Origin of the sequence: Rhodococcus sp. B10, assembly GCF_011770055.1 — a bacterium.
GTDB lineage: Bacteria > Actinomycetota > Actinomycetes > Mycobacteriales > Mycobacteriaceae > Rhodococcoides > Rhodococcoides kyotonensis_B.
This window is the reverse complement of record NZ_JAAFYV010000002.1, coordinates 1-113,304: the sequence shown is the minus strand read 5'-3', so window position 1 is coordinate 113,304 and position 113,304 is coordinate 1. Positions and strand designations below refer to the sequence as shown.

Genomic DNA, 113,304 nt, shown 5'->3' with positions numbered 1-113,304 from the left:
TGACGGATCGTCTTCTTCTCCTTCAGAGCCTGCTTCGCGACGGCGGCAGCTTCCTCGTAGCCGATCGCGGAGTTCAGCGGCGTCACGATGGACGGCGACGACTCGGCGAGCGTCTTGAGGTGCTCGGTGTTGGCCTGCAGGCCGACGATGCACTTGTCGGCGAACAGAACCGACACGTTCGCGAGCAGCTTGAGCGACTCGAGGACGTTGCGCGCCATCATCGGGATGTAGACGTTGAGCTCGAACGCACCCGATGCACCACCGAACGCGGTGGCGGCATCGTTGCCGACGACCTGAGCCGCGACCTGCGTAACAGCCTCGGGCAGAACAGGATTGACCTTGCCGGGCATGATCGAGCTACCGGGCTGCAGGTCGGGGAGCTGGATCTCGCCGAGGCCGGTGAGCGGTCCCGATCCCATCCAGCGAATGTCGTTGGCGATCTTGGTGAGCGACACGGCGATGGTGCGCAGTGCGCCGGAGATCTCGACGAGTCCGTCACGAGCAGCCTGTGCTTCGAAGGAGTCCTTTGCTGCGGTCAGTGCGTCGATACCGGTCGACTTGACCAGTTCCGCAACGACTTTGGCGCCGAATCCGTCGGGTGCGTTGAGGCCGGTGCCGACGGCGGTGCCACCGATGGGCAGTTCGCCCAGACGCGGGAGGGTGGCTTCGACGCGCTCGATGCCGGCTTCGATCTGACGGGCGTAGCCGCCGAACTCCTGGCCGAGCGTGACGGGCACGGCATCCATGAGGTGGGTGCGACCGGACTTCACGACGGTCTTCCACTCCGTGGCCTTCGCGGCCAGAGCTTCGTGCAGGTGCTTCAGCGCCGGAACCAGAGACGTGACGGCAGCTTCCGTGGCGGCGACGTGAGTAGCCGTCGGGAAGGTGTCGTTGGAGCTCTGCGACATGTTGACGTGGTCGTTCGGGTGAACGTCGACGCCGTTCGCCTTGGCGATCGACGCGATCACCTCGTTGGCGTTCATGTTGGAGCTGGTGCCCGAGCCGGTCTGGAAGACGTCGATCGGGAACTGGTCGTCGTGCTTGCCGTCGGCGATCTCGGTGGCAGCGGCGACGATGGCGTCGGCCTTGTCGGCGTCGAGCAATCCGAGGTCCTTGTTGACCTGAGCGCAGGCTGCCTTCAGCAGGCCCATCGCACGGATCTGGGTGCGCTCGAGCGGACGGCCGGAGATCGGGAAGTTCTCCACCGCACGCTGCGTCTGAGCACGCCACAGCGCGTCGATCGGGACGCGTACCTCTCCCATGGTGTCGTGCTCGATGCGGTACTGCGAATCGTCTGTCTGCGTCATGAGCCTTACTTTGCCAGTCGGGTTACACGGATTGGGATGCAGCCTAGAACGACGGTGCGTGCGCGTTCTCGTCGCCGTCGAAGTCGACCGAGCTGTAGCCGCGGAGCTTCTCGAGACGGTGGTAGGCGTCGATCATGCGCACGGTGCCGGACTTGGATCGCATGACGATGGACTGCGTGTGCGCGCCGCCGCCCGCGTATCGGACGCCGCGGAGCAGGTCGCCGTCGGTGACGCCGGTGGCGGTGAAGAAGACGTTCTCGCCGGAGACGAGGTCGCGCGTCGTCAGGACACGGTCGAGGTCGTGACCTGCGTCGATGGCCTTCTGGCGCTCGGCGTCGTCGGTCGGGGCGAGGCGGCCCTGCAACACACCGTCCATGCAGCGCATCGCGGCGGCGGCGATGATTCCCTCGGGGGTACCACCGATGCCGATGAGCATGTCGGTGCCCGAATCGGGACGTGCTGCGGCGATCGCGCCCGCGACGTCACCGTCGGAGATGAGGCGGATGCGGGATCCGGCGTCGCGCACCTGCTGGATGAGATCCGCGTGGCGGGGGCGATCCAGGATGCACACCGTGACGTCGGAAGCGGAGCCCTTCTTGATCTTCGCGATCCGGGCGATGTTCTCCTTGACCGGTGCAGTGATATCGATGACATCGGCGTAGTCGGGGCCGACGGCGATCTTCTCCATGTAGAACACGGCCGACGGGTCGAACATCGCACCGCGCTCGGCGACGGCGAGGACCGAGATGGCGTTGGGCATGCCCTTGGCCATCAGCGTGGTTCCGTCGACGGGGTCGACCGCGAAGTCGACCTCGGGGCCGTTACCGTTGCCGACCTGCTCGCCGTTGTAGAGCATCGGGGCTTCGTCCTTCTCGCCCTCACCGATGACGACGACGCCGCGCATCGAGACCGAGCTGACCAGCTGGCGCATGGCGTCGACGGCTGCTCCGTCTCCGCCCTCCTTGTCGCCACGACCGACCCACCGGCCCGACGCGAGCGCACCGGCCTCGGTCACACGTACGAGTTCGAGGGCGAGGTTGCGGTCTGGCGCCATGGCGCGAGTGGACTCGGTGCTGGCCGTCATCGGTTTGTAGCCTCCTGGTAGATGGGGGTCGTACCCAGGCGCGATTATCTCATTCGTGAGCCGCGTCATGCGACGTAGGGCATGCGCCGACCGAGCACTGACAAGCAGCGGGGATACTGGACTGCGTGGCGAACAGCAAACCCCGGATTCTGAACAACAACCGCGACATGGTGTGGTCTCTCATCCCGCTCGTGATCGCGTGTCTGTTGATCGCCGGTATCGCCAGCCAATGCACGCTCAGCCCGGGCGGTCCCAAGCAGGGGCCGATCCCGAACTTCGACGTCGACGCCGCCTTGCAGTACGACGCCTCCGAGCTTTCGTTCCCGATCCGCAACCCGAAGGTTCCCGAGGACTGGACGCCCAACTCGGGCAGCCGACAGTCGATCTCCGGCGACCAGGGCGGCGACGTGAGCAACGTCGGCTTCATCTCCGGCGCCGGACGCTACATCAGGCTCACCCAATCCAACGCGACCGAGGACGTGCTGGTGCCGTTCGCCGTGGGCGAGCCGCGCTATGCGTCGGGCACGCAATCGATCGACGGCAAGGAATGGATCGTCTACGAGCAGAGCGACAAGGAGCCCGTCTGGGTCACCGACCTCGGTGACGTGCGCCTGCTCGTGACCGGCAGCGGGTCGAACGAGGAGTTCACCGAGCTCGCGACCGCGACGACGAGCGCCACGCCGCTGACACCCTAGCTGTCGGCGTCGTTCTCCTCGATGTGGGCCAGCGCGTTCTCGACGCGGGTGCGCGCCCCGGCCAGGTGCTCCTCGCAGCGCGTCGCGAGCTGCTCGCCGCGTTCCCACAGAGCCAGCGACGCGTCCAGGTCGAGACCGCCCTGCTCGAGCACCTTGACCACATCGACCAGTTCGTCGCGCGCAGCCTCGTAGCCCATCTCCGCGACGGGTGTTTCGCTCATGATCTCTCCTATCGAACTTTGCCCATGACCGCGGCGGTGACAGCACCGTCGGCCACACGTACACGAATCTGTGTTCCGGGTGGGGCGTCGTCCACCGAACGCAGCACCTCGGGATCCTCGCCGGCGACCATACGCTGCACGACGGCGTAGCCACGAGCGAGCGTGGCTGCCGGCCCCAGCGTCTGCAGACGAGCACGCAGATGTTCGACGAGGGTGTCCTGCTTCGCCAGTTCGCGCAGCACGTCTCGTCGGGCCGCGTCGACGAGTCGCTGAATTTCCTCGCCGCGTCGATCGATGCCGGCGATGGGGTCCGCGAGCGCAGGCCGATGCCGGATCATCTCGATGCCGCGCGCTTCGCGGGCGACCCAGTTGCGCAGTGCTGCCGCGGTTCTCGCGCGCAGTTCGGCGACGAGATTCTGCTCGGCGACGGCGTCTGGCACGACGAGTTTGGCCGCATCCGTCGGCGTCGCAGCACGCAGGTCGGCGACGTGATCCGACAGAGGGCTGTCGGGTTCGTGCCCGATCGCGGAGACGATGGGCGTCGTCGCCCGTGAGATCGCGCGACACAGAGCCTCGTCGGAGAACGGCAGCAGATCTTCGACGCTTCCGCCGCCGCGGGCCATGATGATGACGTCGACGCTGCCCTCGAGGTCTTTCAATGCGTCGCGAATCGCGGGAACCGCCGTCGGGCCTTGGACCGGTGTATGCCGAACCTCGAAGTGCACTGCAGGCCACCGTCTTTGCGCGACGGTGAGAACGTCACGTTCGGCGGCCGACGCGCGTGCGGTGATCAATCCGATCCGCTTCGGCAGGAACGGCAGCGGTCGCTTGAGTCGGGGGTCGAACAGTCCCTCGGCGGCGAGCAGCGCACGCAACTTCTCGATGCGTGCCAAGAGCTCACCGACGCCTACTGCTCGAATGTCGGTGGCGCGCAACGAGATCGTTCCGCGGCCGGTGTAGAACGACAGCTTGCCGTAGAGGATGACGCGTGCGCCCTCCGTCAGTGGAACGGGGGAGCGTTCGAGCAACTGCGGCGAACACGTGACCGACAGCGACATGTCCGCGGAAGGATCACGCAGGACGAGAAAGGCGGTGCGCGTGCCCGGACGCGCGTTGATCTGCGTCAGCTGGCCCTCGACCCAGATACTGCCGAGACGATCGATCCAGCCCGCGACCTTCATCGCGACCGTGCGTACCGGCCATGGCTGTTCGGCTGTACTCGCTGTCACTTGGCTTTCGCTGTGGTGATTCGGTTCTCGAGCATCGTCAGGAACGGAGCGCGAGACTTGGTGGAGTTCTCGTACGTCAGAAGTGTCTCCAGGTCGTCGAGCGACAACGTGCGCAGGCGGGCACGGAGCTGCGCGAGCGCAAGGGTGTCGTAGTCGACGAGTTCGACGATGTCGGGCTTCTCGGCCGTCACCGCGGGTTCGGGCTCCTCGGTGGCTTCGGCGGGAGGCGTCGAATACAGCGCGAAGCGGCCCGTCGCTGCGGGCGGTTCGTGGTCGGGGATGTCGACCTCACCGTTCGTGTCGTCCTCGTCGAACACCGCCCACGACGGCTGTTCCTCGTCCGGCGTGCCGAGGAGGGGGAGGCCTGCAATCGCCTGGTCACCCTTGATCGCCAGGGCTGTGACCTGCTGCTGGAAGCGCATCGTCGTCGCCAGCATCTCGCTGATGACGGTCATCGGCAGTGTCACGGCCGTGCTGGGGAGCTTGCGCGCCTCTTCGACGACGGTCACGGCCACACCTGCAGCCACGCGTGCGGCAAACGGGACACGAGTCATGGACACCAGACTGCCTGAAGACGGATGAATTTGGTAGCCGCCATGCTCGGGGAGCGGAGTGCCCGCCGTTCCACACGTATCCTGTTGGTATGTCTTCGGCTGTTCCCTTGAATCTCGGTATCGCACGAACTGCGGGCGACGGTGCTGCGGCCTACTCAGGTGCAAAGCGTGTCCTCCTCGCCGAGCCGCGTGGCTACTGCGCAGGAGTGGACCGCGCCGTCGAAACTGTGGAGAAAGCACTGGAGAAGCATGGCGCTCCGGTCTACGTCCGCAAGGAGATCGTGCACAACCGCCACGTCGTGGAGACGCTCGCCGATCGCGGCGCGATCTTCGTCGACGAAACCGATCAGGTCCCCGAGGGGGCGCTGCTCGTGTTCTCCGCGCACGGCGTATCGCCTGCGGTGCACGCGTCGGCCGCGGAGCGCAACCTGCGCACGATCGACGCCACCTGCCCGCTGGTCACCAAGGTGCACCAGGAAGCCAAGCGGTTCGCCCGTGACGACTACGACATTCTGCTCATCGGGCACGAAGGCCACGAAGAGGTCGAGGGCACCGCGGGTGAGGCTCCCGATCATGTTCAACTCGTCGACGGTCCCGACGCGGTCGAGGGCGTCACCGTCCGTGACGAGAGCAAGGTCATCTGGCTCTCGCAGACCACGCTGAGCGTCGACGAGACCATGACGACGGTTGCGCGACTGCGTGAGAAGTTCCCGACTTTGCAGGATCCGCCCAGCGACGACATCTGCTACGCGACGCAGAACCGTCAGGTCGCGGTCAAGGCTATGGCGCCGGAATGCGATCTGGTCATCGTCGTGGGCTCGAAGAACTCGTCCAACTCGGTCCGCCTCGTCGAGGTCGCCCTCACCGCAGGTGCCAAGGCCAGCTACCTCGTCGACTACGCCAAGGAAGTCGATCCCGCCTGGCTCGACGGCATCAAGACCGTCGGCATCACCTCGGGCGCGTCGGTGCCGGAGATCCTGGTCCAGGGCGTCATCGATCTGCTCGCCGAACACGGCTTCGCCGACGTCCAGCCGGTCACGACCGCCAACGAGACGCTGGTCTTCTCGCTTCCGCGCGAACTGCGAGCGGCGAGGGCCTGACGCGCTTCCTCCTTCTACGCATCGATGGCCCGAGGCAACCGTCTACAGGTTGCCGCGGGCCATCGATGTTTCGGGCCTACGTGTCCTACGCGTCTCCGCGGTCCCGGTAACGCACCTGCGGCACAGGATGCGGCGGGATGTGCGCGCTGACGGGCGCGGCAGTTCTCGGCGCCGAGTACGGGTCGACCTCCGGAGGCCGGGGGACCCGAGGCTGCTGCGGCCGTGGTGCAGCCCGACGAACTGAATCCGACGCGTAGCCCCGCTCGGGCCGGTACGGATCCGCGGCAGGACGGTCGATTCTCGGCGCGACGTGGTCGCGCTGCGGTTCGCGTGACGCGTTCCGGCCAGGGGCGTTGCGATTGGCGCGTCGCGAGCGCGTCTCGGTAACAGCCGCGGACGCCGTCGGCGCGTCGGAGCGACGCTGCTTGGCCTGAGCCATGCGGGCCCGGTTCTCACGCGCACGGTCGCGAGTTTCCTGGGCGCGGTCGCGCATCGTGCGCTTGGCCGCACCTGCGGGCGCGTGCGAGTTCTGTCGTTTGAGGAACACCCTGAGTGCGCCGATGCCGAGCGCCAGCACCGTACCCAGCAGCATGACCGGGAATCGGTTGACGAGAGGAATGGCGACGTTGAGAAGGATGTCCTTCAGGCTGGTCCCGGGATTCTCGGTGAAGTACTGGTACGACAGCGGCACCGCGACGAACAGAATCAGCGGCGCCTGCACCATCGCGGTGAACAGGCCTCGATAGCGGACGAGTAGCGCCGCGACGACGACACCGATGATGTACAGGCTGGAGAACGCAGAGGTCAGCTCTGTTCCGCGGGCCGCGTCGAGGACGAAGCCGAGGAAAGTTGCGCCGCCGGCGATGGCCACTGCCCCCCACGCAGGCACGCCGGGCACGGTCGCGAAGGCTGAACGCTGATCCAGCGGTACCCCGGAGCGGGCACGTTGGGAGGTAGACACCCCTCGAGGTTAGCGGCTGTTCAGCCCACCGCGTCGTCGACGTGCCCGAACGATCGGCTCGGGTACGACGAATCGGACAGTCTGGGGCGTGCGTCGACGCGTCGAACGTCGACGACATCACCGTCGAAGAGCTCGAGTTCGTGAAGTTTGCGGGCAGTCACTCCGACACGCGAGTCGACGGACGACACCGTCGAGTTGAAGGACTCCACCGCCTTGCCCAAATGCCCTCCCAGCTTGTCCAGATGCGACGCCACGGTGCCGAGCCGGGAGTAGAGCTCGCGACCGAGTTGCTGGATGCGTGCCGCGTCCTCCGCGAGCGACTCCTGCTTCCACGAGTACGCAACCGTGCGGAGCAACGCCACCAATGTGGTGGGGGTGGCAAGAATCACGTTTCTCGTGAACGCATATTCCAGGAGCGACGAGTCCGAGGTAAGCGCAGCATCGAGGAACGGGTCTCCCGGGACGAACAGCACGACGAACTCGGGAGTCGGTTCGAAGGAGCGCCAGTATTCCTTCGCCGACAACTGATCGACGTGGGTGCGCAGGTGCCGAGCGTGGCGTGTCAGCTGCCTGGCGCGCGCGTCGGGATCTTGTTCCTGCGCCGCGTCCAGATAGGCGGCGAACGGGACCTTGGCGTCGACGACGATCTGCCTGCCGCCGGCCAGGTGCACGATCATGTCGGGTCGAATGCCCTCGCGGCTGACCTGCGTGTCGAAATCGCAGTGCTTGACCATTCCGGCGAGTTCGACGACCCGCTCGAGCTGCATCTCGCCCCACCGGCCGCGGATCTGCGGTGCACGCAGCGCGGTGACCAACTGAGACGTCTGCGTCGACAGATCTACCGATGCGCGGTGCATTCCCGACACCTGTTCGGTCAACCCGGCATAGGCGCGAATGCGGTTGTGCTCGACCTGACGAACGTGCTCGGTGAGAGCGTCGACCGCGTCGTGCAGCGGCTCCACGAGGCTGGACACCTGCTGGCCGATGACACCGGAATGCCTGCGTGCCGAATCCTCGTTGACGGCCGCGAGCGAGCGACGCAGCAGCGCCTCGTTGTCGCGCAGCGCGGCCAGCTGAGCCTCGGCACGGACGGCACGATCACCGACGCGCTGCGCATGCATCAACCAGCCGAGCGCGCCGCCGAGTGCGAAGGCGAAAGCCATTCCCAGTGCGGTGAGTACGTTCATGGCGACGATGATGCACCGGGGCACCGACAGGTTCGGCTCGGAGCGCCGCCCGAAGTTTGTCGGTGGCAGCCGATACCGTCGTTCCCATGAAGATCCTGCACACCTCGGACTGGCACATCGGACGCACGTTCCACGGCGTCGATCTGCTCGCCGACCAGGCTGCGGCGCTGAGCGCGATCGCGGAACTGGTTGCCGCGCAGGGCATCGACGTCGTCGTCGTTCCGGGTGACATCTACGACCGCGCGGTGCCGAGTGCCGACGCGGTGCTGGTGTGCAACAGGGGCCTCGAGGCCATTCGAGCGGCAGGCGCGGTCATCGTGGCCACGTCGGGCAATCACGATTCGCCCGCCCGCCTCGGTGCGGGTGCAGCTTTCGCCGCTGCGGGCGGCCTGCACTTGATGACGCGCGTCGGTGACGTCGACCGTCCGGTGGTGCTCGACGACGACTTCGGACCCGTCGCGTTCTACGGAATTCCTTACCTCGAACCGGAAACCACTCGCCTCGAACTCGACGTTCCCGCGGCGCGCACGCACGCGGAGGTACTGGACGCTGCGATGATCCGTGTTCGCACCGATCTGGATCGGCGTCGCGCCGACGGGTCCGCTGTCCGATCCGTCGTTCTCGCACATGCTTTCATCGTCGGTGGTGAAGCGACGGGATCCGAGCGCACCATCTCGTCGGGTGGCGTCGAAACCGCTCCTGCATCGGCGTTCGACGGCGTCGACTATGTGGCGTTGGGCCACCTACATTCTCCGCAGACGCTGAGCGAGCGCGTGCGTTACTCGGGTTCTCTGCTGCCGTACTCGTTCGGCGAACGCAGTCACCGCAAGGCGGTCTGGATTCTCGAACTCGACGCCGCCGGTCTCGGTACCGTCGAGCGGGTCGACCTTCCGATCGTGCGTGGCCTCAGTCAACTTCAGGGCACCGTCGAAGAGCTGCTGAGCAGCGACGAGTTCGCAGATGCCGAAAAGCATTACGTGTCTGCGGTTCTCACCGATCCGGTGCGTCCGGTCGATGCCATGCGGTCGCTGCGTACCCGCTTTCCGCATGCAGTCCATCTCGAATGGGTTCGCCCGGTGAACACGTCGGAGTTCACCTACCGTGACCGAGTTCGTGGGCGCACCGACATCGACATCGCGACGTCGTTCGTCGCCGATATGCGCAGCGCGCCGACCTCGCGCGAAATCGGTTTGCTGGAGCGCGCTTTGGCGTCCGTGCAGCGTGACGACGTAGCCAAGGACGAGAATTCCAGCGTCGACCACGACGCGTTGTTCGGGCGTTCCGCGTGAGGCTCCACCGGCTCGAGATCACAGCCTTCGGTCCGTTCGGCAAGACCGAGTGCGTCGACTTCGATGCGCTCGGCGCGGACGGATTGTTCCTCCTGCACGGTCGGACCGGCGCGGGCAAGACAACTATTCTCGACGCGGTCGCATTCGCGCTCTACGGCACGGTTCCCGGCGCGCGCCGTGACGGCAAGAGACTGCTGTCGGATCACGCGGCGGACGGCACCGCGCCGTCGGTGACGCTCGAAGCCACACTCGGCGGCCGACGCGTCAAGATCGTCCGCAGTCCCGAGTACTTCCGGGCGAAGAAGCGCGGAACCGGCACCACCAAGCAGAACGCGAAGGCGTCGCTGACCTGGCTCGACGGAAGTGGTCAGAACCTGACGCGTCTCGACGAGATCGGCGAGGCAGTCGGTGCGGCGCTGGGAATGAGCGCAGACCAGTTCTTCCAGGTCGTGTTGCTGCCGCAGGGAGAGTTCGCCCGTTTTCTGCGCGCGGACAGCGACGAGCGCGGCAATCTGCTCGAGCGATTGTTCGACACCGCTCGATTCGGCGACGTCGAGCAGTGGTTCGCGGAGCGGCGTCGGCTGAGCGCGGCCGAGCTCGAATCGTCGTCCATCGCGATCGACAAGTTGGTCGGCAAGATCTCCACCGCCGCGGGGGAGCCCGAGCAGCTCGATCGGCAGCCGGTCGAATGGGCTACCGAGATTCTCGAGAACAGCAGAGACGCATTTCGATCGGCTGCGACAGCTCTCGCGTCCGCCCGCGCCACGTCCGACGCTGCCGTCGCAGCTCTGGGCCGTCTCGAATCCACGGCAACAGCGCAGCGGCGACGCGACGTCGCACAGCGGCAGTTGTCGGAATTCCAGGCAACGGCCGCCGAGCGTGAATCGATGCGCCGCGAAGTCGAACTGTCCGCGGCCGCCGGTCCGGTTGCAGCACTGGCGAAAGAGTGTGCGACGGCCACAGCCGCGCATGTCGAGGCGATGCGCTCGGTCGTCGAGGCGGGTCGTTCGCTGTCGGCGGTGCCAGGCTCGGAAATCGTTCTCGCGGAGCATGATTCGGATACTTCGGACCTCGCCGCCGTGCGCACTGTCGTCGCACGTGCCGTGCGTGAGTGGACAACCCAGGTCGGAGTCCTCGACGAGCTGCGGTCCGTCGAACGGCGCGCGGACGCAGACGAACGCATCGCCGACCAGTTGGCGCAGCAGCACGACGCCGTGGAACGGCGAATCGACGAGCTCCAGCGCGCACGTGACGCGCTGCCCGAGGCCATCGAGACGGCCGAGCGCGCCGTGGACTCGGCCGTGCACGCATCGGCCGAGATCGCGACGCTCGAGAGTGCATCGGCGCGCGTCGCCGAGGCAGTACGCGCGGCGATCGAACTGAAGAAGAAACGCGCTGCGTTGGCGAAGTCGGAGAAGGCGCTCGATGCCGCACGCACGACGCACAACGACGCTCGCGAACTGTGGCTGGACCTGCGGGAGCGCCGCCTGACGGGCATGGCCGCAGAACTGGCTGCATCGCTGATCGACGGTGAGGCGTGCGGTGTGTGCGGCTCGACGGCCCATCCGAATCCAGCGAAGATTGCCGAGACCACCGTCACCGAAGCCGACGAGGACGCCGCAGCGAAGAACGAGCGCGCGACGGCGGCCACCGTCGACTCGTGCGCCGCAGAGGTCGCGACTATCCACCGCACGATCGAAGGCCTGGTGCAGGCGTCGGGCGATCGCGACAGTGCAGGCCTCGCAGCCGAACTCGACTCGGTCACAACCGCATTGACCGCAGCGCGACGCGAAGCCGATGCGTTGGCGCCGCGACGTGCACGCCTCGACGAACTCCGATCGGAGGATCAGCGCATCGCGACCGTCGTCGCGGAACAGCGATCGGAGGCCGCGGCACTCGTCGCGAGGCGGGAGCAGATCGTGCAGGCCGTCGCGCAGATGCGGGCCAGAGTCGCGACCGCGATCGGTGCAGGCGGCGACAGCATCGACCAGCGCACCCATCGTTTGGACCAGCTGATCCGTCGCTCGACCGCGTTGCTCGACGCGCGCGTTGCCTCCGCAGATGCCGCAGCCGCCGCAGCAACGCTCTCCCGCAAACTCGACGATCTCGTCTCCGAGTCGGGGTTCGCCTCGGCAGAAGACGCCGCGCACGCGGTGATCCCCGCTCGGCGTGCAGCAGACATCGAGCAGCGGCTGCTGTCGGCCAACGACATTCGCGCGCACGCGGAACAGGTGTTGGCCGAGCCGGCCATCGCCGCTGTGATCGGCACCGAACCCGTCGACACGCAGCCGGCACGGGCAGCGGTTGTCCGCGCAGCCGAGGAACTCGACGCCGCGGTCGCCGTGCACGCCGAGTGCAGACGCAAGACCGAACAGGTCGAGGAGTTGACAGCTCAGCTGTGGGCTGCCGTCGATCGTGCAGCTCCCATGCGTGCCAAGCACGACGAACTCGCCGCACTTGCCGACGTCGTCGCCGGTCGCGGGCAGAACGCGCGCAAGATGTCGCTGCGGTCGTATGTGCTGGCGTCGCGGCTCGAAGACGTCGCCGAGTCGGCGTCGATCCGGCTGCATCGCATGTCGGGTGGGCGCTACGAGTTCGTCCACTCCGACGAAGCGGAATCGCGCGGTCGCCGTGGAGGATTGGGCCTCGACATCCGTGACGACTACACAGGCGTCGTCCGTTCCGCGAAGACGCTGTCCGGCGGCGAGTCGTTCCTCGCCTCGCTCGCACTCGCCCTCGGCCTGGCCGACGTCGTCGCAGCCGAATCGGGCGGCGTCGTACTCGACACGATGTTCATCGACGAAGGGTTCGGCACACTCGATGCGGACACACTCGAATCGGTGATGGGCGTCCTGGACGAACTACGGGCAGGCGGACGCGTCGTCGGCATCGTCAGTCACGTCGACGAGATGCGGCAACGCATTCCGAGCAGGCTGCACGTGGTCCGTGAGCGAGTAGGGTCGCGAATCGAGTTGTTCGCGGCGTCCTGACTATTTGTCGATCTTCGCGTCCTTGTTGTTGCCGTCCTCGTCGGTGACGAGGTCCTCGGTGTCGGGTGCCTCGTCCTCGAGTTGGCTCCGGTCGGCTTCGACGGAGCGTTCGTCAATTTGCTCGGATACGTAGCGGATCAGGACGGCAGCGACGGCCGCAGCGGGAACGGCGAGGAACGCGCCGATGATGCCGAACACCGAACCGCCGCCGGTGACCGCGAGAAGCACGATCGCCGGGTGCAGGTTCATGCTTCGGCTCTGGAGGATCGGTTGCAGCACGTTGCCTTCGAGTTGCTGCACCGCGATGATGATGACCAGCACGATCAGGGCGGTCGTCGGTCCGTTGGCCACGAGAGCGACCAGAACCGCGAGGGCGCCTGCGACGAACGCACCGACGATCGGGATGAAGCCGCCGAGGAAAGTGATCGTGGCCAACACGAGGGCCAAGGGGACGCCGAGAATGACGAGTCCCAGTCCGATGAAGAAGGCGTCGATGAGGCTGACGATTGCCTGCGTGCGAATGAATCCGCCGAGCGTCGCCCACATGCGGGCCAGGATTTCGGCGAGGTGCTTTCCGGCGCGACCGCCGGCGAATCCGTGCAACCACGGGATGAACTTCACGCCGTCCTTGACGAAGAAGAACGTCAGAACCAGCACGAGTGCGAGTGTCACGAGGATCGAACCTGCGGCGGACACTCCCGTGAACACGCCGGACGCAATCGCCGTGCCGCTCTCCTGCAGTCGTGAGGTGATGGCGGAGACGGCGTTGTCGATCTGCTCGTCCTGCAAGTTGACCGGCGGGCCCTTCAGCCAGTCCTGCACCTGGGACACACCTGCCGACGCCTTGTCGACCAACTCGGGAGCGGAGTCGACGACCGACGGCACGATCAACGTGATGATGCCGCCGATGACGAGGAAGAACACGACGAGCGACAGCGTCGCTGCGAGCGCGGCAGGGAAGCCGACGCGCAGCATCCACTTGGTGGGCGGCCACAGGACCGTCGCGACGATGATCGCGAGCAGCGCGGGCAGAATGACGACCCACAGCGCCGAGATCAGCCAGCCGAGCACCCATGCACCCGCCGCGACGGAGACGAGAATGAGTGACCATTTGGCCAGCCACATTCCGCCGACGCCGATGAGATCGCCCCGATCGCGCCCGGTCCTCGGTGTGGGCGCTGCCTGTTCCGTCACGTCGGTAAGTCCTTTTCCCCGGCTGCAGTCACTGTTGCTACACGTGTGACTCTAATGTCTTCGGTCGGGCGCCTACCCACCTGCGCCAGGGTCAACCCCGCTCGTGGGCGAGCAACCATTCCTTCGCAGGCAGGCCCCAACGGAATCCGCCGAGCGCGCCGCCGATGCGCAACACCCGGTGACACGGCACGAACAGCGCCGCAGCATTGCGTGCGCACGCCGACGCTGCTCCCCGGATCGCAGTGGGGCGTCCGGACATCGCCGCGAATTCGGAATAGGTGACCGGCGAGCCTGCGGGGACGGTACGGAGGATTTTCCACGCATGCACGAGAAATTCACCGGACGTCTGGGCGACGGGGACGTCGTCGACAGCTGCCAGATCGCCGCGGTGATACTCGTCCACGGCCTTCGTGACACTGCCGAGCGTGGGGGCCGGCCGGATGTCCACCGGTCGTAACGATCGATGGACGAGTGGCACGAGATCGTCGACGGTCGCGGTCCATCCGGACGCGAGTACCACGCCCGCGTCGTCGACGATGGTGGTGAACGGGCCGATCGGGGTGTCCGTGATGGCGTAAAGCGCGGTCATAGTCCTCTTCTTTCGAGTGCGACGTTCCAGAGATGCATCGACACGTACGAGCGCCACGGCGACCAACGCTCCGAATCCTTCAGTGAGACGCCGAGCGCGTCGGCGCCCTGACGGACGACGAGATCGGTGTCCAGCAGAACATCGGGGTCGGCCAGGAGGCGCATGACGACGTAGCGCGCTGTCCACGGTCCAATTCCTCTCAGCGCCAGCAGTTCTCGTTCGAGCTCGTCGGCTGCTCGCGCGGAATGAAGAACGATCTTGCCCGACGCCACCGCGTCGGCCACCCCGATGATCGCTCGGACCCGGTTCTTCGGACCGGTGAGAACCTCGTGACCACGTTCGGCGATGACGTCGGCATCAGGAAAGAGGCGCGTGACGGTACCGCCTGCCGGATCCTCGATCGGCGTGCCGAGTGCGTCGACGAGTCGCGCAGTGTGCGTCGCCGCGGCACGCAACGAAATCTGCTGCCCGATCATGGTGCGCAGCAACAGTTCCGGACCGTCGGCGCAGCCGAGCGCGCGAATGCCCGGCCGAGACTCCACATGCGGACGCAGGTGCGGATCCTCGGCGAGGGCGGCGTCGACGGCCTCGGGGTCCGCGTCGAGATCCAGTAGGTGCCGAATGCGCGCGACGGCGGGGGACAGGTCACGCATGTCCTGCAGGCCGAGCGTCGTGTCGACGTACCCGTCCTCGATACGCAGTCCGACGATGCCGTGGCCGTGGGGCAGACGCAGGGACCTGCGGTAGACGCCGTCGTCCCATGCTTCGATACCCGGTACGACGTGTGCTTTCAGGAACCAGTTCAGCCAGGTTCGATCGAGCGGGCGGCGGTAGGGGAGACGGAGCGTGACGGTTCCATTGCTGGACAACGTCGTTCGCTTCTCCGCTTCGGTTCGCAATTCCGTCGGATTGGCGGCGAACACCTCGCGCACGGTGTCGTTGAACTGCCGGACGCTGGAGAATCCTGCGGCGAAGGCGATATCGGTCATCGACATCGCCGTCGTCTGGATCAACGTGCGGGCCGTGTGTGCGCGATGGGCTCGTGCGAGGGCGAGTGGCCCTGCGCCGATTTCGGCACCGAGTACCCGCGTCAACTGTCGCGTCGAATAGCCGAGAGCGTCCGCGACCGCGTCGACGCCACCGCGCTCGACGGCCCCGTCGGAGATCAGCCGCATCGCGCGCGACGTCAGATCGGAGTGGACGTTCCAGCGCGGTGAGCCGGGGGTGGCGTCGGGCTGGCAGCGTCGGCACGCACGAAATCCGGCTTGCTGCGCGGCGGCCGCCGTCGGCATGAACTGCACGTTCTTCGCCTTCGGCGTGGTGGCCGGGCACGACGGGCGGCAGTAGATGCCCGTCGTGCGCACGGCCGTGAAGAACTGCCCGTCGAAGCGGGTGTCCCGTGCCGAGACGGCCCGGTAGCAGCGATCGAAGTCCAACTCCATGGGTTCCACTGTGTCACCGGTGGAACCGTCGCCGCTAGCGGAAATCCGCCATCAGCGTCAACAGCAGCGGGCGCCTGGGTTGGCGTCGGCTTCCGCGTAGCGGTCCCGCCAGTACTGGCGTTCCGACGGGATCGGCTCGCCCGGGTGTGTTCGACGCATGTGCGCGACGAACCGCTCGTAGTCACGGTCGCCCATGACCGACGTGAGCCACCACCAGAGTCCACGCATGTCAGTGATGCCCCGCGTGTGCGGCGCCGGGAGCGCGGACGGTGCCGTCGGCGATCAGCTTGTCCCAGTCCTTCTGGATTTCCTTCTCGGCCGCGGTGGGAATGAAACCCGAGGGGCCGAAGATCTTCGAGGGGACGGCCGGTTCCTCGTTGTCGGGCAGGTCGTCGACACGAACCGCTTTGATGCACACCAGAAGTCCGACGACCGCGACGATCAGTACGAGCACCGCGAAGATGATCGACAACGTGCCCTGGATGAACGTGTTGCGGATGACGGCGTCGATCGCCTCGGCGGATTTGGCGGTGCCGAATTCGGTGAGGTCCTGATTCTTCGCGTCGACGAACTGCGCATGCTGCGCCCAGTAGCCGATGGCCGGGATGTCGGAGAAGATCTTCTGGTACGACGCGGTCATCGTCACGATGAGGTCCCACACCAGCGGAACACCGGGAATCCACGCCCATTTGAACAAGCGACGCTTCATGACGATCGTCAGGACCACGGTCAGTGCGATGGCGGCGAGCAACTGATTCGCGATGCCGAACAGCGGGAACAGGGTGTTGATTCCGCCGAGGGGATCGGTGACGCCCATGAGCAGAATGGCACCCCATGCCGCGACGACGATGAACGAGCAGAGCCATGCGCCGGGACGCCACGACGGGTCCTTGAACTTCTTGGCCGCCGAACCTGGCAGGTTTCCGATGCTGTCCGACAACATGAATCGCGCGACACGGGTACCGGCGTCGACCGTCGTGAGAATGAAGAGCGCCTCGAACATGATCGCGAAGTGGTACCAGAACGACTTCAGACTTTCGCCGCCGAACACTTGGTGCAGCACTTCGGACATGCCGAACGCCAGCGTCGGGGCGCCACCGGTGCGAGAGATGATCGATTCCTCGCCGACGTCGGCCGCGGCCTGGCTGAGCTCGTTCGCACTGATGTCACCGCCGCTGAGGCCGAGTCCGTTGACGTAGTCGGCAGCTGTTTCCGGGGTGCCGCCGGTCAGCGTCGCGGGAGCGTTGAGGGCGAAGTAGATGTGCTGATCCAGGACACACGCGGTGACGAGTGCCATGATCGCTACGAACGACTCGGTGAGCATGCCGCCGTAGCCGATCATCCGCATCTGCTTTTCCTTCTCCAGCAGCTTCGGCGTCGTGCCGGAGGAGATCAGAGCGTGAAAGCCGGACAGCGCGCCGCAGGCGATGGTGATGAACAGGAACGGGAACAGCGATCCGGAGAACGCGGGTCCGTTGCCCTCGGTGGCGAACGACGTCATCGCGGGCATCTGGATCTCGGGACGTGCGATCAGGATGCCGACCGCGAGAAGGGCGATGGTGCCGATCTTCATGAACGTCGACAGGTAGTCGCGGGGTGCGAGCAGCAGCCAGACCGGGAGGATCGACGCGGCGAGACCGTACGCGATGAGGCACCACGCGACGGTGACCTTGGACAGCGTGAACCAGTCCGTGCCCCAGTCCGTTTCGGCGACCCACCCGCCCGCGACGATGGCGAAGAGCAGGAGCGCGACGCCGATGATCGACACCTCGGACACCTTGCCCGGACGCAGGAAGCGAAGGTAGACGCCCATGAAGAGCGCGATCGGGATGGTGAGGGCGATCGAGAAGACGCCCCACGGGCTCTCGGCGAGTGCGTTGACGACGACCAACGCCAGCACCGCGATAATGATGATCATGATGACGAAGACGCCGATCAGTGCGGCGATACCGCCGACGACGCCGAGCTCGTCGCGGGCCATCTGACCGAGGCTGCGGCCGCGGCGACGCGTCGAGATCCACAGGACGAGGAAGTCCTGCACCGCACCCGCGAAGACCACACCGATGATGATCCACATCGTGCCCGGCAGATAGCCCATCTGAGCTGCGAGGACGGGTCCGACGAGAGGGCCGGCTCCTGCGATGGCCGCGAAGTGGTGGCCGAACAACACGCGACGATCCGTCGGCATGTAGTCCTTGCCGTTCTCGAGGATCTCCGCGGGAGTGGCACGGTCGTCGCGCGGATGCACGATCTTGTTCTCGATGAGCCTGGCGTAGAAGCGGAACGCGATGATGTACGTGCACACCGCGGCGATGACGAACCAGACGGCGTTCGGATTCTCACCGCGGATGATGGCGACGATCGTCCATGCCACACCGCCGAGTAAACCGATGAGTACGAACAGAACTCGCTTGGCCGCGGTCATCGGGGTCTTGTCGACGACGCCGACCGGCGGCAAATCGTCGTCGGTCTTCAACAGCTCGATGTGTGGACTTTCGGACGCGGTTGCTGTCATCGAAAAGCGCTCCTCGCAGACGTGCTTGTGATCGAGCTCACTGTAGACCTGGCGGGTGACAAGTTCGCGAAGGGGCGGAGGCCGCTGCGTTCAAAGGTGGTGACGATGCGCCGAATGGTTCGCAGCAGAAACGAACCGTTCGGGATGTAGCGCACGAAAACGTCGTTTGCCCGTATTACAGTGCCTGCATGACGGACCCGAACCAGTCCTATACAAGCCAGTCGTACCCCGGCCAGACGTACCCGCAGTACGCGCCGCCGCCACCGCCCCCGACGAACGCCGGGTGGGCGGTGGCCGCGGTCATCTTCTTCTGGCCGCTCGCATTCTCGGCCTTCACGCATTCGTCGAACGTCTACCCGAGATGGGCGATGGGCGATTTCCAGGGGGCGCAGTACGCGTCGGACAGGGCGAAGAAGCTCGGTCAGATCGCCCTGTGGATCTGGGTCGGATTCATGGCTCTGTTCGTCGTCTTCTACATCGTGCTCTTCGCGACGTTGGCCAGCGCGTCGAACAACTGGTAGGTCGTTTCGCGACCCGTGCGCGCGAATGTACAGCCGGCTGTACATTCGCGCGCACGACGGGTGTCGGGCTGGTTGGACCAGGGAAGTAGACTCCATAGACCGTGAGCCTCACCCTCGGAATCGTCGGACTGCCCAACGTCGGCAAGTCCACCCTGTTCAACGCGCTGACCAAGAACGACGTGCTGGCTGCGAACTACCCGTTCGCCACCATCGAGCCCAACGTCGGTGTCGTTCCGCTGCCCGATCCGCGGCTCGGCAAGCTGGCCGAGGTGTTCGGTTCCGAGAAGGAAGTTCCTGCGCTCGTGTCGTTCGTCGACATCGCCGGAATCGTCAAGGGTGCATCCGAGGGCGCAGGACTTGGCAACAAATTCCTCGCGAACATCCGTGAGGCCGACGCCATCTGCCAGGTCGTGCGCGTGTTCGCCGACGACGACGTCGTGCACGTCGACGGCCGGGTCGACCCGTCCGCCGACATCGAGGTCATTGAAACCGAGCTCGCGATCGCCGACCTTCAGACGCTGGAGAAGGCCATCCCGCGCGTCGAGAAGGAAGCGCGGATCAAGAAGGATCGCAAGCCCGCGCTCGACGCCGCGATCGCAGCTCAGGCCGTGCTCAACGACGGCAAGACGCTGTTCTCGGCGAAGGACAAGCTGGATTTCGAATTGCTGAAGGAATTTCAGCTCCTGACGACCAAGCCGTTCCTGTACGTCTTCAACGCCGACGAGAGCGTGCTCACCGACGACGTCAAGGTCGCCGAGCTGGCCAAGTCCGTGGCCCCGGCCGACGCTGTTTTCCTGGACGCGAAGATCGAGTCGGAACTGCTCGAGCTCGACGCGGAGTCGGCTGCCGAATTGCTGGAGAGCGTCGGACAGACCGAGCCGGGTCTCGACGCCTTGGCTCGCGCCGGCTTCCACACCCTCGGCCTGCAGACCTACCTCACCGCAGGCCCGAAAGAGGCGCGCGCGTGGACGATTCACCAGGGCGACACCGCACCCCAAGCGGCGGGCGTCATCCACACCGACTTCGAGCGCGGCTTCATCAAGGCCGAAATCGTCAGCTTCGACGACCTCATCGAAGCGGGCTCCATGGCGTCGGCCAAGGCCGCGGGCAAGGTGCGCATGGAGGGCAAGGACTACGTCATGGTCGACGGGGATGTCGTGGAGTTCCGGTTCAACGTCTGACCCGTCGAAAATTTACCCTCCCGTTGTGCGGGAAATCCCTGCTGAACCGCACAACAGGAGGGTGAATTCTTCGTCAGAAACTCCGTTTCACCGGAATCCACAGCTCACCTGTCCCGGAGGTCCAGTCGTCGCTCGACTGGGTGACCGTCAGGATCTCTGGGCCCGGCACCACCTCGTACGGGTTAGACGGGAACCATTCGCCGAAGGCGTCGGCCCACAGTTGCTGCAGAGCGAGCTGAAAGTCGTTCTCGCTGTGCGCTTCGAACACCACCCACTTCGACGCGGGCACTGCGAGCGAGTCCCAGTCGTCGTGGTTCGTCGTCGACGCGACGGCGAAGTAGTAGTCGAACAGACTGCCGTCGGCGCGGTCGGATTCGAATGCGGTGCTGACGAACAGGATTTCGGGGAGTTCTTCGACGTCGGCACACGCTTTGAGCCGTGCCCCGGTGCCCTCGGGCAGGGTTCGGTGGAACTCCGTCATGGCGGTATTCGGTCCGCTGTACACCAACGGAATTCGCGTCTTGCGGCCGACGATGTGAAATTCGGGTAGGTCGACGATGCGGTATCGCATGGTGCTCCGTCCTTCGATGGTGAGGTGAAACGACAGTGCTTGCTGCGAACGAAGGACGGCGCCCGGACGACGAGCCTGCGACGGCGTCATGCCGTTCATCTGACGGAACGCTCGACCGAACGCATCGCTCGACGAGTACCCGTACCTGACCGCGACATCGAGAATTCCGTCCCCGTTCAGAATGTCCGCTGTCGCCAACGTCATTCGTCGCGCGCGGATGTACTGGGTCAGCGACATACCGGCAAGAGCCGAGAAGACGCGTCGGACATGGTATTCCGAGGTCAGCGTGATGCGGGCCAGCTTCTCCGGATCGATCTCGCCCGCAAGGTTGTCCTCGATGTAGGCGAGTGCGTCGTTCCAACGTTCGAGCACGTCCGATCACCTTCTTTCGTTCTGCCGACAACGATAGGAGCGCGAACCCGGCAGTTCTCGACAATTCCCGCCGCGAAAAGTCGGCTACTTCCCGCGCAGGCGCTTCTCCAACGGCGTCGGGAAACTCGGGACGACCGCGGCCCCGTCGAGCAGATCGGTGATACGCCCTGCCTCGGCGTCGATCGCACGAGAGTCGTTGTCCTCGAACAACTCCGTCACCACCTCACCCGCAGGCGTGACTGCCCAACCGCCGACGATGCGGCCGTCGGACCAGATCGTCGGGCCGATGTTGCCGAACGTGTCGAACAGCGGTTTCTTGTACTCACCGAGGTACCAGTCGCGGTGCTTCCACCCCATGGGCGTCGGATCCAAGGCCGGTATCAGCATGATTCCCGACGCGTCCTCGTCGAATGCAGTGTCCGACAGCATGATTCCGTCACCCGCTTCCAGCGCGACGTCCACCGTGTCGAGTCCCGCCAGCGCAGCACGTGTCTGGGTCTTGTTCCACCCGGTCCACCACTGCACGTCGTCCATCGTCGCGGGACCGAAGACCTCGAGCCACCGATGTGCGAGATCGCGGCGGGCCTGTGCCTCGTCGACGTCGGGAATGCCGCCGGGCCACCACTCGTCGATCGGCGCCCATGCGTGCCGACGCGATGTCCAGGCGCCCCGAGGCTCGACGCGCACCATCTTCCCTTCGGCCGCCATCATCGTCAGCACCTGCGAGGTGACATACCTCTTGACGTCGTAGACCTTGTCGGTCGTGGGCAGAATGGCAGTCTTCAACAGCGTTACCGCACTGGACAATTCGGCACCGGTCGCGGATCCGACCGATCGCAGATGCGTCATCGTCTCTTCTTCGGTCTGCGCGAGCCATGCGGCGACGTCGTCGAGGACGGGCTCGGTGGGGAGCGTCGACAGCTCCTTGATCAAGCGTGTCCGCATCGTCTTCGCGACGCCGACGCTGGCCGCGGCATGCACGGTCGGCACGTCGTCGTGTGCGACCACGAACAGCGTGCGACGCATGGCCATGATGCGGACGAGCGAGCGCCGGTCGTACATCGCGGCGCGGACGTCCTCGACGGTCAGCGACCGCGCACGCGCGAGGACCGACAGATACACCGACGCGGGGTCCGTTGCGTGCAGAGCGAACAACGAGGAAACCACGTCCTCCGGAGACCCGGAATCGGCGAACTGACGTGCGACGAGTCGTGCTCGGCGCTGCGCATCGGTGATCTTCACCCGAACAGTGTGACGGCATCGATCAGGAATCGAGAAGTACTCGAAGCCGTGTCCCTTTTATCCTGATCCGCATGGCGACCATCCTCGACGACATCACGCTCGACGCAGCGGACACTGCGGCCGCGCACTCGTTCTACACATCGGCGCTCGGCGCGGAGGCCAAGCACGGCAGACTCGACCTGCACGGAACCGCCGCAATCCTGATCGGCGACGCTACGACCCCGCCGACGGGCTTCCGCGGCTACACGATGTCGTACATCGTGAAGCAACCCACCGAGGTCGAGACGGTACTTGCAGCTGCTGCAGCGGGTGGCGCGGAGATTCTGAAGCCCGCCAAGAAGATGCTGTTCGGGGCGTTCTCCGGGGTGTTTCGCGCACCCGACGGATCGATCTGGAAAGTTGCAGCGCCGACGAAGAAGGACACCGGACCCTCCCAGAACCCGCCCGTCCCGACCGAGACCGCGGTCCTGTTGGCTGTCGACTCACCCAAGGCGTCGAAATCGTTCTACCAGGCGCTCGGCCTCACCACGGACCGCGATTACGGCAACAAGTACATCGATTTCGCGCCGGCCCCCGGCGGCTACCGGCTCGGCTTGATGCAGCGGAAAGCACTGGCGAAGGACGTCGGCGTCGACGACGGCGGTTCGGACGCACGGGGCGTCGTGTTCGGGATTCGCGTGGAGACGTCGTCGGACACGCAGCGGCTGGTGGATGTAGCCGTGACGGCGGGTGGAACGGTCACCGGAGAGGGGCGCTTCCTCGATCCCGACGGCCATGCCTGGGTCGTCACCGCGCCGTAAGTCCTATGATTCATGACGTGGCTCTCCCCGAGACGGCACGCCGGATCCTTGCGGATCTGCCGGACCATCGACGCGCAACGTTCGAACTCCGTCTCGAGCGGTGGTGGCCGGATCTGCACGACGCCGTGACGACCCTGTATTCCGATCCCGACGACGTGGCTGCCGCGCTGGTGACCGTCGCGGCCCGGGGTTTCGTGCAGCGTCCCGACGATCTGCATCGGCTCGACGATCGCCGTCTGCTGCAGCCCGACTGGTTCCAACGGCCCGACATGTTCGGCTACGCCTGCTACGTCGACCGGTATGCGGAGACGTTGAAAGGCATGGGGGACAGGCTGGGTCACCTCACCGACCTCGGCGTCACCTATCTGCATCTGATGCCGCTGCTGAAACCGCGTCCCGGTGACAACGACGGCGGCTATGCCGTCATGGACTACCGCTCGGTGCGACCGGATCTCGGAACCAACGACGATCTGCGTGATCTCGCGACGACGTTGCGCGACAAGGGAATCAGCCTCGTCGTCGATCTGGTGCTCAATCACGTTGCACGTGAACACGACTGGGCGGTGAAGGCGCGAGCCGGCGACGCATCCTACCGTGATTGGTTCCACATCTATCCCGATCGCGCGACGCCCGACGCGTTCGAGGCCACGCTGCCGGAGGTGTTTCCGGACTTCGCGCCGGGAAACTTCACGTTCGACGACGAACTGGGGCAGTGGGTCTGGACGACCTTCAACGAATGGCAGTGGGATCTGAACTGGTCCAACCCGGCGGTGCTGCTCGAATTCGCCGACGTCGTCATCCATCTGGCGAACCTCGGCGTCGAAGTGCTCCGGCTCGACGCCATCGCATTCCTGTGGAAACGACTCGGCACCAACTGCCAGAACCAGCCCGAGGTACATGCGATCACCCAGGCGCTGCGCGCCACCGCGCGGATCGCCGCGCCCGCCACACTGTTCAAGGCCGAAGCCATCGTCGGGCCGCGAGATCTGTTGCCGTACCTGGGTCTCGGGCGGCACACCGGGAAAGTCTCCGACATCGCGTATCACAACAGTCTGATGGTGCATGTCTGGTCGATGTTGGCGTCGGGCAGCGCCGATCTCGCGCGTCACGCGCTCGGATCACTGCCGCCGACGCCGCCGAGCGGCACCTGGGTCACCTACGTGCGCTGCCATGACGACATCGGATGGGCCATCGACGACGGCGACGCGGCGGGCCGCGGCATCACCGGCGCGGGGCATCGGCATTTCCTGGCCGATTGGTACTCCGGCGAATTCGAAGGATCCTGGGCCGAAGGCGTTGTGTTCCAGCACAATCCAGCGACAGGTGATCGACGCATCAGCGGTACTGCGGCTGGGTTGACCGGACTCGGCCCGTCGCGGAAGGATCCCGACGGAGCGTTCGCGCGGATCTTCCTCGCGCACGCGATCGTTGCCGCGTGGGGCGGCATCCCCGTCGTCTGGAGTGGCGACGAGATCGGGTCTCCGGGCGACGTGGACTGGGCGAGCGAGCCGGGACACGAGGACGACAATCGGTGGATTCACCGGCCGCGCGTCACCGACACCGATCGGGCCGGTCGAGTCGACGAGGGTTCCGACGCACAGCGAGTGTTCGACGGCATCGCCCGCATCGCGGCAGTGCGCGCAGGGCTTCCGATGCTGCATGCCGAAGCGCCCGTGGAAGTGCTGAGCGATGTCGACGACGGTGTGCTGGCGATCGCGCGTCGGCATCCGAGTGGAACGCTCGTCGGGCTGTTCAACGTCACCGGTGAGCATCGGCCGTTCCCGGGAGCGCGGTTACGTGAGCTCGGAGTCGCCCCGCGTGAGGTGCTGTCTCAGCACGAACTCGTCGAGTCCGACGGTCTGCTGTGGATCCCGCCGTATGCGGCATGGTGGATCGTCTAGATTCGTTAGCCCTGCTCAGCGTCCGTGACGGAGAGGCGTCCGCGTTATTTCCCTGTTACCCTCCCACCCGAAGGTCGGTCGGAACGGACGAAAAGGGATTGCTGATGTTCTCTCGTGCCCGCAGCATGTTGCTGGGACTCGTGACCGTATTGATCGCTGCGTTCGGTGCCGTGTTCGTGGGTACGGGCGTCGCGCAAGCAGACTCCACTCTCGTCTACGTGCACTCCGACGCGATGAACAAGGACATCCCCGTCAAGGTTCTGACGGCGGCGGGCGGCGGCCCGGCTCCGACGATCTACCTGCTCGACGGACTCCGCGCGCCCGACGACAACAACGGCTGGCTCATCGAGACCGACGTCGAACAGTTCTTCGCGGACAAGCACGTCAACGTCGTCATCCCGTTCGGTGGTGGCGGAACGTTCTACACCGACTGGCAGCAGCCCGACCCCAAGCTGGGCGTCGTCAAGTGGGAGACCTTCCTGACGCAGGAACTGCCCCCGGTCATGGCTGCGCAGTTCGGCAGCGACGGCGTGAACAACGCAGTCGCGGGCCTGTCGATGAGCGGTACGTCCGCGCTCAACCTGGCAGCCCACCACCCCGACTTCTACAAGGCCGTCGCGTCGTTCAGCGGCTACCCGTCGGCGAGCAGCCCCGGCTACGCACAGGGCATCCAGGTCTCGGTCGGCGAGATGGGCGGCAACGCTCGCAACATGTGGGGCGCATGGCCGTCGGACGCATGGCGCTACAACGACCCGCTGCGTAACGTCGGCGCGCTGCGCAACACCTCGGTCTTCGTCTCGGCAGGCACCGGTTCGCCGCTGACCGATCCGACCGTCAACCCGGTCAGCGCCCAGTTCGACCCGGTCAAGTTCGCGCAGATGGTTCCGCTCGAAACGGCGTCGGGCCTCAGCAGCCGCGCCTACGTCGCAGCCCTCCGAGCGACAGGTAACAACCCCGAGGTTCGCATCACGGGCACCGGCACCCACTGGTGGAACTTCTGGGAAGAGCACCTGCACGACGCCTGGTTCACCACGTTCGCACCGGCGTTCGGGCAGTAAAACTTCTGCATGAATGGCGCTTTCAAGCTGACAGATAGCTTGAAAGCGCCATTCATGCGTTCGGGGTCGGTTGCCGCCTCCGCATCGATGGCACACCACAACCGATAGACGGTTGCCACGGACCATCGATGCCGTCAGGGTAGAGGCCATGACCGCACCCAAGATCGACGTCGACTACACCGTCCTCGACTGCCCCGACACCGAAGCGCTGGCCACGTTCTACGCCAAGGTGCTCGGATGGGACCTCGCCAGAAACGACGGCGGCTGGGCGGTACTGCAAGGTCCGGGCGAGCTACGGCTCGCATTCCAGAAGGCGCCCGACTTCACTCCGCTCGACTGGCCGTCGGACGGCATCAAGATCCACCTCGATCTCGTCGTCGACGACATGGAAGCAAGCGAGAAGTACGTGCTCGGACTGGGAGCGACGAAACTCGAAGGTAACGAGAACCATCCGGGGTTCGCAGTGTTCCGCGATCCGGTCGGCCACATCTTCTGCCTGTGTCGGCGCGACTGATTATCATTCGCGCATGAGCACCTTCCTGGTCGAGCGCACCACCACCATCAGCGCGTCACCCGAGAAGATCCACGAACTGATCGACAACTTCCGTAACTGGAAGAGTTGGTCTCCGTGGGAGGGTGCAGATCCGGATCTGCAACGCAGCTATGCCGGGCCCGAGCGGGGAGTGGGCTCGTCGTACGCGTGGGTCGGCAACCGCAAGGCCGGCGCGGGCAGCATGACGATCACCGACTCCAAGCCGGGACAGATCGTCAAGCTCGATCTGGTGTTCACCAAGCCGTTCAAGGCCACCAACGTCACCACGTTCACCATCGATCCAGGGCCGAACGGATCCGAGGTCACCTGGGCCATGACGGGTGAGAACAACCTGTTCTTCCGTCTGCTCGGCAAGGTCTTCCCGATGGACAAGGTCGTCGGCAAGGATTTCGAGAAGGGGCTCGCTCAGCTGAAGGCCCAGGCCGAGTCAAGCAGCTAACTCGTACTGACAGAACGTGGCCTGTACCTGCAGCCACTGCGCGAGGATCTGACACCCCGTCAGGCCGCTGCTGTCGAACGGCTCCGTCGCGTAGGCGATGTGGCGATTGCCGGACGGGTTCGACACCGTGATGCCGTGCCACGTCAGTGTGCACGGCAGATACCCCCTGAGCTCGTCGGTGGCCGTGCGGATGCGTCGGACATCCCGCATCCATTGCCGCGGTGACACCCGGGTGCGGCCTGCGTTCTGAAAACCGTTGCTGCGCAGCAGAATCCACAGCGCGCGTAGCCAGGTCTTCAGTGTGCGAAAAGACATGTAACGGGTCAGGTCGGCGATGTCGCGGATGTAGCTGTCGGCGCTGGCGTTGCAGATCATGTCCTTCGGATGGCCGACCCACATCACGGACACGCCGTCGGGAAGGCCCGGACCCGCGCCTGCGACGCCACTGCCGTCGCACTCGGCGACGACGCCTGCCGGTTGCTGCGGATCGGAGATCAGCCCGGCCGCGACCACCGAACCCGTCTCGATCTCGCCGGACGCCATCCGGCCCAGCACCGCACGCACCACCGAGCACCCTTGCGAATAGCCGATCAGAGAGACGGGTCCGTCGGTTGCCTCGATCGCGGCGATCAACCGGCGCACGCCCGCCTGCGTGCTCTGGCCGTAGCTCAATCCGCCGACCGCAACGGGACCGTACGACGCCGGGTAACCGACCCACCGTGACGTGAACCGGCTGTCCAAATTGTCGGTGACGCAGCGCAGAATGCCGGTCACGGCCGTGCGATGGTCGGCTGGATGCGATTCGCCGGTCCCACCCACTGCCAGAACAGTCATCTGCGTCATGCACACGATCCTGGCCGACGAATCTGAGACGAGCACATGCACGAATCTGAGAAGACTCTGGCAACCGTCAGAGCGCTCGCGCCACATCGTCGACGGCCTCGTCGAGCAGTGACGCATAGGCGTCGGGGTCCGGTACCGCGGATTCCGACGACGTGACGCCGAAGGTCACGACGTCGCCGATGCCGTGCACGCCGTGCGTCAGACCCATGACGGGGGACAGTGCAGGAAAGCCGGCGGTGAAGCGCACCGGACCACCGCCGAGTGTCAGGTCGGCAGGTCCACGCGCAACGGACGACACGACGGTGTTTCCCGTGACCGACTCGGGCACGGCGGTCGCGTCGAACTGTCGGATGCCCCAGCGCAGCAGGACCGCAGGCACCAGCTCCGTCGCACGTGCCTGCGCTTCCATCGCGGGATGTTCCGCGCGGACGCGTCGGGCATCGAGGGACTCGGCGATGCGTCGCGCCCGGACGCGTATGTCGTCGACATCGGGAAACAGGTCGACGCCTGCGTTGCGAAAGTGGTTGTGCGCGTGCCGTTCACCACTCTTGGCTAGAGTCACTTCGGCGCCGAGTTCGGCAGGGACCGCGTCGCCGTGCAGCGCGAGGTAGCGCGACAGCGCAAGCGACACGGCCGTCAGCGCCCCGACGGTGACGGTGATCGGACCGCGCGCCAGGTCCGTGCGGTTCCGTACGACCGTGCGTACCGACGTCGTACCCTCCGGTGCCGTGTTGACACGCGTTCTCGGCCGCCCGGGCGCCTGCGGTGGAACCCGACCCGCCGCAGTGTCGTCACGAAGTAGTTGCTCGAACTCCCGGGCTCGACGGGCGCGCGTCAGAATCTCCACAGGCCCGAGTCGTCGGTGCGGCGGAATCGATATCGGTCGCTGCTCCCGATCGCCGAGCAGGCGTCGTGCGAGAGCCGACGCGACGCGGCCGTCACCGAGGGCATGCGAGAACTGCAGCACGACGACGAGAGCTGGCCCCGCGCAGCGAGGCGCGTCGGACACACACTCGAAAAGATGTATCCGCCAGGGTCTTCGGGAGGCGTCGACCTGATCTGCGAACAGTGCGGCCACCGCCGACAGGCATGCATCCCATCCGCCCGGACAGCCGTGGTGCACGACGCCATCGACGCCGGCCGGAGTTCGGACCGTACGCGGGTAACCGAGACGCGACTCCTCGATGCGTAGGTTCAGCTCGTCGATGCCCCGAGCTGCATCGACCAACTGGCCCAGCACCCCGTCGGCCGCGGCCGACGACTCGAAACAGAACAGCAGGAACTGGTCGTTCGGGATGACGGAAGACATCCAGTACGTCTGGGCATCGGTCGGGTGCAGACGTCCGAGCATCGGCCAAGGATAGCGCAATCGCCGACGTGAAATTGGAACAGGTTCTAGTATTGGTGCGATGGAGCGGTTGAGCGGACTCGATGCAAGCTTCCTGTATCTCGAGACGTCGACGCAGCCCCTCAACGTCTGCGGGATCGTGCAGCTCGAACCGGCGGGCGACGACGTCCGGTACGACGCCGACTCACTGAAGAGAGAACTGTCGAGTCGAATCGCCGCAATCCCCGCGCTACGAAAGAAGCTGTACGACAGTGCGTTCAACTTCGATCATCCCGTATGGATCGAGGACGAGGACTTCGATCTCGACCGGCACTTCCATCACATGACGTTGCCGAAACCAGGAGGAGATCGCGAGATCGCCGAGGCCTGCGCGTATCTCACGGCCCAGCGACTCGACCGATCGAGGCCACTGTGGGAGATGTGGGCTCTCGACGGCACCGCGGACGGCAGAATGGTGATCTTTCTGAAGATGCACCATTCCACCGTCGACGGAGTGTCCGGGGCCAACATCATCTCGCAGCTGTGCAGTCCGGACCGCGACGCACCACCTCCTGAGCCGGTCGAGGGCGTCGGTGCGGCCCATCGATTCGATATCGCAGTGGCAGGGCTCTTCTCGATGGCGAGCAGGCCACTGCACATGGTGGCCATTCTGCCTGCGACCGTCCGCATTCTGACCGGCTGGATCGGCCGTTCGAGGCGTGGTGAGGCGATGCCGCCGCCGTTCGTCGCGCCACGAACCACGTTCAACGGCACGCTGACCGAGCACCGAACCGTCGCGTTCACCAGTCTGCGTCTCGCCGACGTCAAGACGGTGAAGAACGCCTTCGGAGCCAAGGTGAACGACGTCGTACTGGCAATGTGCGCCGGGGCGTTACGTATGTACCTTGATGATCGGGGCGGTCTGCCCGATGCATCGCTCGTCGGCGTCGTCCCGGTCTCGGTGCACGAGAACAGCGGCAGGCCGGGCACCAATCAGGTCTCGGCGATGTTCGCCTCGCTCGCCACGGATATCGCCGATCCGGTGAAACGCCTGCGCGTGATCTCCTGCAGCCACGAGGTCGGCAAGGACCACAACCGTGAAATCGGTGCGACGCTGTTGCAGGACTGGGCCCAATTCGCTTCTCCGGCAACGTTTGCCGTCGCAATGCGCGCGTACGCCGCGCTCGACCTCGCGGAGCGGCATCCCGTCGTCCACAATTTGGTGATCTCGAACGTGCCGGGCCCGCAGCTCCCGTTGTACTTCCTGGGAGCAAGAGTGACCGGATTGTTCCCGCTCGGGCCGATCATGCACGGCGCGGGCCTCAACATCACCGTCATGTCCGGCGACGGCCGCCTGGACGTCGGCATCATCGCGTGCCGTGAACAGGCGCCGGATCTGCAGGCACTGGCCGACGCCATGTCGACGTCGCTCGACGAACTTCTGGGCGCCGCGGCCACACGGGCGGGGGAGGGCTGATGCGTGTTCTCGTGACCGGAGCGACGGGCTTCGTCGGCGCGTGGACGGCCCGAGCGATCGTCGACGCCGGACACGAGGTCCGGTATCTGGTCCGCAGTCCGGCGCGCCTCGAGACCAGTGCCGCGTGCATCGGACTCGATCCCGACGACATCTGGTTGGGCGACATCACCGACCGCGAGTCCGTCGTCCGTGCACTCGATGGATGCGACAGTGTCGTCCACGCAGCGGCCGTCGTCGCCACCGATCCGAGCCGGGCCGACGAGGTGCTGACGACGAACGTCGCGGGCGCGGAGAACGTTCTCGGCGGAGCTGCCATGCTCGGGCTCGACCCGATCGTGCATGTCTCGAGTTTCACCGCGCTGTTCCACCCGGGCCTCGAGTTGCTGCATGCCGGACTTCCCGTCGTCGGCGGCACGGACGCGTACGGGCGTTCGAAAGCCCAGGTCGACGTCTACGCGCGCGGAATGCAGGACGGGGGAGCGCCGGTCGTCATCACGTACCCGGGCATGGTGCTCGGACCTCCCGCGGGCGACCAGTTCGGCGAGGCCGCCGACGGCGTCGAAGCGGCGTTGAAGATGCGGGTGCTGCCGGGGCGTAGTGCGGCATGGCTGGTCGTCGACGTACGAGACCTTGCGGCGATGCACGCGGCCGTGCTCGAACCGGGTTGTGGGCCGCGGCGATTCATGGCCGGTGGACGACGGCTGCCGGTCGACGCGATCGCCGGCATTCTGCGGGACGTCGCCGGTGTGACGGTCGTGCCCGTCTCGGTTCCCGACGCGGCCCTGCGCGTGGTCGGGAAGGCCACCGATCTGCTCGGTTCGGTGGTGCCGTTCGAGACACCGGTGTCGCGCTCGCCGATGTCCGAGGCGGCGATGCAGTACTACACGCAGATGCCGCCGTCCGACGACTCCGCCACCGAAGCCGAACTGGGAGTGAGGTATCGGCTACCCCACGAGACGTTCGAGGCGACGGTGGCGGGTCTAAGGTCGGTCGGTCGGCTCCGACGCGTCAGGCGACGTTGACGAGTCCGACGGTCGGGAAGAAGAAGCAGCTCTTCTCACCGGTCGGGGTGTTGTGCGTGACGTTGCCGAACACCGCGGCAAGCACTGTGCCCGAACCGGTTTCGACGGGAGCGAGGCGAGCGCCCGCTGCGGGTAGGCCGGCGACGAAGTTGGTCAGCGCACCGCGAGCGATCTCGGTCGTGATCGGATCCAGGTTCGCGTTCGCCAGAATGGAGTCGACGAGGGTGTTCGTCGCGCCGCCCATGTCGGCGAAGCCGCCCTTCAGCGTGTTGACGTTGAACCACGCGACCTGCATACCGGCCTTGTCGCCCGAGTCGTCGACGATGCCTGCCGGTACGAACGCGAACATCGTCTCGCCCTTCTCGACGGCGTTCAGCGCGGGCAGCTGAGGCAGAAGGGGGATGGACGGCAACCCGATGTTCGGCCACGGTCCACCCGCCGCGCCTGCGACGGCCGGTGCGATGTCGAGCGGGAGGCCCGGCACTGCAGCGCAGTTGATCGAGGCGGTCGGGTAGAAGAACGGCGTGATGCCGAGCTTCGTCAGAATCTCGTTGGCGGCGTCGAGTGCGGCGAGCGGGTTCGAGTCCGTCGTCTCGGCCACGTCGGTGCGGGAATTGGCGATGGCCGTGGCTGCGGCCAGCGCCGGATCGGTTGCCTCGGCGCCCTGCTGCTGCAGTGTCGTCAACGCCTGCGACAGCGGATCAGCAGGCGCAGGATCCGCTGCCGCAGTTGCAGGCAGAGCCAGCAGGGCTGCGCAGGACAGGGCGACCGTTCCCGCTACACGACTGAACCGACGAGACATGTGTGACTCCTGTGACTCATGAGGCGAATGTTACGAATGAGAAGATCGGACCACGGGTTCTCGTTCGTTCTCAAGTCCAGGACTCGTCGGTTGTTCAATCGTTATGCGTCAGCCCACGTTGATGCCGTAGTCGCGCACGATTCCTTCGAGGCCCGACGCATATCCCTGGCCGATCGCGCGGAACTTCCACTCCGACCCGCGACGGTAGAGTTCGCCGAACACCATCGCCGTCTCGGTCGACGCATCCTCGCTGAGGTCGAAGCGCGCGAGCTCACGATCGTCCGCCTTGTTCACGACGCGAATGAAGGCATTGACGACCTGACCGAAGTTCTGGCCGAGCGCGTCGGCGTTGTGAATCGACACAGGGAAGACGATGGACTCGACCTCGGGCGACAGGGCGGTGAGATCGATGTCGATGCTCTCGTCGTCGCCCTCTCCCTCGCCGGTGCGGTTGTCGCCGGTGTGCTCGATCGCGCCGTCCGGCGAGCGGAGGTTGTTGTAGAAGACGAAGAACAGATCGTTCACGGACCTCTTGTTCGAGTTCAGTCCGATCGCGCTGGCGTCGAGGTCGAAGTCGCCGCCCGTCGTGCTGCGCACGTCCCAGCCGAGGCCGATCGTGACCGCGGTGAGATTCGGTGCTTCCTTCGACAGCGAGACATTTCCGCCCTTGGCGAGGGTGACGCCCATGTCTTTCTCCTTCAGTGATGCAGAACCGGTTGGTCTCCACAGTAAGGGAATCGCCGACGATGCGGATGTGGCTGGCGAGAGTCAGGTGACTGGCGATACGGATGTGAATGTGGTGCAATACGCAAACTGCAAAAAGTAACAGCGTCGATGCCCGCGGGATCGACGACACGCCGTGGGACACCGAATGTGGGGGAAAACCGTGCACGTATCGCGACGCGATCTGTTCAAGTACGCGGCCGTGGGGTCGGCTGCCGCAGTCGGACTGGCGGCCGTGGGTGCGCAGTCGGCGCATGCCGACGGCCTGGGAACGTTGATCGACTACGCGGCGGGTGTTCCGTCGCCCGAATCCATCCGAGCGGCAGGTCATCTCGGAGCCGTGCGCTACGTGTCCGACCGTCGTCCCGGAGCCGAATGGATGCTGGGCAAACCGATGAAGCGTGACGAGGCGGACGCACTGACCGAGGCCGGACTGGAGGTCGTCTCCAATTACCAGTACGGCAAAGGAACGACGTCGGATTGGCGCGGCGGATATGCGGCGGGTGTGAAGCATGCGAACCGCGGTCTCGAATTGCACCGTGCCGCAGGCGGTCCCGAGAACCGGCCGATCTACGCGTCCATCGACGACAACCCGACGGCCATCGAGTTCGCGACGATGATCGCGCCCTACATCCTCGGCTGGCAGTCCGTCGTCGGCCCGGAGAACACCGGAATCTACGCCAACTCACCGACCATCGAACTGGCGTCCATCGCCGGGCTCGGTCAGTGGTACTGGCAACACAACTGGGGAACGCCCAAGGGTTTCCGACACCCGAAGGCGCACCTGCACCAGATCAGAATCGACAAGGACGAGGTCGACGGAATCGGCGTCGACATCAACGTCGTTCTGAAACCCGACTACGGCCAGTGGTCGCTGGCCTGAGACAGACAAGGAACAATCATGGACTTCATCGACGTGCTGTACACGATCGCCGGCTACTTCTATCAGCTCTTCTCGGATTCCTTCTCGTCCTGACGCCCGGACACGGTCAGGAGTAGAAACGCGACGACGGCCAGGAGCGCCACCACGGCGCAGAACACGACGCCTGCCGTCACGAGTCCCCACGCGTTCGCCGCGGCACCCGCGCCGATCACCGGGATCGAGATCGCGACGTAGAGCACCACGAAGAACGTCGACGTCACCTCGGCACGCCTGCCCGCAGGCAGTTCCGCGGTGACCGAGGCCATTCCCTTGCTGAACGTGATGCCTTGTCCGACACCGCACACCACCGCGGCGACGACGAGAAGCGAGAACGACGCGAGCAACAGCGACGCTCCCAGTGCCACGACGCCGACCAGGAGCACGATGCAGCCGGCGCGCTGAGCGAACGCCGCGTCGAGACCCCGCAGCCCGATCTGGGCCGCGGCCGACGCCGCGAAGATCAGGAACACGACGGCTCCTCCCACGGCGTGGTTGTCGACGCCGAGGACCGTCGTCATGAATCCCGGTGAGACGCCGCTGAACAGTCCGAGGACGGCGAAGCCCGCGAACCCGCCGATCGCCGCGCGTGCGAACGTTCCGCGAATCTCGGCGGGTATGGACAGTCGCTGCATGTGCGGCGTGGCACCGGGCTGTACGTCGACGGTCTCGGGCACCAGGAACACCGCTACCGCAGCGATCACCAGCAGCACGATGTCGACGACGAACGTCAGATGCGTCGGCTCCGGAAGATACTGCACCAGAAGGCCTGCGACGAGCGGGCCGAGGCCGAGACCGCCGATGTTGGCAGCCGTCGCGATCGCGGGTGCCTTGGCCTTCCACTTGTCCGGAACCAGTTCGACGAGCGTCACCGTCGCGGTGCCGACGAAGATGCCCGCGGACAGCCCCGACAGCACACGTCCGACGAGTAGCGCAGCGAGATTGCCCGCGAACACGAAGACCAGCGCGCTGACGATGCCGAACGCGATGCCGCCGAGGAGCAACGGCCGTCGGCCGAGCGTGTCGGACCATCGCCCGAACGCGAGCAGTGCCGCCAGGACACCGAGCGCGTACGCGGCGAAGATGACCGTGATGACCAGAACCGAGAATCCGAACTCGGCCTGATACAGCGAATACACCGGGGTGGGCATCGTCGTGCCCATCATTCCGACTGCGAACGCGTAGGTGGTCGCGACGAAGGCGAAGGGTCTGCTCACGAGCAGACCGTACTAGGCGACGAAGAAGGTGCCGATCGTCGGGAGGAACGAGCAGGTGCGCGGAGCTGCCGACGGATCTTCCTTCGACTGCGTCGTGATCGATCCCGAGATGACCGACAGGACGCGGCCGGGGCCGGTGTCGGCGATGGCCGAGATCGTCGCCGGTCCGTCGGGGTTGATGCGCGACGCGCCGTTCAGATCGACCGTTCCGCTGCGTCGGTTGTCGAGGTTGAGCCACGTCGCGGTCAGCGGCGCTTCCTGCTTCTCGGCGATCGGAGCAGTACCGAGGGCGGTGAACACGAAGCCTGCCTGGCCTGCAGCCGGGCCGGGGGGCGGCAGCGTCGCAGGGCCGGGGACGGCGAGCGCGGTACCGACGGAATCGGCGGTGTCCGAGATGCAGCCCTTGCCGAGGGTGGGGTAGAGGAACTGCGCGATGACCGGGCCGTCGGACGGCGGCAGTTCCGGTCCGCCGCCACCCGAACCGTCGAGGAACGTGATGACCGCTTCGAGAGTGCTCTTGACGTTGTCCGGAAGTCCCGAGTTCGCCAGCAGTGCTCGCGCTTGGGCGAGAATCTCGGCCTGCGGGCCTGCGGCCGCGTCGGCGGGACCTGCTGCGGCACCGAGAATCGCGGGTGCGAACGACGCGAGCGCCTCGACCTCTGCGTAATCGGGGAGCGGCTGATCCGGAGTGGGGAGGATCAGTGCGGGCAGCTCGGGTGGTGCGGGCTCTGCCGAAGCGGAAGTCGGTACGGCGAGCGCGGCGGCTGCTGCGACGGCTACGGCGGTGACAGCCCTGCGCGATACCCCGAAACGAAGCACTAGTTTCCCCATCCTGATCGTCAACTTCGCCCTGAGGCGGTTGCTGGCTCGAGGGGTCACTCTATGTATCGGACCCTTCCTTGTACAGCCGGTGCCGCCCACCCCGTACCGTCGCAGACTAGCTTGTTACTGAAGTGATCCGTGTGGTTGGTGATGCAAATGTTATTTGTGATCCAGCAGCATCGGAACGCGTAGATCCTGTGACGTGCGTTTGTGAACCCCGAACGAGTTCCCTATAAGCTCGCCGCGTCGGTCTCGAACGGGGGCGGCCGAAGAATGATGCGAACGGGAGCAGAGAAGACGTGAACCGTCTGGTTCGATGTGCCCCGATCCTGCTGGTGCTGTCGGTCGTCGCGAGATTCGCCTGGGCGTTCCTGACGCCCAACGGCATGAATCTCGTCGACCTGCACGTGTACGTCGACGGCTCCGCCGAGTTGCTGCGCGACGACCTGTACGACTTCACGTATTCCGAGGAAACCCCCGATTTTCCGCTGCCGTTCACGTATCCACCGTTCGCGGCGCTGGTGTTCTTCCCGCTGCACTACCTGCCGTTCACCCTCGTCGGCGTCTGCTGGCAGCTCGCGACCATGGCGGCGATGTTCCTGCTGATCAAGCTCAGCCTCGGATTGGTTCTGGGCGACGAGACGGCCCAGTCCCCGCGCTGGACACGCGTCGCCATGCTGTGGACGGCCATCGCGCTGTGGACCGAGCCGGTCCGCACGACACTCGACTACGGGCAGGTCAACGTCTTCCTCGCCCTCGGTGCACTCGTCGCGATTCGGAGTTCGCGGTGGTGGGTGGCAGGCGGTCTCGTCGGGATCATCGCGGGAATCAAGCTCACGCCGGCGATCACCGGGCTGTACTTCGTCGCGACCAGGAGATGGAAAGCCGCGATCTTCTCCGCCGTCGCGTTCGGTGCGACCGTCGGCCTGAGCTACCTGATCCTCGGGCAGCAGGCGGGTACCTATTTCACGACGCTGCTGGGCGACGCCGATCGCATCGGCCCGGTGGGGTCGGTGTGGAACCAGTCGCTCCGCGGCGCGATGAGCCGCGTCGCCGGTCACGACGTCGGCTCCGGTCCCGTCTGGATCGTGGGCGTCGCGATCTGCGCTGTGCTGGCGTTCTTCGCCTGGCGGGCGCTGCGTGCCGACGATCGACTGGGCACGCTCGTCGTGGTGCAGCTGTTCGGTCTGCTGGTGTCGCCGATCTCGTGGTCCCACCATTGGGTCTGGGTCATGCCGCTGCTGGTGTGGTTGTTGCACGGACAGGATCGGCAGCGCCTCGGCACCAAGCTCGTCGCCGCCTATTGGCTGGCGACGACGCTCGTCGGCGTGCCGTGGATTCTCAGCTTCTTCCAGGACTCGATCTGGCTCGTGTCCCGACCCGGCGTGTTGGCATGGCTCGGCGCGGTCGACGTGGTCGGCGCTCTTCTCGTCTACGGGTGGACGATCTACCTGGGCCGGATCAATCGTCGGGAAGAAGTGCGTTTATCTCGTGAGCGAGATGCACGTCCTTCTTCGTGAGGCCGCCCGCGGAATGCGTCGACAACCTGAAGGTGAGTTTTCTCCAGCGAATGTCGATGTCGGGATGGTGATCGGCGGCCTCTGCCGCATCGGCCACGCGCGAGACGAACTCGATGGCTGCCGGGAACGTCGGCATCTCGACGGTGCGCACGATCTGCTGCCCGTCGAGTGTCCATCCCGGAAGACCGGTGAGAGCATCGTCGATGTCGGAATTCGATAGCTTGTCATCCCCACTCATGAATCGATGGTGACATGGGCACACTCGTCGTTGCAGGCGTACTGGTCTCGAATGGATTGCTTCTGCTGGCCCAGCGATCCCGACCCGCCGAGCTCGCGGGCCGATGGGAACTGCCGGGAGGCAAGGTCGAGGACGGTGAGAAGCCCGAGGACGCACTCGTGCGCGAGCTACGCGAGGAACTGGGTGTGGAGACCTCGGTGGGGGAGCCCCTTGCGGGTGACGTCGAGTTGTCCGGCGTGCTGACCCTTCGCGCCTACCTCGTCGAGTTGATCTCGGGAACGCCTGTGCCGCTGGAACATTCGGATCTACGGTGGGTCGATGCCCGCGGGCTGGGTGAGATCGATCTGGTCGACGCGGACCGTGCCTGGATACCGGAACTGAGCGAGCTGCTCAGGCAGCCCGGGCCTTTTTGAGGCCCTTCTTCAGGTCCTTGCCCGTCGCACCCTGATCCTCCAGCTTCTTCATCCTCATGATGACTACGGGGCACTTCAAGCACCTGGTCTTCTTACGGCAACATTTCTTCTTGGGCTTGAGACCCGAGATGTCCTTGGCCTTGACCTTGCCCATGTATTTCGCTCCGCGCTCGAGAAGAACAATCCGGTGAACTTCAGGCCAAGAGTACTGCGTGGTGTGGGTCACCTCGTAGCAGCGGGTAAACTCGATCGGTCGCGAGAACCTCGCGGTGCAGCGCGCTTCTCTAGCGACATAAGCCCGCTAGCGAACAAGAGCCCGCATTCGACCCAGGAGAATTTTTCGCGTGAGCGCCCCCACCAGTACTGAGACCACCACATCGTTCCGCAACGTCGCCATCGTTGCACACGTCGACCACGGCAAGACCACGCTGGTCGACGCCATGTTGCGTCAATCGGGAGCGTTCGCCGAGCGTGCCGAACTCGTGGACCGAGTCATGGACTCCGGTGACCTCGAGAAGGAAAAGGGCATCACGATTCTGGCGAAGAACACCGCTGTTCACCGCCACAACGCCGACGGCACCGTCACCGTCATCAACGTGATCGACACCCCCGGCCACGCCGACTTCGGTGGTGAGGTCGAGCGCGGCCTGTCCATGGTCGACGGCGTCGTCCTGCTCGTCGATGCTTCCGAGGGCCCGCTGCCGCAGACCCGCTTCGTGCTCCGCAAGGCGCTCGCCGCGTCGTTGCCGGTCATCATCGTGGTCAACAAGACGGACCGTCCCGACGCACGTATCGACGAGGTCGTCTCCGAGTCGCAGGATCTGCTCCTCGACCTGGCATCCGACCTCGACGACGACGCGGCCCAGGCCGCCGAGGCTCTGCTCGACCTTCCGGTTCTGTACGCGTCGGGCCGCGAGGGCAAGGCGTCGCTGAACCAGCCCGAGAACGGTGCCGCACCCGACACCGAGAACCTCGACGTCCTGTTCGACGTTCTGATGGAGCACGTTCCGGCCCCCAAGGGCAACGCAGACGCGCCGCTGCAGGCGCACGTCACCAACCTCGACGCGTCGGACTTCCTCGGTCGCCTCGCGCTCGTCCGTATCCACAACGGCCAGCTGCGCAAGGGCCAGAACGTCGCATGGATGCACGCCGACGGCGTCAAGAACGTCAAGATCACCGAGCTGCTCAAGACCGTCGGCGTCACCCGTGAGCCCGGTGACGTGGCAACTGCCGGTGACATCGTCGCCGTCGCGGGCATCCCGGAGATCATGATCGGTGACACCATCGCCGACCCCGAGAACGCCGTCGCACTGCCGACCATCACCGTCGACCAGCCCGCCATCTCGGTCACCATCGGCACCAACACGAGCCCGCTCGTCGGCCGCGTCAAGGGCCACAAGCTGACCGCACGCATGGTCAAGAGCCGCCTCGATTCCGAGCTCATCGGTAACGTCTCGCTCAAGGTTCTCGACATCGGTCGCCCCGACGCCTGGGAGGTGCAGGGCCGTGGTGAGCTGGCGCTGGCCATCCTCGTCGAGCAGATGCGTCGCGAAGGCTTCGAGCTGACCGTCGGCAAGCCGCAGGTGGTCACCCGTCAGGTCGACGGCAAGGTGCACGAGCCGTTCGAGGAACTGACCATCGACACCCCCGAAGAGCACCTCGGTGCCATCACCCAGCTCCTCGCGAACCGCAAGGGCAAGATGGTTCAGATGACCAACCACGGAACCGGTTGGGTCCGCATGGAGTTCATCGTCCCGTCGCGCGGCCTGATCGGCTTCCGTACCGACTTCCTCACCGAGACCCGCGGTACCGGCATCGCCAACGCCGTGTCGCACGGATACGGCCCGTGGGCAGGCGAGATCCGCGCCCGCCACACCGGTTCGCTCGTCTCCGACCGCACCGGATCGGTCACGCCGTTCGCGATGATCCAGCTCGCCGACCGTGGCACGTTCTTCGTCGACCCGGGCGCCGACACGTACGAGGGCATGGTCGTGGGCATCAACCCGCGCGCCGAAGACCTCGACATCAACGTCACCAAGGAGAAGAAGCTCACCAACATGCGCTCCGCGACGGCCGACGCCACGGAGACACTGGCGAAGCCGATCGAGCTCACCCTCGAAGCCGCGATGGAGTTCTGTGCCGCCGACGAGTGCGTCGAGGTCACCCCGGAGGCCGTGCGCGTCCGCAAGGTGCACCTGTCGCAGACGGACCGTGCACGCGAGCGTTCGCGTGCGAAGTCGCGTGACAAGGCTGCTCTGTAAGGTGCGCTGACGCGCCCGTGCGTGCTCGGTCGGGTAGAGACCGAGCACGCACGGGCCACGACGAAGGAGTGGCATATTGCGGCAGCGACTGCACACCGCGGGCATCGGACTCGTCGCCCTGGCGCTCGCAGCATGCACCGCCAATCCGCCTCCACCGGTGGAGAGCGCTCCGACGACCACGACGACCACTCCCGTCGCGCCCGTCGAAACGGGTGATCAGGTCGTCGTCGCGATCGACGACGTCGGCAACGGATTCAATCCTCATCTGTTGTCGGATCAGTCGCCCGCCAACTCGGCCGTCAGCGCGCTGGTTCTGCCCAGTCCGTTCCGGCCGACGCTCGATCCGGCCGACCCCACGCGTACCGTCTGGACGCCGGATCCGTCTCTGCTGATCTCGGCGGAGGTCACGTCGCAGAATCCGTTCACGGTGCGCTATCAGCTCCGCAACGAAGCCCAGTGGTCCGACAGCGCCCCGATCGCCGCCGAGGACTTCCGCTACCTGTGGCGGCAGATGATCTCGCAGCCAGGCGTCGTCGACCCTGCCGGCTACGCGTTGATCGAGGACGTCCAGTCGTCGGGCGGTGGCAAGACCGTCGACGTGACGATGCGTCAGCCGTACCCGAATTGGCAGCGTCTGTTCACCGATCTGTTGCCCAGCCACCTGTTGAAGGATTCGCCGGGTGGTTTCCAGAGTGGTCTGTCCGACAACGTGCCGGTGTCGGGTGGGCGGTTCAACATCAAATCCGTCGACCAGGGTCGCGACGAGATTCTGCTCGAACGCAACGACCGGTTCTGGGACGAGCCCGCTCTTCCCGATCGTATTCTCCTCCGTCGCGGCGGTACCGCGGCTCAGCTCGCGGACTCGTTGCGCTCGAAAGATGCTCAGGTAGCACAGGTTCGGGCCAGTTCCGCGACGCAAGCGCAGCTCGCCGCGATTCCCGGTGTGCGCACCGACATCAGGTTCCAGCCGCGCGTTCTCGACCTGACGCTCAACGGGCGTACCCCGGAACTCGCCGATCCCGAAATGCGACGCGGCATTCTCGGGCTGCTGGACCCGGCGTTGCTGTCGACGGTCGCGGCCGGAAGCGGCTCGGCGGATCATCCTGCGCGAGCACAGTTGTCGAGCCCGTCCGATCCGGGATACGGGCCGACTGCACCCGCTCCGATCGGTCGCGACGCCGCGCTGGCGTCGCTGAATCGCGGCGGTTACGTGCCGCTTCCGGACGGGAGTATCGGAAAGGCCGGTGTGCCACTGACATTCGTCATCGGTGCCGTCGAGGGTGACAGCACTGCGTTGGCGGTGGCCAACACGGCGGCCGATCAGTTGGCAGGTGCGGGAATCGCGGCGACCGTGACACCACTGCCCGCAGAGGAGCTCTACGGCACCGCGCTGACCGAGGGACAGGTCGACGCGATCGTGGGATGGACGAGCGTCGGCGTCGACGCGGCCACGGTGATGGCGTCGAGGTTCGGATGCGCCGCCGTCGACCCGATTCCCGCGTCCGACGACACACCGGCCGTGGCGCCGAGCAACACGTCCGGGTTGTGTGTGCCCGAACTGACCGATTCGGTGAATCGTGCGCTGTCAGGCGAACTTTCGGTCGATGCACTGAAAGCCGAAGCCGAGCCGCAGCTGTGGTCGCTGTCGGCCGTGCTACCGATCTCGCAGGATTCGTCCGTCGTTGCCGTCGGCAACGACGTCGAGGGTGTGTCGCTCGCAGGTCCGATCGAGGTCGGAATCTTCGGCGACGCAGCGACATGGATGAGGACCGGAACCAAGTGAGATTGCTGCTCGTTCATGCACATCCGGACGACGAGACCATCACGACGGGCGGAACCATCGCACACTACGCTCAGGCGGGTGTCGAGGTCACCGTTCTGACGTGTTCGCTCGGTGAAGAGGGCGAGGTCATCGGCGACCGATGGGCGCACCTGATCGCCGACGAGGCAGATCAGCTCGGTGGCTACCGTATCCACGAATTGCACAGGGCCCTGGACGTTCTCGGCGCAGGTACCCCGAACTTCCTCGGTGGCGCCGGACGGTGGCGTGACTCCGGCATGGCCGGGACGGCTGCCGCCGCCAATCCACGGGCGTTCGTCAACGCCGACCGCGACGAAGCGCTGACGGCCATGCTGACGGTCGTGCGTGCGGTCAAGCCGCACGTCGTCGTCGGCTACGACCCGGAGGGCGGCTACGGCCATCCGGATCACCAGCAGGCCCACTCGCTCGTCACCGAAGCGTTCGACATCGCCGGATCCGACCTGTATCCGGATGCGGGCGCGCCGTGGACGCCGTCGAAGTTCTACTGGACCGTCACCGGCGCCGATCAACTGCGCGACGGCATCGCCGCGATCGAGGACGTTCCGGACGGGTGGCGTATGCCCGAGCCGGGTGAGCTGCCGAGCGTCCCCGAGGACATCGTCACGACGTCACTCGACGTCCGCGGCGTGTTCCATCTGAAGCGTGAGGCGTTGAACGCACACGCGACACAGGTGACGGTGGCCCCATCGGGCGTCGAGTACGCACTGTCCAACAACATCGTTCAGCCCATTCTGGCCGACGAGCAGTACGTTCTGGTGCGGGGCAAGCTCGGTGACGTGGATGCGTCGGGACGCGAAGGTGATTTGTTCTCCGGCGTGTGACACTATGTGCTGCATCACGTCGGCACCGATATGTGGGGTGGATCACGAACATGTACAACTGGGTAGTGCAGGACGCCATCGTCGCGTTCGTGAACTCGCTGATGCCGGACTTCCCGCGTCAGGAAATGCTGTATCAGCAAGGCCTCACCGATTTCGCCACCATCATGAGCAACCTGCTGACGTCGTTGGGATACCCTCCGGTCTCCTGATCCCTGCTCGTACGTCACTATTGGCGTCATGATCTCGAAAGCCGCATCCAATGCCGTCGTACTCGTCTCGAGGGCGACTCTCGCGGTATTGATCTTCGACGGCTTTCTGTGCGGCGTCCTCTCGGTGCTGTTCCTGCCGACCTACCTGGGGTCGATCCCGTTTCCGGTCAGTGCGCTACTGGCCGGTGTCGCGAACGTCGCGTTGCTGTTCGCCGCGCGCAAGGTGGCCGAGCGGCCGGCGGCGATCGCGTCGCCGCTGATCGGGTGGGGCGTCGGCGTGCTGCTGTGCATGTTCGGCGGACCGGGAGGCGACGTCCTTCTCCTTGCCGACTGGCGGACAGCGCTCCTGTTGGTCGGCGGCGCGGTACCGCCCGGCATTCTGTTGTTCTCGTGGCGGCTGAAGGCGCTCACGACAGCCCCGCATGGGTCGCCGCAGCCCGCAGCACGTCCTGGGTCATCTCCTGGGTCAAGAGCCCGGTGAACGTGTTGCGTTGACTGACATGGAAGCACCCGAACAGCCGAATGCTGTCAGGAGTGGAGCCTGCGGAACGACCCGACGGTCCCGCTAGATCCACCTGCACACCGTGACCGAATTTCGGCCTCGGACGCGGGATGTCCCAGCCGTTGCGCTGTAGAACGGGCAGCAGCGACTGCCATCCGAATCCGCCGAGGACGACGATGGAGCGCAGGTTCGGGCGCAGCAGTCCGAGTTCGATGTCGAGCCATGTCCGGCATCGGTCGCGTTCGTCGATCGTCGGCTTGTTCGCCGGGGGAGCGCAATGGACCGGCGACGTGATGCGCACCCCGCGCAGTTCCAGGCCGTCGCCGATGTGCGTGGCGGTGGGTTGGCTCGCGAGTCCCACCTCGTACATCGCGGCGTACAGAAAGTCGCCCGCACGGTCGCCGGTGAACATCCGGCCGGTGCGGTTGGCGCCGTGCGCGGCAGGAGCGAGGCCCACGATCAACATCGACGCATCTGCCGGGCCGAAGCCGGGAACCGGCCTGCCCCAATAGGTTTGGTCCCTGAATTCCGCCTTCTTCTCGGCGGCCACCTTCTCGCGCCAGCGCACCAGCCGTGGGCACGCACGGCACGACGAGACGGCGAGGTCGAGTTCGTCGATGCTGCGGGGAGTCAGCGCGCCCATATGTCCCCGGCTCCCGGTGTCACGGACTCGACGATCGACCACGCCTGGTCCGCAGGGACGTCGAGAACCTCGTAATGGCCGACGCCGGCAGGCGTCGCGGCCACGATGGTGGCGACGCCTGCTCGCCGCTGGAAGAACGTCTGTCGGACGGTCCAGCCGATTATGCCGGCCGCTTCGAGGCTGTGACGCCGTCGGTCGAGCGAGCCGTGCCGAGTGATCAGCCAGCCGGGGAGAAGCGCGTGTCCGAGGCCTCGGTATCGGTCCCACGCAACGAACACGGCACCGACCAGCAGGACTACGGCGGCAACCCATGCGAGCGGCGGAATCGGCGCACCCAGTGCCTCGGCGACGCCGAGTGCGGCTGCCGCGACGACGACGGGTCCGACCGCGCGGGTGTAGCGCCGACGCCGCGCGACCGGTCCGTGCGGGGTCAGCGGCTTCTGTGCGTCGGACGTCAATCCAGCCTCGCCGAGAACGACGGTCATCATCCGCAGCGCTTCGTCGACCGGCGCTTGGGGCAGCAGCAGCGACGACTCCTTCTTCTCCGCGCTGACGCCCGTCATGATCGCGTCGAGCCGGGCGCCGTTCACGGACCGCAGAAGCAACGGTTCCGACAGTGACGTCCCGCGGAGCCGTTTGCGGTCGAGTGTCGTCGAACGGGTCTTCAGCAGACCGTGATTCACGTGCATCCGTGTTCCGTCGTCGGTGACGGTCAGGTTGCCGTACGTGATCAGGTAGCGGACGCAGGCGAACACGCTCGCGACGACCAACAGGAGCGCCAGTCCGACGAGTACCACGACGACGATTCCCAGTCGTTCGGCGGAATCGATGCTGTCGCTGATCACCGACGATTCGGCGAGCCGTTGACCGAGGCCGTACTGGAACAGCACGCCGATGGCGGCCGCGATCGTCACGACACCCGTGAACGAGAACGGTGCGAACCGCACCCACGACGTCTGCCAGTGCGCGATCTCGGTTTCGACTACCGGCGGTCCACCCGGACCGATGCCGGCGCGGGTGACACGGTGCAGCAGCTCTTCCCTCAGCGCGGGAACGACATTCGCGTCGAGGGCGTCGAGTTCGAACTTCTCGCCCTTGCCTGCTTGCTGTCCCGTGCCGATTCGCAGGATGGACAGCCCGAGTACGCGATGCAGCAGGTTCGCCTCGATGTCCACCGACCTGATGCGGCTGCGTGGAACCGACAGCACCTTCTTCTGGAAGACGCCCGTCCGAAGTTGTACGTGTACCGGGCCGATGCGGTAACTCGTGGTGAACCAGCGGAGGATCGCGTAGACGACCACGATCGCCAGGATGATCAGTCCCCACAGGTGATTGCCGCTCTGGCTACCGACGACGAACGACACCAGCAGGACCGGTAGAACCTTGACGCCCTCGTTCACCGGATGCACCAGCAGCATGCGCTTGTCGAGTCGAAGCCACGGCCTCTGCTCCTCCTCGACGAGAAGCTCGGTCTCGGTGGTCACGTCGCGTCACCCAGTGTGCGCCCGGCGATGTCGGTCAGCCGAGCGACGGTCTTGTCCGCGACGTCCTTGTCCAGGGCAGTGATCTTCACGGCGCCCGCCGACGACGCCGTCGTCACGGTCACGGTCGCCAGGCCGAGCATGCGGTCGATCGGGCCGCGTTCGGTGTCGACGGTCTGGACCCGCGAAATCGGTGCGATGCGTCGCTCCTGGTCGAACCATCCCGTCAGCGTGTAGACGGCGGTCTCGCTGATCTCCCACCGATGCACCCGGTAGCGCCACAGCGGCACACCCACGATGTGCGCGACGGCCACGGTGACGGTCACGGCAAGCGCCGCTACGTGTGGCCACGTCGTCCACCGACCATCGATCACGGCCCACACGATCTGCGCGACGAACACCGGAATCCACATCAGAGCTGCATTGATCGCCCACAACTGCTTCGCACGGGGACTCGGCCGCCACGCCGGGTCGGTCATCGTGATCATGGCTACGAATCTAGCTTCGGGGACCTCCCGGTGGCACACGATCGTGTCGGAGGAGCATGATCGACTGGTGACCATGCTGCCTGATCCTGCTGCACCTGTTCGACACGACGAGAAAGCCCCTGCCCCGTCCGCCATGCGTCGAGTGCTGCGTCGTGCTCGTGACGGGGTGAGTTTGAACGTCGACGAGGCCACTGTGCTGTTGCATGCGCGCGGTGAGGATCTGGTCGATCTGATGGCGTCGGCGTCGCGGGTGCGTGATGCGGGGTTGGAGTCGGCGGGGCGTGCGAAGACGGTCTCGTATTCGCGGAAGGTGTTCATCCCGATCACGCGGTTGTGCCGCGACAAGTGCCATTACTGCACGTTCGTGAGCGTCCCGGGGAAGTTGAAGGCCGAGGGGCACGGGTTGTTCATGGACCCGGACGAGATCGTCGAGGTCGCACGCAAAGGTGCCGATCTCGGGTGCAAGGAAGCGCTGTTCACCCTCGGTGACCGGCCGGAGGAGCGGTGGCCGGAGGCGAAGGAGTGGCTCGACTCGCGCGGCTACGACTCGACGTTGGATTACGTGCGCGCCATGGCGATTCGGGTGTTGGAGGAGACCGGTCTTCTGCCGCATCTGAATCCGGGGGTGATGTCGTGGCAGGAACTCTCGCGGCTCAAGCCCGTGGCGCCGTCGATGGGCATGATGCTCGAGACGACGTCGCGCCGGTTGTTCGAGGAGAAGGGGCAGGCGCATTACGGTAGCCCGGACAAGGATCCGGAGGTGCGGCTGCGCACGTTGACCGATGCGGGCCGACTCAACATTCCGTTCACGACGGGCATTCTCGTCGGCATCGGGGAGACCATTCGAGACCGCGCCGAGTCGATCATGGCAATCCGCAAGGTGCACAAGGCATTCGGGCACGTTCAGGAAATCATCGTGCAGAATTTCCTGGCCAAGTCCGACACGGCGATGCGGTCGGCACCGAACGCGGGCATGGAGGAATTCCTCGCGACGATCGCGGTGACGCGGATTCTGATGGGGCCGGCCATGCGGATTCAGGCTCCGCCGAACCTCGTCGAGGCAGAGGAGACCGCGGCGTTGCTGCGGGCGGGCGTCGACGACTGGGGTGGGGTGTCGCCGCTGACGCCGGATCATGTCAATCCCGAACGTCCGTGGCCGAACCTGGACACCCTCGCCGAGCTGTCTCAGGCCGGCGGGTACACGCTGGTGGAACGGACCGCCGCGCAGCCGCAATATGTTCTCGCCGGCGCGCCGTGGATCGACCCGCGCATCTCGGCGCACGTGCATGCGTTGGCGGATCCGGAGACCGGGATGGCCCGGGCAGATGTCACGCCGTCGGGCCTGCCGTGGCAGGAACCGGACGAGCAGTGGGAATCGTCGGGCCGCATCGATCTGAACACCGAGATCGACTCGCACGGCCGTAACACCGACACCCGTAGCGATCTGGCGAACGCGTTCGGGGATTGGGATTCCATTCGTGAGCAGGTGCGCGATCTGGCCGGGCTCGAACGCGTCGACCGGGATCTGATGGCTGCGCTGAAGGCGGCCGAAGCCGATCCGGCCGGGTGCAGTGACGAGCAGTATCTGGCGTTGGCGACGGCCGAGGGTGCCGGCATGGATGCGGTCGCGGCGCTGGCCGACGACCTGCGTAAGCAGGTGATGGGCGAGGACGTCACCTACGTGGTCAACCGGAACATCAACTTCACCAACATCTGCTACACCGGCTGCCGATTCTGCGCGTTCGCGCAGCGCAAGGGTGATGCGGATGCGTTCACGCTGTCGACGTCGGAGGTGGCGGATCGGGCGTGGGAAGCGCATGTCGCCGGCGCGACCGAGGTGTGTATGCAGGGCGGTATCGACCCCGAACTTCCCGTCACCGGTTATGCGGATCTGGTGCGCGCGGTGAAGGAGCGGGTGCCGAGCATGCACGTGCATGCGTTCTCCCCGATGGAGATCGTCAACGGCGCCTCGCGGGGTGGGCAGTCGGTGCGTGAGTGGCTGACGGCTCTGCGCGAGGCGGGCTTGGACACCATTCCGGGCACGGCGGCGGAGATCCTCGACGACGAGGTCCGCTGGGTGCTCACGAAAGGCAAATTGCCTGCAGCGGAGTGGATCGACGTGGTCACCACCGCGCACGAGGTGGGACTGCGATCGAGTTCGACGATGATGTACGGGCACGTGGACAACCCGTCGCACTGGGTCGGACACATGAACGTGCTCAAGAAGATTCAGGATCGGACAGGTGGGTTCACCGAGTTCGTGCCGTTGCCGTTCGTGCATCAGTCCTCGCCGCTGTATCTGGCGGGGGCCTCGCGGCCGGGTCCGACGAATCGGGACAATCGTGCGGTGCATGCGCTCGCGCGGATCATGTTGCACGGGCGGATCGACAGTATCCAGACCTCCTGGGTGAAGCTGGGTATCACCGGTACGCAGGTGATGTTGAACGGTGGCGCGAACGATCTCGGTGGCACGTTGATGGAGGAGACCATTTCCCGTATGGCAGGCAGTGAGAACGGTTCGGAGAAGACCGTCGCGGAATTGCACGAGATCGCGAACGGTATCGGCCGTCCCGCCCGCGAACGCACCACCACCTACGACCGCGTCGAGCACATGCCCGCGCTCGGACTCGTCTGATGGAAGACCGCACCGTCGCGGCCGCTCTGACACGAGCCGTCGCCATCATCGACCCTGTTCTCGACATCCTCGGAACCCGCGATCCGGTGGGTTTGAAAGCTCGTACATTCCGGACGCCCGAGGCCGATGACACCGTCGTCGACAAGGCTTTCGATGCACTGGCCTGGGCGCTGAACGCCACCGATTTCCCGGGAACTCGGGGATGGCAGGAACTCGGTGCCGACGCGCGCTCGCAGTGGTGGGTCGCCCGGATCGGCGCGTTGAACACCGTCGCAGTGGCGTTTCCCGGTGTATTCGGCGTGCTCGTCAACCGGTTGCCGCTGCAGGATCTGCTCGGGTTCGCCAATCAGGCAATGGTTCTCGTCGCCGTCGCGCGCGAGAGTGGAGTGACCGATCGAGAGACGCACGTGCGGTTGCTGGCGTCAGTGCTGTGCGAACGTGACATCGATCTCTCCGAACGCGACGCCGCCCAGGACAAGGAACGCCCTCGGGGCTCCGGACCGTTCGCGCTGCTGCGGGCCATGTGGGATGTCGCGGCGGTGCTGCGTGACGTGTCCGGCGAGCTGGCCAAACGTCCGCACAGCCGGTTGCCGTTTCGGGTGATCTCCGCGATTCCGGTGGTAGGCGGCCTGGCCAGCTTCGTCGGCGAGCGGGAGGCGTTGTCGCGAGCGGCGAAACAGGGACGTCGGTGGATCGCCGACCACGCGGCCGAGACGAAGCACGTAGGCCCCCGAACGACGTCGGATGCGGACGCGTCGTCGCACAAGTGAGGACACCCTGCGCTGGTTGTCGGATTTTTACGACGCGATACTAGGATATTCAGGGCGTTCGAGGTGCCACCTCGGCGTCGACCTATCGGAAAGGGAGGGAGAGCAGCAGTGACCTACTCGATTGCGGAACCGTGTGTCGATGTGCTCGACAAGGCGTGCATCGAAGAATGCCCGGTGGACTGCATCTACGAGGGTAACCGAATGCTGTACATCCACCCGGACGAGTGCGTCGATTGTGGTGCGTGCGAACCGGTTTGCCCCGTCGAGGCGATCTTCTACGAGGACGACGTGCCGGAGCAGTGGAGCGGATACGTCAGCGCGAACGTCGACTTCTTCGACGACCTGGGTTCGCCCGGCGGCGCGGCCAAGCTCGGCAAGGTCGACTACGATCCGCCGTTCATCAAGGCACTTCCTCCCATGGGTGAGCACTGACCTTGGCTCGTATATCGGTCGCTTCAGGCCTGCCCGACTTCCCGTGGGACTCTCTGACCGGCGCGAAGGAGAAGGCGCAGGCGCATCCCGACGGCATCGTCAACCTGTCCGTCGGCACGCCCGTCGACCCCGTCGCCCCGGTGATTCGCGACGCGTTGGCATCGGTGTCGGACGAGCCCGGATATCCGACCACCATCGGAACAGTCGAGCTACGTGAAGCGGCCGTTTCGGCGCTGCAGCGTCGGTACGGAGTGACCGGTCTGGACATCGAGGCGGTCCTGCCTGCGATCGGAACCAAGGAGATGATCGCTTGGTTGCCGTCGCTGCTCGGTCTCGGCGCCGACGATCTCGTCGTCATCCCGGAAGTCGCGTACCCGACGTACGAGGTCGGCGCCCTTCTGGCCGGCGCTCGCGTGACGCGCGCCGACGGCCTGAATCGACTCGGACCCGAGCGTGCGTCGCTCGTGTTCATCAATTCGCCGTCGAATCCGACCGGCAAGGTGCTCGGGATCGACCACCTACGCAAGGTCGTCGCATGGGCTCGTGAGCGCGACGCCGTCGTCGTGTCCGACGAGTGCTACCTCGGACTGACGTGGGAGGCCGAGGCCGTCTCGATCCTCGACCCGCGTGTGTGCGACGGCGACCACACCAATCTTCTTGCGGTGCACTCGCTTTCGAAGACCTCGAATCTGGCGAGTTACCGTGCCGGTTTCGTCGCGGGCGACCGGGTGCTCGTGAAGGACCTGCTCGAGGTCCGCAAGCACGCAGGCATGATCGTGCCCACTCCGATTCAGGCTGCGATGACTGCCGCGCTGACGGACGACGAGCACGAGAACCTGCAGCGTGAGCGCTACCGGGCACGTCGAAAGGAACTCCTCGACGCGGTCCGCGGCGCGGGCTTCACCGTCGACCATTCCGAAGCAGGCCTGTACCTGTGGGCGACGCGCGGCGAACCGTGCCGAGACACCGTCGATTGGTTCGCCGAGCGAGGCATCCTCGTCGCACCCGGCGAGTTCTACGGTCCGACCGGTGCTCGGCACGTCCGTATCGCGCTGACGGCTTCGGACGAACGCATCGGCGCCGCGGCTACGAGGCTGTCTATTTAGTTTGAACTTCGCCCTGCCTGGGTGCTTTCATTCTCCGCATGACTTTCAGCCTGTTGCTCGGCTTCGCCGGTGTGTGCTTTCTGCTGGCGATCCTGCCGGGACCGGACTCGTTCCTGGTGCTGAGGTACAGCATCGGCGGACTGAAGCCGGGAATCGCGGCTGCGATGGGCGTCTCGATCGGCGGTTTCCTGTGGGCTGCACTGGTAGCCGTGGGGCTCGCTGCGATCGTCGAGCAATCCGCGACGGTCTACCGCGTCATCAAGGTCCTCGGGGGTTTGTACCTGCTCTACCTGGGCGTTCGAGCTTTCATGGCGCGTCGGAAGAACAAGGCGGCGGGAGAGCCGCTGGTTCCCGTCGCCGCGTCGATGCGGTCCGCGTTCGGGGCAGGCGTGCTGTCGTGTGCCCTGAACCCGAAGGTCGGCCTCTTCTATCTCGCCGTCGTTCCGCAGTTCCTGACGGTCGTCACGTTCGGCGGTGCGATGACGCTGGGGCTCGTCGAGGTCGTCGTCGCGGCGCTGGTGATGGGTGTGTTCTCGATCGCGGCGTCGCGCGCGGTCGCATTGCTGCGCCGGCCCAAGGTCACCGACTGGCTCGACCGCATCAGTGCCGGAATCCTCGCGGCACTGGGCGTCGGGACGGTGGCGTCGTCGGTCTGACGTCGACCGCGTGAGACTCTACCCTCACGTGAGGGTAGAGTGGTGCCACGTGCCTCATGACGTGTCGACCACGCTGTCTGTTCTGTCCGCGTTGCGTTCCCCGAAAAGACTGAAGACCGAGGTTCTCGCCGGCCTCGTCGTCGCCTTGGCGTTGATTCCCGAAGCGATCTCGTTCTCGATCATCGCCGGCGTCGACCCGAGTGTCGGACTGTTCTCGGCTTTCACGATGGCCGTCACCATCGCGATCGTCGGCGGTCGCACCGCGATGATCTCTGCGGCAACGGGATCCGTCGCCCTCGTCATCGCGCCGATCGTTCCGCAGTACGGCCTCGACTACCTCGTCGCGACGGTTCTGCTCGGTGGGGCGATCCAGATCGCGTTGACCGCGTTCGGTGCCGTGAAGCTGATGCGGTTCATCCCGCGCAGCGTCATGGTCGGCTTCGTCAACGCACTCGCGATCCTCATCTTCATCGCCCAGATTCGCTATTTCGTGGACGTCTCGTGGCTGGTCTTCCCGATCGCTGCCGCCGCGATCGTCATCATGATCGTCCTTCCCCGGTTGACGACGGCAATTCCCGCGCCGCTCGTCGCCGTCGCCACCTTGACGCTCGTGACGATCGTCTTCGGTCTGCAGGTTCCGAACGTCGGTGACGAAGGCGAACTCCCGTCGTCGTTGCCGTCGCTGTTCATGCCCGACGTGCCGTGGAACATGGAGACACTGACGATCATCGCGCCGTTCGCGTTCGCGATGGCTCTCGTCGGACTTCTCGAATCACTGCTGACGGCCAAGCTCGTCGACGACGTCACCGACACCCCGTCGAACAAGACACGCGAAGGCGCGGGCCTCGGCATCGCCAACATCGTCACGGGAGCGTTCGGCGGGATGGGCGGCTGTGCGCTGATCGGTCAGACGATGATCAACACGAAGATCTCCGGCGCTCGCACCCGCATCTCGACGTTCCTGGCGGGAGCGTTCCTGTTGCTTCTGGTCGTCGTGTTCGGCGACGTGGTGGCGCGCATCCCGATGTCGGTACTCGGGGCCGTCATGATCATGGTCTGCTTCGCGACGTTCGACTGGCACTCCATCGCGCCGAAGACGTTGCGTCGCATGCCTCTCAGCGAGACGGCAGTCATGGTCGCGACGGTCGCGGTGACGGTGCTGACCGACAACCTGGCGTACGGCGTCATCGTCGGTGTCGTCGTTGCAATGATCCTGTTCGCGCGCCGCGTCGCGCATGTCACCGAGGTCGTCGAGCTGCCGGGACCCGACGCCGACACCCGCGTCTACGGCGTACGGGGCCAGCTCTTCTTCGCGTCGAGCAACGACTTGATCCACCAGTTCGACTACTCCGCCGACCCGTCGAACGTCGTCATCGACTTGACCGAAGCGAACGTCTGGGACGCGTCGACCGTTGCTACCCTCGACGCCGTGACGACCAAGTACGCCCGAGCAGGAAAGGCCGTCTCCATCGTGGGACTGCACGGACCGAGCAAAGAACGCCACGAGCGTCTGACAGGCCGACTGGGTGGGGAAGGCTGAGCGGTGCCGGATCTCATGCAGATCGGTGAAATCGCCGAGCGCACCGGGCTGTCGATCCGCACGCTGCGTCACTACGACGACGTCGGCCTCGTACCGCCGTCGGAACGCAGCGCGGGTGGATTTAGGCTGTACACCGAGGTCGACCTCACGCGGCTCATCGTCATTCGCCGAATGAAGCCTCTGGAATTCACGCTCGACGAGATGCGTCGACTGCTGGACTCGCTCGACGTCATCGCAGCAGGCGGCGACGGCGTCGCCGAGGCGGAAGCGTTCGTCGACGAATGCCACGCCAAAGCCCAGGCGGCGTGCGAGAACCTGCGCCGAAAGCTGTCGTACGCCGAGGAATTGACCGAGCTGCTCGGCGCTACCCGACGTCCCAACCCCCGCGCCTGATACGCAGGATGTAGACGAGCTCGTTACTGCCGAACGCCTCGACCGTCGTGAAACGCTTCGCTTCGACGTTCGAGTTCGGGTTACGAGCGTGCTGTTCCTCGTAGATCTGCGTCGCACGGAGATCGGCGAGTTCGACCCGAGTCCAGAAGTCGTCCGACTGGACCGAGTACACGAGACGAGGTGCACTGTCGGTGGTGCGATCGATCTCGTCGTCGTCCTCGTCGTCGTCGAGTTCTTCGTCGGTGTCCTCGTCCTCACCGACGTCCGTGCCGATCAGATACACGCCGGGCCGCAGCTCTCCAGCGAGGACCGTCAGGTATTCGGCGTAATCGCCGGTGTCGATTCCGTCGGCATCCATGTATGTACGGTAACCATGTGCTGCTTCGTTCATTGAATCCACTCGCCGTCGCGCGCGGGGAGGACATTCCCGACGCCGTCACCATCGACGGCGTCTCGCTGTCGCGTGGTGACATCCTCGGTGCTGCGACGTCGGTTGCCGAGCGCGTAGCGCAGGCCGAACGCCTTGCCGTACTGGCGACTCCGTCCGTGAAGACCGTGCTGGCTGTCGTCGGATGTCTCATCGCGGGAGTGACCGTCGTACCGGTTCCGCCGGACGCGGGACCTGCCGAACGCGAGCACATTCTCCGTGATTCGGGCGCCCAGGCGTGGCTGGGCGAGGCGCCCGACGACACGGCCGGTCTGCAGGTTCTCCCGGTGCGACAGCATGCGCGGTCGTGGCACAGTTACCCGGATCCGCACCCGTCGTCGATCGCCTTCGTTCTCTACACCTCGGGTACGACGGGACCGCCGAAGGGCGTGTTGCTGTCGCGCGACGCCATCGCCGCAGGCCTCGATGCGCTCGCCGAGGCGTGGCAGTGGACGTGGAAAGACACACTCGTGCACGGACTTCCGTTGTTCCACGTGCACGGGCTGATCCTCGGGTTGCTCGGTCCGTTGCGTGTGGGCAGCCCGGTTGTTCACACCGGCAAGCCGACGCCGTCGCTGTACGCAGCCGCGAAGGGGACTCTGTACTTCGGCGTCCCGACGGTGTGGTCGCGCGTCGCGGCGGATCCCGACTCCGCGCGGGCGCTGGCGGACGCACGACTGCTGGTGTCGGGAAGCGCCCCGCTGCCGGTGCCGGTGTTCGAGAAGATTCGCTCGTTGACCGGCCACGCGCCGGTCGAACGGTACGGGATGAGCGAAACGCTGATCACGCTGTCGACGCGGTTCGACGGCGAGCGACGCCCGGGATCGGTGGGATTGCCGGTGAACGGCGTCGAGACACGCTTGACGGCGGAGGACGGCTCTGTCGTGCCGCACGACGGGGAGTCCATCGGCGCGCTGCAGGTGCGTGGACCCATGCTATTCGACGGCTACCTGAACAACCCGGACGCGACGGCCGAGTCCTTCACCGAGGACGGCTGGTTCGACACCGGTGACGTCGCCGTGATCGAACCCGACGGCTTCCATCGCATCGTCGGACGCGCATCGACCGACCTGATCAAGTCCGGCGGATATCGCGTCGGCGCAGGCGAAATCGAGACGGTTCTTCTGGGGCACGCGTCGGTCGACGAGGTCGCGGTGGTGGGTGTGCCCGACGACGATCTCGGTCAGCGGATCGTCGCGTTCGTCGTCGGAAGTGGCGTTGACGAGCAGGAACTGATCGATCTGGTGGCGTCGGAACTGTCGATCCACAAGCGGCCCAGGGAGGTTCGGGTCGTGGATTCCCTGCCGCGAAACGTAATGGGCAAGGTGCAGAAGAAGCTGTTGGGCTAGCTGTTTGCCGATGAATTATTCGTTTGCGCACCAGAATCGGTCGGCAAATGAACAATCGATGCGCAATCGGTCAGTTCGCTAGGCGACCGAACCCGACGATCGCGGAATCGGATCGGACGTCGACGGTGTGCACACGAATCTTGCCGAGTTCGTTGCCGCCGACCGTCGTCGCGGTGTCTCCGTCGACGGCCACGACGATGTTGGTGTGCTGCCCGACCCAGCTGCTGTTGTCGTAGAGGACGACGTCACCGACGTTGGGGGAGTAGCCCTTCGGCTCGAATGTGCCCTGCGCTTGAAAGTACTCGGTGAGCGTGTACACGCCGGGGATACGCCAGCTACCGGAGTTCGGATTGCTGAGCGGCTGTCCTGCCTCGCGCATGATCCAGCTGACGAAGTTGGCGCACCACGCTTCTTCGACGCCATCCGAATAGAACGTGCCCGGTCGTTGCTGCTCGTGCTCGGACCGAAGAAGCTCGACGACGGTTGCCTGCTGCGGCGTCAGGGTCGACGCATCGATCTCGGGAAACGGCGTCGTGTCCCAGGGGAGGTATCGGCTCGGCGCGAACCACAGGACACCTGCGGCGATCACGACCACGACAGCCACGATGCCCGCGAGCCGGCCGGCGGTGCTGCGTCGGTTGCGGGGCGGTGTCGTGGTGGTCATGAGACGAATGTACCGGGAGGTCTCTTGACTCTCGACCTACCCGAAGGCCCAGGATGATTCGTGTGACCGACACCGAACTGATGACCATCGGAGTATTCGCACGTACCACCGGACTGACACCGGGAGCGTTGCGCTTCTACGCGGACTCGGGAGTGTTGACCCCCGCCGAGGTCGACGAATTCTCCGGATACCGGTACTACGCCGCGGCGCAGATCGACCACGCCGTGACCATTCGACAGTTGCGCGACATCGGGATGCCACTCGACGCCGTCGCCGATGTGCTGTCCGGGAATCCCGCCGCGATCGACCGACACGTGGCTCGGCTCGGCGACGATGCGCGACGGGCCGGCCGAACCGCCGCGGCACTACACAGAACTTTCGCGATCGAGAACGAGGAGCGCTTCATGATCACTGTCAACGGACCTGTCTTCGCGAACGCCGTCGAGCAGGTGATCACCGCGACGACTCACGACCCCGAAGCCCCGGTGCTGTCGGGTGTATTCCTCGAAATCGACTCGGCGACAATGACATTGACTGCGACGGATCGCTACCGCCTCTCGACGCGGACCATGCCCGTCCAGTCGAGCCGACAGTGGACGGGTGTCCTGGACGGGGCCGATCTCCGCGCTGCCCTGCCGTTCGTGCGACGCACTCATCGGGTGCACATCGAGATAAGGTCGTCCGCGGTCGACTTCATGGCCGACGGCGGGGACGCCCAGCCCTGCCGCGTTCTCGCCGAGCAGTTTCCCGACTACCGAGCCATGCTCGACGGCTTGCCCGACGCCACGGCACGGGTCGTCGTCTCACGGACAGCGCTTCTCCGTGGGCTGGAAGAACAACCGAACGAGTACGTGAATCTCGTTGTGGCGGAGAACAGCATCGAGCTCGGAGGCCTCGAGCTGCCGGCAGCCGTCACCGGGTCGCAGTGTGTACTGGCCTTCGGGGTGACGACGCTGTATCCGGCGGTGGCGTCGGGACTCGGACCCGATGTCATGCTCGACATCATCGGCGAGGCCATGCCGGTTCTGGTGCGGTCCGCCGACGACGGGGACCTGCTGACTTCGGCCATGCCTGTCGAACCCAGCCTCGTCGGCGGCTAGCGTGGGGACGTATGGACGACATCGAGAACCTGTTCACCGAGACGAACCTCGCTGCGCTGTCGACGATCAAGCGGGACGGGCGCCCACAGATCTCGAACATCACCTACCACTACGACGCCGACGCGCGGCAGTTCGCGATCTCGATCACCGACGGGCGGGCGAAGACGAAGAACATTCGACGCGACCCTCGGGTCAGCCTGTACGTCAACGCCGAGCAGGGTGCGGCGTACGGCGTCGCCGAAGGTACCGCGCGGTTGTCGGCGGTGGCGACGGAACCGGACGACGACGCCGTCGAACAGCTCATCGCGCTGTACCGCAAGGTTCAGGGTGAGCACCCCGACTGGGACGACTACCGGGCCGCGATGGTCGCCGACAAGCGACTCGTCCTGTATGTCGACGTCGAGAAGTTCTACGGCTGGATCATGCCGGGGGAGCGGTAGACATGACCGAGTACGACTTCCAGAAGTTCGTCGACGCTCAGGACCCGGTGTGGCGTGATGTCCGCGCCGAACTGAAAGCGGGTCGCAAGGTGTCGCATTGGATGTGGTTCGTGTTCCCGCAGTTGGCGGGGCTGGGGTCGAGTCCGACGGCACAGCACTTCGCCATCGCGGACATGACCGAGGCCCAGTTGTATCTGGAGCACGACGTCCTCGGTTCACGACTGTTGGAGGCGTCGAATCTGGTCCGGAAGGTTCAAGGCAAGACCGTCGACGAAATCTTCGGTTACCCCGACAACCTGAAGCTGCATTCGTCGATCACGTTGTTCGCGGCCGCGGGACCGGACGTCGAGGTGTTCGCTCATGTTCTCGAGAAGTATTTCGACGGCAGGCCGGACGAGCGAACTCTCGATCTGCTCGGCGACTAGCATCGACGTCCATGACGACCGAACAGTCTGGAACCGTTGCCTTCGTCCAAGCCACGTGGCACAAGGAGCTCGTCGACCGCGCCCGTGAGGGGTTCGTCGCCGAATTCGGATCCAACGTGGACACCTTCGAGGTGCCGGGGGCGTTCGAAATTCCGCTGCACGCGCAGCGGCTGGCGCGCACCGGACGCTACTCGGCCATCGTCGCCGCGGCGTTGGTGGTCGACGGCGGTATCTACCGTCACGAGTTCGTCGAAACAGCTGTCATCGACGGACTCATGAGAGTGCAGCTGGACACCGACGTGCCGGTGTTCTCCGTCGTCCTGACGCCGCATCACTTCCACGAGCATGCCGATCACATCGAGTTCTTCTCGAATCACCTGGAGAAGAAGGGCGCCGAAGCAGCGCGTGCCGTCGTCCGCACCCTGGACTCTCTGAAGTCGATCGGCTAGTCCAGGTACATGTCGACCACGGCGAGGTGACGTCCCAGGTCTCCGGGGTACGACGAGATGCGCATGTGCGTCGGGATCCAGGGTGCGTGGCCCGGGCTGCCCTTGGTTCGCACGACGATCTGTTCGTGCCCACCGCCCTGCACCCGCTCGTGTGCCGACGCGATGATGTGCCGATCGTCGGCGTGGAACACGTCGAAGCCCGACGACACGTCACGCCACTGCACCCAGGGCGCCGGGTTCTCGCACAGCCACATCGTCAGCAGGCTTCGTTCCGGGACGAGCAACGCGGGGTAGATGCCGAGCGCTTCCATGCCGCGTTGCCGGGCGAGCACGTCGAGCAGCGGCTTGTCCGGTTCGACGGAGTCGGTGACGTCGTGCCACAGAACGCGCGCGCCGACCTCGCCCGGTTCCAGGCACGCGCGGGCATGACAGTGCCAGCGCATGATGCGGCCGTCGGCGTGCAGCACGCTGAACGAGCCTTCCCAGGTACCGCCCGCGGTCGGAGCGAGGCACAGGGTGAACAAGCCCGCGGTGTCGTCGAACCGTATCGACTTCGCGTAGTACTCGGCCGGCGTCCGCTCGGGCACGTGCGCGTCGGGTTCGACGCCCGACATCATCGACGCCTCCAGAGTCTGCGCGATGACGCCTTTCTCCAGCAGCCAGCTGACTCCCGACGTGATGCGCGGTGGGCCCGGCTCGACGTCCGACGGACCCATCCACAGTTGCAGCGCATGGACCGCGCCGGTCGGGCCGAGAACCGGGTGCGTCAGCAGGCGAAATGCCGTCGACCCGCCGCCTCGCGTGCGCACATCGACCACTTCCTCGTAGCGCGAACGAGATTCGAGCGCACGCTTCAGGAACGGTGCGACGCCGATCTTCGAATCGGGAGCGAGTCGTTGCAGGGATACGGCGTCGGCGAAACGTCTCGGGCTCCCACCCTTGGCGACGACGTTCATCTCACCGGGGACGAGCGTTTCGATCAGAATCCACTCGGGACGTGACGTGCTCACCGCTGCCGCACCTTCATGCGCATGTTCTGCGGTTTGAGCGTCAACGATTCCTGGATGTCCAGCTCGTAGCCGTCGTCGAGTTCGAAGTCGAACGACTGCGCGAGTCGTGCGAGCGTCAGCACCGATTCGTGCAGGGCGAACTGACGTCCGATGCAGCCGCGCATTCCGGTTCCGAACGGCTTGTACGCGTGGGCCGGGCGGGATTTCGCGCGAGCCGACGAGAAGCGATCCGGGTCGAAGACGTCCGCATCCGGACCCCAGACCGGATCCCGATGCAGCCCGAGCGTCAGTACGAATGCCCACTCGCCGGCCTTCATGGGGTACTTCCCGTCCGCCAACGACGTGTCCTGACGCGCCTTGCGGAAATAACCGGGAGCCGACGGCCAGAGCCTCAGGGTCTCGTCGACGACGCTGCGGATGTAGCGCAGCTTCGAGATGTCCTCGTAGGCCACCGAGTCCGCTGCGTTGTCGGCCTCCTCCCGCACCCTGGCTGCGACGTCGGGGTGCGTCGCCAGGAAGTACAGCGCGAATGCCAGTGTGCCCGCAGTGGTTTCGTTTCCGGCGACGAGGAACGTCAGAACCTGGTGACGGATGTTCACACGGTCCAGCAGTTCTCCGGTCTCGGGATCGGGTGTGTGCAGCATGAGGTCGAGCAGGTCGTCGTGACGAGTGTCGTTGTCCAGCAACCGTTTCTCGATGACGTCGTCGACCACGCCGTGCACGTACTCGATGTCGCGCTCGTTCTGCAGTCGGGACTTCTTGTCGAACAGCCGAGTGAGGGGGAGGTCGTTCGACGTTCGATTCACCTGTCCGAGAATGCGAACGATGGCGGCGACGAACGCGTCGTCGTCACGCTCGAAGGAATCGAAACTGTAGCCGAATCCGGCGCGGGCCATGTTCTCGAGCGTCAGCTTGTTCAGATCCGCGGTGACGTCGACGAACCGGTCGGAACGCGCCCGCCAATGCTCGACGAGTTCACCGGCCACGTCCTGCATGACGTGGTGATATCGCCGCATCGCGTCGCGGCTGAAACCCGGCATCAGAACTCGATGTGCCGCACCCCAATTGGGCTCGGAGTTGAACGCGGTGAACAAGCCGTCACCGCCCAGCGCGCGTAGCTTCCGATGCGGGAGTGCGAGGAACTTCGTGAACCGTGACTCGTCGTTGAGCTCGGCGACCAGGTCGGCGCCACTGACCACGACGAGCCGGTGCGAGAGGATCTTACGTTCGAATATCGGACCCAGCTCCGACGCCATCTTCAGTTCGCGCTGGGTCGGTTTCGCCGCGTCGATGCTGAGAATGTCACCGAGCACCGGTAGTCGGAAGCGGGGCTTGGGTATATTCACGCCGACATTGTGCCCCACGCGGACCGAATGTTCGACGCGAGAATCCGCTCGTAGGCACGCGCTGTGGCCGGTGACAGATCGGCTGCGGTGACGGTCGACCCGGACGCGAGATGTGGGTCGAACGGGACTTCGAGGACGTCGAACACGCTGTCCAGGCCGCGCCGCACGTCGTCGATTCCGACCACGCTCGGGCCCGGGTCGCACTGCGACACCACGACGGTGGTGCGGCGCAGCGCTTTCGCTCCTGCCGCCAGTCGAATCGTGTGCAGAGCCGTTCTGGACCGTCGAACGGCATCGGGACGAGCCGGGACGACGAGCACCAACGCCGCCCACGGTTGGCTGCGGAGGGGGCTTGCGCTGTCGCGTTCGAAACCGCGGTGCCCGAAGTCGTAGACCGCCGCATCGGCGGTGCAGCTCAGATACCAGTCGAGCCGGCCGAAGTCGGGGTCGTCGGCGTCCGGCCAAGCCCGTCCCAGCACCTGAGCCCCGGTGCTGGTGACGGACAGGTCCACATCGGTGTACCCCGACTCGACGGTCGCCGCCGTGACGGCGTGGTCCGCGGCGCGATCGACGAGATCGCCGCCACCGACCGTGGCGTCGACGGCCACGACCGAATTACCTTGCAGGGACAGTGCATTGGCCAGACCGACCGACGTCGTCGTGGTTCCGGCCCCGCCGCAGGACCCGAGCACCAACATCACACTCATTGCGCGCCTCTTCGACAGCTACGGTGCAACATCCGGGCCGAGCGTCAAGCCGCGGGAAGCTTCCAGGCGGAAGCGCCGGGTCAGTATATGTCCGGTTTCAGTCGTTCGCGTGCAGGGCAGCGTTCAGTTCGACGCCCGTACCCTTCCACGGCACGACCTCGACGGCACCGGACACCGAGTTCCGACGGAACAGCAGGTTGCTCTTCTCGGTCAGCGTCGCGGCCTTGACGACGGTGCCGTCCGGACCGGTGACCTTCGTGCCCGCCGTGATGTAGAGGCCGGCTTCGACGACACAGTCGTCACCGAGGGAGATGCCGAGGCCGCTGTTGGCGCCGAGCAGGCAGCTCTTGCCGACCGAGATGACGTTCTTGCCGCCACCGGACAACGTGCCCATGATGGATGCGCCACCACCGACGTCGGAACCGTCGCCGACGACGACGCCCGCGGAGATACGGCCCTCGACCATCGAGCTACCCAGCGTGCCGGCGTTGAAGTTGACGAAGCCCTCGTGCATGACGGTCGTTCCGCTGGCGAGGTGCGCGCCGAGGCGGACGCGGTCGGCGTCGGCGATTCGGACCCCGGTGGGAACGACGTAGTCGACGAGACGCGGGAACTTGTCGACGCCGTAGACGGTGACGGGTCCGCGTGCACGCAGCTTCGCGCGCACGGTCTCGAAGCCGTCGACCGCGGCCGGCCCGTGGTTGGTCCAGACGACGTTGGCGAGGAAGCCGAACTGTCCGTCGAGGTTAACCCCGTGCGGCTGGACCAGGCGGTGCGAGAGAAGGTGCAGACGCAGGTAGACGTCGTGCGCGTCGACGGGTGCGTCGTCGACGGACGCGATGGTGGTGCGGACTGCGACGACGTCGACGCCGCGCGCGGTGTCCGGTCCGACCAGGTCGGCGAACTCGGCCGGAATGTCGGATCCTTCGAGGCGGACGGTGCCCGTTTCGCCGAATTCACCGAGCTCGGGGCTCGGGTACCAGGTGTCGAGGACGACGCCACCGGTGGTGATGTTGGCAATGCCGATTGCAGATGCTCCCTGTGCGCTCACGGGAAACAAGGATACGGCCCCGGCATTTAAGGTGGACGGATGAGTTCGCACCCCGCGTTGGATCTGCACGCCGACCCGATCGACCTGACCGCCGCACTCGTCGACATTCCGAGCGTCTCGCAGGACGAATCGATCATCGCCGACGCGGTCGAGGCGGCTCTGCGGGCGCAGACCACCGGTTTCGAGATCGTCCGCAGCGGATACGCAGTGCTGGCACGGACCGATCGCGGGCTGCCCAGCCGCGTCATGCTGGCCGGTCACCTCGACACGGTGCCCATCGCGGACAACGTGCCGAGCACACGTGAGCGGGACAGCGCCGAGGGCGACGTCATCCACGGCTGCGGAACGGTCGACATGAAGTCGGGCGACGCGGTGTTCCTTCATCTCGCCGCGACGATCGACGACCCCGCGCACGACCTCACGCTCGTCTTCTACGACTGCGAGGAGATCGCGGCGTCGTACAACGGGCTCGGGCGCATCGAGCGCGAGATGCCCGAATGGCTGCAGGCGGACGTCGCGATTCTCGGTGAGCCGACGGGCGGATTCATCGAAGCCGGGTGTCAGGGAACTCTGCGTATCCGGTTGTCGGCGAGCGGAACTCGGGCGCACAGTGCACGATCCTGGTTGGGCGACAATGCCATTCACAAGTTCGGTGCCGTTCTCAATCGCCTCGCGTCGTATCAGGCGCGCGAGGTCGACATCGACGGATGCGTCTATCGCGAGGGGCTGCAGGCGGTCCGGATCTCCGGTGGTGTCGCGGGCAACGTGGTGCCCGACGCGGCCGAACTCGACGTCAACTTCCGATTTGCGCCCGACCGTAGCGTCGACCAAGCGATCGAGCACGTGCGCGAGGTCGTAGAGGGTGTGGATCTGGGATTCGAGGTCACCGACGCGTCGGCGGGTGCGTTGCCCGGTCTCGGCGCGCCAGCCGCCGCGGCGTTGATCGACGCTGCGGGAGGCCAGTTCCGGGCCAAGTACGGATGGACCGACGTGTCCCGGTTCTCGGCACTGGGCATCCCCGCGGTCAACTACGGACCGGGCGACCCCAACCTCGCGCACAAACGCGACGAGCGCGTTCCCGTCGAGCAGATCACACACGTCGCGACCGTCCTCCGGAGCTATCTGACGTCCCGTTAGCCTGGACGCCATGGAACCGGAACCGACCACGCACAAGGGGCCCGTCGTACTGCGTCGCAGGCGCAACACCGAGACGTCGACGTCGGATCAGCGTCTGCTCGACCAGCGTGGGACGGGAGCCTGGATCCACACCGACACCTGGCGCGTCCTGCGGATCCAGAGCGAGTTCGTCGAGGGCTTCGAGGCGCTGGCCGAGGTGCCGAAGGCGGTCACCGTGTTCGGGTCCGCCCGGACGCCGCGCGAGCATCCGGAGTACGAGCGTGCGCGGGCTCTCGGATCCGCGCTCGCCGAAGCCGGGTTCGCGATCGTCACCGGTGGCGGTCCCGGCGTCATGGAAGGCGCGAACCGCGGCGCGAGCGCAGCGAAGGGCTATTCGATCGGCCTCGGCATCGAGCTGCCGTTCGAGCAGGGTCTCAACGAGTGGGTCGACCTGGGCATCAACTTCCGCTACTTCTTCGTGCGCAAGACGATGTTCGTCAAGTACTCGCAGGCCTTCGTTTGTCTCCCAGGCGGTTTCGGAACACTCGACGAACTGTTCGAGGCGCTGACGCTCGTCCAGACGGGCAAGGTCACACGTTTCCCGATCATCCTGCTCGGCACGGACTTCTGGTCCGGGCTGCTCGACTGGATCAAGAACACCCTCGTCACCGAGGGCAAGGTGTCACCCGGCGACGTCGACCTGATTCATTGCACCGACAGTGTCGACGAGGCCGTGCGCATCGTCATCGAATCCCAGAAGGACGCAACGACAGGGGAGAGCTGGTGAACGGCGAGGCGCTCCGGGTGTGCGTCTACTGCGCATCGGGGCCGGTCGAGCAGAAGTTCATCGACCTCGCGCGCGAGCTCGGTACCGAGATCGGCCGTCGTGGTTGGCAGCTGGTGTCCGGGGGCGGAAACGTGTCCATGATGGGCGCGGTTGCCGAATCCGCCCGTGCGGCAGGCGCTTTCACGCTCGGTGTCATTCCGAAGGCGCTCGTGCATCGCGAGGTGGCCGACGTCGACGCCGACGAACTGGTCGTCACGGACACGATGCGCGAACGCAAGAAGGTCATGGAAGATCGCGCCGACGCGTTCATCACGCTGCCCGGGGGTATCGGGACGCTGGAGGAGTTGTTCGAAACCTGGACCGCCGGGTACCTGGGTATGCACGACAAACCGGTCGTGCTGCTCGATCCGGGCGATCACTACGCCGGGTTGCTGGCGTGGATCGACGGCCTGTCCACCACCGGCTTCGTCCAGCAGAGGGCGTTGGACGCGCTGATCAGGACGACGTCGGTGACGGAAGCGCTCGACGCCTGTGCGTCGGCCCGTCCAGAGGTTACTCTGGAGTAGGGTAAGAAAGATCACAACGTCATAAAAGGGGAGTCAATGGCTGTCGACGCTCGTCAGAAGATCGGTGTCACCGACCTCGCGATCGCATTGCCGAAGATGGTGACGGAGGTCCCGAGTCTGTTGAGGGGGCTCGCCGGTTTCACACGCAAGCCCACCCACAAGGCATCGATCGGCCAGGTCTTCCAGGATGTCGCAGCGAAGCGCGGCAGCCACCCCTTCGTACGTTTCGAGGGCGAGTCGACGTCGTACGCCGACGCCAACGCGCTCGTCAATCGCTACGCGCACGTGTTCGCCGATCGAGGCGTCGGGCGCGGTGACGTCGTCGGCATCCTCAGCAAGAACCGTCCCGAGGCGCTGTTCGCCGCGCTGGCAGCCGTCAAACTGGGCGCGACTGCGGGAATGCTCAACTACAACCAACGCGGCGACGTCCTCGAGCACAGCCTCGGGATTCTCGAATCGAAGGTCCTCGTACTCGACGAGAACGCACAGGAAGCGCTCGACTCGCTCGACTCTCCGCCGGACGTGCTGCCTCTGGAAGAACTCACCGAACTCGCGAAGAACGCCTCGGACCGGAACCCTCCGGTGACGGCCGAGATCCAGGCGAAGGAGAAGGCGTTCTACATCTTCACCTCCGGCACCACGGGCATGCCCAAGGCCAGCCTGATGAGTCACTTCCGCTGGCTCAAGTCGATGTCCGGTCTGGGCAACATGGGTGTCCGGCTACGCGGCGACGACGTCATCTACTGCTGCCTGCCGCTCTATCACAACAATGCGCTGACGGTGACGCTGTCGTCGGTGCTCGCGGGCGGCGCGACGATGGCGATCGGACGGCAGTTCTCCGTCAGCAACTTCTGGGACGACGTCGAGGCCAACAACGCCACGGCCTTCACCTACATCGGCGAGCTGTGCCGGTACCTGCTGACGCAGCCGAAGAAGTCCACGGATCGCGACAACACGGTCAAGCTCGTCGTCGGAAACGGTCTGCGGCCGGAGATCTGGGAAGAGTTCACCGACCGATTCGGCATCGAGCGCGTCGCCGAGTTCTACGGTGCCAGCGAGTGCAACATCGCGTTCGTCAACGCGCTCAACATGAAGAAGACCGCGGGGGTCTGCCCGCTGCCGTATGCCGTCGTCGAGTACGACGACGAGAGCGGTAAGGCCAAGCGCGGCAGCAACGGCAAGCTGAAGCGCGTCGGGACCGGCGAGGTCGGGCTGCTGCTGTCCAAGGTCACCGACCGGGCGCCGTTCGACGGCTACTCCGACGACGAAGCGTCCGAGAAGAAGCTCGTGCGCGACGGCTTCAAGGACGGCGATACGTGGTTCGACACCGGTGACCTCGTGCGTAAGCAGGGGTGGTTGCACGTCGCGTTCGTCGACCGCCTCGGTGACACCTTCCGATGGAAGGGTGAGAACGTCGCGACGACGCAGGTCGAAGGTGCCCTCGGCACGCACAAGGCGGTCGACGGTGCCGTCGTCTACGGCGTCGACATCGACGGTGCCGACGGCAAGGCGGGTATGGCTGCGGTGACGCTGCGCGACGGCGAGACGTTCGACGGCAAGGCCGTGGCCCAGCATCTGTACGACAAGCTCCCGAGCTACGCGGTACCGCTGTTCGTGCGGGTCGTCGATACCTTGGAGCAGACCTCGACGTTCAAGAGCCAGAAGGTCGCGCTGCGCAAGCTCGGTTACGGCGACGACCCGGACAGCGAGCTGTACGTACTGCGAGGTAAGTCCGGCGGTTACGACAAGGCGTACGACGGCTACGTCGACGAGGTTGCAGCAGGCAAGGCGCCGAAAGGTTAGCGTGCCAGACTTGGCATCATGAGCACACTCTGCGGCAAGCCGGTGGCCGACGATCGCGCGTTGGTCATGGCCATCGTCAACCGCACCCCCGACTCGTTCTACGACCAGGGCGCCAACTTCACCGACGACGCCGCGATGGCGTCGGTGCATCGTGCGGTCGCAGAGGGTGCCGACATGATCGACGTCGGCGGCGTCAAGGCGGGACCGGGAACGGTCGTCGACGCGGCCGAGGAGATCAGGCGCGTCGTGCCGTTCGTCGAAGCGATTCGCGACGAGTATCCGGACCTGCTCGTCAGCGTCGACACGTGGCGCAGCGAGGTCGCACGGCTCGCCTGTGCGGCAGGTGCGGACATGATCAACGACACGTGGGCAGGGGCCGATCCCGACCTCGTCGGGGTGGCCGCGTCGGAAGGCGTCGGCATCGTCTGCTCGCACACGGGCGGTGCCGAACCGCGGACCAGGCCGCACCGCGTCCGCTACACCGATGTCGTCGCGGACGTCGTCGCCGAGGTGACCGCGGCGGCCGAGAAAGCCGTCGCAGCCGGCGTCGCGAAGGACGCGATCCTGATCGATCCGACCCACGATTTCGGAAAAAACACGTTCCACGGGCTCGAGTTGTTGCGTCGATTGGACGTTCTTGTAAACACCGGATGGCCAGTGCTCATGGCGCTGAGCAACAAGGATTTCATCGGGGAGACTCTGGGTGTAGAACTCGTCGACCGGTTGGAGGGAACATTGGCAGCGACAGCATGGGCCGCAGCAGGCGGCGCTCGAATGTTCCGGGTGCACGAGGTTGCGTCGACCAGAAGAGTCGTCGACATGGTGGCGGCGATCCAGGGAACGAGAAGTCCCGTACGAACCGTCAGGGGGCTCGCATGACCCTTGCCGAACCGACGTCGGTGACGACGGCGTGGAACGACACGAACAGCTGGGACGAACCCTCCTGGTCGCTCGCCGAACTCGAAGCGGCCAAAGCAGGACGGACCGTCTCGGTCGTACTGCCTGCGCTGAACGAGGAGGAGACGGTCGCGGCCGTCGTCGACACCATCCATCCGCTTCTGGGCGGACTCGTCGACGAGCTGATCGTCCTCGACTCCGGATCCACCGATGCCACCGCCGAACGTGCGACGGCCGCGGGCGCACGCGTCATCAGCCGCGAGGAAGCCATCCCCGGGCTCGACCCGGTGAAGGGAAAAGGCGAGGTTCTGTGGCGTTCCGTCGCAGCGTCGACGGGCGACATCATCGCGTTCGTCGACTCCGACCTCATCAATCCCGATCCGGCGTTCGTGCCGAAACTCCTCGGGCCGTTGCTCACGGGCGACGGGATCCATCTCGTGAAGGGCTACTACCGACGGCCGCTGCGGACGAGCGGCTCCGAGGACGCCAACGGCGGTGGCCGCGTCACCGAACTCGTCGCGCGACCGCTGCTGGCCGCGCTGCGACCGGAACTGACGGGCGTGATCCAGCCGCTCGGCGGCGAATACGCGGGCACCCGCGAACTGTTGTCCGCGGTGCCGTTCGCACCGGGTTACGGCGTCGAGATCGGTTTGCTGCTCGACACGTACGACCGGCTCGGTTTGAATGCGATCGGCCAGGTCAATCTCGGCGTGCGCAAACACCGTAATCGGCCACTCGTCGAACTGGGGGCGATGAGCCGTCAGATCGTCGGCACGATGCTCGGCCGGTGCGGAATGGTCGATTCCGGTGCCGGGTTGATGCAGTTCCGCGCCGAGGGCGACTCGTTCGTTCCCTTCTCGACCGAGGTGTCGTTGACGGACAGGCCTCCCATCAACACGCTGTGAGAACATCGAGCAATGCTGACGCTCCTGCTCTACGTCGTCATCATTGCCGTGATCGCAGCCGTGCTCTTCTTCGTGGCCAGTGCTGTGTTCGGACGTGGTGAGGAACTCGCACCGCTCCCCGAGGGCACGACGGCGACGGTGCTTCCCGCCGAGGACGTCACCGGCGACGACGTCCGGGCGCTGAAGTTCCAGCAGACGCTGCGCGGCTACAAGCCGAGCGAAGTCGACTGGGCGCTCGACCGATTGAGCGCCGAGATCGACCGGCTGCGGTCCGAGCTCGCTGCCGTCGTGGAATCGAGTGACGAATGACGGCCGTCGCCGGGCCCGACGGGAAGCTTCGTTGCCCGTGGGGCGCCGGGTCCGACGCGTTGTACCGCGACTACCACGACGACGAGTGGGGCAAGCCGGTCCACGGCACGAGCGCGCTGTACGAGCGTCTGTGTCTGGAAGCGTTCCAGTCCGGACTGTCGTGGATCACAATTCTGCGGAAGCGCGAGGCTTTTCGATCCGCGTTCGCCGGATTCGATCCCGAGAAGGTCGCGACGTTCGGTGCCGACGACGTCGAACGGCTCATGGGCGACGCCGGAATCGTGCGCAATCGGGCGAAGATCGAGGCGGCCGTCGTCAACGCGCGCGTCGTGCTCGACCTGGAGGGAACGGACCTGGACACGCTGCTGTGGTCGTTCGCGCCGCAGCCCCGGGCGCAGCGACTCGACCACGTGACCGATGTGCCAGCGGTGACCGAGGAGTCGACCGCGATGGCGAAGGAACTCAAACGCCGGGGGCTGAGATTCTTCGGTCCGACCACGGCGTATGCGTTGATGCAGGCCACCGGAATGGTGGACGATCACCTGTCCGGCTGTTGGGTGAAGCCCACTAATACCGACTCCAGTTCCCGGTACGGGCCGCGATAGGGAAGAATAGGCGGCAAGAACCTTTCCCGCCACGAGGCGGGAACATCTTTACAGGCCGACGCGCATGCAGTGTGGCGCAGATGTGGAGGGAGCAGAGGATGGCGGCGATGAAGCCCCGGACCGGGGACGGTCCCCTCGAAGCAACCAAAGAAGGACGGGGGATCGTGATGAGGGTGCCGCTCGAGGGCGGTGGACGTCTCGTCGTCGAACTCACCCCGGACGAGGCTGCGGCATTGGGAGAAGAACTGAAGGGCGTCACCGGTTAACTTCTCGTCTGTTTCTGCGCCAAGCCCCGCTCGCCGATCAGGCGGGCGGGGCTTCGTGATGTGCTGGAGGCTTCGTGCTCGCTGATGTGATCGACCTGTTGATCTGCCCGCTGTGCGGATCCGACCTCGACTTCGGTGACGACGACAAGTTCCTGCTGTGCGACCGCGGGCACACGTTCGACGTCGCACGTCAGGGGTACGTCAGCCTGCAGTCCGGCGGCGCAGGGAAGATCACCGGTGACTCCGCCGACATGATCGCCGCACGCGCGGATTTCCTCGACGCGGGTCATTTCGCGCCGATCGCGGACGCGGTTTCCCAGGCCGTCGGATCCGTCGGATCCGTCGGCACGGTCCTCGAGGTCGGTGCAGGGACGGGGCACTACCTCGCCGCCGTTCTCGACGCAGCCGACGGCGCGCGGGGCATCGGTGTCGACGTGTCCAAGGCAGCGGCGAGACGCGTCGCACGCGCGCACCCGAGACTCGGATCGATCGTCGCCGACGTGTGGCAGGGCCTGCCCGTGCGTGACGGGTCCATCGACGCTGTCACGTGTGTCTTCTCGCCGCGCAACGCGTCCGAGCTACGACGTGTCCTCGCACCCGAGGGGATCCTCGTCGTCGTCACGCCCACGGAACGACATCAACGCGAACTCACGGCCACCGTCGGTCTCATCGGCGTCGACGAGGACAAGGCCCGCAGACTCGGTGATTCGCTCGCGGGCAGATTCGAGGCAGTCGAACGCGACGTCGTCGAATACGCGGTGCAGTTGGATCACGACGCCGTCGAGGCCTTCGTCGCGATGGGCCCGTCCGCCCGCCACACCACCCCGGCGGCGCGACGGGCGTCCATCGAGTCGATGCCCGAGCCCGTCCACGTCACCGTGTCGGTGACGGTCGGAACCTACCGGGCCGTCTGACCCCGAGGGCTCGCTAACCGCGTCGGGCCAGAGCTGCCTGATAGACCTCGACGGTCTGCTGCGCGATGGCAGCCCAGGAGAATTCGGCGACGGCCCGCTCACGGCCCGCCTTGCCCATCGCGGTCGCGGTCGCCGGGTCGAGAGCGACCTCGTTGACCGTCGTCGCCAGGGCCCGCTCGAACGCCTGCGGTTCGTACGAGTTGTAGTGCACCAGTCTGCCGGTGACACCGTCGTTCACGACCTCGGGAATGCCGCCGACATCGGACGCGACGACGGCCGTCTCCGCCGCCATCGCTTCGAGATTCACGATGCCGAGCGGCTCGTACACCGACGGGCACACGAAAACGTCTGCTGCCGAGAGGATTTCACGGATCTTCTCGGTGGGGAGCATGTCGCGGACCCAGAACACGCCGGATCGTTTCGCGGCCAGTTCCGCTACCGCGCGCTCGGTCTCGGCCGCGATCTCGGGAGTGTCGGGCGCGCCCGCGCACAGTACGAGCTGGATCGAGGGGTCGAAGTCGTGGGCTGCGGCGACGAGATGTCCGACGCCCTTCTGGCGGGTGATGCGCCCGACGAACGCGACCATCGGCCGGGTCGGATCCACGCCGATGGCCTCCAGCGCGGAGTCCTGTGGATCGGCGGCAGGGCCTGCGTGCCAGCGCTCGGTGTCGATTCCGTTGCGCACCACGTGAACTCGGCTGGGATCGAGGCGCGGGTACGCGTCGAGCACGTCCTTGGCCATGCCCTCGCTGACGGCGATGACGGCGTCGGCGTACTCGACCGCGTTCTTCTCCGACCACGACGAGATTCTGTAGCCGCCGCCGAGTTGTTCGGCCTTCCACGGGCGTCGCGGCTCGAGCGAGTGGGCCGTCAGAATGTGTGGGACGCCGTAGAGTTCGGCGGCGAGGTGCCCGGCGAGACCGGAATACCAGGTGTGTGAATGCACGACGTCGGCGCCCGCGGCCGCATTCGCCATCCGCAGCTCGGCCGACAGCGTCGTGAGCGCCGGATTGGCGCCGGCGAGTGCCGGGTCGGGGTCGTGCACCTGCGCGGTGTCACGCGGCGCGCCCATGCAGTGGATGTCCACCTCGCACAGGGCTTTCAGCTGTGCCGACAGCTCGGTCACATGAACACCTGCCCCGCCGTAGACCTCAGGCGGATATTCCCTCGTCATCATTGCCACGCGCACACCGCTAAACCTACATTCCCGCCGCGACACGCGTGTACTGCTAGCAAGGTTCACCCGGTGCGGATAGGTTGGCAATGTGAGGACACAACCGCACGTACTAGGGATCGTGCTTGCAGGCGGTGAGGGTAAGCGGCTTTACCCGATGACCGCGGATCGAGCCAAGCCGGCCGTCCCGTTCGGCGGCGCATATCGACTGATCGACTTCGTTCTGAGCAATCTCGTCAACGCCGGTTACCTCCGGCTCTGCGTGCTGACCCAGTACAAGTCTCACTCGCTGGACCGGCACATCTCGCAGACCTGGCGCCTGTCCGGGTTCGCGGGGGAGTACATCACTCCCGTGCCTGCCCAGCAGCGACTCGGTCCGCGCTGGTACACGGGAAGCGCAGACGCGATCTTCCAGTCTCTGAATCTCGTCTACGACGAAGACCCCGAATACATCGTGGTGTTCGGCGCCGACCACGTCTACCGCATGGACCCGGAACAGATGGTGCAGCAGCACATCGAGTCGGGAGCGGGCGTCACCGTCGCCGGAATTCGCGTTCCGCGCAGTGAGGCGTTCGCGTTCGGCTGCATCGACAGCGACAGCAGCGGCAAGATCACCCAGTTCCTGGAGAAGCCGGCGCACCCACCCGGCACGCCCGACGACCCCAACATGACGTTCGCGTCGATGGGCAACTACGTGTTCACGACGAAAGTGCTCGTCGACGCCATCAAAGCCGACTCGGAGAACTCCGATTCCGACCACGACATGGGCGGCGACATCATCCCCGCGCTCGTCGAGGCAGGTGTCGCGTCGGTGTACGACTTCAACGACAACGTCGTCCCCGGCGCCACCGAACGCGACCGCGGCTACTGGCGCGACGTCGGAACCATCGACGCCTTCTACGACGCGCACATGGATCTGGTGTCCGTGCACCCGATCTTCAACCTGTACAACCGCCGCTGGCCCATCCGCGGTGCCGCCGAGAACCTCCCGCCCGCCAAGTTCGTGCAGGGCGGGCTCGCGCAGGAATCCGTCGTCGGCGCGGGATGCATCCTGTCGGCCGCGACCGTGCGCAATTCGGTCCTGTCGTCGAACGTCATGATCGACAGCGGCGCCACCGTCGAAGGCAGCGTGCTGATGCCCGGTGTGAAGATCGGCAAGGGCGCCGTCGTCCGACGCGCGATCCTCGACAAGAACGTCGTCGTCGGCGACGGGGAGATCATCGGCGTCGACATCGAGCGCGACAAGGAGCGCTTCAACGTCTCCGCAGGTGGCGTCGTGTCCGTCGGCAAGGGCGTGTGGATCTAGGCGCCTGCGGCGCAGCCGCCTAGCTGCGCGAAGCCCTGGGAGTGGAGCCTGCGGAACGACCCGATGTCAGCTGCGCGAAGCGCAAATGAGCCCGTCGCCGAGGGGGAGCAGCACAGTCGTGAGTCGCTCGTCCTCGGCGATCGCTCGTGCGGCGGCCCGCACGGCCACGGTCGTCGCGTCGCGCTGAGCGCCGTCGGCGACGCGTCCGTTCAGAAGTGCGTTGTGCAGCACCAGGACTCCTCCCGGGCGCAGTAGCCGGACGCTCTCCTGCACGAAATGGAGTTGGTCGACGGGACTCGCGTCGATGAAGACGAGGTCGTACGCGTTGTCGGCGAGCCGCGGCAGGACGTCGAGTGCCCAGCCGTTGATCAAGCGTGTACGTGACGGTGCGATCCCACCTGCGCGGAACGCTTCGCGCGCGGCGCGCTGGTGTTCGGGTTCGGTGTCGATGGTGGTCAGAACGCCGTCCTCGCGCATGCCGTCGAGCAGCCAGAGGCCGGAGATGCCGGCGCCCGTGCCGATCTCGACGACGGTCTTGGCGCTCAACATCTGGGTGAAGATGCTCAGGATCGCTCCGACGGACGGTGCGACGGGTGCGGCTCCCAATTCCTCGGCCCGTTCTCGGGCTGCGACGAGTACCTCGTCCTCCTGAACGGAATCCTCGGCATAGGCAAGAAGCTTCTCGGCGTTTGTCGGCACATTTCGAGGTTAGCGTGACCAGGGACGGAACCGGTGGAGTGACCCGGCGTACCAGGCCCCAGGTTTCTCAGCGGCGCCTCAGGTTATTCATACGACTCCCACACCCCGGTGGGAGAAGCTACTCGTGATCGCTTGATCGAGAAGACCGACAACGGGAACAAATGCGACGGCGCCGAGAGTTGAACGCGGCAGGAGCAGGACCCCCGACTTAGGTCCTGAGCAGGAGGATCCAACCATCTACACAGTCAACGGAGACCGAGACATGACTCGGTTGCCCGACGCCGTCGCAGACGACGCCGCGGACGCCACCGGCACCGCAGTGTTCGATGCCACGGGCGAGGAATCTTCCATGCCGTCGTGGGACGAGCTCGTGCGCGAGCACGGCGACCGGGTGTACCGCTTGGCGTACCGGCTGTCCGGCAACGCCCAGGACGCCGAGGATCTGACGCAGGACACCTTCATCCGCGTCTTCCGATCGCTGTCCAACTACCAGCCGGGCACGTTCGAGGGCTGGTTGCACCGCATCACCACCAACCTGTTTCTCGACATGGTCCGTCGTCGCAACCGCATCCGTATGGAAGCGCTGCCCGAGGATTACGACAGGGTGCCGTCGGACGTTCCCAATCCCGAGCAGATCTATCACGACGCTCGCCTCGACCCCGATCTGCAGTCTGCGCTCGACTCGTTGGCGCCCGAATTCCGTGCCGCCATCGTCCTGTGTGACATCGAAGGACTGTCCTACGAGGAGATCGGTGCAACACTGGGAGTGAAGCTCGGTACGGTTCGAAGCAGGATCCACCGAGGACGTGCGGCACTACGCGAGTACCTTCGAGTGAACGGAAAGGCCGACTCGGCTCACGCCAGTGCCCAGTAGCTATCAGGAGGGTTGGATGACGCAGGCCCGCAAGCCACGGCAGTTCAGCTCCACCGAGCATCTGGCCAGCGAGGCGATCGCCGCGTTCGTCGACGGCGAATTGCGGATGAGCGCGTACCTGCGCGCCGCGCACCACATCACCGAGTGCGAGGAATGTGCCGCCGAGGTCGATGCTCAGCAGCAGGCCCGAACCGCGCTTCGTGGTTCCGGTGACCTGTCGATGCCGCACTCGTTGCTCGGTCTGCTCAGCCAGATCCCGATGTGCGAGCCGACCGACAAGAAAGACGCCCTGGAACGCAGAAAGCGGGCGATCGTCACGTCGGTGGTCGGAATTCGTCGGCGCCGTCGGTAGCCTGGACGATCGTGACCGACGCGAGCACGCACACCGATCCCGAAGCGCCCCGACTTCCACCGCGGCCCGTGCACCGGCCGGAGGTCGACAGTGCATCCGCTGCCGCTTTCTCTCGTCCTCGTGACGTCACGGGTTCGTTCACGCCGGTCGCCCGTAGGTCCGAGCCGTCACCGTCGATGTCGGTGCGTACACCCGACCCGGTCCTGGCCGAGGCGTTCGGCCGTCCCGCCGATGCGACGTCCTCCCTTCAGCGCGATCCCGACGCCTCGTCGACCGTCGTCGACACCGAGCCCGAACCCGAGGATCCGTGGCGCGATCCGCATTCGGCCGTCCGTCTCGGCGCAGCCGGTGCGCAGACGCCGACACCAGCCGAGGTGCCGGTCGGTCCGAAGCTCGGTGTGCGCGAAGTCTTGTTCGGAGAACGCGTCGCACCGAAGGCGCTGGTCGTACTCGGGGTGATTGCGCTGGGAATCGGCCTGGTCGGCGGCCTGATCGGCCGCGAGACCGCCGAGGTCACCGGCGCTCTGACCAGTCAGAAGGTCAACTTGACGCAGTCGTCCGGTGAGGATCTGCCGCCGGGACAGGTCGCCAGGGTCGCCGACGCGGTCCTGCCGTCCGTCGTGTCCATTCAGGTCACGCTCGGCGAGAACGCGGGCACCGGATCGGGCGTCGTCATCGACGGTGCCGGCTACATCGTCACCAACAACCACGTCATCTCGATGGCCGCGACCAACCCGGACAATGCCACGCTGCAGGTCACGTTCTCCGACGGCACCAAGGTTCCGGCGCAGATCGTCGGACGCGACACCAAGACCGATCTCGCGGTGTTGAAGACCGACGTCGGCAACCTGACCGTCGCCGAACTCGGAAGTTCGGCGGACGTCCGAGTCGGTGAGGACGTCGTCGCCGTCGGTTCCCCGCTCGGTCTGAACAAGACCGTCACGCGTGGCATCGTTTCCGCGCTCGATCGGCCGGTGCGGTTGTCCGGTGAGGGCACCGACACCGATGCGGTCATCGACGCCGTTCAGACCGACGCCGCGATCAACCCGGGTAACTCGGGTGGGCCGCTGATCGACGCCGAGGGACGCGTCATCGGCATCAACTCGGCGATTCGCAGCGAGAGCGGCGGCTCGGTGGGTCTGGGCTTCGCGATCCCGATCGACGACGTCACCGAGGTCGCACAGTCTCTTATCCGCACCGGCGAGATGAAGCATCCGGACATCGGCATCAACGCGCGTTCGGTCGTCAACGACGCCACCTCCGGCGCCGAGGTGGCCAACGTGCGCTCGGGCGGACCGGCGCAGCAGGCGGGAATCGTCGAGGGCGACGTCATCACGAAGGTCGGCGATCGTGCCGTCACCAGCGCCGACGAATTGGTCGTCGCAGTGCAGGCCAGCGAGATCGGTCAGGCGACGCCCGTGCAGTTAGTGCGGTCGGGACGTCTCGTCGACGTCACCGTCACGCCGATTTCGGACTGAACACGTAAGCTGGGCCCGTGTTCGGCAACATCGGCTGGGGAGAGCTCGTCATTCTCCTGGTAGCAGCTCTCGTCATCCTCGGTCCCGACCGGCTTCCCGGTGCCATCACCTGGGTCACCAAGACCATGCGTCAGGTGAAGGAGTACGCCAACGGCGCGAGCCAACAGCTCAAGGACGAGCTCGGCACCGATTTCGAGGATCTGCGCAAGCCGTTGGCCGACCTCAATCAGCTTCGCGGGATGACGCCACGCGCTGTCATCACCAAGCACCTGCTCGACGGTGACGACTCGATCTTCACCGGCAACTTCGACGCGAAGAAGCCGGGAACCAACGGCTCGGGTTCGTCGCCGAAGCCGTCGCTCGAGAAGAAGCTCCCACCCGGCCAGACGCCGCCGATCGACGCCGACGCCACCTGATTTCGCCGGCATCGATGGTCCGTGGCGCCCGTCTATCGGATGCCACGGACCATTGATGCGGGTTGGGCACCCCCGCTACAGCACCTTGTTCAGGAAGTCCTGAGTACGAGAGTGCTGCGGGTTCCCGAAGATCTGCTCGGGCGTTCCCTCCTCGACGATGACGCCGTCGGCCATGAAGATGACACGGTCGGACACCTCGCGGGCGAAGCCCATCTCGTGGGTCACGACGACCATCGTCATGCCGCCCTTCGCCAAGTCGCGCAGCACCTGTAGTACCTCGCCGACCACCTCGGGGTCGAGCGCGGATGTCGCCTCGTCGAACAGCATGATCGACGGGCTCATCGCGAGCGCACGTGCGATCGCGACTCGCTGCTTCTGCCCACCGGACAGGTTCGCCGGCCGGTAGTGCGCGCGGTCGGACAGGCCGACCTGATCGAGCAGCTTCAGCGCCGTTTCCCTTGCCTCGGCCTTCGACTGCCGCTTCGTCTCGACAGGAGCGAGCATCACGTTCTCGAGTGCCGTCATGTGCGGGAACAGATTGAAGTGCTGGAACACCATGCCGATGTGCTGGCGAACCTTGTCGAGGTCGACCTTCTTGTCGGTGAGGTCGTAGCCGTCGACGACGACCGTGCCCGACGTGATGTCCTCGAGTTTGTTGAGGCACCGTAGAAATGTGCTCTTGCCGGAGCCCGAAGGGCCGATGACACAGACGACTTCACCGGACGCGACGTCGGTGTCGATTCCCTTCAGAACCTGGTTGTCGCCGAACGCCTTGTGCAGATCCTTGACGGCGATCTTGACGCCGGCCTTCTCGTCGACCGTCATTTGTTGATCCTCTTCTCGATGCGATTGCTCAACTTGGTGAGCGCCATGATGATGATGAAGTACAGGACGCCGATGATCAGCCACATGTTGAACGACTGGAAGTTTCGGGCGATGATGATGCGTCCGGTCTGAGTCAGCTCGGCGAGGCCGATGACCGACAGGATCGACGTGTCCTTCAGCGTGATGACGAACTGATTGATGTACGACGGAATCATCGTCCGAATTGCTTGCGGCATCACGACTTTCCGCATCGACTTCAGGTAGCTGATGCCGAGGCTGCGCGACGCTTCCATCTGGCCCTTGTCGACGGACAGGATGCCGCCGCGCACGATCTCGGCCATGTAGGCGCCTGCGTTGAGCGACAACGTGATGATGCCTGCCGTGAACGCCGACATCTGGAAGTCGAGCGCTGCCGGGATGCCGAAGTAGATGAAGAACGCCTGCACCAGAAGCGGAGTGCCGCGGAAGATGTCGACGTAGGTGGTGCCGATACCGCGCAGCACGATGTTGGTCGAGACACGGAACAGGCCGAAGATCGCACCGAGTACGAGGGCGATCGCGATCGAGATCACGGTGAGCAGAATCGTCAGCCACAGACCTTCGAGCAGCAACTTCCATGTGCTCTTGATCAGCCCGATGATCGAGTTGTCGTCGGTGCTGGCGTCGGAATTGAGGTACGTGTCGAGAATGTCGTCGTACTGTCCGCTCGCCTTCAGGTTCGCGAGGCCGGTGTTGAACTGCTGAAGAAGCTCCGGGTTCTGACCCTTCGCGACGGCGAATCCGTAGCTGGCGCCCGGCTCCTTCTCGGTGACGGTCTTGAATCCGTTGCCCTGCTTGATGCCGTACGCGAGAACGGGGTAGTCCTCGAACACCGCAGCCGAATTACCGGTGCGCACCTCGTCGAACATCGACGACGAATCCGCGAAGTAGCGTGTGGTGAAACCGTACTGGTCCTTGATGGACTCGGCGAACGTCGCACCCTCGGTGCCGTTCTTGACCGCGACGGTCTTACCGCGCAGATCCTCGTAGGACGTCACCGAATCGTCGCTGTCGAGAACGCCCATCTGGACGCCGGATTCGAAGTACGGATCGGAGAAGTCGAACGTTGCCTTGCGCGCGTCCGTGATGGACATACCGGCGATCATGCCGTCGAACTGTCCACCGGTGACGCCCTGTAGTGCCGCGTCGAAGCCGACGGCGTCGACGCTGTAGGTGAAGCCCTGGTCCTCGGAGATGGCTTTCAGTAGATCCATGTCGATGCCGACGAGATTGCCGCTCTCGTCCTGGAACTCGAACGGCGCGAACGTCACGTCGGTGGCGATGGTGTAGTTCTGGCCCGGCGGGGGAGCCGGTTGCGCCGACGCGATCGAGGGAGCGAGAACCGATCCCAGCATGAGGGTAAACAGGACGAAGGCCGCGGCGATGACGCCGCGGCCCTTCGTGTGCGGGATTTTCATGCCTGCCACTCTTCATCCAACAGCGGCTCTCAGGCAAGTCTCAGGTTGCGACGCGAGTCACACGCCCGATCTACAGATGCCGAGTCGTGTCGATTCCCAGAGACATTCCGACGAGTCCGCGTTCACGCACCGCGAGCTTCTGTGCGACCGATTCGAGCGCTTGCGCGGCAGGTGTTTCCGGAGCGGCGAGCACGATCGGCGTTCCCGCGTCGCCGCCTTCTCGAACCGCGGTGTCCAGCGGAATCTGGCCCAGCAGAGGGACTTTCGCGCCCACGGCCTTCGTCAGGCGATCCGAGACGTCCTGTCCGCCACCGGATCCGAAGATGTCCATGCGCGTACCGTCGGGAAGTTCGAGCCACGACATGTTCTCGACGACGCCCGCGATGCGCTGACGGGTCTGCAGCGCAATCGCGCCCGCGCGCTCGGCCACCTCGGCGGCAGCCTGCTGCGGCGTCGTGACGACCAGAATTTCCGCGCCGGGGATCAACTGCGCGACCGAGATCGCGATGTCACCGGTGCCGGGCGGCAGATCGAGGAGCAGGACGTCGAGGTCGCCCCAGAAGACGTCGGCGAGAAACTGCTGAAGCGCACGGTGCAGCATCGGTCCGCGCCAGACGACGGGAGTGTTGCCCTGGGTGAACTGCGCGATCGAGATGAACTTCACGTCGTGCGCCTGCGGAGGCATGATCATCTTCTCGACCTGTGTCGGCTTCGCGTCGTTGCCGAGCATGCGCGGCACCGAGTGGCCGTAGATGTCCGCGTCGAGCACGCCGACCGACAGGCCGCGCTTCGCGAGCGCCGCGGCGAGATTGACCGTCACCGACGACTTTCCGACGCCACCCTTGCCCGACGCGACCGCGTACACGCGCGTCAGCGAGCCCGGTTGCGCGAACGGGATGACGGGTTCGGCGGAGTCGCCACGCAGAGACTTGCGCAGTTCGGTGCGCTGCTCGTCGCTCATGACGTCGAGTTCGACGGTGATCGTGCCGACCCCGGCGACGTCGGCGACGGCCTTCGTGACGCGGTCGCTGATCTCGGTGCGCATCGGGCACCCGGCGGTGGTCAGGTAGATCCCCACCTCGACGGCGCCGCCGTCACCGATCGTGACGCTCTTGACCATTCCGAGGTCGGTGATCGGTTTGCGAATTTCCGGATCGACGACCTTCGTGAGTGCGCCGCGAACGTCGGATTCCGTCAGAACTGCCATTTCTCCATGCTATGCGGACCGAAAGTGTCAGTGGATGCGGGGGAGTTGGTCCGACGTCGGGACGATGCCCGTCTGGTATCCGGCGGACCACGCGAGCACGTTGGCGACGTAGGCCATCGAGTTGTTGTACCGCAGAATCGCCGTGGTGGTCTGGCCCAGATCGCGCAGGTTCAGGTCGCCGTCGCACAGGTACTTGCCGGTGGCGAGGGCCGCGTCGAACAGGTTCTGCGGATCGGAGATGCCGTCGCCGTTGCCGTCGGCGTGGTAGTGGTTCCACGTCTCGGGCAGGAACTGCATGGGTCCGACCGCGCGGTCGTAGTGGGGATCGCCGTCGAGGGCCCCGCCGTCGGTGTCCGGGATGACGTTGTTGCCGGCGAGGGTGCCGTCGAGGCGGGGCCCGAGGATCGGCTCGAGAAGTTCGCCGAGATCGTCGGCCTTGCCGTTGTTGGCGTGCGTGGACTCGACGCGGCCGATGCCCGCGATGATGGTCCAGCTGATTCCGCAGCCCGGCTGCTCGGTCGCGAGGATCCTCTCGGCGTTCTTGTACGCCGAGACGTTGACCGTCGGGATCGCGATCGGGCTGGCTGCGAGGTTCGTGGGCAGCTCGGGTGTCGGTGCGACCTCGGGCTCGGGAGCAGGGGCTGGAGCGACTACTTCATGCGCGACGGGAGCCTCGGCCGCGGCGACCGGCTGTGCGTCGGTCTGTTCCGCAAGGGGCTCGGGCGTCTCGACGACCGGTTCGGCGCTCTGCTGCGACGCCGACGTCATGAACGGGATGTGCTCGGCCGCACCTGCCGACGTGGCGGCGGTGACGAGCCCGGCGGGGACCAGTCCTGTCAGAGCAATCACCGAGTTCCGGCGGGCTTTGGAATTCGATGCTTTTCTGTGACGTCCCACGCCTCGTAACCTCCAAATTGCCCGGCTTCTTCGGGCCTCCGTGATTGAACCGGAGTCGAGGCTACCTGATTCGAGACGTTTCCGTTACCTCGCTGTTATCAAGGCGCGGGGGCCGTGCACGAAACGAGACATGGCAAGGGTGGCAGAGGGGGAAGTGCGAACGGAAACAGGGCTGGCGGCGGCGGCGTGTCGGGCACCGGCGCGGGGGTGGTCGACGGCGAAGTGCCGTACTCATCCATCGGCGCGCCGGACGCGGGCGCTCTCGGAATGCCGGTCATCGATTCGCCGTCCATCGAGTACGCCTGCGACCACGCGAGCACGTCCGCGACGTAGACCGGTGAGTTGCCGTAGCGCAGAACTGCCGCGGTCAGGTCTACCGGGTCGGACAGGTCGAGCCCGCCCGCACACAGATACCGGCCTGCCGCGAGGGTGGCGTCGTAGATGTTGTTCGGGTCCTTGTCTCCGTCGTCGTTGCCGTCGGAGCTGTACCGCGCCCACGTCGACGGAATGAACTGCATCGGCCCGACGGCCCGCTCGTGTCGTGGGTCGCCGCCCCGAACGGGTCCGACGATGCGCGTGACCGTGGTGCCGTCGGCGTCGATCTGGCCGCCGTACGCGTGACCGGACTCGACCTGCCCGATCCCGGCGAGCAGGTACCACGGCAGGTGGCAGGACGGGTTCTCCGATGCCAGCGCGGCTTCGGCGTTGGAATAGGCCACCGCTACCGATTCCGGAACGCTCGGCGGGTCGACGGGGCCCGGTTCCGGGTCGGGCTCGTCGGGTTCCTCCGGAACGAACACGGTGAGCGTGCGATCGGGTTTCGGACTCGGCGCGGTCAGGCCGGGAACCGTGTCCGCGAGGGGGAGTGGGGTCGGCGAGACCACGGGGACGGGCTGTTCGACGACGCCGACCGACGCCGATACCGCCGCGGCGCCCACTGCGCCCACGACGATCGCGCACAGCACGGGAGAGCTCGCTCGTCTGCGAATTCTCCCCCGGGTCCGCATAAGTGATACACGTTACAGTTCGGGGTGTTCTCCCAGGATGGATTCCGCCGATTGGCTCTGCCGCGCCTTCTTTCGTGACTTCTTCGACGTCGCCGCCTGGCCGTCGAGGCCTTCGAGCATTTCGCGGATCTCGTCGAGTTCGCGACGCAGGTAGTCGCGCGTCGCGACCTCGCCGACGGCGATGCGCAGTGACGCGAGTTCGCGCGCAAGGAATTCGGTGTCCGCCTTGGTCTGTTGAGCGCGAGCCCGGTCCTCCTCGAGCGACACGCGGTCCCTGTCGTCCTGACGGTTCTGCGCCAGCAGAATCAGCGGTGCCGCGTAGGCGGCCTGCGTCGAGAACGCGAGGTTCAACAGGATGAACGGATAGGGGTCCCACTGCAGGCTGACCGCGGCGACGTTCAGGAAGATCCAGACCACGACGACGATCGTCTGGATGGCCAGGTAACGACCGGTACCGAGGAATCGGGCGGCGCGTTCACCCGAGCTGCCGAGATCGACGTCGAGATGCCAGTTGAAGAACCGCGACCCCTGCGGGGTGTCCATCCGGGCGCGTGCGGATTCCTTCATTGACCTGCCACCTCCTGATCTCGCCAGTCCTCCGGGAGGAGGTGATCGAGTACGTCGTCGACCGTGACGGCCCCGACCAGATGATCCTCGTCGTCGACGACGGGGCCGCAGACGAGGTTGTACGTCGCGAAATATCGCGTGACGGCCGTCAGGCTGTCCTCCGGCGACAGCCGCGGCAAAGCCTTGTCGATGACGCCGCCGACCAGACTGGCAGGGGGCTCACGGAGCAACTGCTGCAGGTGCACACATCCGAGGTACGCGCCGGTGGGCGTCGCCGTCGGGGGTCGCACCACGAACACGAGCGACGACAGCGCAGGCGTCAGGTCCGGGTTGCGCACCCGGGCGAGGGCCTCGGCAACCGTCGTCGACGCCGACAGCACGACCGGCTCCGGAGTCATCAGACCGCCTGCGGTGTCGGGGGAGTGCTCGAGCAGACGGCGGACCGGCGCAGAATCCTCGGGGTCCATCAAGCGCAGCAACGATTCGGCCTCGGGTTCGGGAAGCTCGCCGAGGAGGTCGGCGGCGTCGTCCGGGTCCATCGCCTCGAGCACATCCGCGCCGCGCTCGCTGCCGAGGTAGTGCATCATCTCGACCTGGTCGTCGTCGGGCAGCTCCTGGACGACGTCGGCGAGACGCTCGTCGTCCAGCGCCAACGCCACCTCCATCCGTCGCTTCACCGGGAGTTCGCGCATCGCGTTGGCGACGTCGGCGGCACGGAGATCCTCGAACTGCATCAGCAACTGTGCGACGCCCTGGCCCGGCAGCGACAGTGCGTTCTGCGTCAGACCCTGCACGTGCTGCCAGTCGACGACGTGCATCGACCCGCGTCGCGCGAGCCTGCCGCGCAGGCGTCGGACCGCGACACGGGCGACGAGCCAGTCACGGGTACGGGTCAGTTCGATGCCGAGATCGACGACGACGGAATCGGTGTCGTGCAGTTCCTCGAGTTCGGGATCGTCGACGCGCACCTTCGAGTCGAGAATCTGCGCGAACACCAGAATCTCGTTCGCGCGCTGCGAGAATCGCCGCAGACTGACGTTTCCCGTGGTGAGTTGCACCGAGTTCGGCTCGATACTCGTCACGCGCAGCATGGGCACGAAAATTCTTCGGCGCGTGGCAAGTTCGACGACGAGGCCGAGCACGCGCGGTTGCGCGCGTCCCAGTCTCATCGTGACCACGAGATCGCGGACGCGGCCGATCGATTCACCGTCCGGTCCGAGTACCACCAGACCTGCGAGCCTGGCCGCGAATACCTTGCTCAGTGCTGCCATGATGGCAAGGTTAGAGCGTTGAAGGACCAACCAGAGAATCGAAGGAGTCCAGCGGAGATGAGTTCGCCTGAAAGCGGTCGTTCTCGGCGCTCGGTCCTCGCCGTGCCCGGCAGTTCCGCGAAGATGATCGAGAAGGCGAAAGGCTTGCCCGCCGACGAGATCTTCCTCGATCTCGAGGACGCCGTCGCGCCGATCGCCAAGGCGGAGGCACGCGGACGCATCGTCGACGCGCTCAACTCCGACGGGTGGGGCAATCAGATCAAGGTCGTGCGCGTCAACGACTGGACGACGCCGTGGACGCACCTGGACGTCGTCGGCGTCGTGTCCGGTGCAGGCGCCAACCTCGACGCCGTTCTGCTGCCGAAGGTCGAGACGGCGTCGCACGTGCAGGCGCTCGATCTGTTGTTGACTCAGGTGGAGAAGAACGCAGGACTCGAGGTCGGCGCGATCGGCATCGAGCCGCAGATCGAGAGCGCGACGAGTCTGCGCAACATCGACGAGATCGCCACTGCCAGCCCGCGGGTACAGACATTGGTGTTCGGTCCCGCCGACATGATGGCGAGCGTCAACATGCGCACGCTCGTCGTCGGGGAGCAGCCCGAGGGGTACGACACCGGCGACGCCTACCACCACATCCTGATGACCATTCTTCTCGCGGCCCGTACGCACGGTCTGCAGGCCATCGACGGGCCCTACCTGCAGATCCGCGACCTCGACGCGTTCCGACGCGCGGCCGGCCGCACCGCGGGCCTCGGCTTCGACGGCAAGTGGGTGCTGCATCCGACGCAGATCGACGCCGCCAACGAGATCTTCAGTCCGCGCCAGGCCGACTTCGACAAAGCCGAGGAGATTCTCGAGGCCTACGAGTACTCGACGTCCGACGCCGGTGGTGCCCGCGGCGCCGTCATGCTCGGCGACGAGATGATCGACGAAGCCAGCCGCAAGATGGCGCTCGTCGTCTCGGCGAAGGGGCGCGCCGCCGGAATGACACGCAGTGAGGGTGCGAACCGGACATCGGGGGCACAATAGGGGGCATGACGAACCCACTTTCGCAGCCGGGCCGCGGTGGCCAAGGGCTTCCGACGCCGCCGTCGGGCTGGCCGATCGGTTCCTATCCGACGTACGCAGAAGCACAGAAGGCCGTCGACTACCTGTCCGATCAAGAGTTCTCCGTGCAGGACGTGACCATCGTCGGCGTCGACCTGATGCAGGTCGAGCGGGTTCTCGGACGCCTCACATGGCCCAAAGTCATTGGCGGAGGAATCGTTTCGGGCGCGTGGCTCGGAGTCTTCCTCGGTCTGGTGTTGGGGATCTTCACGAACGGCAACATTCTCGGCGCGCTCGTCATCGGCATCGTCGGCGGCATCATCTTCGGTCTGATTTCCACTGCGATCCCGTACGCGGCGACCAAGGGACAACGGGATTTCGCGTCGAGCATGCAGTTGGTGGCCGGTCGTTACGACGTTCTCTGCGAACCGAAGAGCGCCGAGAAGGCCCGCGACATGCTCGCGAAGCTGTCGCTGTAACAGGGTCTTGTTACGGAATAGTCCCAATTTCGCCTCGAGCACCCTCGGTTCGGTTACGTTTCTTTACGTGCAGGGCAATAGGTAACGGAGTTACTGTACGAGTAGTCGAACAGTGGGAGGCGAGAGTGCCGAGACAGCGTCGTTCGAGGCCCGGAAACGCAACCAGGATAGGCGTGTTGGCGGCGGCCACGCTGATAGTGGGCCCGCTGCTGACCGCGTGTTCGTCGTCAGGTGGCGGCACGCCGGTGCTCAGTTTCTACACCGCAGCCGACGGTGCCGAGCAGTACGCGCAAGCCGCGGAAGCCTGCTCGGCCGCGTCGAACGGCCGCTACGAGGTCGAGCAGCGGACGCTCCCGAAGAGTGCCAACGATCAGAGACTCCAGTTGGCCCGCAGGCTCGCGGGCAACGACGGCACGCTCGATCTGATGACGCTCGACGTCGTCTGGACGGCCGAGTTCGCCGAGGCGGGGTGGGCACTACCCGTTCCCGACGACCTCGCCGCGAAGCTGACGGACGGGTCGACGCTGGCAGGGCCGCTCGCGACGGCCGAGTGGCAGGACCAGCTCTACGCGGTGCCGCTCAACTCGAACACGCAGCTGCTCTGGTACCGACCGGACCAGGTGCCCGGCGGTGAGCCGCCGCAGACGTGGGATCAGATGATCGACGAGGCGGAGGCCAATGCGGCCCAGGGCAAACCGGCGTACATCGGTGTCCAGGCCAAGCAGTACGAGGGCCTGATGGTCTGGTTCAACAGCCTTCTCGTCAGCGCGGGCGGACAGGTCGTCGCCGAAGACGGAACGACCGTCACGCTGAACGACACTCCCGAGCATCGGGCGGCCACGGAGAAGACGCTCGAGATCATGAAGCGCGTCGCCACCGCCGACGGGCACGATCCGTCGATCTCGCAGACCGACGAAGCCACAGCACGATTGGGTATGGAGGCGGGCAACTCGGCCTTCCAGGTCAACTACCCGTTCGTGCTTCCCGGTCTCAAGGAGAACGCGGCTGCAGGCGCGGTGCCGTTCCTCGATCTCACCGGCGTGCCCGCGGACCAGCAGGACGCCAAGGTCGCCGAAGTGTTCCGCAGCGCACCGTATCCCGCGGTCGTTCCGGACACGCCCGCCAAGGTCACGATCGGTGGATTCAACATCGGTGTCGCCAAGACCACGCAGCACGAGGACCTCGCGTGGGAGGCCGTCGCCTGCCTGACCAACGAGGACAACCAGCGCAACAACGCCGTCAACGGTGGTGTGCCGCCGGTGCTCGCGCAGCTGTACCAGGATCCCGAGTTCCAGGCCGTGTACCCCGCGTGGGAGGGCGTGCTCGACTCCATCGAGAACGCCGCGGTGCGCCCGGTTTCGCCTGCGTACCAGAGCATTTCGATCCTTCTCGCCGACGCGCTCAATCCGCCTCAGAACATCGACCCGGTGGCGGACGTGGACAAGCTCGCCGACCTCGTCTCCAAGGCAGTCAATTCCGAAGGGCTGATTCCATGAGCGCACCCACCACCGAACGGGAGACGACCTACGACAAGCAGGCCGTCCTGAAGCAGATGTCCGACGGCAAGAAGGCCGAGCGTCGACTCGGGCTGCTGTTGATCGCGCCCGCCGCGATCATGATGATCGCGGTGACGGGTTATCCGATCGTCTACGCGTTCTGGCTCAGCCTGCAGAAGTACAACCTGGCCTTCCCCGACGACCGCGAATTCGTCGGACTCTCCAATTACGTGACGGTTCTGACCGACGGCTACTGGTGGACGGCGTTCGCCGTCACCGCGGGTATCACCATCGTCTCGGTGGTCATCGAGTTCGTTCTCGGTCTCGCCGTCGCACTCATCATGCACCGCACCATCTTCGGACGCGGACTGGTCCGCACCGTCGTGCTGATCCCGTACGGCATCGTCACGGTCGCCGCCGCGTACAGCTGGTACTACGCGTGGACGCCCGGCACGGGCTACCTGGCCAACCTGCTTCCCGACGGCAGTGCGCCGCTGACCGAGCAGTTGCCGTCCCTCGCCATCGTCGTTCTCGCCGAAGTGTGGAAGACGACGCCGTTCATGGCTCTGCTTCTTCTCGCCGGCCTCGCGCTCGTACCGGACGATCTGCTGAAGGCGGCACAGGTCGACGGCGCAGGCGCATGGACGAGGTTGATACGCATCACGATTCCGCTGATGAAGCCGGCGATCCTCGTCGCCCTGTTGTTCCGCACGCTCGACGCATTCCGCATCTTCGACAACATCTACGTTCTGACCAAGGGCAGCAACGGAACCGGATCGGTGTCGATTCTCGGTTACGACAACCTGTTCGGAGCATTCAACCTCGGACTCGGTTCGGCGATCAGCGTTCTCATCTTCTTCTGCGTCGCCATCATCGCGTTCGTGTTCATCAAGCTGTTCGGTGCCTCGGCGCCGGGCTCGGACGACGGAGGCCGCAAGTAATGACGACCGTAACGCCTCGCAAGAAAGTCGGCTGGACCGTCGTCAACGTGCTGGTGCTGCTGTACGCGCTGGTTCCGCTGGCGTGGATCATCAGCCTGTCGTTCAAGTCGACGGCCACCATCGCCGACGGCAAGTTCATCCCGAGCTCGATCACGTTCGACAACTACAAGGGCATCTTCTCGACGAACCAGTTCACGTCGGCGTTGATCAACTCGATCGGTATCGGCCTGATCACCACGTTCATCGCCGTCGTGATCGGAACGATGGCGGCCTACGCCGTCGCACGACTCGAGTTCCCCGGCAAGAAACTCCTCGTCGGCGCGGCACTGCTCATCGCGATGTTCCCGCAGATCTCGCTCGTGACACCGCTGTTCGACATCGAACGCGCACTCGGACTGTTCGACACGTGGCCGGGCCTGATCATCCCGTACATCACGTTCGCACTGCCGTTGGCGATCTACACGCTTTCCGCCTTCTTCCGCGAGATCCCGTGGGAGCTGGAGAAAGCCGCGAAGATGGACGGTGCAACCCCCGCCCAGGCGTTCCGCAAGGTCATCGCGCCTCTCGCCGCGCCGGGCATCGTCACCGCTGCGATTCTGGTGTTCATCTTCGCGTGGAACGACCTGCTGCTCGCCATCTCGCTGACGGCGACGGAACGGTCGATCACGGTGCCGGCCGCGATCTCTCAGTTCACCGGTAGCTCCCAGTTCGAGGAGCCGACCGGGTCCATCGCGGCGGCGGCCGTCGTCATCACCATTCCGATCATCATCTTCGTGCTCTTCTTCCAACGACGTATCGTGGCGGGCTTGACGTCCGGCGCAGTGAAGGGATAACCGTCATGGCCGAAATCGTTCTCGACAAAGTCACCAAGCTGTACCCGGACGGTGCCGCCGCCGTCAGCGACGTCGACATCACCATCGCCGACGGCGAGTTCATCATTCTCGTCGGGCCGTCGGGCTGCGGAAAGTCCACGACGCTCAACATGATCGCCGGTCTGGAGGACATCTCGTCCGGTGAGCTGCGGATCGCGGGCGAACGCGTCAACGAGCGTGCACCGAAGGATCGCGACATCGCGATGGTGTTCCAGTCGTACGCGCTCTACCCGCACATGACGGTGCGTCAGAACATCGCGTTTCCGTTGACGCTCGCGAAGATGAGCAAGAACGAGATCAATACGAAAGTCGAAGAGGCCGCGAAGATTCTCGACCTGAGTCAGCACCTCGACCGCAAGCCGTCGAACCTCTCGGGCGGCCAGCGTCAGCGAGTTGCCATGGGACGCGCCATCGTTCGCACGCCCAAAGCGTTCCTGATGGACGAGCCGCTGTCGAACCTCGACGCGAAACTGCGTGTGCAGACGCGGGCCGAGATCTCGCGGCTGCAGAAGCGACTCGGCACGACGACCGTCTACGTCACCCACGATCAGACCGAGGCCATGACGCTCGGTGACCGCGTCGTCGTGCTGCGCGGCGGTATCGTGCAGCAGATCGGTTCGCCGCAGGAGCTGTACGACAAGCCGCGAAACCTGTTCGTGGGCGGCTTCATCGGATCGCCGTCGATGAACTTCGTTCCGGGACAGCTGACGGCGCACGGCGTGAAGACCGACCTCGGGGAATTCGAACTACCGTCCGAGCGCATGCAGACGATCAAGTCGAAGAACCCCGGTCAGGAAGTGGTGGTCGGCATCAGGCCCGAACACTTCGAGGACGCCTCGCTGATCGATTCGTATCAGAAGATGAGCGGCACGGTGATCACCGTCGACGTCGACGTCCTCGAATCGATGGGTAGCGACAAGTACGCCTACTTCACGTTGAAGGGCAACAAGGTCGAGTCCGCGGAACTGGCCGAGCTCGCAGCCGACGCCGGTATCTCGGATCTCGGTGGTGCACAGGTCGTCGCGCGTCTGGCTGCCGAATCGAAAGCCGAAGTGGGGCGTCAGGCCGAGCTGTGGTTCGACCCGGCGAAGGTGTCGGTGTTCGATCACGCGTCGGGTGCGAATCTGACGCTGTAGGCGCACGTGCGTGGGAATGTACAGCGGGCTGTACATTCCCACGCACGGGTCGGTCAGCCGGCCGAACCGGTACCGATTCCCTGCCAGAAATTCGGCCCGAACTGCGGGACAGCGGTCGGCGCGGGCAGCGGGGCCGGATCGGGTTGCGGTGCCAGGTCGGGGAGCTGCAGCTGCGGCAACTGGAACTGCGGAAGCTGGAACTGCGGGACTGGCTGGTTCTGGCCACGGTCGTCGTGGTTGTTGCCGATCGGATCCGCGGACGCGGTGCCGGCAACGGCCACGAGTGGGACGGCGACGAGTGCGCTCGTGACTGCGGTGCGGGTCAGTATCTTTCGTGTGTTCATGCGAACCAACGTAGGTCGCGCAGCGCGTCCTCCGACAGGGGAAATCCTGTTCTCCCAGAGGGTCAGCAGTCCTTTGCCAGGGTGCTCGGACCAGCGGTTTCGGGCTGTTTCCCCTGGGTCGATACCCGCTGATCCACACAGTTTCCTGTGAGTCTGGTGGGCTCGGTGCGGCGCGGCGAGACGACCGTGCTGCGCTCGGCGATCGTTTTCGTGGGTACGCGAATCGCCAAGGCGGACAACGTGACTATCGTGCACGCCACTGCGCCGACGGCGAAGGCCGCGGTGTAGACGGCCTCCCGCGGCACCGATGTGCCCGCAAGGGTGTACGTCGCGAGCATCGTCGTCAGCACCGCACTCGCGATGGACGTTCCGACGGTGCGGACGATCGAGTTGACGCTGTTGGCGATTCCGGTGTCCGCGGGTGCCACCTCGGCCATCAGGAGATTCGGGATCGCGGCGAACGCAAGCGAGACGAACACGTTGATGACCGACGACGCGAGGATCACCTGCCACGTCGCGGCGTGGAAGAACACGAAGAACACGAAGCCGACGAAACCGACGACGCCGCCGGAGATCAGAATCGGGCGCGGACCGAAGCGTCGAATCAGGGCCCCGCTCGCGGTGGCTGCCACGACGCCGACCACCGCCCCCGGCAACAGATAGACGACGCTGGCGGCGAGCACATCGGCGGTGAACCCGTAGCCCGCGACTGCGCGCGGCGTCTGCACGAAGTAGCTGCATGCCAGGAAATTCACGAACATGCCGATTCCGACGAACAGCGTCGCGACGTTGGTCGCGAGCAACGGCCCGTGCGTCAGCATCCGAGGTGCGACGAGAGGAGCGGTGATCCGGTTCTCGAACACCCACCACCCGGCGAGGACGACGGCGCCGACGATCGCGCTTCCCAGCGTCGGCAACGAACCCCAACCCCATGTACGTCCCTGCGTCAGCGCGAGGAACAGCAGCACGAGAGCGACGGCGAGCAGCGCGGCACCCCACCAGTCGACGGAACCCGAGCCGGTGCGTCGGCGAGCGGGGATGCCGAACCACGCGAGCGTGATCGCGACGGCGACGAAGCCGACCGTCAGCCAGAACACGCGGTGGTAGTCGGCGCCGGCGGCGGTGAGCAGGCCGGTCAGAACGAGGCCGAATCCGCCGCCCACGCCCAACGTGCCCGACAGGATCGCCATCGCGCCGACGAGCTTGCGGGGTGGCATCTCGTCGCGCAGCACCGCCAGCGCGATGGGGAACAGCGCATACGAGACGCCCTGCAGAACACGCCCGAGAATGAGCAGCGGTAGCGAGTGCGTGAGCGCGGCGATCAGCGAGCCGAGCAGGACGAGTCCCATGACGGCGATCAGAACGGGCCGCTTGCCGTACAGGTCGGCGAGCCGACCGATGACGGGCGTTGCGACGACGGCAGCAAGCAGATTGGCCGTCAGAACCCAGCCGGCGGCCGTCGTGCTCACCTGGAGTTGGCTACCGATGGTTCCGACGATGGGGATGACCATGGTCTGTAGGACAGCGAGAGTCATCACGACGAAACAGAGCGAAGGCACGAGCAACCGGCCGGGGCGGGACATGAAAGCTACCTCGTTACGTGAACCGAAAGAAAGAAATGCAATTGCTTGATATATGCATCTATTACCTATCAGGTTCGACGCCGCGACGAAAGCCGACAAGTACCTACCGTCCTCGCGTGTGCTGCGCACGCTCGCGCAGTTCGGAGACGATCTCGTCGTTCCAGACGTGCTCGCGCACGAGGCGATACCGCTCGCGGATCATCCACAGATAGGCCTCGGCGTCCGTGCGGCCCTCGAGGATGTCGGCCGCGCGGACCATGCGCACGACGGGGAGAAATTCCTCGCCGAACCAGCGTCTGGCCACGGTGGCGCGGTCGACGAACTCCGACACCTCCTGCATCAGCCGAAACCCCCACGCTTCGACGGATTCGCTGAGCTCGGCGTAGTCGTACGGATCGGTGACGGTGACCGCCTCGCGCGCCTTGCCCGTCAAAGGCACGCGCGACAGGAAGATCCGTCGGTGATCCTTGATGAGGAGGTCGCCGCGACGGGTGATTCCCTCGGGTGAGATTCGCGTCACGATCTCGGTGACGGACGCGTCGATCGTCGTCCGGTGCATCGCGAACGCGATCGACACGCGGTGATGGCCGTCGAGCACGAAATGCATCGAACCGATGCGATACACCTGGATCGGCGGCATCGTTTCGCCCCGACGCTGAGCCGCCGCGAGCCGCTGCCAGCGTTCCCTGGTGCGCGCGGACGTCGGACGGAAGAACCGGTCGAAGTCACGCGTCCGATCGACGCTGCCGACGATCGAGTCGACGCGAATCACCTGTAGGCCGAGGTGCCGCTCGCCGACCTTGCCGAGGGCAGCGACGACCTCGTCGAACGGCAGGATCGTGTTGACGTCGTCGGGCTGACGGCGCAGCCATCCGACCAGTCGTGCGATGTCGGCGCGACGGCGTTGCCGGGTGAAATCGTTCTCGGCGTCGGCTGCAGGAAATCCGGTGTCACGTGCCATGGCGTCGCCTCACGATCGTGGGTGCGTGTTCTCTGCGTTCCCCGTCGGGCTCGATGTCGAGCAACGTGTATCCGACGGTGTTGACGACGTCGGAGCTGTGCAGGCGAAGGTCCTGGGGCGTCTGTCCGTGCGGATGGATGTGGCCGTGCAGCAGTATCTGTGGCCGAAGGATGCGGGTGACGTCGTGCAGGCAGTCGAAGCCGACGTGCGCCGGGTCGGTGCCGTCGCCCACACTGAACGGGGGACTGTGGGTCAGCAGAACGTCGACGCCGCGCTGATCACCGCGGACCTTCTGGGCCCACGTCTTCGTACGCGTCAGCGATTTTCCTCGACGCCGTTGCTGGCGTTGCGTCCACTGGTTCGGCCCGCCGTTGTAGCGGATGGATCCGCCGAGGCCGGCGATGCGCAGACCGGCCGCGGAAACGATCTTGCGGTCGGCGTTGACGGCCCCGACCGGGCCGGGCCACGTCGTCGGCAATCCGGCGCGCATCCAGCCTGCGCGTCCTGCCGAATAACCCGTCAGATCCGGGTCGTGGTTGCCCGGGACGAACACGCACGGGGCGTTCAGCGCGTCGGTCAGGTATTCGAGGTAGTCGAACGGGAGATCCCCGGCTCCGAGGATGAGGTCGACGTCCATCGAACGAACCTGGGCACTCCACAGACTCTCGATCGTTTCGTCGGCGACGGCGAGGACAGAGACCACGCGCACGACGCTACCGGTCGCCTGTGGTGTTGGATGTACTTCGTGAGCGATGTGATCCCGTCCGTACGCGCACACCTCATCGCCGAGATCGGGGACGAGAGTCCCTCGTCGGCGTCGGTGACGTTCCTCGGGCTCGAACCCCTCGACGTGTTGCGTTTCGCCGGCACCAGCGACGACCTGGTTCGTTACGCGACGCTCGGCTGCTCCCGGCACCCGATGGCCGATCCGAACGAGCTCGTCGCGGACCCCAACCGCGGCCCACGGGCCGAGCTGATCCTGACGCTCGTCGGGGGCGCGGGAGTCGCGTCGGGAGTCCACAAGACGCTCGCGGTGTTGGCCGCGTCGCCTGCGGTCGAGGGGCTCGTGCTCGTCGAGGATGCACTTCTCGACCTCGGTGAACCCCTGTGGGTGAACGCGCCGTTCACCGCGGTCCTGCTCGGTGCGAGCGACGTCGCCGACCTCGCCCTGCCCGAACCGGCGGATCCGGTGCGCTTCCTGTCGGTCGTACCGCTCACCGGAACCGAAGCTGCGTGGGTGCGTCTACGCGGAGCCGACGCCTTGCGCGAGGCCTGGGCCGAAGCAGGCGTCGACGTCCGGGACCCGAACCGATCGGCCGTGACGCTGTAGTTCGTGCGTCAGAGCCAGTGATTGCGGCGGAAGGTCCTGAACAGACCTCCGCAGAACAGCGCGACCACCCCCAGGACGAGGTAGTAGCCGTACGTCCAGTGCAGTTCGGGAATGTTGTCGAAGTTCATGCCGTAGATGCCCGCGACCATCGTCGGTACCGCGGCGATCGCGACCCACGCGGAGATCTTGCGCATGTCCATGTTCTGCTGCATCGTCACGCGAGCCAGCGCCGCGTCGACGAGGGAACTGAGCACCTCGTCGAATTCCGCGACCCGATCGGCGACGGTCGTGTGGTGGTCCAGCACGTCGCGCAGGTACCGTCGCACGGCTTTCGGGACCGGCGTGTCGGCGCTCTGGACGAGCTGGCTCAGCGGCGTCGACAACGGGCTGACCGAGCGTCGTAGTTCGACGACTTCTCGTTTGAGCATGTAGATGTTCTCGATCGGCACATGGTGAGCGGGGGAGAAGACCTCCTCCTCCATGACGTCGACGTCGCGTTCGATCGACGACGTCACCGCGAGATACTGGTCGACGACATGATCGGCGACGGCGTGCAGCACCGCCGACGGCCCGAGAGCCAGACGCTCCGGGTTCTCTTCGAGGTCGCGTCGGACCCCGGACAATCCCGAGTGTTCGCCGTGCCGAACCGTCAGCACGAAATCGCGCCCGAGGAAGACCATGATCTCTCCGGTCTCGACGATCTCGTTGGCCGTCGTCACCGACTCGTGCTCGACGTAGCTGACCGTGCGCAGGACCAGGACGGCGATGTCGTCGTACCGCTCCAACTTGGGGCGCTGATGGGCCTGCACGGCATCTTCGACCATGAGTTCGTGCAAGCCGTAATGCTCGGCGACGCCGGTCATCTGGCCCTCGTCGGGAGCGTGCAGGCCGATCCAGACGAAGCCCTCGCCGCGCCCCCGGACCTCGGCAATCGCGGCCGAATGCGTGAACCTGCCCGGCAGCCGATGACCGTCGACGTAGACGGCGCAGTCGACGATCGCGCGAGCCGTCGGAACAGGCACCTTCGGCCCGCTCGCCTGCCCGCGGGAGGCCGGCCGAAGAGAATGCAGCGACGGTAGCGACGGCCGTGGTGGTAGCGATGGCATGGGCTGCTCTCTTTCGTGTCGAGCGGGCGCGGGTCCGGGGCGCGCGACGCGCAACTGTACGCCTGACAGATGTACGGCTCGGGCGCCTGAGACACTGGCACTCGTGCGTATCGACCTCCATACCCATTCTCGCGTGTCCGATGGCACCGACAGTCCCGCCGCATTGGTGCGGGCCGCCGCCGAGGCGGGTCTCGACGTCGTCGCACTGACCGATCACGACACCACCGCGGGGTGGGACGAGGCCGTCGCCGCTGCTCCAAACGGCCTGACCGTCGTGCGCGGGATGGAGATGTCGTGCGAGGGACGCGGCGAGGACGGCGATCCCGTCGCGGTGCACCTGCTCGCGTATCTTTTCGACGCCGAGGACCCGGTGTTCGCCGCCGAACGACGCAGGCTGCGCGCCGAACGCGTCGCCCGCATCCGCGTCATGGCCGAGCGTCTCGCCGTCGACTATCCGATGATCGAGCCCGACGCGATTCTCGCGGCGACGGGGGAGTCGGCGGGAAGGCCGCACCTCGCACGCGCACTCGTCGACGCGGGTGCCGTCGCGTCCGTGCAGGAGGCGTTCGACGGCCCGCTGAAGACCGACAGCCCGTACTACGTCGCGAAGATCGACACGCCGCTCGACACGGCCGTCGAGATGATTCGCGCGGCAGGAGGCGTCAGCGTCGTCGCGCATGCACGAGCGCGTACTCGCGGACGGCTGCTCGACCTCGCGCACATTCGTGACCTCGTCCCTCTCGGACTCGGCGGACTCGAAGTCGAACACGCCGATCACGACGAGAACGACACGCGTGTCCTGCGTGAGCTGGCCGAGGAACTCGATCTCGTCGTCACCGGGTCCTCGGACTACCACGGCGACAACAAGCCGCTGCGGCTCGGTGAGCACACCACGGCCGTGGATCAGTACGAACGGCTCGTCGCGCAGTCCGACGCGCGAGTCACGACCACCACAGGAGGATGACGGTTGCTTCGGGGTCTGAGTGGAGCAGTCACGGCGGGACTCGTCGTGTTGGCCGTCGTGGTCGTCGGCACGCAGTATCTGGGAAGTCAACGCGGATTTCCTGGACCCGGCACGGTGTCGGTGGCATCGCACATCGGGGCTGCGATCGTTGCGATCGTGCTCCAGCGCATCGCCGACCATCGGGCACGAGCTGTCTCGGTGATCGCATCGCTGCTGGTGTTCGCCCTCGCGGGGGTGCTGTTGTGGACTCAGTGGTGGGGCTGACGTAGGCTGTCCGGGATCATGCGCGCTACAGCGCCACGTTCGTTCGTGACGGCTCACCCGCCTCACGTCATCCTGGTTTTTCGGTAGACGCAGCCACCCAGGGCGCGCACCGAGACATCTTCTTTCGAATCATCTCTCCGACGCGTCGCGCGTAGCCGAGAGAGATGAATTTTCCTGAGGAGCTATTAACGTGACGACTGTGACGCAACCGACCAACAACGCCGCTGATCTGTCTGCCATCACCGAGGAGGAAATCTTCCTCGGACACGTCGGTGGGAAGCTCTCCGTCGAGCTGACTGCACCCCTCGAGACGCAGCGCGACCTGTCCATCGCCTACACGCCCGGTGTCGCCCAGGTGTCCCGCGCCATCGCGCAGGACGATGCGCTGGCCAAGCAGTACACCTGGACCGACCGTCTCGTCGCCGTCGTCACCGACGGGTCCGCCGTCCTCGGCCTCGGCGACATCGGCCCGCGCGCATCCCTTCCCGTCATGGAAGGCAAGGCAGCGCTGTTCAAGAACTTCGCCGGACTCAATTCCATCCCGATCGTCCTCGACACCAACGACGTCGACGAGATCGTCGAGACCATCGTGCGTCTGCGCCACAGCTTCGGCGCGGTCAACCTCGAGGACATCTCCGCCCCGCGCTGCTTCGAGATCGAGCGACGCGTCGTCGAAGCCTTGGACTGCCCGGTCATGCACGACGATCAGCACGGCACCGCCATCGTCGTCCTCGCTGCCCTCAACGGTGCAGCGAAGGTGCAGGGTCGTGACACTGCAGGACTGAAGGTCGTCATCTCGGGCGCAGGTGCAGCAGGAGTCGCCTGCGCGAACATTCTTCTCGCCGCGGGCGTGTCCGACGTCGTCGTGCTCGACTCGAAGGGCGTCGTCTCCTCCGATCGCACCGACCTGAACATCGTCAAGACCGAGCTCGCAGCCCGCACCAACCCCCGCGGCGTCACCGGAACCGCGGCTGATGCGCTCGCCGGAGCGGACGTGTTCCTCGGTGTCTCGGCCGGCCAGATCGACGAAAGCTTCATCGCGTCCATGGCACCCGAGTCGATCGTCTTCGCTCTGTCCAACCCGGACCCGGAAATCCACCCGGACCGCGCGGCGCAGTACGCGTCGATCGTCGCGACCGGACGCAGTGACTTCCCGAACCAGATCAACAATGTGCTCGCCTTCCCCGGCGTGTTCAAGGGCGCACTCGACGCCGGAGCACGCCGCATCACCGAAGGCATGAAGCTCGCCGCTGCCGAGGCAATCCTCTCGGTTCTCGGCGACGAGTTGGCGACGGACAAAATTGTCCCGAGCCCACTCGACCCGCGTGTCGCCCCGGCCGTTGCGGACGCAGTTGCGGCAGCAGCGCGAGCAGAAGGCGTCGCGTAGGACAGTAGGGGGAAGCACCCCGAGCCGCCCCCAACAGGGCTACGGCTCGGGGTGCTTTCGTATCCGGGGCCGCTCCTGCTCGGGCCCGCCCCCCGCTCGGGACCGAATGTCACATTCGGTCACTCAGAGTGAGCACGGGGCGCCCTCGGTCCGGGCTGGGTCGGCCGGCGCAAACGGCCCGTCCCCGGGACCGAGGCGTACACGGCGAGGGCAAGCAGGCCGTCGATCACCAGAGCGAGCACCGCGACGAGGATGGCGCCGACGAGGACGCGGTCGTACTGGTAGAGCGCGAGACCGTCGAAGATGTAGCGGCCGAGCCCGCCGAGGTTCACGTATGCGGCGACGGTTGCGGTTGCGATCACCTGCAGCGTCGAGTTGCGCAGGCCTCCGAGGATCAGCGGCAGCGCATTGGGCACCTCGACCCGGAACAGCACCTGCAGCTCGGTCATACCCATTGCTCGGGCGGCGTCGACCACGTTGTCGTCGACATTCGCGATACCGGCGTACGTTCCGGCGAGCAACGGAGGAATGCCGAGCAGGACGAGTGCGAGGATCGGAGGCACGAGCCCCAGACCGATCAGCAACACGAGGAAGACGAGTACACCCAGCGTCGGCAGCGAACGCAGCGCATTGACGAGTCCGACGACGGCAACCTCACCACGACGGACGTGGCCGATGATCAGTCCGATCGGAACGGCGATCGCTGCCGAGACGACGACGGCCAGCAGGCTGTACCAGACGTGTTCGAGAATGCGCGCGCCGATTCCGGTGCTGCCCTGCCAGTTCGTGGCGTCGAATATGTACGAGAACGCTCCGGAGAAGATGTTCACTTGGCGGCCTTCCGCTTCGCAGGTGCCGTCCCGAGGCGCGTCCACGGCGTGAGTCGACGGCCCACGAAGTACAGCGCCGCGTCGAAGACCAACGCGAGGAACACGATCGAGATGATGCCGGCGAGAATCTGGTCCGGATAGTCACGTTGATAGCCCTGCGTGAACAACTGGCCGAGACCGCCGATACCGATGACCGATCCGACGGACACCATCGAGATGTTGGTGACCGCGACGACGCGCACGTTCGCGACGAGGACGGGAAGCGCCAGGGGCAGTTCGACGCCGAGCGCTCGACGCAGCGGGGTGTAGCCCATTGCATCGGCGGAGTCGACGACGGCAGCCGGTACGGAATCCAGCGCCTCCGGTACTGCGCGGACGAGCAGGGCCGTCGAGTACACCGCGAGCGCGATGACGACGTTGACGGAATCGAGTACCCGCGTCCCGATGATCGCCGGAATGGTGACGAACAATGCCAACGACGGGATGGTGAACGCAATGCTGGCCGCGGTCAACGTGATTCGACGAACCCACGACACGTTGCGTATCAACGTTCCGACCGGCACCGCGACGACCAGTCCGATCAGCAGTGGAACGAGTGAAAGATACAGGTGGGTCTTGGTCAGATCGAGGACGACGTCGAAGTTGTCGACGAGCCACCGCATCAGCGAAGCCCGTCCCCGACGAGCGGGGCGTCGCCGAAGTAGTGCTTGTTGCGGTCCTGGTCCTCGGCTCTACGTTGCGCTGCAAGGTGTTCCAGCACCTCGGAACCGTCGATGCCACCTGCGACACGACCCTGGTCGTCGACGGCGACACCGATGCCCGACGGTGACGAGATGGCCGCGTCGAGCGCCAGTCGGAGATCTCCGCCGACGGTGAACAGCGACCCGCCGGCAGCGGTGCTCCGCTCGACGGTGTCGCCCGCGCGGATGCCCTCGACGCCGGTGACGTCGATCCACCCGAGGGGCGTGTTCGCGTCGGTGACCACGAGGACCCACTGACCCTGTTCGAGCCGAAGATTTTTCAGGTTGTCCGCGGTGGATGTTTCGATGTCGTGCAGTGGAACGGTGTCTGCGGTCCGGAACGACAGGCCGCGGTACCCCCGATCGCGTCCGACGAACGACGCCACGAAATCCGTTGCAGGAGAAGCAAGTACGACCTCGGGCCGGTCGTACTGCTGCAAACGGCCGCCGGTGCCGAACACGGCGATCCGATCGCCGAGCCGCACTGCCTCGTCGATGTCGTGTGTCACGAAGACGATGGTCTTCTTCAATTCGGCCTGCAGGCGCAGCATCTCGGTCTGCAGATCTTCGCGCACGACGGGGTCGACGGCGCTGAACGGCTCGTCCATCAACAGAATCGGCGGATCGGCTGCGAGTGCTCGTGCGACGCCTACGCGTTGCTGCTGTCCGCCCGACAACTGGGCCGGGTATCGCGAGGCCATCGCCGGATCGAGACCGACCCGCTCCAACACGGTCAACGCGGCTTTGCGCGCGGATCGACGGGATTCGCCGCGCAGCACCGGAACCGTCGCCACATTGTCGACGACGGTTCGGTGGGGGAGCAGTCCGGCGCTCTGGATGACGTAGCCGATGCCGCGGCGCAGTGCCACGGCATCGGTGTCGGCGATGTTCTTTCCGTCCACCGTGATCACGCCCGACGTCGGTGTGATCATTCGGTTGATCATGCGCATCGACGTGGTCTTGCCGCAGCCGGACGGCCCGACGAAGACCGTGAACGACTCCGGTTCGATCTGCAGATTCAACGTGTCCACCGCAGTGGTGCCGCCGGGAGTGGAGCCTGCGGAACGACCCCTGACGCCGGGAGTGGAGCCTGCGGAACGACCCCTTACGTCGGGATACTGCTTGGTGACGTTCTCGAACGTGATCACGGGTGGAGCGCTCCGATCGGTCGGAAAGTGTGTCGGCAGAGGTGGTCTCAGCTGACGGGCGTGCTCAGTCCCTGTTCCTCTACCCACTGCTTCGCTGCCGCGGCGGGTTCTGTCTTCGTGTCACCGGACACGGACTGGTTGAGCGCCAGCAATCCCTCGGTGGTCAGCTTGGCCGAGATCGCGTTCAGAACCTCGGTGAGCTTGTCGGAATTCTTGCCGGCGTTGACCACCGGCACCACGTTCTGCGCTGCGAAGTTGAACTTGGGATCCTCGAGCACGACGAAGTCGTTCTCCGCGATGGACGCCGACGTCGAGAAGATGTCCGCAGCCGTGACCTGACCTTCGGCGAGAGCGGCCACGGTTGCCGGGCCACCGCCGTCGGCGATCGGGACGAACTTGCTCGGGTCGATGTCGACGCCGTAGTTGGTCTTCAAGCCGGGCAGCCCGTACGCGCGTTCCTGGAATTCGGGCGGTGCGCCGATGCTGATCTCGGCCGAGTGAGGTGCCAGGTCGGCGATGGTCTTCAGATTCCACCGCTCGGCCGTCTCGCGGGTGACGACGATGGCGTCCTTGTCCTCCGCGGGTGCAGGCTCGGTGATGGCCAGCTCGGAGCCGAGTGCGTCGGGAAGCGCGGCTTCGACGTCCTCGGCGGAGGTTGCAGTCGCTTCGGGGTCGAGGTACTGCAGCAGGTTGCCGGTGTAGTCGGGGATCAGATCGATCGACCCGTCCTTGACCGCCGGGATGTACGCCTCGCGGCTTCCGATGTTGAGGGTGGTGCTCACGTCGAATCCGTTGACGCGCAGCACCTCGGCGTAGATGTTGGCGATGGTCTCCGACTCGGTGAAGTTGGCCGAACCGACGATGATGGAATTCGGGTCGTCATTGCTTGCACCGCCGCCGCTGGACAGTGGATCGGAATTGCCGCCGCACGCGGTCAACGCCAGGGCCGACAATGTGAGCGCAGCCAAGGCGCGCGTGGTACGGGTGATGTTCATGGGTTCCTTCCATCTGTTCCAGCGTGTGAACCGGCCCGGGTGGGTGCCTCGACGCTCACCGATGGTGATCGGGGCTAGCTTAGCCTTGAGGTTGCCCCGGTGATCATCTCGTTCGCCCCTTTTTTCCCTGCGTGCGAGAACCGTAAACCCGACCACCGACACAGTGCAGTAGGAGTGGAGTGTTGTTCGTGAAAGTGCGTGGCCTGCGAGCGCCCGTCGCCGTGTCGCTGTCCGTTCTGTTGTCCTGTCTCGCGGTGGCGTGCGGAGGGACGGAACAACAGTCGCCGATCGTCGTCGGGTCGGTTGACGACGTCCGCGACGAACTCGTGGCCGAGATCTACGCCGGAGCGTTGCGCTCGGTGGGAGCAGACGTCCGTACGGAGACCCGAATCGGCGATCGCTCGGACTATCTCGCCGCGCTCGACAAGGGCGATGTCGACGTCGTACCCGAGCTCACCGGCGAGTTGTTGGTCTCGTTCGACTCCACGTCGACCGCGACCGGCGCCGACGACGTGTTCGTCGACCTGAACAAGGCCTTGCCCGCGGGACTTTCGGTAACGGACTACGCGACGGCCGAGGACAGGCAGGCCGTCGCGGTCACGACGTCCGGCCCCTTCGCCGACGCGACCGCGGCGGCGGACATCGCATCCCGCTGCGGCGCTTCGACGCTCGTCGTCACCGAGGCCGACGCGTCCGCGGTGGACGTTCTGGCCCAGCGCTACGGCTGCACGTTCGGGTCCGTCGACACGGTGACCGACGACGAGAGCGTCGTGGACGCGCTGGTCGACGGTTCGGCCCAGGTCGGGATCATTCGGACGGCGTCGGCAGGCCCCGGCGCGAAAGACCTTACGGCGCTGACGGATACGGACGAGGTGTTCGCGGCTCGAAATGTCGTACCGCTTTTTCGTGACGGAGTGTTGAGCGACAGCGAGATTCGGTCGTTTTCAGTCGTGGCAGGGGAGCTGACGACAGCAGACCTCGCCGACATGATCGGCGAGGTCCGCGGTGGTGCGTCGTCAGGCGATGTCGCTGCTCGTTGGCTCGGGGAGCACAACCTCTGACGACCGCAGGCGCGCCCCGAGGAACGCGCCGAGGTGGCGGGTTGCTTCGGCGGCTTCGCGCAGAATCGAGGTCTGCAGATGCGCGACGTGCCACAGCTTCTCGTATTCGACGTACTCGACCTCGTTGCCCGACGTCAGGAGCCGGTCGTGGAAATCCACGATCTGCGAGTAGAGCACCTCGGCTTTGCCGACGTGCATGACGATGGGCGGGAGGCCGGACAGGTCTCCGTGCAGCGGCGCGAATCCCTGATCGAGGGGATCCCCGTCGCCCAGGTAGGCCTCCGCGGCCGCGAAGGACCACGCGGTGTTGACGACGATGTCCCGGGGAAACGGCGCGTCGCGTGCACCGGGGTCGACCCACGGTGAGATGAGGCCGAGCGCAGCGGGTTTCACGCCGTCGTCGACGAGATGCCGCGCCGTTGCGACGGTCAGCCCGCCACCCGCGGAATCACCGGCGATGGCGATCCTGTCCGGTGTGTACCCGTGTGCCTTGACGAGTTCGCGGAACGCTGCGACCGCGTCGTTCAGGCCGGCGGGGTACGGGTTCTCGGGCGCCAGACGGTAGTCGAGAACGTAGACGGCACTGGCTGATTCACGCGCGAGGTGTGCCGCGAGCGAGCGGTGCGTCGCGATCGATCCGATCGTGTACGCACCACCGTGCAAGTACAGCACGGCCGTGTTTCGCTCGGTTGCTCCGACGGTGATCCGCTCGGCGGGACGGCCCGCGAGCGTCGTCTTCAGGCTGACGGCGCCGTCGGGCATGGTCTGCAGCGGCGCGGCCAGATCGAGGATCCGGCGCTGCACCGAGACCGGCAACCGGGCGTCGAGCGCCAACCGGTAGAACGGTTTCAGCGCCGCGGCGACCACCGGGAGGGGCAGGTAGAAGGACTTCATCGTCCTACTTCTTTCTGGGCATGACGCGGTTGGAGATGACGGCGACCACCCGCTGATACTTCGACCCGGTGATCCGTTGGAACAGGTCCAACGCGATGGCGTCCGAACCGATGAGAACGCGGCCCTTGCCCTTCTCGACGCCCTTCAGAATGGTCTTGGCCGCTTGGTCGGGTGTGGTCTTCGCCAGCTTGGCGTCGAAGAACTTCGCGACGGACGCCTGGTCGTAGTTCTCCGCGACGGTGGCGTTGCGCGCGATGGCAGTCTTGATGCCGCCGGGATGGACGACGGTCATCTTCACCGGTGCCTTGGAGATCAGCAGTTCCATTCGCAACGCCTCGCTGAAGCCACGTACCGCGAACTTCGCGGCGTTGTAGGCGGCCTGCGACGGCATCGCGAGGAGCCCGAACAGGCTGGAGATGTTGACGACGTGCCCGTCGCCCGACTCCTGCAGGAGCGGCAGAAATGCCTTCGTGCCGTTGACGACTCCCCAGAAGTCGACGTCGACGATGCGCTCGATGTCCTTGAACGACGAATTCTCGACATCACCGTGGTAGGCGATTCCGGCGTTGTTGTAGATCTGGTTGACCTTGCCGAAACGCGCTTTCACGGTCTCGGCGTAGTCGAGTACGGTCTCGCGCTGCGTCACGTCGAGGAACTGCGATTCGACCTCGCCGCCGAGTGCCTCGACCTGGCGGACCGTCTCGGCGAGCCCGGCGACGTCGACGTCGGACAATGCGAGCTTGGCCCCACGCTGGGCCAGATTCAGTGCGAGTGCACGTCCGATGCCGGACCCGGCTCCCGTGACGACGGCGACCTTGCCTGCGAAAGCGCTCACTGTACGGCTACCTTGCTCTCGGAGTCGGCGACGACATCACCGACCGGGGTGGGAAGATCCGATACTGCGACGCTACGGTACGCCGCCAGGTCGAACCTCTTGGTCAGCTGACGGAAGCGGAACGTGAAGTCCGGCCACAGCGTCGTGTTGTTGCCGTGCTTGTCGAGGTACCAGCTGGCGCAGCCGCCGTTCATCCAGACGCTCTTCGCCATCCTGTCCTGTAGGTCGGCGTTGTACTCGTCCTGCACGTCCTTGCGCACCTCGATGGTGCCGATGTCGTGCTTGTCGATCGTGTCGATGGCATCGATGACGTAGTTGAGCTGCGACTCGATCATGTAGACCATCGACGTGTGGCCGAGACCAGTGTTGGGTCCGACGAGGAAGAACATGTTGGGGAAGCCCGCGACCGCGGAGCCTTTGTAGCCCTGCTGTCCCTCTTCCTCGAACGTCTGGGCCAGCGTCTTGCCACCCTTGCCGAAGATGCCCTGGTACGCCGGCGAGTCGGTGACGTGGAAACCGGTGGCGACGACGAGCGAGTCGATCTCGCGCTCGGTTCCGTCCTTCGTGACGATCGAGCCCGCCTTGACCTCCGCGATGCCGTCGGTGACGACGTCGACGTTCGGGCGGTCGAGGGCGGGGTAGTACGCGTTGGAGATCAGCATGCGCTTGCAGCCGATGCGGAAGTTCGGTGTGACCTTCTTGCGCAGGGCCTTGTCCTTGATGCCCTTGTTGATCTGCTGCTTCGCGATGACCTCGAAGATCTTCATCAGTGCCGGCTGCTTCGCGAGGCCGACGACCTGCGTCTCGCGGGCGGCGTAGATGCCGGTGCGCGACAGGCGCTGGAATCCGGGGATGCGCTTGAACGCGAACTTCTCGAGTGCGGTGTACTCGCGGTCGAATCGCGGGAGGATCCACGGTGCAGTGCGCTGGTAGATGTCGAGGTGCGACACCTTGTCGGCGATGGACGGCACGATCTGGATGGCCGACGCTCCGGTTCCGATGACGGCGACGCGCTTGCCTTCGAGCGACACGTCGTGGTTCCACTGTGCCGAGTGGAAGATGTCGCCCTGGAAGTTCTCGATGCCCTTGATGTCGGGCAGGTTCGGCTCGCACAGTGCGCCGACAGCGGTGACGACGACCTTGGCCGAGTATTCGCCCGTGGTGGCCGTGATGTCCCACCGGTTCGTGTCGTCGTTCCAGACGACGGTCTTGACGTCGGAACCGAACACGTGCCGATCGAGAACGTCGTACCTACGCGCGACGGCCGAGATGTACTTCTGAATCTCCGGCTGGGTCGAGAACGACCGAGACCAGTCCGGGTTGAGCGCGAACGAGTACGAGTACAGGTGCGACGGCACGTCGCACGCCGCACCCGGGTACGTGTTGTCGCGCCAGGTGCCACCGACGTCGGTACCGCGCTCGAGGACGAGGAAGTTCCTCTTGCCCTTCTGTGCCAGCTTGATCGCGGCACCCAGCCCGGCGAATCCACTGCCGATGATCACGGTGTCGACTTGGCGCGGCGCCGTCACGCGCTCGGAAGTATCTGTTACCGAAAGACTCATGCAAGTGAGCGTAAGAGCTTGTTGAGTGTGAGTCAATAGTTATTGACTACCATTCAGTAGGCTGGTCTCATGGCGAGTGTGAACAACGCAGTGGTGAAGCGGACGCGCATGAGTCCCGAGGAGCGTCGTGCGCAGTTGATCTCTCTGGGCACCGAGATGCTGTCCGAGCGTCCTCTCGAACAGGTGTCGGTGGAAGACATCGCCGACCAGGCGGGCGTATCCCGAGGGCTGCTGTTCCACTACTTCTCGTCGAAACAGGACTTCCACCTGGCCATCGTGCGTGAAGCGAGCCGGGAAATGCTCGAACGCACCGCGCCGGACACGAGCCTCGAACCGTACGAGATCCTGCGTGACTCCATCGCGAACTACGTCGATTACGTCACCGAGAACCGGGAGACGTTCATTTCCCTGCTGCGGGGATCGGCGACGGGCGACCCCGACATGCGTGCGGTGTTCGAGGAGACCCGCAGTGCCATGGCCGAGCGGACCGTCGCGAATCTCCACAAACTCGACGTCGACGCGAACCCGACCACCGAACTCGCCGTCCGCGGCTGGATCGCGTTCGTCGAAGAAGCCACCATTTCGTGGCTGCAGGACCCGAAGATCACGCGCGACGAGCTGATCGACCTCGAAGTAGGGGCGCTCCCTGCCGTCGCCCTGGCGCCGACGATGATCGCGACGCTGCTGGGCGCAGGTTCTTAGAAACGCCGAATGGCGCCTTCGGTCACTGTGAGTGACCGAAGGCGCCATTCGCTCCGAGAAGTGACTGTCAGTCCTCGCCGACGCCCGAGAAGGCCTCGTCGATGATCTCCAGCTGCTCCACGGCGTGGACCTTGCTCGAACCCGAGGACGGGGCCGACATGGCGCGACGCGAGATGCGCTTGATGTTGCTGAGCACGTCGGGCATGAGTTCCGGCATCGCGAGGCCGAAGAACGGCCACGCACCCTGGTTGGCCGGCTCCTCCTGGACCCAGCGGAACTCGGTGGCGTTCGGGTAGCTCTTGATCGCCTCGGTGATCCGACGCGTCGGAACCGGGTAGAGCTGCTCGATACGCACGATGGCGACGTCGTCGCGACCGTCCTTCTGCTTACGCGCCAGCAGCTCGTAGTAGAGCTTGCCGCTGACCATGAGGACGCGCTTGACCTTGCTGCGATCGCCGGTGCCGGTGTCGTAGGTCGGCTCGTCGAATACCGAGTGGAACTTGCCGTCGGTGAAGTCCTCGATGTTGGACACCGCGGCCTTGTTGCGCAGCATCGACTTCGGAGTGAAGACGACGAGCGGACGACGGATTCCATCGCGTGCGTGACGACGCAGCAGGTGGAAGTAGTTCGCAGGCGTCGACGGAACGGCGACGGTCATCGAACCCTCGGCGCACAGCGTCAGGAAGCGCTCGATACGGCCGGACGTGTGGTCCGGTCCCTGGCCTTCGTGGCCGTGCGGCAGCAGCAGCACGACGTCGGACAGCTGTCCCCACTTGGCCTCACCGGACGAGATGAACTCGTCGATGATCGACTGGGCTCCGTTGACGAAATCGCCGAACTGCGCCTCCCACATGACGAGTGCGTCCGGGTTGCCCACGGAGTAGCCGTACTCGAAGCCGACGGCCGCGAACTCGCTGAGTGCGGAGTCGTAGACCATGAACTTGCCGGGGTTCTCGCTGCCGATGTTGTGCAGCGGGGTGTACTCGGCGCCGGTCTTGCGGTCGATGATGACCGAGTGACGCTGCGTGAACGTGCCGCGACGCGTGTCCTGGCCGGAGAAGCGGATGTTCGTGCCCTCGTCGACGAGCGATCCGAGAGCGAGCAGCTCGCCGAAGGCCCAGTCGATCTTGCCTTCGTACGCCATCTCGCGACGCTTCTCGAGGACGGGCTTGACGCGCGGGTGCACGTTGAAGCCTTCGGGGACCTCGAGGTGGGCGTCGCCGATGCGATGCAGGATCGACTTGTCGATGGCCGTGGTCAGCTTGGCCGGCAGCTGCTGATCGAGCTCGACCGACTCGCTGGGCTCGGGGGTGAACTTCTCGAGTTCGCGCACCTCGTTGAAGACGCGTTCGAGCTGGCCCTGGTAGTCGCGGAGTGCGTCTTCCGCTTCCTTCAGGGAGATGTCACCGCGGCCGATGAGAGCTTCGGTGTAGCTCTTGCGAACGCTGCGCTTGGTGTCGATCAGGTCGTACATCGCCGGCTGCGTCATCGACGGGTCGTCGCCCTCGTTGTGGCCACGCCTGCGGTAGCAGATCATGTCGATGACGACGTCCTTGTTGAACTTCTCACGGAAGTCGACGGCCAGCTGGGCGACGCGGACGCACGCCTCGGGGTCGTCGCCGTTCACGTGGAAGATCGGCGCGCCGATCATCTTCGCGACGTCGGTGCAGTACTCGGACGAGCGCGAGTGCTCGGGAGCAGTGGTGAAGCCGACCTGGTTGTTGACGACGATGTGCACGGTGCCACCGGTGCGGTAGCCGCGCAGCAGCGCGAGGTTCAGCGTTTCCGCCACGACGCCCTGGCCCGCGAATGCCGCGTCGCCGTGGAGCATCAGGGGCAGAACCGAGAAGCCACCTTCGCCCGGTCCCTTGTCCAGCAGATCCTGCTTCGCGCGAACGAGGCCTTCGAGGACCGGGTCGACGGCCTCGAGGTGCGACGGGTTCGCGGTCAGCGAGACGGCGATGTCGTTCTCGCCGAACATCTGGATGTAGGTGCCTTCGGCGCCGAGGTGGTACTTCACGTCGCCGGAGCCGTGAGCGGCCGCCGGGTTCATGTTGCCCTCGAACTCGGTGAAGATCTTCGAGTACGGCTTGCCGACGATGTTCGCCAGAACGTTCAGGCGGCCGCGGTGCGGCATGCCGATGACGACCTCGTCGAGGGCGTGCTCGGCGGCCTGGTCGATGACGGCGTCCATCATCGGGATGACCGACTCGGCACCTTCGAGCGAGAAGCGCTTCTGGCCGACGTACTTGGTCTGAAGGAAGGTCTCGAACGCCTCGGCGGCGTTGAGCTTGCTGAGGATGTACTTCTGTTGCGCCACAGTCGGTTTGACGTGTGTGGCCTCGACGCGTTCCTGCAGCCAACCGACCTGGTCGGTCTCGAGGATGTGGGTGTACTCGACGCCCACGTGGCGGCAGTAGGAGTCGCGCAGCACGCTGAGCACGTCGCGCAGCTTCATCTTGTCCTTGCCGTGGAATCCGCCGACCTTGAATTCACGGTCGAGGTCCCACAGCGTCAGGTCGTGGCTGATCACGTCGAGATCCGGGTGCATCCGGAACTTGTCCTTGGTGAACTGCAACGGGTCGGTGTCGGCCATCAGATGGCCGCGGTTGCGGTACGCCGCGATCAGTTCGAGGACGCGCGTGTTCTTGTCGACCGTGCCCTCGGGCAGATCCTTGCGCCAGCGGATGGGCTCGTACGGGATCTTCAGCGAGTGGAAGATCTCGTCGTAGAACTCGTCGCTGATCAGGAGCTTGTGGATCGTGCGCAGGAAGTCGCCCGACTCGGCACCCTGGATGATCCGGTGGTCGTACGTCGACGTCAGCGTCATCAGCTTGCCGACGCCCAGTTCGGCGAGGCGTTCGTCGGACGAGCCCTGGAACTCGGCCGGGTACTCCATGGCACCTGCACCGATGATGGCGCCCTGGCCGTTCATCAGGCGCGGGACGGAGTGGACGGTGCCGATGCCGCCGGGGTTCGTCAGCGAGATGGTGACGCCCTGGAAGTCCTCACCCGTCAGCTTGCCGTCGCGTGCACGACGGACGATGTCCTCGTACGCGTTGTAGAACTGCGTGAACGTGTGGTCCTGCGTGTTCTTGATCGCGGCGACGACGAGCGAGCGGTTGCCGTCCTTGCCAGGAAGGTCGATGGCGAGACCGAGGTTGGTCGACGCGGGGGTGACGGCGTTGGGCTTGCCGTCGACCTCGGCGAAGTGGCGGTTCATGTTGGGGAACGCCTTCACGGCCTGCACGATGGCGTAGCCGAGCAGGTGCGTGAACGAGATCTTGCCGCCGCGCGTGCGAGCGAGATGGTTGTTGATGACGAGGCGGTTGTCGACCATCAGCTTCGCCGGGATCGCACGAACGCTGGTCGCGGTCGGGATCTGCAGCGACGCGGACATGTTCTTGGCGACGGCAGCAGCGGCGCCGCGGAGAACCTTGCTCGACTCTTCGTTCGTGGTGGCGGCGGGCTTCGCCGGGGCCGCGGTCTGATTGGCGCCTGCAGCCTTGGACGTCGCGGGCTTCGCCGTGGGAGCGGGCTTGGACGGCTCCGCCTTGGGTGCCTCTGCCTTGGGAGCCGCTGTCTTCGGCGCTTCGGCCTTGGGAGCGTCCGCTTTCGGTGCAGCCTTCGCCGGGGGAGCGGGAGGGGCCGGGGGAGTCTTGCCGTTGCCCTGCGCTGTACTGCCGTTCGGAGCCGACGCGGTGTCGTCACCCGCGGGCGCGTCCGGATCGTAGTCGGTCAGGAATTCGTGCCAACTTGCGTCGACAGAAGACGGGTCTTCCTTGAATCGCTGGTACATCTCGTCGACCAGCCATTGGTTTTGTCCGAATTGGGTAGTAGAGCTGCTGCTCACGGCAGTAGTTCGCCTCTTCTCTTCTCTTCGTTCCCGATCAGCGCGCGTACTTGTCCAGGCTAGACCTCGTCGATGAGTTACCGCCGTCCGGGACATAGCTGTGGTATGTACTCACGAGTAACTGTCGGCTTCTCTGCTGACGACTCCTTGGTGTATCGGATTATTCCCGCCGCGTGTTTCGGCCGCATCCCACAGCCGCGCGTAGTGGCCCTCTCGGGCCCGCAGATCCGCGTGTGTGCCGACCTCTACGATCCGGCCTGCGTCGACGACGACGATCAGATCCGCCCGTGCCGCGGTGGCCAGTCGGTGTGCGACGACGACCGCCGTGCGCTTGCGTGCGACGGCAGTGCTCGCGGCGAGGACCTTGCGTTCGGTGGCCGGGTCGAGGGTGGCCGTCGCTTCGTCGAGGAGCAGCAGATCCGGGTCGACGAGTTCCGCTCGGGCCAGGGCGATCAGTTGCCTCTGCCCGGCCGACAGACCTTGCCCTCGCTCGCCGACGGGCTGGTGCATACCGCTCGGAAGTGCAGCGATGGTGTCGAGAGCGCCGACCGCTCGTGCCGCGGACTCGATTTGCTCGCGGCTCGCGTCGGGCTTTCCGTAGGAGATGTTGCTCGCGACATCTCCGGTGAACAGGTGCGCTTCTTGCGGCACGACGCCCAGCCTGCTTCGGTAATCGGCGAGCCGATAGCGCCGAAGATCCGTGCCTCCGACGCGGACCGATCCGGACGTCGGATCGTAGAACCGGGCGAGCAGTTTGACGACCGTCGACTTGCCCGCGCCGGTCTGGCCGACGAGGGCGACGGTCGTACCGTGCTCGATTGTGAGATTGACCTCACGCAGCGCTTCGGTGTCCGCGCCGCCATATCGGAAGCCCACGTCGTCGAGACGAATGTCACTGCGGAGATGCCCGTTCTCGATTTCGACGACGTCACCCGACGACGCGGTCTCGATCGAACTCGGAGTGCGCAGAAGATCTCCGATGCGGCGGACGCCGACACTGGCCTGCTGGTAGCCGTCGAACACCTGGGAAAGCTGCTGGATGGGCCCGAACAGCAACCCGAGGTACAGCACGAACGCGACGAGCGTGCCTGCCGAGGTTTCCCCGGTCGCGACCTGATGCGCGCCGACGAGGACGACGAGCGCCAGCGCGAGATCGGAGAGGAACGTGATGAACGGGAAGAACACCGAGATCGCGCGTTGGGAGCGCATGCGGCTGCGGCGATAGCGGTCGGCACGTTCGGAGAATCGTTCGGCGGCGAACTCCTCGCGCCGGTACGCCTGCGCCGAGCGCAGACCCGCGATGTTCTCCTGGAAATCCGCGTTGACCGCCGAGATGCGCTCGCGGGATGCCGAATACGCCGCCGAGGAGACCTTGCGGAAGACGAGGATGGCCACGATCAGCGGCGGGACCACGGCGAGCGCGACGAGCCCGAGAGTCGGATCGGTGATCAGCAACGCGGCAGAGATGCCGAGGACGGTGATCAGACTGACCACGGCGGTCGACGCGCCCGTCTGGATGAACGAGGACAGTGCGTCGACGTCGGTGGTCATGCGCGTCATGATGCGACCGGACAGTTCGCGTTCGTAGTAGTCGAGGCCGAGACGCTGGATGTGCGCGTAGCTACGCACGCGAAGACCGAACAGCACGCGTTCGCCCGCGCGGGCCGTGACGACGGTCGTCGCGCAGATGACGAACCACCCCACGACGGCCAGCACGACGCCTATTCCGGTGGCCACCCACAGTGCGCCGGAATCGCCCCGGGCGACGCCGGAGTCGACGGCGTACCGCACGATCGACGGGAACGCGATCGACGACAGCGAATCCAGCGCGAGCAGGACGACGACGATCGTCAGAAGCCACCGCACGGGCTTCAGCAGGCGTGAGAGTCGGAAGTGCGGATCGGCGGTGCGCAGTGCAGGCCCGCCGGTCGCGGGGTCCTCGGTCGCCGGAGGAAGAGCGTCGACGGCCTTCTGCAGCTCGGGCGTCGACGCGACGTTGCCGAGAGCTCCTGTTGCACCCTGTCTCTTATA

At 65.6% G+C, this 113,304-nt stretch carries 114 protein-coding genes (1 of these 114 only partly in view); 60 read left to right on the top strand and 54 right to left on the bottom strand.

The window, feature by feature from the left end; genetic code table 11:
* Together RhoFasB10_RS01825 and glpX are read right to left on the bottom strand one after the other, a co-directional pair.
* Positions 1-1,307: the 5' portion of a class II fumarate hydratase gene (locus RhoFasB10_RS01825; protein WP_068427849.1), read on the bottom strand. Its footprint begins 100 nt before the window's first position; only the first 1,307 of its 1,407 coding nucleotides appear in the window; its start codon is at positions 1,305-1,307; its stop codon lies beyond the left edge, outside the window.
* A gap of 43 nt (positions 1,308-1,350) precedes the next feature.
* Positions 1,351-2,391: a class II fructose-bisphosphatase gene (gene glpX / locus RhoFasB10_RS01820; RefSeq protein ID WP_068427851.1), complete on the bottom strand. Its 1,041-nt coding sequence runs from the start codon at positions 2,389-2,391 to the stop codon at positions 1,351-1,353.
* A 125-nt stretch (positions 2,392-2,516) separates the two neighbouring features.
* Here glpX and RhoFasB10_RS01815 point away from each other — a divergent pair, with 125 nt between their 5' ends.
* Complete coding sequence (locus RhoFasB10_RS01815; protein ID WP_068427853.1) at positions 2,517-3,086, top strand: DUF4245 domain-containing protein; 570 nt, start codon at positions 2,517-2,519, stop codon at positions 3,084-3,086.
* Here RhoFasB10_RS01815 and RhoFasB10_RS01810 read toward each other — a convergent pair.
* The 3 genes from RhoFasB10_RS01810 to RhoFasB10_RS01800 are packed head-to-tail and all read right to left on the bottom strand — an operon-like array spanning position 3,083 to position 5,090.
* Entirely contained in the window at positions 3,083-3,307 is a 225-nt protein-coding gene (locus tag RhoFasB10_RS01810; protein ID WP_068427857.1) for an exodeoxyribonuclease VII small subunit, read from the bottom strand. The two genes, RhoFasB10_RS01815 and RhoFasB10_RS01810, sit on opposite strands and share 4 nt — an antisense overlap.
* Before the next feature lie 8 nt (positions 3,308-3,315).
* Positions 3,316-4,536, bottom strand: coding sequence for an exodeoxyribonuclease VII large subunit (gene xseA / locus RhoFasB10_RS01805; RefSeq protein WP_068427861.1), 1,221 nt, complete (start codon positions 4,534-4,536; stop codon positions 3,316-3,318).
* Positions 4,533-5,090, bottom strand: coding sequence for a lipid droplet-associated protein (locus RhoFasB10_RS01800; RefSeq protein WP_068427864.1), 558 nt, complete (start codon positions 5,088-5,090; stop codon positions 4,533-4,535). Before RhoFasB10_RS01800 ends, xseA begins: the two co-directional genes overlap by 4 nt.
* 89 nt (positions 5,091-5,179) lie before the next feature.
* Here RhoFasB10_RS01800 and RhoFasB10_RS01795 point away from each other — a divergent pair, with 89 nt between their 5' ends.
* The gene (locus RhoFasB10_RS01795; protein ID WP_167674851.1) at positions 5,180-6,190 is read left to right on the top strand and encodes a 4-hydroxy-3-methylbut-2-enyl diphosphate reductase; all 1,011 of its coding nucleotides are present in this window, start codon (positions 5,180-5,182) and stop codon (positions 6,188-6,190) included.
* Positions 6,191-6,275: 85 nt separating this feature from the next.
* Here RhoFasB10_RS01795 and RhoFasB10_RS01790 read toward each other — a convergent pair whose 3' ends face one another.
* Both RhoFasB10_RS01790 and RhoFasB10_RS01785 read right to left on the bottom strand, forming a co-directional pair.
* Complete coding sequence (locus RhoFasB10_RS01790; protein ID WP_174551445.1) at positions 6,276-7,151, bottom strand: DUF6542 domain-containing protein; 876 nt, start codon at positions 7,149-7,151, stop codon at positions 6,276-6,278.
* 20 nt (positions 7,152-7,171) lie between these two features.
* Positions 7,172-8,338 carry a DNA recombination protein RmuC gene (locus RhoFasB10_RS01785; protein WP_068429014.1) on the bottom strand — a complete coding sequence of 389 codons (1,167 nt, stop codon included), beginning with the start codon at positions 8,336-8,338 and terminating at the stop codon, positions 7,172-7,174.
* 86 nt (positions 8,339-8,424) lie between these two features.
* Between RhoFasB10_RS01785 and RhoFasB10_RS01780 the strand changes: the two genes are divergently transcribed.
* Both RhoFasB10_RS01780 and RhoFasB10_RS01775 read left to right on the top strand, forming a co-directional pair.
* Complete coding sequence (locus RhoFasB10_RS01780; RefSeq protein ID WP_167674849.1) at positions 8,425-9,627, top strand: exonuclease SbcCD subunit D; 1,203 nt, start codon at positions 8,425-8,427, stop codon at positions 9,625-9,627.
* Complete coding sequence (locus RhoFasB10_RS01775; RefSeq protein WP_068427873.1) at positions 9,624-12,617, top strand: SMC family ATPase; 2,994 nt, start codon at positions 9,624-9,626, stop codon at positions 12,615-12,617. Before RhoFasB10_RS01780 ends, RhoFasB10_RS01775 begins: the two co-directional genes overlap by 4 nt.
* On the opposite strand, the gene RhoFasB10_RS01770 is transcribed toward RhoFasB10_RS01775, so the two are convergent.
* The 5 genes from RhoFasB10_RS01770 to RhoFasB10_RS01750 form a co-directional block, all read right to left on the bottom strand.
* On the bottom strand, positions 12,618-13,742 hold the full coding sequence (locus tag RhoFasB10_RS01770; protein WP_240930833.1) for an AI-2E family transporter: 1,125 nt from the start codon (positions 13,740-13,742) through the stop codon (positions 12,618-12,620).
* A gap of 160 nt (positions 13,743-13,902) precedes the next feature.
* A complete protein-coding gene (locus RhoFasB10_RS01765) occupies positions 13,903-14,400 on the bottom strand; it encodes a methylated-DNA--[protein]-cysteine S-methyltransferase (protein ID WP_068427883.1) in 498 nt (165 codons plus the stop codon).
* On the bottom strand, positions 14,397-15,842 hold the full coding sequence (locus tag RhoFasB10_RS01760) for an AlkA N-terminal domain-containing protein (protein ID WP_068427886.1): 1,446 nt from the start codon (positions 15,840-15,842) through the stop codon (positions 14,397-14,399). The genes RhoFasB10_RS01765 and RhoFasB10_RS01760 overlap by 4 nt, the downstream gene beginning before the upstream one ends.
* A gap of 57 nt (positions 15,843-15,899) precedes the next feature.
* Positions 15,900-16,079 carry a YbdD/YjiX family protein gene (locus tag RhoFasB10_RS01755; protein WP_174551458.1) on the bottom strand — a complete coding sequence of 60 codons (180 nt, stop codon included), beginning with the start codon at positions 16,077-16,079 and terminating at the stop codon, positions 15,900-15,902.
* Positions 16,072-18,357, bottom strand: a complete 2,286-nt coding sequence (locus RhoFasB10_RS01750) for a carbon starvation CstA family protein (RefSeq protein ID WP_167674847.1) — start codon at positions 18,355-18,357, stop codon at positions 16,072-16,074. The genes RhoFasB10_RS01755 and RhoFasB10_RS01750 overlap by 8 nt, the downstream gene beginning before the upstream one ends.
* Positions 18,358-18,545: 188 nt before the next feature.
* Here RhoFasB10_RS01750 and RhoFasB10_RS01745 point away from each other — a divergent pair, with 188 nt between their 5' ends.
* Together RhoFasB10_RS01745 and ychF are read left to right on the top strand one after the other, a co-directional pair.
* Positions 18,546-18,878, top strand: coding sequence for a CD225/dispanin family protein (locus RhoFasB10_RS01745; RefSeq protein WP_167674845.1), 333 nt, complete (start codon positions 18,546-18,548; stop codon positions 18,876-18,878).
* A gap of 101 nt (positions 18,879-18,979) precedes the next feature.
* Positions 18,980-20,059 carry a redox-regulated ATPase YchF gene (gene ychF / locus RhoFasB10_RS01740; protein ID WP_068427894.1) on the top strand — a complete coding sequence of 360 codons (1,080 nt, stop codon included), beginning with the start codon at positions 18,980-18,982 and terminating at the stop codon, positions 20,057-20,059.
* A gap of 73 nt (positions 20,060-20,132) precedes the next feature.
* On the opposite strand, the gene RhoFasB10_RS01735 is transcribed toward ychF, so the two are convergent.
* Complete coding sequence (locus RhoFasB10_RS01735; RefSeq protein WP_167674843.1) at positions 20,133-21,002, bottom strand: AraC family transcriptional regulator; 870 nt, start codon at positions 21,000-21,002, stop codon at positions 20,133-20,135.
* Between the two features lie 84 nt (positions 21,003-21,086).
* A complete protein-coding gene (locus RhoFasB10_RS01730; RefSeq protein ID WP_167674841.1) occupies positions 21,087-22,244 on the bottom strand; it encodes a winged helix DNA-binding domain-containing protein in 1,158 nt (385 codons plus the stop codon).
* A 71-nt stretch (positions 22,245-22,315) separates the two neighbouring features.
* Between RhoFasB10_RS01730 and RhoFasB10_RS01725 the strand changes: the two genes are divergently transcribed.
* From RhoFasB10_RS01725 to RhoFasB10_RS01705, 5 genes are all read left to right on the top strand, one after another.
* Positions 22,316-23,044 carry a VOC family protein gene (locus tag RhoFasB10_RS01725; protein ID WP_167674839.1) on the top strand — a complete coding sequence of 243 codons (729 nt, stop codon included), beginning with the start codon at positions 22,316-22,318 and terminating at the stop codon, positions 23,042-23,044.
* A gap of 17 nt (positions 23,045-23,061) precedes the next feature.
* The gene (locus tag RhoFasB10_RS01720) at positions 23,062-24,945 is read left to right on the top strand and encodes an alpha-amylase family protein (protein ID WP_167674837.1); all 1,884 of its coding nucleotides are present in this window, start codon (positions 23,062-23,064) and stop codon (positions 24,943-24,945) included.
* A 104-nt stretch (positions 24,946-25,049) separates the two neighbouring features.
* Positions 25,050-26,003 (top strand): alpha/beta hydrolase family protein, encoded by a 954-nt coding sequence (locus RhoFasB10_RS01715; protein WP_068427906.1) that lies wholly within the window; start codon positions 25,050-25,052, stop codon positions 26,001-26,003.
* Between the two features lie 148 nt (positions 26,004-26,151).
* Positions 26,152-26,517 carry a VOC family protein gene (locus RhoFasB10_RS01710; protein WP_068427909.1) on the top strand — a complete coding sequence of 122 codons (366 nt, stop codon included), beginning with the start codon at positions 26,152-26,154 and terminating at the stop codon, positions 26,515-26,517.
* Positions 26,518-26,530: 13 nt separating this feature from the next.
* Positions 26,531-26,995, top strand: coding sequence for an SRPBCC family protein (locus RhoFasB10_RS01705; RefSeq protein ID WP_068427912.1), 465 nt, complete (start codon positions 26,531-26,533; stop codon positions 26,993-26,995).
* On the opposite strand, the gene RhoFasB10_RS01700 is transcribed toward RhoFasB10_RS01705, so the two are convergent.
* Both RhoFasB10_RS01700 and RhoFasB10_RS01695 read right to left on the bottom strand, forming a co-directional pair.
* Positions 26,984-27,838 (bottom strand): PE-PPE domain-containing protein, encoded by an 855-nt coding sequence (locus RhoFasB10_RS01700; protein ID WP_167674835.1) that lies wholly within the window; start codon positions 27,836-27,838, stop codon positions 26,984-26,986. The genes RhoFasB10_RS01705 and RhoFasB10_RS01700 overlap by 12 nt on opposite strands.
* A gap of 67 nt (positions 27,839-27,905) precedes the next feature.
* Positions 27,906-29,189, bottom strand: coding sequence for a WS/DGAT domain-containing protein (locus RhoFasB10_RS01695; RefSeq protein ID WP_167674833.1), 1,284 nt, complete (start codon positions 29,187-29,189; stop codon positions 27,906-27,908).
* Positions 29,190-29,247: 58 nt separating this feature from the next.
* Between RhoFasB10_RS01695 and RhoFasB10_RS01690 the strand changes: the two genes are divergently transcribed.
* Complete coding sequence (locus RhoFasB10_RS01690) at positions 29,248-30,642, top strand: wax ester/triacylglycerol synthase family O-acyltransferase (RefSeq protein WP_167674831.1); 1,395 nt, start codon at positions 29,248-29,250, stop codon at positions 30,640-30,642.
* Positions 30,642-31,664 (top strand): NAD-dependent epimerase/dehydratase family protein, encoded by a 1,023-nt coding sequence (locus tag RhoFasB10_RS01685; RefSeq protein WP_167674829.1) that lies wholly within the window; start codon positions 30,642-30,644, stop codon positions 31,662-31,664. Before RhoFasB10_RS01690 ends, RhoFasB10_RS01685 begins: the two co-directional genes overlap by 1 nt.
* Here RhoFasB10_RS01685 and RhoFasB10_RS01680 read toward each other — a convergent pair.
* Together RhoFasB10_RS01680 and RhoFasB10_RS01675 are read right to left on the bottom strand one after the other, a co-directional pair.
* Complete coding sequence (locus RhoFasB10_RS01680) at positions 31,651-32,466, bottom strand: hypothetical protein (protein ID WP_167674828.1); 816 nt, start codon at positions 32,464-32,466, stop codon at positions 31,651-31,653. The genes RhoFasB10_RS01685 and RhoFasB10_RS01680 overlap by 14 nt on opposite strands.
* Before the next feature lie 108 nt (positions 32,467-32,574).
* Entirely contained in the window at positions 32,575-33,153 is a 579-nt protein-coding gene (locus RhoFasB10_RS01675) for a TerD family protein (RefSeq protein ID WP_068427926.1), read from the bottom strand.
* Positions 33,154-33,337: 184 nt separating this feature from the next.
* Here RhoFasB10_RS01675 and RhoFasB10_RS01670 point away from each other — a divergent pair, with 184 nt between their 5' ends.
* Positions 33,338-34,072 (top strand): DUF1906 domain-containing protein, encoded by a 735-nt coding sequence (locus tag RhoFasB10_RS01670; protein ID WP_167674826.1) that lies wholly within the window; start codon positions 33,338-33,340, stop codon positions 34,070-34,072.
* 62 nt (positions 34,073-34,134) lie between these two features.
* On the opposite strand, the gene RhoFasB10_RS01665 is transcribed toward RhoFasB10_RS01670, so the two are convergent.
* Both RhoFasB10_RS01665 and RhoFasB10_RS01660 read right to left on the bottom strand, forming a co-directional pair.
* Entirely contained in the window at positions 34,135-35,325 is a 1,191-nt protein-coding gene (locus RhoFasB10_RS01665) for an MFS transporter (protein ID WP_167674824.1), read from the bottom strand.
* 12 nt (positions 35,326-35,337) lie between these two features.
* Positions 35,338-36,156 (bottom strand): hypothetical protein, encoded by an 819-nt coding sequence (locus tag RhoFasB10_RS01660; protein ID WP_114328401.1) that lies wholly within the window; start codon positions 36,154-36,156, stop codon positions 35,338-35,340.
* 290 nt (positions 36,157-36,446) lie between these two features.
* Between RhoFasB10_RS01660 and RhoFasB10_RS01655 the strand changes: the two genes are divergently transcribed.
* Entirely contained in the window at positions 36,447-37,667 is a 1,221-nt protein-coding gene (locus RhoFasB10_RS01655; RefSeq protein ID WP_167674822.1) for a mannosyltransferase, read from the top strand.
* Here the strand turns inward: RhoFasB10_RS01655 and RhoFasB10_RS01650 are convergent.
* Positions 37,609-37,905, bottom strand: a complete 297-nt coding sequence (locus RhoFasB10_RS01650; RefSeq protein WP_167674820.1) for a 4a-hydroxytetrahydrobiopterin dehydratase — start codon at positions 37,903-37,905, stop codon at positions 37,609-37,611. The two genes, RhoFasB10_RS01655 and RhoFasB10_RS01650, sit on opposite strands and share 59 nt — an antisense overlap.
* A gap of 14 nt (positions 37,906-37,919) precedes the next feature.
* Here RhoFasB10_RS01650 and RhoFasB10_RS01645 point away from each other — a divergent pair, with 14 nt between their 5' ends.
* On the top strand, positions 37,920-38,318 hold the full coding sequence (locus RhoFasB10_RS01645) for a (deoxy)nucleoside triphosphate pyrophosphohydrolase (protein WP_167674818.1): 399 nt from the start codon (positions 37,920-37,922) through the stop codon (positions 38,316-38,318).
* Here the strand turns inward: RhoFasB10_RS01645 and RhoFasB10_RS01640 are convergent.
* Positions 38,296-38,472 carry a hypothetical protein gene (locus tag RhoFasB10_RS01640; RefSeq protein ID WP_165839483.1) on the bottom strand — a complete coding sequence of 59 codons (177 nt, stop codon included), beginning with the start codon at positions 38,470-38,472 and terminating at the stop codon, positions 38,296-38,298. The genes RhoFasB10_RS01645 and RhoFasB10_RS01640 overlap by 23 nt on opposite strands.
* Positions 38,473-38,662: 190 nt before the next feature.
* Between RhoFasB10_RS01640 and typA the strand changes: the two genes are divergently transcribed.
* From typA to RhoFasB10_RS01615, 5 genes are all read left to right on the top strand, one after another.
* Positions 38,663-40,579 (top strand): translational GTPase TypA, encoded by a 1,917-nt coding sequence (gene typA, locus RhoFasB10_RS01635; protein ID WP_068427950.1) that lies wholly within the window; start codon positions 38,663-38,665, stop codon positions 40,577-40,579.
* A 76-nt stretch (positions 40,580-40,655) separates the two neighbouring features.
* A complete protein-coding gene (locus RhoFasB10_RS01630; RefSeq protein ID WP_167674816.1) occupies positions 40,656-42,362 on the top strand; it encodes an ABC transporter family substrate-binding protein in 1,707 nt (568 codons plus the stop codon).
* Complete coding sequence (gene mshB / locus RhoFasB10_RS01625) at positions 42,338-43,222, top strand: N-acetyl-1-D-myo-inositol-2-amino-2-deoxy-alpha-D-glucopyranoside deacetylase (protein ID WP_114328696.1); 885 nt, start codon at positions 42,338-42,340, stop codon at positions 43,220-43,222. The genes RhoFasB10_RS01630 and mshB overlap by 25 nt, the downstream gene beginning before the upstream one ends.
* Before the next feature lie 50 nt (positions 43,223-43,272).
* Positions 43,273-43,431, top strand: a complete 159-nt coding sequence (locus RhoFasB10_RS01620) for a hypothetical protein (RefSeq protein ID WP_167674814.1) — start codon at positions 43,273-43,275, stop codon at positions 43,429-43,431.
* 28 nt (positions 43,432-43,459) lie between these two features.
* On the top strand, positions 43,460-43,912 hold the full coding sequence (locus RhoFasB10_RS01615) for a hypothetical protein (RefSeq protein ID WP_068427956.1): 453 nt from the start codon (positions 43,460-43,462) through the stop codon (positions 43,910-43,912).
* Here the strand turns inward: RhoFasB10_RS01615 and RhoFasB10_RS01610 are convergent.
* The 3 genes from RhoFasB10_RS01610 to RhoFasB10_RS01600 all read right to left on the bottom strand — a co-directional run bounded on the left by RhoFasB10_RS01610 (position 43,839) and on the right by RhoFasB10_RS01600 (position 46,545).
* Positions 43,839-44,576: a uracil-DNA glycosylase gene (locus tag RhoFasB10_RS01610; RefSeq protein WP_167674812.1), complete on the bottom strand. Its 738-nt coding sequence runs from the start codon at positions 44,574-44,576 to the stop codon at positions 43,839-43,841. The two genes, RhoFasB10_RS01615 and RhoFasB10_RS01610, sit on opposite strands and share 74 nt — an antisense overlap.
* On the bottom strand, positions 44,564-45,994 hold the full coding sequence (locus RhoFasB10_RS01605) for a PH domain-containing protein (protein ID WP_167674939.1): 1,431 nt from the start codon (positions 45,992-45,994) through the stop codon (positions 44,564-44,566). The genes RhoFasB10_RS01610 and RhoFasB10_RS01605 overlap by 13 nt, the downstream gene beginning before the upstream one ends.
* Before the next feature lie 62 nt (positions 45,995-46,056).
* Positions 46,057-46,545 (bottom strand): PH domain-containing protein, encoded by a 489-nt coding sequence (locus tag RhoFasB10_RS01600; protein WP_167674810.1) that lies wholly within the window; start codon positions 46,543-46,545, stop codon positions 46,057-46,059.
* A gap of 73 nt (positions 46,546-46,618) precedes the next feature.
* On the opposite strand from RhoFasB10_RS01600, the gene RhoFasB10_RS01595 reads away from it, so the two are divergent.
* The 7 genes from RhoFasB10_RS01595 (at position 46,619) to RhoFasB10_RS01565 (ending at position 54,077) form a co-directional block, all read left to right on the top strand.
* The gene (locus tag RhoFasB10_RS01595; protein ID WP_206030409.1) at positions 46,619-49,180 is read left to right on the top strand and encodes a bifunctional FO biosynthesis protein CofGH; all 2,562 of its coding nucleotides are present in this window, start codon (positions 46,619-46,621) and stop codon (positions 49,178-49,180) included.
* Entirely contained in the window at positions 49,180-49,950 is a 771-nt protein-coding gene (locus RhoFasB10_RS01590; RefSeq protein WP_240930821.1) for a hypothetical protein, read from the top strand. Before RhoFasB10_RS01595 ends, RhoFasB10_RS01590 begins: the two co-directional genes overlap by 1 nt.
* Before the next feature lie 108 nt (positions 49,951-50,058).
* Complete coding sequence (fdxA, locus tag RhoFasB10_RS01585) at positions 50,059-50,382, top strand: ferredoxin (RefSeq protein ID WP_068427977.1); 324 nt, start codon at positions 50,059-50,061, stop codon at positions 50,380-50,382.
* Between the two features lie 2 nt (positions 50,383-50,384).
* Positions 50,385-51,488: a succinyldiaminopimelate transaminase gene (gene dapC, locus RhoFasB10_RS01580; protein ID WP_167674806.1), complete on the top strand. Its 1,104-nt coding sequence runs from the start codon at positions 50,385-50,387 to the stop codon at positions 51,486-51,488.
* Positions 51,489-51,526: 38 nt separating this feature from the next.
* Positions 51,527-52,144 (top strand): LysE family translocator, encoded by a 618-nt coding sequence (locus tag RhoFasB10_RS01575; RefSeq protein WP_167674804.1) that lies wholly within the window; start codon positions 51,527-51,529, stop codon positions 52,142-52,144.
* Positions 52,145-52,193: 49 nt separating this feature from the next.
* Positions 52,194-53,684: a SulP family inorganic anion transporter gene (locus tag RhoFasB10_RS01570; protein ID WP_346764333.1), complete on the top strand. Its 1,491-nt coding sequence runs from the start codon at positions 52,194-52,196 to the stop codon at positions 53,682-53,684.
* Positions 53,685-53,699: 15 nt separating this feature from the next.
* A complete protein-coding gene (locus RhoFasB10_RS01565) occupies positions 53,700-54,077 on the top strand; it encodes a MerR family transcriptional regulator (protein ID WP_068429026.1) in 378 nt (125 codons plus the stop codon).
* On the opposite strand, the gene RhoFasB10_RS01560 is transcribed toward RhoFasB10_RS01565, so the two are convergent.
* Entirely contained in the window at positions 54,049-54,435 is a 387-nt protein-coding gene (locus RhoFasB10_RS01560; RefSeq protein WP_167674802.1) for a hypothetical protein, read from the bottom strand. The genes RhoFasB10_RS01565 and RhoFasB10_RS01560 overlap by 29 nt on opposite strands.
* A 2-nt stretch (positions 54,436-54,437) precedes the next feature.
* Here RhoFasB10_RS01560 and RhoFasB10_RS01555 point away from each other — a divergent pair, with 2 nt between their 5' ends.
* On the top strand, positions 54,438-55,853 hold the full coding sequence (locus tag RhoFasB10_RS01555; protein ID WP_167674800.1) for an acyl-CoA synthetase: 1,416 nt from the start codon (positions 54,438-54,440) through the stop codon (positions 55,851-55,853).
* Positions 55,854-55,923: 70 nt separating this feature from the next.
* On the opposite strand, the gene RhoFasB10_RS01550 is transcribed toward RhoFasB10_RS01555, so the two are convergent.
* Positions 55,924-56,517, bottom strand: a complete 594-nt coding sequence (locus RhoFasB10_RS01550; protein ID WP_167674798.1) for a CHAP domain-containing protein — start codon at positions 56,515-56,517, stop codon at positions 55,924-55,926.
* Between the two features lie 62 nt (positions 56,518-56,579).
* On the opposite strand from RhoFasB10_RS01550, the gene RhoFasB10_RS01545 reads away from it, so the two are divergent.
* From RhoFasB10_RS01545 to RhoFasB10_RS01530, 4 genes are read left to right on the top strand one after another with little or no spacing between them, the layout of a single operon-like run.
* Positions 56,580-57,617 (top strand): MerR family transcriptional regulator, encoded by a 1,038-nt coding sequence (locus RhoFasB10_RS01545; protein WP_346764332.1) that lies wholly within the window; start codon positions 56,580-56,582, stop codon positions 57,615-57,617.
* 11 nt (positions 57,618-57,628) lie between these two features.
* Positions 57,629-58,057 (top strand): PPOX class F420-dependent oxidoreductase, encoded by a 429-nt coding sequence (locus RhoFasB10_RS01540; RefSeq protein ID WP_068427990.1) that lies wholly within the window; start codon positions 57,629-57,631, stop codon positions 58,055-58,057.
* 2 nt (positions 58,058-58,059) lie between these two features.
* A complete protein-coding gene (locus RhoFasB10_RS01535) occupies positions 58,060-58,482 on the top strand; it encodes a DUF1810 domain-containing protein (protein ID WP_068427993.1) in 423 nt (140 codons plus the stop codon).
* Between the two features lie 11 nt (positions 58,483-58,493).
* Positions 58,494-58,931: a 6,7-dimethyl-8-ribityllumazine synthase gene (locus RhoFasB10_RS01530; RefSeq protein ID WP_167674796.1), complete on the top strand. Its 438-nt coding sequence runs from the start codon at positions 58,494-58,496 to the stop codon at positions 58,929-58,931.
* Here RhoFasB10_RS01530 and RhoFasB10_RS01525 read toward each other — a convergent pair.
* The 4 genes from RhoFasB10_RS01525 to dapD form a co-directional block, all read right to left on the bottom strand.
* A complete protein-coding gene (locus tag RhoFasB10_RS01525; RefSeq protein ID WP_167674794.1) occupies positions 58,928-59,941 on the bottom strand; it encodes a GAF domain-containing protein in 1,014 nt (337 codons plus the stop codon). The genes RhoFasB10_RS01530 and RhoFasB10_RS01525 overlap by 4 nt on opposite strands.
* The gene (locus RhoFasB10_RS01520) at positions 59,938-61,305 is read right to left on the bottom strand and encodes a cytochrome P450 (protein WP_167674793.1); all 1,368 of its coding nucleotides are present in this window, start codon (positions 61,303-61,305) and stop codon (positions 59,938-59,940) included. The genes RhoFasB10_RS01525 and RhoFasB10_RS01520 overlap by 4 nt, the downstream gene beginning before the upstream one ends.
* Positions 61,284-61,994, bottom strand: a complete 711-nt coding sequence (locus RhoFasB10_RS01515; protein WP_167674791.1) for a hypothetical protein — start codon at positions 61,992-61,994, stop codon at positions 61,284-61,286. Before RhoFasB10_RS01515 ends, RhoFasB10_RS01520 begins: the two co-directional genes overlap by 22 nt.
* 97 nt (positions 61,995-62,091) lie before the next feature.
* On the bottom strand, positions 62,092-63,045 hold the full coding sequence (gene dapD / locus RhoFasB10_RS01510) for a 2,3,4,5-tetrahydropyridine-2,6-dicarboxylate N-succinyltransferase (protein ID WP_167674789.1): 954 nt from the start codon (positions 63,043-63,045) through the stop codon (positions 62,092-62,094).
* Positions 63,046-63,084: 39 nt separating this feature from the next.
* Between dapD and dapE the strand changes: the two genes are divergently transcribed.
* The 10 genes from dapE to RhoFasB10_RS01460 all read left to right on the top strand — a co-directional run bounded on the left by dapE (position 63,085) and on the right by RhoFasB10_RS01460 (position 71,213).
* Positions 63,085-64,182, top strand: a complete 1,098-nt coding sequence (gene dapE / locus RhoFasB10_RS01505) for a succinyl-diaminopimelate desuccinylase (RefSeq protein ID WP_167674787.1) — start codon at positions 63,085-63,087, stop codon at positions 64,180-64,182.
* Between the two features lie 10 nt (positions 64,183-64,192).
* Positions 64,193-64,948: a TIGR00730 family Rossman fold protein gene (locus RhoFasB10_RS01500; protein ID WP_068428015.1), complete on the top strand. Its 756-nt coding sequence runs from the start codon at positions 64,193-64,195 to the stop codon at positions 64,946-64,948.
* Positions 64,945-65,514, top strand: coding sequence for a TIGR00730 family Rossman fold protein (locus RhoFasB10_RS01495; RefSeq protein ID WP_114328440.1), 570 nt, complete (start codon positions 64,945-64,947; stop codon positions 65,512-65,514). Before RhoFasB10_RS01500 ends, RhoFasB10_RS01495 begins: the two co-directional genes overlap by 4 nt.
* A 36-nt stretch (positions 65,515-65,550) precedes the next feature.
* Positions 65,551-67,317: a long-chain-acyl-CoA synthetase gene (locus tag RhoFasB10_RS01490; RefSeq protein ID WP_167674785.1), complete on the top strand. Its 1,767-nt coding sequence runs from the start codon at positions 65,551-65,553 to the stop codon at positions 67,315-67,317.
* An 18-nt stretch (positions 67,318-67,335) separates the two neighbouring features.
* Entirely contained in the window at positions 67,336-68,196 is an 861-nt protein-coding gene (folP, locus tag RhoFasB10_RS01485) for a dihydropteroate synthase (protein WP_068428020.1), read from the top strand.
* The gene (locus RhoFasB10_RS01480) at positions 68,193-69,119 is read left to right on the top strand and encodes a glucosyl-3-phosphoglycerate synthase (RefSeq protein ID WP_068428022.1); all 927 of its coding nucleotides are present in this window, start codon (positions 68,193-68,195) and stop codon (positions 69,117-69,119) included. Before folP ends, RhoFasB10_RS01480 begins: the two co-directional genes overlap by 4 nt.
* Before the next feature lie 12 nt (positions 69,120-69,131).
* Positions 69,132-69,428, top strand: a complete 297-nt coding sequence (locus tag RhoFasB10_RS01475) for a DivIVA domain-containing protein (protein ID WP_167674783.1) — start codon at positions 69,132-69,134, stop codon at positions 69,426-69,428.
* A complete protein-coding gene (locus RhoFasB10_RS01470; protein ID WP_167674781.1) occupies positions 69,425-70,033 on the top strand; it encodes a DNA-3-methyladenine glycosylase I in 609 nt (202 codons plus the stop codon). Before RhoFasB10_RS01475 ends, RhoFasB10_RS01470 begins: the two co-directional genes overlap by 4 nt.
* A gap of 98 nt (positions 70,034-70,131) precedes the next feature.
* Positions 70,132-70,299 (top strand): DUF3117 domain-containing protein, encoded by a 168-nt coding sequence (locus tag RhoFasB10_RS01465; RefSeq protein WP_068369835.1) that lies wholly within the window; start codon positions 70,132-70,134, stop codon positions 70,297-70,299.
* A 74-nt stretch (positions 70,300-70,373) separates the two neighbouring features.
* Positions 70,374-71,213, top strand: a complete 840-nt coding sequence (locus RhoFasB10_RS01460) for a methyltransferase domain-containing protein (protein WP_167674779.1) — start codon at positions 70,374-70,376, stop codon at positions 71,211-71,213.
* A 13-nt stretch (positions 71,214-71,226) separates the two neighbouring features.
* Here the strand turns inward: RhoFasB10_RS01460 and glgA are convergent, their stop codons facing one another.
* Positions 71,227-72,402, bottom strand: a complete 1,176-nt coding sequence (glgA, locus tag RhoFasB10_RS01455; RefSeq protein WP_114328448.1) for a glycogen synthase — start codon at positions 72,400-72,402, stop codon at positions 71,227-71,229.
* A gap of 76 nt (positions 72,403-72,478) precedes the next feature.
* Between glgA and glgC the strand changes: the two genes are divergently transcribed.
* Entirely contained in the window at positions 72,479-73,693 is a 1,215-nt protein-coding gene (gene glgC, locus RhoFasB10_RS01450) for a glucose-1-phosphate adenylyltransferase (protein WP_068428040.1), read from the top strand.
* Between the two features lie 66 nt (positions 73,694-73,759).
* Here the strand turns inward: glgC and RhoFasB10_RS01445 are convergent, their stop codons facing one another.
* Positions 73,760-74,392, bottom strand: coding sequence for an O-methyltransferase (locus RhoFasB10_RS01445; RefSeq protein WP_167674777.1), 633 nt, complete (start codon positions 74,390-74,392; stop codon positions 73,760-73,762).
* A 262-nt stretch (positions 74,393-74,654) separates the two neighbouring features.
* On the opposite strand from RhoFasB10_RS01445, the gene sigE reads away from it, so the two are divergent.
* The 4 genes from sigE to tatB are packed head-to-tail and all read left to right on the top strand — an operon-like array spanning position 74,655 to position 77,512.
* Entirely contained in the window at positions 74,655-75,266 is a 612-nt protein-coding gene (gene sigE / locus RhoFasB10_RS01440; protein WP_114328449.1) for an RNA polymerase sigma factor SigE, read from the top strand.
* A gap of 16 nt (positions 75,267-75,282) precedes the next feature.
* Positions 75,283-75,618 carry a hypothetical protein gene (locus RhoFasB10_RS01435; protein ID WP_068429034.1) on the top strand — a complete coding sequence of 112 codons (336 nt, stop codon included), beginning with the start codon at positions 75,283-75,285 and terminating at the stop codon, positions 75,616-75,618.
* An 11-nt stretch (positions 75,619-75,629) separates the two neighbouring features.
* Positions 75,630-77,096 (top strand): trypsin-like peptidase domain-containing protein, encoded by a 1,467-nt coding sequence (locus tag RhoFasB10_RS01430; protein WP_243636602.1) that lies wholly within the window; start codon positions 75,630-75,632, stop codon positions 77,094-77,096.
* A 17-nt stretch (positions 77,097-77,113) separates the two neighbouring features.
* Positions 77,114-77,512: a Sec-independent protein translocase protein TatB gene (gene tatB, locus RhoFasB10_RS01425; protein ID WP_068428049.1), complete on the top strand. Its 399-nt coding sequence runs from the start codon at positions 77,114-77,116 to the stop codon at positions 77,510-77,512.
* A gap of 75 nt (positions 77,513-77,587) precedes the next feature.
* Here the strand turns inward: tatB and RhoFasB10_RS01420 are convergent, their stop codons facing one another.
* The 7 genes from RhoFasB10_RS01420 to RhoFasB10_RS01390 all read right to left on the bottom strand — a co-directional run bounded on the left by RhoFasB10_RS01420 (position 77,588) and on the right by RhoFasB10_RS01390 (position 84,743).
* On the bottom strand, positions 77,588-78,337 hold the full coding sequence (locus RhoFasB10_RS01420; RefSeq protein WP_167674775.1) for an amino acid ABC transporter ATP-binding protein: 750 nt from the start codon (positions 78,335-78,337) through the stop codon (positions 77,588-77,590).
* On the bottom strand, positions 78,334-79,731 hold the full coding sequence (locus RhoFasB10_RS01415) for an amino acid ABC transporter substrate-binding protein/permease (RefSeq protein ID WP_240930828.1): 1,398 nt from the start codon (positions 79,729-79,731) through the stop codon (positions 78,334-78,336). The genes RhoFasB10_RS01420 and RhoFasB10_RS01415 overlap by 4 nt, the downstream gene beginning before the upstream one ends.
* A gap of 133 nt (positions 79,732-79,864) precedes the next feature.
* Positions 79,865-81,001, bottom strand: coding sequence for a P-loop NTPase (locus RhoFasB10_RS01410; protein WP_068428057.1), 1,137 nt, complete (start codon positions 80,999-81,001; stop codon positions 79,865-79,867).
* 27 nt (positions 81,002-81,028) lie between these two features.
* Positions 81,029-81,898 carry a murein transglycosylase gene (locus tag RhoFasB10_RS01405; RefSeq protein WP_346764331.1) on the bottom strand — a complete coding sequence of 290 codons (870 nt, stop codon included), beginning with the start codon at positions 81,896-81,898 and terminating at the stop codon, positions 81,029-81,031.
* Positions 81,899-81,996: 98 nt separating this feature from the next.
* Positions 81,997-82,863 carry a lytic transglycosylase domain-containing protein gene (locus RhoFasB10_RS01400; RefSeq protein WP_346764330.1) on the bottom strand — a complete coding sequence of 289 codons (867 nt, stop codon included), beginning with the start codon at positions 82,861-82,863 and terminating at the stop codon, positions 81,997-81,999.
* Positions 82,864-82,917: 54 nt separating this feature from the next.
* Positions 82,918-83,472 (bottom strand): DUF1003 domain-containing protein, encoded by a 555-nt coding sequence (locus tag RhoFasB10_RS01395; protein WP_167674771.1) that lies wholly within the window; start codon positions 83,470-83,472, stop codon positions 82,918-82,920.
* Positions 83,469-84,743, bottom strand: coding sequence for a CBS domain-containing protein (locus RhoFasB10_RS01390; protein ID WP_068428069.1), 1,275 nt, complete (start codon positions 84,741-84,743; stop codon positions 83,469-83,471). The genes RhoFasB10_RS01395 and RhoFasB10_RS01390 overlap by 4 nt, the downstream gene beginning before the upstream one ends.
* 57 nt (positions 84,744-84,800) lie before the next feature.
* On the opposite strand from RhoFasB10_RS01390, the gene RhoFasB10_RS01385 reads away from it, so the two are divergent.
* The 6 genes from RhoFasB10_RS01385 to ugpC all read left to right on the top strand — a co-directional run bounded on the left by RhoFasB10_RS01385 (position 84,801) and on the right by ugpC (position 90,714).
* Positions 84,801-85,772 (top strand): CoA ester lyase, encoded by a 972-nt coding sequence (locus tag RhoFasB10_RS01385; RefSeq protein WP_167674769.1) that lies wholly within the window; start codon positions 84,801-84,803, stop codon positions 85,770-85,772.
* A 5-nt stretch (positions 85,773-85,777) separates the two neighbouring features.
* Positions 85,778-86,269 (top strand): general stress protein, encoded by a 492-nt coding sequence (locus tag RhoFasB10_RS01380; protein ID WP_068428075.1) that lies wholly within the window; start codon positions 85,778-85,780, stop codon positions 86,267-86,269.
* A 173-nt stretch (positions 86,270-86,442) separates the two neighbouring features.
* A complete protein-coding gene (locus RhoFasB10_RS01375) occupies positions 86,443-87,765 on the top strand; it encodes an ABC transporter substrate-binding protein (RefSeq protein ID WP_167674767.1) in 1,323 nt (440 codons plus the stop codon).
* Complete coding sequence (locus tag RhoFasB10_RS01370) at positions 87,762-88,706, top strand: sugar ABC transporter permease (RefSeq protein WP_068428081.1); 945 nt, start codon at positions 87,762-87,764, stop codon at positions 88,704-88,706. Before RhoFasB10_RS01375 ends, RhoFasB10_RS01370 begins: the two co-directional genes overlap by 4 nt.
* Positions 88,706-89,539 carry a carbohydrate ABC transporter permease gene (locus RhoFasB10_RS01365; protein WP_068428084.1) on the top strand — a complete coding sequence of 278 codons (834 nt, stop codon included), beginning with the start codon at positions 88,706-88,708 and terminating at the stop codon, positions 89,537-89,539. Before RhoFasB10_RS01370 ends, RhoFasB10_RS01365 begins: the two co-directional genes overlap by 1 nt.
* Before the next feature lie 5 nt (positions 89,540-89,544).
* Entirely contained in the window at positions 89,545-90,714 is a 1,170-nt protein-coding gene (gene ugpC, locus RhoFasB10_RS01360) for a sn-glycerol-3-phosphate ABC transporter ATP-binding protein UgpC (protein ID WP_068428087.1), read from the top strand.
* Between the two features lie 53 nt (positions 90,715-90,767).
* Here ugpC and RhoFasB10_RS01355 read toward each other — a convergent pair whose 3' ends face one another.
* From RhoFasB10_RS01355 to RhoFasB10_RS01340, 4 genes are all read right to left on the bottom strand, one after another.
* Complete coding sequence (locus RhoFasB10_RS01355; RefSeq protein WP_068428089.1) at positions 90,768-91,058, bottom strand: hypothetical protein; 291 nt, start codon at positions 91,056-91,058, stop codon at positions 90,768-90,770.
* Between the two features lie 62 nt (positions 91,059-91,120).
* Positions 91,121-92,641, bottom strand: a complete 1,521-nt coding sequence (locus tag RhoFasB10_RS01350; RefSeq protein ID WP_068428091.1) for an MFS transporter — start codon at positions 92,639-92,641, stop codon at positions 91,121-91,123.
* Between the two features lie 103 nt (positions 92,642-92,744).
* Positions 92,745-93,602, bottom strand: coding sequence for a chromosome partitioning protein ParB (locus tag RhoFasB10_RS01345; protein ID WP_068428094.1), 858 nt, complete (start codon positions 93,600-93,602; stop codon positions 92,745-92,747).
* A complete protein-coding gene (locus tag RhoFasB10_RS01340) occupies positions 93,592-94,305 on the bottom strand; it encodes a metallophosphoesterase (RefSeq protein WP_068429039.1) in 714 nt (237 codons plus the stop codon). Before RhoFasB10_RS01340 ends, RhoFasB10_RS01345 begins: the two co-directional genes overlap by 11 nt.
* 33 nt (positions 94,306-94,338) lie before the next feature.
* Between RhoFasB10_RS01340 and RhoFasB10_RS01335 the strand changes: the two genes are divergently transcribed.
* A complete protein-coding gene (locus tag RhoFasB10_RS01335; protein ID WP_084423848.1) occupies positions 94,339-94,932 on the top strand; it encodes a suppressor of fused domain protein in 594 nt (197 codons plus the stop codon).
* A gap of 8 nt (positions 94,933-94,940) precedes the next feature.
* Here RhoFasB10_RS01335 and RhoFasB10_RS01330 read toward each other — a convergent pair whose 3' ends face one another.
* A complete protein-coding gene (locus tag RhoFasB10_RS01330; protein WP_068428097.1) occupies positions 94,941-96,038 on the bottom strand; it encodes a magnesium and cobalt transport protein CorA in 1,098 nt (365 codons plus the stop codon).
* A gap of 103 nt (positions 96,039-96,141) precedes the next feature.
* On the opposite strand from RhoFasB10_RS01330, the gene RhoFasB10_RS01325 reads away from it, so the two are divergent.
* The 3 genes from RhoFasB10_RS01325 (at position 96,142) to RhoFasB10_RS01315 (ending at position 98,653) form a co-directional block, all read left to right on the top strand.
* Positions 96,142-97,002 carry a PHP domain-containing protein gene (locus tag RhoFasB10_RS01325; RefSeq protein WP_167674765.1) on the top strand — a complete coding sequence of 287 codons (861 nt, stop codon included), beginning with the start codon at positions 96,142-96,144 and terminating at the stop codon, positions 97,000-97,002.
* Positions 97,003-97,005: 3 nt separating this feature from the next.
* Entirely contained in the window at positions 97,006-97,266 is a 261-nt protein-coding gene (locus tag RhoFasB10_RS01320) for a hypothetical protein (RefSeq protein WP_240930820.1), read from the top strand.
* Positions 97,267-97,465: 199 nt separating this feature from the next.
* Complete coding sequence (locus RhoFasB10_RS01315) at positions 97,466-98,653, top strand: NADP-dependent malic enzyme (RefSeq protein ID WP_157105378.1); 1,188 nt, start codon at positions 97,466-97,468, stop codon at positions 98,651-98,653.
* 119 nt (positions 98,654-98,772) lie between these two features.
* Here the strand turns inward: RhoFasB10_RS01315 and RhoFasB10_RS01310 are convergent, their stop codons facing one another.
* From RhoFasB10_RS01310 to RhoFasB10_RS01295, 4 genes are all read right to left on the bottom strand, one after another.
* Complete coding sequence (locus tag RhoFasB10_RS01310; protein ID WP_167674763.1) at positions 98,773-99,483, bottom strand: ABC transporter permease; 711 nt, start codon at positions 99,481-99,483, stop codon at positions 98,773-98,775.
* Positions 99,480-100,145: an ABC transporter permease gene (locus tag RhoFasB10_RS01305; protein WP_167674761.1), complete on the bottom strand. Its 666-nt coding sequence runs from the start codon at positions 100,143-100,145 to the stop codon at positions 99,480-99,482. The genes RhoFasB10_RS01310 and RhoFasB10_RS01305 overlap by 4 nt, the downstream gene beginning before the upstream one ends.
* On the bottom strand, positions 100,145-101,254 hold the full coding sequence (locus tag RhoFasB10_RS01300) for an ATP-binding cassette domain-containing protein (RefSeq protein ID WP_254303574.1): 1,110 nt from the start codon (positions 101,252-101,254) through the stop codon (positions 100,145-100,147). Before RhoFasB10_RS01300 ends, RhoFasB10_RS01305 begins: the two co-directional genes overlap by 1 nt.
* 164 nt (positions 101,255-101,418) lie before the next feature.
* Entirely contained in the window at positions 101,419-102,366 is a 948-nt protein-coding gene (locus RhoFasB10_RS01295; RefSeq protein WP_068428113.1) for an ABC transporter substrate-binding protein, read from the bottom strand.
* Positions 102,367-102,545: 179 nt separating this feature from the next.
* Between RhoFasB10_RS01295 and RhoFasB10_RS01290 the strand changes: the two genes are divergently transcribed.
* The gene (locus RhoFasB10_RS01290; RefSeq protein ID WP_346764329.1) at positions 102,546-103,427 is read left to right on the top strand and encodes a glycine betaine ABC transporter substrate-binding protein; all 882 of its coding nucleotides are present in this window, start codon (positions 102,546-102,548) and stop codon (positions 103,425-103,427) included.
* Here RhoFasB10_RS01290 and RhoFasB10_RS01285 read toward each other — a convergent pair.
* The 3 genes from RhoFasB10_RS01285 to RhoFasB10_RS01275 are packed head-to-tail and all read right to left on the bottom strand — an operon-like array spanning position 103,383 to position 106,718.
* Positions 103,383-104,321 (bottom strand): alpha/beta hydrolase, encoded by a 939-nt coding sequence (locus tag RhoFasB10_RS01285; RefSeq protein ID WP_068428116.1) that lies wholly within the window; start codon positions 104,319-104,321, stop codon positions 103,383-103,385. The genes RhoFasB10_RS01290 and RhoFasB10_RS01285 overlap by 45 nt on opposite strands.
* 4 nt (positions 104,322-104,325) lie before the next feature.
* On the bottom strand, positions 104,326-105,156 hold the full coding sequence (locus RhoFasB10_RS01280) for an SDR family NAD(P)-dependent oxidoreductase (RefSeq protein WP_068428119.1): 831 nt from the start codon (positions 105,154-105,156) through the stop codon (positions 104,326-104,328).
* Entirely contained in the window at positions 105,153-106,718 is a 1,566-nt protein-coding gene (locus RhoFasB10_RS01275) for an NAD(P)/FAD-dependent oxidoreductase (RefSeq protein ID WP_068428123.1), read from the bottom strand. Before RhoFasB10_RS01275 ends, RhoFasB10_RS01280 begins: the two co-directional genes overlap by 4 nt.
* A gap of 69 nt (positions 106,719-106,787) precedes the next feature.
* On the opposite strand from RhoFasB10_RS01275, the gene RhoFasB10_RS01270 reads away from it, so the two are divergent.
* The gene (locus RhoFasB10_RS01270) at positions 106,788-107,420 is read left to right on the top strand and encodes a TetR/AcrR family transcriptional regulator (RefSeq protein WP_068428126.1); all 633 of its coding nucleotides are present in this window, start codon (positions 106,788-106,790) and stop codon (positions 107,418-107,420) included.
* A 67-nt stretch (positions 107,421-107,487) separates the two neighbouring features.
* Here RhoFasB10_RS01270 and RhoFasB10_RS01265 read toward each other — a convergent pair whose 3' ends face one another.
* Positions 107,488-111,273, bottom strand: coding sequence for a multifunctional oxoglutarate decarboxylase/oxoglutarate dehydrogenase thiamine pyrophosphate-binding subunit/dihydrolipoyllysine-residue succinyltransferase subunit (locus RhoFasB10_RS01265; RefSeq protein WP_084423849.1), 3,786 nt, complete (start codon positions 111,271-111,273; stop codon positions 107,488-107,490).
* Between the two features lie 111 nt (positions 111,274-111,384).
* Positions 111,385-113,304: ABC transporter ATP-binding protein (locus tag RhoFasB10_RS01260; RefSeq protein WP_167674759.1), on the bottom strand; the 1,920-nt coding region annotated here is incomplete at its 5' end.

Bases quoted from the DNA above. Each gene is read 5' to 3' on its own strand.
- RhoFasB10_RS01700 (WP_167674835.1), bottom strand. From the start codon at position 27,838: ATGACGCAGATGACTGTTCTGGCAGTGGGTGGGACCGGCGAATCGCAT.
- RhoFasB10_RS01330 (WP_068428097.1), bottom strand. From the start codon at position 96,038: ATGCCATCGCTACCACCACGGCCGTCGCTACCGTCGCTGCATTCTCTT.
- RhoFasB10_RS01760 (WP_068427886.1), bottom strand. From the start codon at position 15,842: ATGGAGTTGGACTTCGATCGCTGCTACCGGGCCGTCTCGGCACGGGAC.
- RhoFasB10_RS01420 (WP_167674775.1), bottom strand. From the start codon at position 78,337: ATGACGGTCGACGAGAAGGCCGGCGTCAAGATCGCCGTCAAGGATCTG.
- RhoFasB10_RS01685 (WP_167674829.1), top strand. From the start codon at position 30,642: ATGCGTGTTCTCGTGACCGGAGCGACGGGCTTCGTCGGCGCGTGGACG.
- sigE (WP_114328449.1), top strand. From the start codon at position 74,655: ATGACTCGGTTGCCCGACGCCGTCGCAGACGACGCCGCGGACGCCACC.
- RhoFasB10_RS01365 (WP_068428084.1), top strand. From the start codon at position 88,706: ATGACGACCGTAACGCCTCGCAAGAAAGTCGGCTGGACCGTCGTCAAC.
- RhoFasB10_RS01675 (WP_068427926.1), bottom strand. From the start codon at position 33,153: ATGGGCGTCACCCTCGCCAAGGGCGGAAATGTCTCGCTGTCGAAGGAA.
- RhoFasB10_RS01500 (WP_068428015.1), top strand. From the start codon at position 64,193: ATGGAACCGGAACCGACCACGCACAAGGGGCCCGTCGTACTGCGTCGC.
- RhoFasB10_RS01645 (WP_167674818.1), top strand. From the start codon at position 37,920: ATGGGCACACTCGTCGTTGCAGGCGTACTGGTCTCGAATGGATTGCTT.
- RhoFasB10_RS01680 (WP_167674828.1), bottom strand. From the start codon at position 32,466: ATGTCTCGTCGGTTCAGTCGTGTAGCGGGAACGGTCGCCCTGTCCTGC.
- RhoFasB10_RS01800 (WP_068427864.1), bottom strand. From the start codon at position 5,090: ATGACTCGTGTCCCGTTTGCCGCACGCGTGGCTGCAGGTGTGGCCGTG.
- RhoFasB10_RS01600 (WP_167674810.1), bottom strand. From the start codon at position 46,545: ATGATCACGATGACCGACCCGGCGTGGCGGCCGAGTCCCCGTGCGAAG.
- folP (WP_068428020.1), top strand. From the start codon at position 67,336: ATGAGCACACTCTGCGGCAAGCCGGTGGCCGACGATCGCGCGTTGGTC.
- RhoFasB10_RS01385 (WP_167674769.1), top strand. From the start codon at position 84,801: ATGAGTTCGCCTGAAAGCGGTCGTTCTCGGCGCTCGGTCCTCGCCGTG.
- RhoFasB10_RS01550 (WP_167674798.1), bottom strand. From the start codon at position 56,517: ATGACCACCACGACACCGCCCCGCAACCGACGCAGCACCGCCGGCCGG.
- RhoFasB10_RS01590 (WP_240930821.1), top strand. From the start codon at position 49,180: ATGGAAGACCGCACCGTCGCGGCCGCTCTGACACGAGCCGTCGCCATC.
- RhoFasB10_RS01770 (WP_240930833.1), bottom strand. From the start codon at position 13,742: ATGTGGCTGGCCAAATGGTCACTCATTCTCGTCTCCGTCGCGGCGGGT.
- ugpC (WP_068428087.1), top strand. From the start codon at position 89,545: ATGGCCGAAATCGTTCTCGACAAAGTCACCAAGCTGTACCCGGACGGT.
- RhoFasB10_RS01555 (WP_167674800.1), top strand. From the start codon at position 54,438: ATGTACGGTAACCATGTGCTGCTTCGTTCATTGAATCCACTCGCCGTC.
- RhoFasB10_RS01475 (WP_167674783.1), top strand. From the start codon at position 69,132: ATGCTGACGCTCCTGCTCTACGTCGTCATCATTGCCGTGATCGCAGCC.
- RhoFasB10_RS01345 (WP_068428094.1), bottom strand. From the start codon at position 93,602: ATGGCACGTGACACCGGATTTCCTGCAGCCGACGCCGAGAACGATTTC.
- RhoFasB10_RS01480 (WP_068428022.1), top strand. From the start codon at position 68,193: ATGACCCTTGCCGAACCGACGTCGGTGACGACGGCGTGGAACGACACG.
- RhoFasB10_RS01285 (WP_068428116.1), bottom strand. From the start codon at position 104,321: ATGAAGTCCTTCTACCTGCCCCTCCCGGTGGTCGCCGCGGCGCTGAAA.
- RhoFasB10_RS01270 (WP_068428126.1), top strand. From the start codon at position 106,788: ATGGCGAGTGTGAACAACGCAGTGGTGAAGCGGACGCGCATGAGTCCC.
- RhoFasB10_RS01435 (WP_068429034.1), top strand. From the start codon at position 75,283: ATGACGCAGGCCCGCAAGCCACGGCAGTTCAGCTCCACCGAGCATCTG.
- RhoFasB10_RS01640 (WP_165839483.1), bottom strand. From the start codon at position 38,472: ATGGGCAAGGTCAAGGCCAAGGACATCTCGGGTCTCAAGCCCAAGAAG.
- RhoFasB10_RS01780 (WP_167674849.1), top strand. From the start codon at position 8,425: ATGAAGATCCTGCACACCTCGGACTGGCACATCGGACGCACGTTCCAC.
- RhoFasB10_RS01785 (WP_068429014.1), bottom strand. From the start codon at position 8,338: ATGAACGTACTCACCGCACTGGGAATGGCTTTCGCCTTCGCACTCGGC.
- RhoFasB10_RS01560 (WP_167674802.1), bottom strand. From the start codon at position 54,435: ATGGATGCCGACGGAATCGACACCGGCGATTACGCCGAATACCTGACG.
- RhoFasB10_RS01395 (WP_167674771.1), bottom strand. From the start codon at position 83,472: ATGAAGGAATCCGCACGCGCCCGGATGGACACCCCGCAGGGGTCGCGG.
- RhoFasB10_RS01370 (WP_068428081.1), top strand. From the start codon at position 87,762: ATGAGCGCACCCACCACCGAACGGGAGACGACCTACGACAAGCAGGCC.
- RhoFasB10_RS01565 (WP_068429026.1), top strand. From the start codon at position 53,700: ATGCAGATCGGTGAAATCGCCGAGCGCACCGGGCTGTCGATCCGCACG.
- RhoFasB10_RS01335 (WP_084423848.1), top strand. From the start codon at position 94,339: ATGTACTTCGTGAGCGATGTGATCCCGTCCGTACGCGCACACCTCATC.
- RhoFasB10_RS01745 (WP_167674845.1), top strand. From the start codon at position 18,546: ATGACGGACCCGAACCAGTCCTATACAAGCCAGTCGTACCCCGGCCAG.
- RhoFasB10_RS01690 (WP_167674831.1), top strand. From the start codon at position 29,248: ATGGAGCGGTTGAGCGGACTCGATGCAAGCTTCCTGTATCTCGAGACG.
- RhoFasB10_RS01380 (WP_068428075.1), top strand. From the start codon at position 85,778: ATGACGAACCCACTTTCGCAGCCGGGCCGCGGTGGCCAAGGGCTTCCG.
- RhoFasB10_RS01725 (WP_167674839.1), top strand. From the start codon at position 22,316: ATGGCGACCATCCTCGACGACATCACGCTCGACGCAGCGGACACTGCG.
- mshB (WP_114328696.1), top strand. From the start codon at position 42,338: ATGGATGAGGACCGGAACCAAGTGAGATTGCTGCTCGTTCATGCACAT.
- RhoFasB10_RS01605 (WP_167674939.1), bottom strand. From the start codon at position 45,994: ATGCTGCTGGTGCATCCGGTGAACGAGGGCGTCAAGGTTCTACCGGTC.
- RhoFasB10_RS01465 (WP_068369835.1), top strand. From the start codon at position 70,132: ATGGCGGCGATGAAGCCCCGGACCGGGGACGGTCCCCTCGAAGCAACC.
- RhoFasB10_RS01610 (WP_167674812.1), bottom strand. From the start codon at position 44,576: ATGGGCGCGCTGACTCCCCGCAGCATCGACGAACTCGACCTCGCCGTC.
- RhoFasB10_RS01620 (WP_167674814.1), top strand. From the start codon at position 43,273: ATGTACAACTGGGTAGTGCAGGACGCCATCGTCGCGTTCGTGAACTCG.
- RhoFasB10_RS01595 (WP_206030409.1), top strand. From the start codon at position 46,619: ATGCTGCCTGATCCTGCTGCACCTGTTCGACACGACGAGAAAGCCCCT.
- RhoFasB10_RS01660 (WP_114328401.1), bottom strand. From the start codon at position 36,156: ATGGGGAAACTAGTGCTTCGTTTCGGGGTATCGCGCAGGGCTGTCACC.
- RhoFasB10_RS01535 (WP_068427993.1), top strand. From the start codon at position 58,060: ATGACCGAGTACGACTTCCAGAAGTTCGTCGACGCTCAGGACCCGGTG.
- RhoFasB10_RS01695 (WP_167674833.1), bottom strand. From the start codon at position 29,189: ATGCTCGGACGTCTGCACCCGACCGATGCCCAGACGTACTGGATGTCT.
- glpX (WP_068427851.1), bottom strand. From the start codon at position 2,391: ATGACGGCCAGCACCGAGTCCACTCGCGCCATGGCGCCAGACCGCAAC.
- RhoFasB10_RS01515 (WP_167674791.1), bottom strand. From the start codon at position 61,994: ATGAGTGTGATGTTGGTGCTCGGGTCCTGCGGCGGGGCCGGAACCACG.
- RhoFasB10_RS01295 (WP_068428113.1), bottom strand. From the start codon at position 102,366: ATGAACATCACCCGTACCACGCGCGCCTTGGCTGCGCTCACATTGTCG.
- RhoFasB10_RS01750 (WP_167674847.1), bottom strand. From the start codon at position 18,357: ATGACAGCAACCGCGTCCGAAAGTCCACACATCGAGCTGTTGAAGACC.
- RhoFasB10_RS01530 (WP_167674796.1), top strand. From the start codon at position 58,494: ATGACGACCGAACAGTCTGGAACCGTTGCCTTCGTCCAAGCCACGTGG.
- RhoFasB10_RS01650 (WP_167674820.1), bottom strand. From the start codon at position 37,905: ATGAGTGGGGATGACAAGCTATCGAATTCCGACATCGACGATGCTCTC.
- RhoFasB10_RS01795 (WP_167674851.1), top strand. From the start codon at position 5,180: ATGTCTTCGGCTGTTCCCTTGAATCTCGGTATCGCACGAACTGCGGGC.
- RhoFasB10_RS01305 (WP_167674761.1), bottom strand. From the start codon at position 100,145: ATGCGGTGGCTCGTCGACAACTTCGACGTCGTCCTCGATCTGACCAAG.
- RhoFasB10_RS01710 (WP_068427909.1), top strand. From the start codon at position 26,152: ATGACCGCACCCAAGATCGACGTCGACTACACCGTCCTCGACTGCCCC.
- RhoFasB10_RS01575 (WP_167674804.1), top strand. From the start codon at position 51,527: ATGACTTTCAGCCTGTTGCTCGGCTTCGCCGGTGTGTGCTTTCTGCTG.
- RhoFasB10_RS01715 (WP_068427906.1), top strand. From the start codon at position 25,050: ATGTTCTCTCGTGCCCGCAGCATGTTGCTGGGACTCGTGACCGTATTG.
- RhoFasB10_RS01355 (WP_068428089.1), bottom strand. From the start codon at position 91,058: ATGAACACACGAAAGATACTGACCCGCACCGCAGTCACGAGCGCACTC.
- RhoFasB10_RS01670 (WP_167674826.1), top strand. From the start codon at position 33,338: ATGTGGGGGAAAACCGTGCACGTATCGCGACGCGATCTGTTCAAGTAC.
- RhoFasB10_RS01470 (WP_167674781.1), top strand. From the start codon at position 69,425: ATGACGGCCGTCGCCGGGCCCGACGGGAAGCTTCGTTGCCCGTGGGGC.
- RhoFasB10_RS01350 (WP_068428091.1), bottom strand. From the start codon at position 92,641: ATGTCCCGCCCCGGCCGGTTGCTCGTGCCTTCGCTCTGTTTCGTCGTG.
- RhoFasB10_RS01705 (WP_068427912.1), top strand. From the start codon at position 26,531: ATGAGCACCTTCCTGGTCGAGCGCACCACCACCATCAGCGCGTCACCC.
- dapE (WP_167674787.1), top strand. From the start codon at position 63,085: ATGAGTTCGCACCCCGCGTTGGATCTGCACGCCGACCCGATCGACCTG.
- RhoFasB10_RS01490 (WP_167674785.1), top strand. From the start codon at position 65,551: ATGGCTGTCGACGCTCGTCAGAAGATCGGTGTCACCGACCTCGCGATC.
- RhoFasB10_RS01615 (WP_068427956.1), top strand. From the start codon at position 43,460: ATGATCTCGAAAGCCGCATCCAATGCCGTCGTACTCGTCTCGAGGGCG.
- RhoFasB10_RS01765 (WP_068427883.1), bottom strand. From the start codon at position 14,400: ATGACCGCGCTTTACGCCATCACGGACACCCCGATCGGCCCGTTCACC.
- RhoFasB10_RS01810 (WP_068427857.1), bottom strand. From the start codon at position 3,307: ATGAGCGAAACACCCGTCGCGGAGATGGGCTACGAGGCTGCGCGCGAC.
- RhoFasB10_RS01540 (WP_068427990.1), top strand. From the start codon at position 57,629: ATGGACGACATCGAGAACCTGTTCACCGAGACGAACCTCGCTGCGCTG.
- RhoFasB10_RS01410 (WP_068428057.1), bottom strand. From the start codon at position 81,001: ATGGCAGTTCTGACGGAATCCGACGTTCGCGGCGCACTCACGAAGGTC.
- RhoFasB10_RS01415 (WP_240930828.1), bottom strand. From the start codon at position 79,731: ATGCTGGGATCGGTTCTCGCTCCCTCGATCGCGTCGGCGCAACCGGCT.
- RhoFasB10_RS01275 (WP_068428123.1), bottom strand. From the start codon at position 106,718: ATGAGTCTTTCGGTAACAGATACTTCCGAGCGCGTGACGGCGCCGCGC.
- RhoFasB10_RS01390 (WP_068428069.1), bottom strand. From the start codon at position 84,743: ATGGCAGCACTGAGCAAGGTATTCGCGGCCAGGCTCGCAGGTCTGGTG.